This window comes from Aeromicrobium panaciterrae, from assembly GCF_031457275.1.
Taxonomy (GTDB): Bacteria; Actinomycetota; Actinomycetes; order Propionibacteriales; family Nocardioidaceae; genus Aeromicrobium; species Aeromicrobium panaciterrae_A.
Genome location: NZ_JAVDWH010000001.1, coordinates 1,917,682 through 2,032,275, shown reverse-complemented (window position 1 = coordinate 2,032,275; position 114,594 = coordinate 1,917,682). Strand labels below are relative to the sequence as shown.

108 protein-coding genes, 1 tRNA gene, 1 pseudogene and 1 riboswitch (2 of these 111 cut by a window edge) are annotated in these 114,594 nt (G+C 64.3%); of the genes and pseudogenes, 75 read left to right on the top strand and 35 right to left on the bottom strand.

Annotated features, from left to right (window positions below; genetic code table 11):
- Positions 1-211: the final stretch of an anthranilate phosphoribosyltransferase gene (gene trpD, locus J2X11_RS10355; RefSeq protein WP_309970381.1), read on the top strand. Its footprint begins 842 nt before the window's first position; only the last 211 of its 1,053 coding nucleotides appear in the window; the start codon falls outside the window, past its left edge; its stop codon occupies positions 209-211.
- Between the two features lie 13 nt (positions 212-224).
- On the top strand, positions 225-500 hold the full coding sequence (locus tag J2X11_RS10350) for an Lrp/AsnC family transcriptional regulator (protein WP_309970379.1): 276 nt from the start codon (positions 225-227) through the stop codon (positions 498-500).
- On the opposite strand, the gene J2X11_RS10345 is transcribed toward J2X11_RS10350, so the two are convergent.
- Positions 497-2,200 carry a DEDD exonuclease domain-containing protein gene (locus J2X11_RS10345; RefSeq protein ID WP_309970375.1) on the bottom strand — a complete coding sequence of 568 codons (1,704 nt, stop codon included), beginning with the start codon at positions 2,198-2,200 and terminating at the stop codon, positions 497-499. The genes J2X11_RS10350 and J2X11_RS10345 overlap by 4 nt on opposite strands.
- Before the next feature lie 136 nt (positions 2,201-2,336).
- Here J2X11_RS10345 and J2X11_RS10340 point away from each other — a divergent pair, with 136 nt between their 5' ends.
- The 3 genes from J2X11_RS10340 to J2X11_RS10330 all read left to right on the top strand — a co-directional run bounded on the left by J2X11_RS10340 (position 2,337) and on the right by J2X11_RS10330 (position 5,057).
- Positions 2,337-2,570: a hypothetical protein gene (locus J2X11_RS10340; RefSeq protein ID WP_309970373.1), complete on the top strand. Its 234-nt coding sequence runs from the start codon at positions 2,337-2,339 to the stop codon at positions 2,568-2,570.
- A gap of 108 nt (positions 2,571-2,678) precedes the next feature.
- Positions 2,679-2,843, top strand: a riboswitch (cyclic di-AMP (ydaO/yuaA leader).
- 5 nt (positions 2,844-2,848) lie between these two features.
- Positions 2,849-3,820 carry a C40 family peptidase gene (locus J2X11_RS10335; protein WP_309970370.1) on the top strand — a complete coding sequence of 324 codons (972 nt, stop codon included), beginning with the start codon at positions 2,849-2,851 and terminating at the stop codon, positions 3,818-3,820.
- Positions 3,813-5,057 carry a hypothetical protein gene (locus tag J2X11_RS10330; RefSeq protein ID WP_309970367.1) on the top strand — a complete coding sequence of 415 codons (1,245 nt, stop codon included), beginning with the start codon at positions 3,813-3,815 and terminating at the stop codon, positions 5,055-5,057. Before J2X11_RS10335 ends, J2X11_RS10330 begins: the two co-directional genes overlap by 8 nt.
- On the opposite strand, the gene J2X11_RS10325 is transcribed toward J2X11_RS10330, so the two are convergent.
- A complete protein-coding gene (locus J2X11_RS10325; RefSeq protein WP_309970365.1) occupies positions 5,024-6,745 on the bottom strand; it encodes an AMP-dependent synthetase/ligase in 1,722 nt (573 codons plus the stop codon). The two genes, J2X11_RS10330 and J2X11_RS10325, sit on opposite strands and share 34 nt — an antisense overlap.
- An 80-nt stretch (positions 6,746-6,825) precedes the next feature.
- Between J2X11_RS10325 and J2X11_RS10320 the strand changes: the two genes are divergently transcribed.
- From J2X11_RS10320 to J2X11_RS10305, 4 genes are read left to right on the top strand one after another with little or no spacing between them, the layout of a single operon-like run.
- On the top strand, positions 6,826-7,263 hold the full coding sequence (locus tag J2X11_RS10320) for an SRPBCC family protein (protein WP_309970362.1): 438 nt from the start codon (positions 6,826-6,828) through the stop codon (positions 7,261-7,263).
- Positions 7,260-7,541: a hypothetical protein gene (locus tag J2X11_RS10315; RefSeq protein WP_309970359.1), complete on the top strand. Its 282-nt coding sequence runs from the start codon at positions 7,260-7,262 to the stop codon at positions 7,539-7,541. Before J2X11_RS10320 ends, J2X11_RS10315 begins: the two co-directional genes overlap by 4 nt.
- The gene (locus tag J2X11_RS10310) at positions 7,538-8,485 is read left to right on the top strand and encodes an ROK family glucokinase (RefSeq protein ID WP_309970356.1); all 948 of its coding nucleotides are present in this window, start codon (positions 7,538-7,540) and stop codon (positions 8,483-8,485) included. The genes J2X11_RS10315 and J2X11_RS10310 overlap by 4 nt, the downstream gene beginning before the upstream one ends.
- Positions 8,485-9,522 carry an ROK family glucokinase gene (locus J2X11_RS10305; protein ID WP_396127858.1) on the top strand — a complete coding sequence of 346 codons (1,038 nt, stop codon included), beginning with the start codon at positions 8,485-8,487 and terminating at the stop codon, positions 9,520-9,522. The genes J2X11_RS10310 and J2X11_RS10305 overlap by 1 nt, the downstream gene beginning before the upstream one ends.
- Here the strand turns inward: J2X11_RS10305 and J2X11_RS14465 are convergent.
- On the bottom strand, positions 9,428-9,820 hold the full coding sequence (locus J2X11_RS14465) for a hypothetical protein (protein WP_396127857.1): 393 nt from the start codon (positions 9,818-9,820) through the stop codon (positions 9,428-9,430). The two genes, J2X11_RS10305 and J2X11_RS14465, sit on opposite strands and share 95 nt — an antisense overlap.
- Entirely contained in the window at positions 9,813-10,589 is a 777-nt protein-coding gene (locus tag J2X11_RS10300) for an alpha/beta hydrolase (protein ID WP_309970353.1), read from the bottom strand. The genes J2X11_RS14465 and J2X11_RS10300 overlap by 8 nt, the downstream gene beginning before the upstream one ends.
- An 80-nt stretch (positions 10,590-10,669) precedes the next feature.
- Here J2X11_RS10300 and J2X11_RS10295 point away from each other — a divergent pair, with 80 nt between their 5' ends.
- From J2X11_RS10295 to J2X11_RS10280, 4 genes are all read left to right on the top strand, one after another.
- Positions 10,670-11,425, top strand: coding sequence for a lysophospholipid acyltransferase family protein (locus J2X11_RS10295; protein ID WP_309970350.1), 756 nt, complete (start codon positions 10,670-10,672; stop codon positions 11,423-11,425).
- Between the two features lie 31 nt (positions 11,426-11,456).
- Positions 11,457-12,485 carry a 6-phosphofructokinase gene (locus J2X11_RS10290; protein ID WP_309970347.1) on the top strand — a complete coding sequence of 343 codons (1,029 nt, stop codon included), beginning with the start codon at positions 11,457-11,459 and terminating at the stop codon, positions 12,483-12,485.
- 33 nt (positions 12,486-12,518) lie between these two features.
- A complete protein-coding gene (locus tag J2X11_RS10285) occupies positions 12,519-12,998 on the top strand; it encodes a DUF427 domain-containing protein (RefSeq protein ID WP_309970344.1) in 480 nt (159 codons plus the stop codon).
- Between the two features lie 66 nt (positions 12,999-13,064).
- Positions 13,065-14,399 (top strand): class II 3-deoxy-7-phosphoheptulonate synthase, encoded by a 1,335-nt coding sequence (locus J2X11_RS10280; protein WP_309970339.1) that lies wholly within the window; start codon positions 13,065-13,067, stop codon positions 14,397-14,399.
- A 146-nt stretch (positions 14,400-14,545) separates the two neighbouring features.
- Here J2X11_RS10280 and J2X11_RS10275 read toward each other — a convergent pair whose 3' ends face one another.
- Positions 14,546-15,412, bottom strand: coding sequence for a DMT family transporter (locus J2X11_RS10275; protein WP_309970336.1), 867 nt, complete (start codon positions 15,410-15,412; stop codon positions 14,546-14,548).
- 2 nt (positions 15,413-15,414) lie between these two features.
- The gene (gene pknB / locus J2X11_RS10270; protein ID WP_309972338.1) at positions 15,415-17,403 is read right to left on the bottom strand and encodes a Stk1 family PASTA domain-containing Ser/Thr kinase; all 1,989 of its coding nucleotides are present in this window, start codon (positions 17,401-17,403) and stop codon (positions 15,415-15,417) included.
- A gap of 147 nt (positions 17,404-17,550) precedes the next feature.
- On the opposite strand from pknB, the gene J2X11_RS10265 reads away from it, so the two are divergent.
- Together J2X11_RS10265 and J2X11_RS10260 are read left to right on the top strand one after the other, a co-directional pair.
- The gene (locus tag J2X11_RS10265; RefSeq protein ID WP_309970333.1) at positions 17,551-17,952 is read left to right on the top strand and encodes a guanyl-specific ribonuclease; all 402 of its coding nucleotides are present in this window, start codon (positions 17,551-17,553) and stop codon (positions 17,950-17,952) included.
- Positions 17,952-18,368 carry a barstar family protein gene (locus J2X11_RS10260; RefSeq protein ID WP_309970329.1) on the top strand — a complete coding sequence of 139 codons (417 nt, stop codon included), beginning with the start codon at positions 17,952-17,954 and terminating at the stop codon, positions 18,366-18,368. The genes J2X11_RS10265 and J2X11_RS10260 overlap by 1 nt, the downstream gene beginning before the upstream one ends.
- Here J2X11_RS10260 and J2X11_RS10255 read toward each other — a convergent pair.
- On the bottom strand, positions 18,343-19,404 hold the full coding sequence (locus J2X11_RS10255; protein WP_309970325.1) for a polyprenyl synthetase family protein: 1,062 nt from the start codon (positions 19,402-19,404) through the stop codon (positions 18,343-18,345). The genes J2X11_RS10260 and J2X11_RS10255 overlap by 26 nt on opposite strands.
- Before the next feature lie 23 nt (positions 19,405-19,427).
- Between J2X11_RS10255 and metF the strand changes: the two genes are divergently transcribed.
- Entirely contained in the window at positions 19,428-20,321 is an 894-nt protein-coding gene (metF, locus tag J2X11_RS10250; protein ID WP_309970323.1) for a methylenetetrahydrofolate reductase [NAD(P)H], read from the top strand.
- On the opposite strand, the gene J2X11_RS10245 is transcribed toward metF, so the two are convergent.
- A complete protein-coding gene (locus J2X11_RS10245; protein ID WP_309970320.1) occupies positions 20,318-21,574 on the bottom strand; it encodes a phytoene desaturase family protein in 1,257 nt (418 codons plus the stop codon). The genes metF and J2X11_RS10245 overlap by 4 nt on opposite strands.
- A gap of 9 nt (positions 21,575-21,583) precedes the next feature.
- A complete protein-coding gene (locus tag J2X11_RS10240; protein WP_309970318.1) occupies positions 21,584-22,159 on the bottom strand; it encodes a DUF4126 domain-containing protein in 576 nt (191 codons plus the stop codon).
- Positions 22,160-22,247: 88 nt separating this feature from the next.
- On the opposite strand from J2X11_RS10240, the gene J2X11_RS10235 reads away from it, so the two are divergent.
- From J2X11_RS10235 to J2X11_RS10135, 21 genes are all read left to right on the top strand, one after another.
- Positions 22,248-23,021, top strand: coding sequence for a methyltransferase domain-containing protein (locus J2X11_RS10235; protein ID WP_309970316.1), 774 nt, complete (start codon positions 22,248-22,250; stop codon positions 23,019-23,021).
- Complete coding sequence (locus J2X11_RS10230) at positions 23,008-23,391, top strand: DUF3040 domain-containing protein (RefSeq protein WP_309970313.1); 384 nt, start codon at positions 23,008-23,010, stop codon at positions 23,389-23,391. Before J2X11_RS10235 ends, J2X11_RS10230 begins: the two co-directional genes overlap by 14 nt.
- A 226-nt stretch (positions 23,392-23,617) precedes the next feature.
- Positions 23,618-24,067, top strand: a complete 450-nt coding sequence (mraZ, locus tag J2X11_RS10225) for a division/cell wall cluster transcriptional repressor MraZ (protein ID WP_309970310.1) — start codon at positions 23,618-23,620, stop codon at positions 24,065-24,067.
- 125 nt (positions 24,068-24,192) lie between these two features.
- Positions 24,193-24,327, top strand: coding sequence for a hypothetical protein (locus tag J2X11_RS10220; protein ID WP_309970308.1), 135 nt, complete (start codon positions 24,193-24,195; stop codon positions 24,325-24,327).
- A 79-nt stretch (positions 24,328-24,406) separates the two neighbouring features.
- A complete protein-coding gene (rsmH, locus tag J2X11_RS10215) occupies positions 24,407-25,354 on the top strand; it encodes a 16S rRNA (cytosine(1402)-N(4))-methyltransferase RsmH (RefSeq protein ID WP_309970306.1) in 948 nt (315 codons plus the stop codon).
- 82 nt (positions 25,355-25,436) lie between these two features.
- On the top strand, positions 25,437-25,871 hold the full coding sequence (ftsL, locus tag J2X11_RS10210; RefSeq protein ID WP_309970303.1) for a cell division protein FtsL: 435 nt from the start codon (positions 25,437-25,439) through the stop codon (positions 25,869-25,871).
- On the top strand, positions 25,868-27,616 hold the full coding sequence (locus tag J2X11_RS10205) for a peptidoglycan D,D-transpeptidase FtsI family protein (protein ID WP_309970300.1): 1,749 nt from the start codon (positions 25,868-25,870) through the stop codon (positions 27,614-27,616). Before ftsL ends, J2X11_RS10205 begins: the two co-directional genes overlap by 4 nt.
- 142 nt (positions 27,617-27,758) lie before the next feature.
- The gene (locus J2X11_RS10200; RefSeq protein ID WP_309970297.1) at positions 27,759-29,249 is read left to right on the top strand and encodes a UDP-N-acetylmuramoyl-L-alanyl-D-glutamate--2,6-diaminopimelate ligase; all 1,491 of its coding nucleotides are present in this window, start codon (positions 27,759-27,761) and stop codon (positions 29,247-29,249) included.
- Positions 29,246-30,586: a UDP-N-acetylmuramoyl-tripeptide--D-alanyl-D-alanine ligase gene (locus J2X11_RS10195; protein WP_309970294.1), complete on the top strand. Its 1,341-nt coding sequence runs from the start codon at positions 29,246-29,248 to the stop codon at positions 30,584-30,586. The genes J2X11_RS10200 and J2X11_RS10195 overlap by 4 nt, the downstream gene beginning before the upstream one ends.
- Positions 30,587-30,625: 39 nt before the next feature.
- Positions 30,626-31,714: a phospho-N-acetylmuramoyl-pentapeptide-transferase gene (gene mraY / locus J2X11_RS10190; RefSeq protein WP_309970290.1), complete on the top strand. Its 1,089-nt coding sequence runs from the start codon at positions 30,626-30,628 to the stop codon at positions 31,712-31,714.
- Complete coding sequence (gene murD / locus J2X11_RS10185) at positions 31,696-33,171, top strand: UDP-N-acetylmuramoyl-L-alanine--D-glutamate ligase (RefSeq protein ID WP_396127856.1); 1,476 nt, start codon at positions 31,696-31,698, stop codon at positions 33,169-33,171. Before mraY ends, murD begins: the two co-directional genes overlap by 19 nt.
- A 33-nt stretch (positions 33,172-33,204) precedes the next feature.
- A complete protein-coding gene (gene ftsW, locus J2X11_RS10180) occupies positions 33,205-34,404 on the top strand; it encodes a putative lipid II flippase FtsW (protein ID WP_309970284.1) in 1,200 nt (399 codons plus the stop codon).
- 4 nt (positions 34,405-34,408) lie between these two features.
- Positions 34,409-35,479 carry an undecaprenyldiphospho-muramoylpentapeptide beta-N-acetylglucosaminyltransferase gene (murG, locus tag J2X11_RS10175; RefSeq protein WP_309970281.1) on the top strand — a complete coding sequence of 357 codons (1,071 nt, stop codon included), beginning with the start codon at positions 34,409-34,411 and terminating at the stop codon, positions 35,477-35,479.
- On the top strand, positions 35,476-36,879 hold the full coding sequence (murC, locus tag J2X11_RS10170) for a UDP-N-acetylmuramate--L-alanine ligase (RefSeq protein ID WP_309970278.1): 1,404 nt from the start codon (positions 35,476-35,478) through the stop codon (positions 36,877-36,879). The genes murG and murC overlap by 4 nt, the downstream gene beginning before the upstream one ends.
- Positions 36,880-36,965: 86 nt before the next feature.
- Positions 36,966-37,601 carry a cell division protein FtsQ/DivIB gene (locus tag J2X11_RS10165; RefSeq protein ID WP_309970275.1) on the top strand — a complete coding sequence of 212 codons (636 nt, stop codon included), beginning with the start codon at positions 36,966-36,968 and terminating at the stop codon, positions 37,599-37,601.
- 138 nt (positions 37,602-37,739) lie between these two features.
- Positions 37,740-38,903, top strand: coding sequence for a cell division protein FtsZ (ftsZ, locus tag J2X11_RS10160; protein ID WP_309970273.1), 1,164 nt, complete (start codon positions 37,740-37,742; stop codon positions 38,901-38,903).
- 9 nt (positions 38,904-38,912) lie between these two features.
- Complete coding sequence (locus tag J2X11_RS10155; RefSeq protein ID WP_309970270.1) at positions 38,913-39,632, top strand: purine nucleoside phosphorylase YfiH/LACC1 family protein; 720 nt, start codon at positions 38,913-38,915, stop codon at positions 39,630-39,632.
- Positions 39,629-40,318, top strand: coding sequence for a YggS family pyridoxal phosphate-dependent enzyme (locus J2X11_RS10150; protein ID WP_309970267.1), 690 nt, complete (start codon positions 39,629-39,631; stop codon positions 40,316-40,318). Before J2X11_RS10155 ends, J2X11_RS10150 begins: the two co-directional genes overlap by 4 nt.
- A 40-nt stretch (positions 40,319-40,358) precedes the next feature.
- Positions 40,359-40,835, top strand: a complete 477-nt coding sequence (locus J2X11_RS10145) for a cell division protein SepF (protein ID WP_309970264.1) — start codon at positions 40,359-40,361, stop codon at positions 40,833-40,835.
- A 5-nt stretch (positions 40,836-40,840) separates the two neighbouring features.
- Positions 40,841-41,131 (top strand): YggT family protein, encoded by a 291-nt coding sequence (locus J2X11_RS10140; protein WP_309970261.1) that lies wholly within the window; start codon positions 40,841-40,843, stop codon positions 41,129-41,131.
- A gap of 138 nt (positions 41,132-41,269) precedes the next feature.
- Positions 41,270-42,064 (top strand): DivIVA domain-containing protein, encoded by a 795-nt coding sequence (locus J2X11_RS10135; RefSeq protein WP_309970258.1) that lies wholly within the window; start codon positions 41,270-41,272, stop codon positions 42,062-42,064.
- 61 nt (positions 42,065-42,125) lie between these two features.
- Here J2X11_RS10135 and ileS read toward each other — a convergent pair whose 3' ends face one another.
- Positions 42,126-45,266, bottom strand: a complete 3,141-nt coding sequence (ileS, locus tag J2X11_RS10130) for an isoleucine--tRNA ligase (RefSeq protein ID WP_309970255.1) — start codon at positions 45,264-45,266, stop codon at positions 42,126-42,128.
- A gap of 82 nt (positions 45,267-45,348) precedes the next feature.
- Between ileS and J2X11_RS10125 the strand changes: the two genes are divergently transcribed.
- Genes J2X11_RS10125 through J2X11_RS10115 form a run of 3 tightly spaced genes read left to right on the top strand, consistent with a single transcriptional unit; the run spans position 45,349 to position 47,194 of the window.
- Positions 45,349-45,750, top strand: coding sequence for a TraR/DksA family transcriptional regulator (locus tag J2X11_RS10125; protein ID WP_309970253.1), 402 nt, complete (start codon positions 45,349-45,351; stop codon positions 45,748-45,750).
- Positions 45,723-46,256 carry a signal peptidase II gene (gene lspA / locus J2X11_RS10120; RefSeq protein WP_309970250.1) on the top strand — a complete coding sequence of 178 codons (534 nt, stop codon included), beginning with the start codon at positions 45,723-45,725 and terminating at the stop codon, positions 46,254-46,256. The genes J2X11_RS10125 and lspA overlap by 28 nt, the downstream gene beginning before the upstream one ends.
- A complete protein-coding gene (locus J2X11_RS10115) occupies positions 46,253-47,194 on the top strand; it encodes an RluA family pseudouridine synthase (protein WP_309970247.1) in 942 nt (313 codons plus the stop codon). Before lspA ends, J2X11_RS10115 begins: the two co-directional genes overlap by 4 nt.
- Here J2X11_RS10115 and J2X11_RS10110 read toward each other — a convergent pair.
- Positions 47,191-47,853, bottom strand: coding sequence for an EthD domain-containing protein (locus J2X11_RS10110; RefSeq protein WP_309970244.1), 663 nt, complete (start codon positions 47,851-47,853; stop codon positions 47,191-47,193). The two genes, J2X11_RS10115 and J2X11_RS10110, sit on opposite strands and share 4 nt — an antisense overlap.
- A 41-nt stretch (positions 47,854-47,894) precedes the next feature.
- Here J2X11_RS10110 and J2X11_RS10105 point away from each other — a divergent pair, with 41 nt between their 5' ends.
- Positions 47,895-49,118 (top strand): pyridoxal phosphate-dependent aminotransferase, encoded by a 1,224-nt coding sequence (locus J2X11_RS10105; protein WP_309970240.1) that lies wholly within the window; start codon positions 47,895-47,897, stop codon positions 49,116-49,118.
- On the opposite strand, the gene J2X11_RS10100 is transcribed toward J2X11_RS10105, so the two are convergent.
- The gene (locus J2X11_RS10100) at positions 49,119-49,520 is read right to left on the bottom strand and encodes an iron chaperone (protein ID WP_309970237.1); all 402 of its coding nucleotides are present in this window, start codon (positions 49,518-49,520) and stop codon (positions 49,119-49,121) included.
- Positions 49,521-49,645: 125 nt separating this feature from the next.
- Between J2X11_RS10100 and dnaE the strand changes: the two genes are divergently transcribed.
- Both dnaE and J2X11_RS10090 read left to right on the top strand, forming a co-directional pair.
- The gene (gene dnaE, locus J2X11_RS10095; protein ID WP_309970231.1) at positions 49,646-53,176 is read left to right on the top strand and encodes a DNA polymerase III subunit alpha; all 3,531 of its coding nucleotides are present in this window, start codon (positions 49,646-49,648) and stop codon (positions 53,174-53,176) included.
- Positions 53,173-53,682, top strand: a complete 510-nt coding sequence (locus J2X11_RS10090) for a hypothetical protein (RefSeq protein ID WP_309970229.1) — start codon at positions 53,173-53,175, stop codon at positions 53,680-53,682. The genes dnaE and J2X11_RS10090 overlap by 4 nt, the downstream gene beginning before the upstream one ends.
- On the opposite strand, the gene ybaK is transcribed toward J2X11_RS10090, so the two are convergent.
- Positions 53,679-54,170, bottom strand: coding sequence for a Cys-tRNA(Pro) deacylase (ybaK, locus tag J2X11_RS10085; protein ID WP_396127855.1), 492 nt, complete (start codon positions 54,168-54,170; stop codon positions 53,679-53,681). The two genes, J2X11_RS10090 and ybaK, sit on opposite strands and share 4 nt — an antisense overlap.
- Before the next feature lie 26 nt (positions 54,171-54,196).
- On the opposite strand from ybaK, the gene hisD reads away from it, so the two are divergent.
- The 6 genes from hisD to J2X11_RS10055 are packed head-to-tail and all read left to right on the top strand — an operon-like array spanning position 54,197 to position 59,100.
- The gene (gene hisD, locus J2X11_RS10080; protein ID WP_309972333.1) at positions 54,197-55,513 is read left to right on the top strand and encodes a histidinol dehydrogenase; all 1,317 of its coding nucleotides are present in this window, start codon (positions 54,197-54,199) and stop codon (positions 55,511-55,513) included.
- 2 nt (positions 55,514-55,515) lie between these two features.
- The gene (locus J2X11_RS10075) at positions 55,516-56,592 is read left to right on the top strand and encodes a histidinol-phosphate transaminase (RefSeq protein WP_309970226.1); all 1,077 of its coding nucleotides are present in this window, start codon (positions 55,516-55,518) and stop codon (positions 56,590-56,592) included.
- Positions 56,589-57,188: an imidazoleglycerol-phosphate dehydratase HisB gene (hisB, locus tag J2X11_RS10070; RefSeq protein WP_309970224.1), complete on the top strand. Its 600-nt coding sequence runs from the start codon at positions 56,589-56,591 to the stop codon at positions 57,186-57,188. The genes J2X11_RS10075 and hisB overlap by 4 nt, the downstream gene beginning before the upstream one ends.
- Positions 57,185-57,826 (top strand): imidazole glycerol phosphate synthase subunit HisH, encoded by a 642-nt coding sequence (hisH, locus tag J2X11_RS10065; RefSeq protein ID WP_309970222.1) that lies wholly within the window; start codon positions 57,185-57,187, stop codon positions 57,824-57,826. The genes hisB and hisH overlap by 4 nt, the downstream gene beginning before the upstream one ends.
- Positions 57,827-57,849: 23 nt before the next feature.
- The gene (gene priA / locus J2X11_RS10060; RefSeq protein WP_309970220.1) at positions 57,850-58,575 is read left to right on the top strand and encodes a bifunctional 1-(5-phosphoribosyl)-5-((5-phosphoribosylamino)methylideneamino)imidazole-4-carboxamide isomerase/phosphoribosylanthranilate isomerase PriA; all 726 of its coding nucleotides are present in this window, start codon (positions 57,850-57,852) and stop codon (positions 58,573-58,575) included.
- A gap of 3 nt (positions 58,576-58,578) precedes the next feature.
- Positions 58,579-59,100, top strand: coding sequence for a DUF1707 SHOCT-like domain-containing protein (locus J2X11_RS10055; RefSeq protein WP_309970217.1), 522 nt, complete (start codon positions 58,579-58,581; stop codon positions 59,098-59,100).
- Here J2X11_RS10055 and J2X11_RS10050 read toward each other — a convergent pair.
- Genes J2X11_RS10050 through J2X11_RS10040 form a run of 3 tightly spaced genes read right to left on the bottom strand, consistent with a single transcriptional unit; the run spans position 59,097 to position 60,692 of the window.
- Positions 59,097-59,444, bottom strand: a complete 348-nt coding sequence (locus tag J2X11_RS10050) for a hypothetical protein (RefSeq protein WP_309970215.1) — start codon at positions 59,442-59,444, stop codon at positions 59,097-59,099. The two genes, J2X11_RS10055 and J2X11_RS10050, sit on opposite strands and share 4 nt — an antisense overlap.
- A 4-nt stretch (positions 59,445-59,448) precedes the next feature.
- Complete coding sequence (locus J2X11_RS10045; RefSeq protein ID WP_309970214.1) at positions 59,449-60,042, bottom strand: hypothetical protein; 594 nt, start codon at positions 60,040-60,042, stop codon at positions 59,449-59,451.
- Positions 60,042-60,692 carry a hypothetical protein gene (locus J2X11_RS10040; RefSeq protein ID WP_309970213.1) on the bottom strand — a complete coding sequence of 217 codons (651 nt, stop codon included), beginning with the start codon at positions 60,690-60,692 and terminating at the stop codon, positions 60,042-60,044. The genes J2X11_RS10045 and J2X11_RS10040 overlap by 1 nt, the downstream gene beginning before the upstream one ends.
- Before the next feature lie 50 nt (positions 60,693-60,742).
- Between J2X11_RS10040 and hisF the strand changes: the two genes are divergently transcribed.
- The 9 genes and pseudogenes from hisF (at position 60,743) to J2X11_RS10000 (ending at position 67,385) form a co-directional block, all read left to right on the top strand.
- Positions 60,743-61,504, top strand: a complete 762-nt coding sequence (gene hisF, locus J2X11_RS10035; RefSeq protein WP_309970212.1) for an imidazole glycerol phosphate synthase subunit HisF — start codon at positions 60,743-60,745, stop codon at positions 61,502-61,504.
- A gap of 145 nt (positions 61,505-61,649) precedes the next feature.
- Positions 61,650-62,378, top strand: a pseudogene (locus tag J2X11_RS14460) (ABC transporter transmembrane domain-containing protein); the annotation flags it as partial.
- A gap of 150 nt (positions 62,379-62,528) precedes the next feature.
- Entirely contained in the window at positions 62,529-63,317 is a 789-nt protein-coding gene (locus J2X11_RS14455) for an ABC transporter ATP-binding protein (RefSeq protein WP_396127876.1), read from the top strand.
- Positions 63,314-65,137 carry an ABC transporter ATP-binding protein gene (locus J2X11_RS10025; RefSeq protein WP_309970210.1) on the top strand — a complete coding sequence of 608 codons (1,824 nt, stop codon included), beginning with the start codon at positions 63,314-63,316 and terminating at the stop codon, positions 65,135-65,137. The genes J2X11_RS14455 and J2X11_RS10025 overlap by 4 nt, the downstream gene beginning before the upstream one ends.
- Positions 65,138-65,150: 13 nt before the next feature.
- Positions 65,151-65,489, top strand: a complete 339-nt coding sequence (hisI, locus tag J2X11_RS10020; protein ID WP_309970209.1) for a phosphoribosyl-AMP cyclohydrolase — start codon at positions 65,151-65,153, stop codon at positions 65,487-65,489.
- Positions 65,486-66,064, top strand: coding sequence for a Trp biosynthesis-associated membrane protein (locus J2X11_RS10015; RefSeq protein WP_309970208.1), 579 nt, complete (start codon positions 65,486-65,488; stop codon positions 66,062-66,064). Before hisI ends, J2X11_RS10015 begins: the two co-directional genes overlap by 4 nt.
- 33 nt (positions 66,065-66,097) lie before the next feature.
- Complete coding sequence (locus J2X11_RS10010; RefSeq protein WP_309970207.1) at positions 66,098-66,298, top strand: HGxxPAAW family protein; 201 nt, start codon at positions 66,098-66,100, stop codon at positions 66,296-66,298.
- A 41-nt stretch (positions 66,299-66,339) separates the two neighbouring features.
- Positions 66,340-66,966 (top strand): RDD family protein, encoded by a 627-nt coding sequence (locus J2X11_RS10005; RefSeq protein WP_309970206.1) that lies wholly within the window; start codon positions 66,340-66,342, stop codon positions 66,964-66,966.
- An 8-nt stretch (positions 66,967-66,974) separates the two neighbouring features.
- The gene (locus J2X11_RS10000; RefSeq protein ID WP_309970205.1) at positions 66,975-67,385 is read left to right on the top strand and encodes a DUF2752 domain-containing protein; all 411 of its coding nucleotides are present in this window, start codon (positions 66,975-66,977) and stop codon (positions 67,383-67,385) included.
- On the opposite strand, the gene J2X11_RS09995 is transcribed toward J2X11_RS10000, so the two are convergent.
- From J2X11_RS09995 to J2X11_RS09985, 3 genes are all read right to left on the bottom strand, one after another.
- On the bottom strand, positions 67,382-67,675 hold the full coding sequence (locus tag J2X11_RS09995; RefSeq protein ID WP_309970204.1) for a DUF4190 domain-containing protein: 294 nt from the start codon (positions 67,673-67,675) through the stop codon (positions 67,382-67,384). The genes J2X11_RS10000 and J2X11_RS09995 overlap by 4 nt on opposite strands.
- A 97-nt stretch (positions 67,676-67,772) precedes the next feature.
- Complete coding sequence (locus J2X11_RS09990; RefSeq protein ID WP_309970203.1) at positions 67,773-68,159, bottom strand: DUF4190 domain-containing protein; 387 nt, start codon at positions 68,157-68,159, stop codon at positions 67,773-67,775.
- 48 nt (positions 68,160-68,207) lie between these two features.
- Positions 68,208-68,582 carry a DUF4190 domain-containing protein gene (locus J2X11_RS09985; protein WP_309970202.1) on the bottom strand — a complete coding sequence of 125 codons (375 nt, stop codon included), beginning with the start codon at positions 68,580-68,582 and terminating at the stop codon, positions 68,208-68,210.
- Positions 68,583-68,687: 105 nt separating this feature from the next.
- On the opposite strand from J2X11_RS09985, the gene trpC reads away from it, so the two are divergent.
- From trpC to pyk, 8 genes are all read left to right on the top strand, one after another.
- The gene (gene trpC, locus J2X11_RS09980) at positions 68,688-69,494 is read left to right on the top strand and encodes an indole-3-glycerol phosphate synthase TrpC (RefSeq protein ID WP_309970201.1); all 807 of its coding nucleotides are present in this window, start codon (positions 68,688-68,690) and stop codon (positions 69,492-69,494) included.
- Positions 69,495-69,546: 52 nt separating this feature from the next.
- On the top strand, positions 69,547-70,740 hold the full coding sequence (gene trpB, locus J2X11_RS09975; RefSeq protein ID WP_309970200.1) for a tryptophan synthase subunit beta: 1,194 nt from the start codon (positions 69,547-69,549) through the stop codon (positions 70,738-70,740).
- Positions 70,737-71,534 (top strand): tryptophan synthase subunit alpha, encoded by a 798-nt coding sequence (gene trpA, locus J2X11_RS09970; protein ID WP_309970199.1) that lies wholly within the window; start codon positions 70,737-70,739, stop codon positions 71,532-71,534. The genes trpB and trpA overlap by 4 nt, the downstream gene beginning before the upstream one ends.
- 2 nt (positions 71,535-71,536) lie before the next feature.
- Positions 71,537-72,379 carry a prolipoprotein diacylglyceryl transferase gene (gene lgt / locus J2X11_RS09965; RefSeq protein WP_309970198.1) on the top strand — a complete coding sequence of 281 codons (843 nt, stop codon included), beginning with the start codon at positions 71,537-71,539 and terminating at the stop codon, positions 72,377-72,379.
- 52 nt (positions 72,380-72,431) lie between these two features.
- Positions 72,432-73,157 carry a VIT1/CCC1 transporter family protein gene (locus J2X11_RS09960; protein ID WP_309970197.1) on the top strand — a complete coding sequence of 242 codons (726 nt, stop codon included), beginning with the start codon at positions 72,432-72,434 and terminating at the stop codon, positions 73,155-73,157.
- Positions 73,158-73,247: 90 nt separating this feature from the next.
- On the top strand, positions 73,248-77,786 hold the full coding sequence (gltB, locus tag J2X11_RS09955) for a glutamate synthase large subunit (RefSeq protein ID WP_309970196.1): 4,539 nt from the start codon (positions 73,248-73,250) through the stop codon (positions 77,784-77,786).
- Positions 77,779-79,242: a glutamate synthase subunit beta gene (locus J2X11_RS09950; RefSeq protein WP_309970195.1), complete on the top strand. Its 1,464-nt coding sequence runs from the start codon at positions 77,779-77,781 to the stop codon at positions 79,240-79,242. The genes gltB and J2X11_RS09950 overlap by 8 nt, the downstream gene beginning before the upstream one ends.
- 65 nt (positions 79,243-79,307) lie before the next feature.
- A complete protein-coding gene (pyk, locus tag J2X11_RS09945) occupies positions 79,308-80,759 on the top strand; it encodes a pyruvate kinase (RefSeq protein WP_309970194.1) in 1,452 nt (483 codons plus the stop codon).
- Positions 80,760-80,784: 25 nt separating this feature from the next.
- Here the strand turns inward: pyk and J2X11_RS09940 are convergent, their stop codons facing one another.
- Positions 80,785-82,656 (bottom strand): putative bifunctional diguanylate cyclase/phosphodiesterase, encoded by a 1,872-nt coding sequence (locus tag J2X11_RS09940; protein WP_309970193.1) that lies wholly within the window; start codon positions 82,654-82,656, stop codon positions 80,785-80,787.
- Between the two features lie 463 nt (positions 82,657-83,119).
- On the opposite strand from J2X11_RS09940, the gene J2X11_RS09935 reads away from it, so the two are divergent.
- Positions 83,120-85,102, top strand: coding sequence for a fibronectin type III domain-containing protein (locus J2X11_RS09935; RefSeq protein ID WP_309970192.1), 1,983 nt, complete (start codon positions 83,120-83,122; stop codon positions 85,100-85,102).
- A 91-nt stretch (positions 85,103-85,193) separates the two neighbouring features.
- Here the strand turns inward: J2X11_RS09935 and J2X11_RS09930 are convergent.
- Positions 85,194-85,276: transfer RNA gene (locus J2X11_RS09930), tRNA-Leu, on the bottom strand.
- 34 nt (positions 85,277-85,310) lie between these two features.
- Between J2X11_RS09930 and J2X11_RS09925 the strand changes: the two genes are divergently transcribed.
- Positions 85,311-85,931: an ANTAR domain-containing response regulator gene (locus tag J2X11_RS09925; RefSeq protein ID WP_309970187.1), complete on the top strand. Its 621-nt coding sequence runs from the start codon at positions 85,311-85,313 to the stop codon at positions 85,929-85,931.
- A gap of 154 nt (positions 85,932-86,085) precedes the next feature.
- Positions 86,086-87,360 (top strand): ABC transporter substrate-binding protein, encoded by a 1,275-nt coding sequence (locus J2X11_RS09920; protein WP_309970184.1) that lies wholly within the window; start codon positions 86,086-86,088, stop codon positions 87,358-87,360.
- Positions 87,361-87,515: 155 nt separating this feature from the next.
- On the opposite strand, the gene J2X11_RS09915 is transcribed toward J2X11_RS09920, so the two are convergent.
- From J2X11_RS09915 to J2X11_RS09895, 5 genes are all read right to left on the bottom strand, one after another.
- Positions 87,516-88,295, bottom strand: a complete 780-nt coding sequence (locus J2X11_RS09915; RefSeq protein WP_309970181.1) for an ABC transporter ATP-binding protein — start codon at positions 88,293-88,295, stop codon at positions 87,516-87,518.
- On the bottom strand, positions 88,292-89,200 hold the full coding sequence (locus J2X11_RS09910; protein ID WP_309970177.1) for an ABC transporter ATP-binding protein: 909 nt from the start codon (positions 89,198-89,200) through the stop codon (positions 88,292-88,294). The genes J2X11_RS09915 and J2X11_RS09910 overlap by 4 nt, the downstream gene beginning before the upstream one ends.
- Positions 89,190-90,185 (bottom strand): branched-chain amino acid ABC transporter permease, encoded by a 996-nt coding sequence (locus J2X11_RS09905; protein ID WP_309970173.1) that lies wholly within the window; start codon positions 90,183-90,185, stop codon positions 89,190-89,192. The genes J2X11_RS09910 and J2X11_RS09905 overlap by 11 nt, the downstream gene beginning before the upstream one ends.
- Positions 90,186-90,194: 9 nt before the next feature.
- Entirely contained in the window at positions 90,195-91,556 is a 1,362-nt protein-coding gene (locus J2X11_RS09900; RefSeq protein WP_309972331.1) for a branched-chain amino acid ABC transporter permease, read from the bottom strand.
- 131 nt (positions 91,557-91,687) lie between these two features.
- A complete protein-coding gene (locus tag J2X11_RS09895; protein ID WP_309970170.1) occupies positions 91,688-92,434 on the bottom strand; it encodes a DUF554 domain-containing protein in 747 nt (248 codons plus the stop codon).
- 114 nt (positions 92,435-92,548) lie between these two features.
- Between J2X11_RS09895 and J2X11_RS09890 the strand changes: the two genes are divergently transcribed.
- Positions 92,549-93,166 (top strand): GNAT family N-acetyltransferase, encoded by a 618-nt coding sequence (locus tag J2X11_RS09890; protein WP_309970168.1) that lies wholly within the window; start codon positions 92,549-92,551, stop codon positions 93,164-93,166.
- 30 nt (positions 93,167-93,196) lie between these two features.
- A complete protein-coding gene (gene polA, locus J2X11_RS09885) occupies positions 93,197-95,860 on the top strand; it encodes a DNA polymerase I (RefSeq protein ID WP_309970165.1) in 2,664 nt (887 codons plus the stop codon).
- Here the strand turns inward: polA and J2X11_RS09880 are convergent, their stop codons facing one another.
- Positions 95,861-97,042, bottom strand: coding sequence for an MATE family efflux transporter (locus J2X11_RS09880; protein ID WP_309970162.1), 1,182 nt, complete (start codon positions 97,040-97,042; stop codon positions 95,861-95,863).
- A gap of 36 nt (positions 97,043-97,078) precedes the next feature.
- Between J2X11_RS09880 and J2X11_RS09875 the strand changes: the two genes are divergently transcribed.
- On the top strand, positions 97,079-98,806 hold the full coding sequence (locus J2X11_RS09875; RefSeq protein WP_309970159.1) for an MmpA family trehalose lipid delivery protein: 1,728 nt from the start codon (positions 97,079-97,081) through the stop codon (positions 98,804-98,806).
- On the opposite strand, the gene J2X11_RS09870 is transcribed toward J2X11_RS09875, so the two are convergent.
- From J2X11_RS09870 to J2X11_RS09860, 3 genes are read right to left on the bottom strand one after another with little or no spacing between them, the layout of a single operon-like run.
- Positions 98,756-99,508 (bottom strand): decaprenylphospho-beta-D-erythro-pentofuranosid-2-ulose 2-reductase, encoded by a 753-nt coding sequence (locus J2X11_RS09870; protein WP_309970156.1) that lies wholly within the window; start codon positions 99,506-99,508, stop codon positions 98,756-98,758. The two genes, J2X11_RS09875 and J2X11_RS09870, sit on opposite strands and share 51 nt — an antisense overlap.
- 7 nt (positions 99,509-99,515) lie before the next feature.
- Positions 99,516-100,811: an FAD-binding oxidoreductase gene (locus J2X11_RS09865; RefSeq protein WP_309970153.1), complete on the bottom strand. Its 1,296-nt coding sequence runs from the start codon at positions 100,809-100,811 to the stop codon at positions 99,516-99,518.
- A gap of 47 nt (positions 100,812-100,858) precedes the next feature.
- Positions 100,859-101,737, bottom strand: a complete 879-nt coding sequence (locus J2X11_RS09860; protein WP_309970150.1) for a decaprenyl-phosphate phosphoribosyltransferase — start codon at positions 101,735-101,737, stop codon at positions 100,859-100,861.
- Between the two features lie 118 nt (positions 101,738-101,855).
- On the opposite strand from J2X11_RS09860, the gene J2X11_RS09855 reads away from it, so the two are divergent.
- Complete coding sequence (locus J2X11_RS09855) at positions 101,856-102,002, top strand: hypothetical protein (protein WP_309970145.1); 147 nt, start codon at positions 101,856-101,858, stop codon at positions 102,000-102,002.
- 109 nt (positions 102,003-102,111) lie between these two features.
- Here J2X11_RS09855 and J2X11_RS09850 read toward each other — a convergent pair whose 3' ends face one another.
- On the bottom strand, positions 102,112-103,200 hold the full coding sequence (locus J2X11_RS09850; RefSeq protein ID WP_309970142.1) for a glycosyltransferase family 4 protein: 1,089 nt from the start codon (positions 103,198-103,200) through the stop codon (positions 102,112-102,114).
- A gap of 156 nt (positions 103,201-103,356) precedes the next feature.
- On the opposite strand from J2X11_RS09850, the gene J2X11_RS09845 reads away from it, so the two are divergent.
- Both J2X11_RS09845 and J2X11_RS09840 read left to right on the top strand, forming a co-directional pair.
- A complete protein-coding gene (locus tag J2X11_RS09845) occupies positions 103,357-104,091 on the top strand; it encodes a class I SAM-dependent methyltransferase (RefSeq protein WP_309970140.1) in 735 nt (244 codons plus the stop codon).
- 29 nt (positions 104,092-104,120) lie between these two features.
- Positions 104,121-108,137: an alpha-(1->3)-arabinofuranosyltransferase domain-containing protein gene (locus J2X11_RS09840; RefSeq protein WP_309970136.1), complete on the top strand. Its 4,017-nt coding sequence runs from the start codon at positions 104,121-104,123 to the stop codon at positions 108,135-108,137.
- Here J2X11_RS09840 and J2X11_RS09835 read toward each other — a convergent pair.
- The 4 genes in view from J2X11_RS09835 to J2X11_RS09820 are tightly spaced (each overlapping or abutting the next) and all read right to left on the bottom strand, a layout consistent with a single transcriptional unit that may run on beyond the window.
- Positions 108,032-109,246 carry an acyltransferase family protein gene (locus J2X11_RS09835; protein WP_309970133.1) on the bottom strand — a complete coding sequence of 405 codons (1,215 nt, stop codon included), beginning with the start codon at positions 109,244-109,246 and terminating at the stop codon, positions 108,032-108,034. The two genes, J2X11_RS09840 and J2X11_RS09835, sit on opposite strands and share 106 nt — an antisense overlap.
- Positions 109,243-111,060, bottom strand: a complete 1,818-nt coding sequence (locus J2X11_RS09830; protein WP_309970131.1) for a hypothetical protein — start codon at positions 111,058-111,060, stop codon at positions 109,243-109,245. The genes J2X11_RS09835 and J2X11_RS09830 overlap by 4 nt, the downstream gene beginning before the upstream one ends.
- Entirely contained in the window at positions 111,057-113,024 is a 1,968-nt protein-coding gene (locus J2X11_RS09825) for a hypothetical protein (RefSeq protein ID WP_309970127.1), read from the bottom strand. Before J2X11_RS09825 ends, J2X11_RS09830 begins: the two co-directional genes overlap by 4 nt.
- A protein-coding gene (locus J2X11_RS09820) for a hypothetical protein (protein ID WP_309970123.1) crosses the window boundary here: on the bottom strand, positions 113,021-114,594 show its 3' portion. Its footprint extends 271 nt past the window's final position; 1,574 of the gene's 1,845 nt are visible here — the last part of the coding sequence; its start codon lies beyond the right edge, outside the window — the gene reads right to left on this strand; its stop codon occupies positions 113,021-113,023. Before J2X11_RS09820 ends, J2X11_RS09825 begins: the two co-directional genes overlap by 4 nt.

Here is a 114,594-nt window from a genome sequence, read left to right as displayed (position 1 = left end):
GTTCGAGCGCGTGCTCGCGGGCGAGAAGTCGTCCGTACGTACCGCCGTGCTGCTCAACGCTGGTGCGGGCATCGCGGCTCATGAGGCTGCTTCGGGTGATCTCAGGTCTCGGCTGCAGGCCGGCATCGATCGGGCGACGGAGTCAATCGACTCGGGATCGGCGGCCAAGGTCCTCGACAACTGGGCCAAGACAACTCAGACCCTGGTCTAGATAGGCTGACGAAATGATCACCGCCATCGTCTTCATCCAGGCCGACGTCTCGCGCATCACCGAGACGGCCAAGCAGATCGCTGACATTGACGGCGTCAGCGAGGTCTATTCGGTGACGGGCGAGATCGACCTCGTCGCCATGGTTCGCGTCCGCGAGGTTGACGATGTCGCCAAGGTCGTCGCCGATCAGCTCAACAAGGTCGAGGGCGTGCTGTCGACGCAGACCCAGATCGCGTTCCAGACGTTCAGCCAGCACGACCTCGAATCGACGTTCTCGATCGGCCTTTAGCCCGGCCTTTGCAGGTCTTGCCAGCGGGAATCGGCGAGCTCGAACGGTACGAGGTGTCGCGCTCCGCTTTGTAGCGACGTATGCCAGGTGCCGCGAACCATGCGGATGCCGGGGGAGTCGAGCCACCGCAGCAGGCACTCGGTCTCCTCGACCGTTGCCGCCGGGATCGGTCCGAAGCCGGGTGGGACGGTCTCGGCCGTGGCGAGGAGTGCATCGACCCACCCTGCTGAATGCGTACCTCTCGGCAGGATGCCGGCAGCAACCAGCCGGCCGTAGCGGATGACGTGAACTTCCCACCCCTCCTCGTGAGGAGCAGCCGCAACGAGCTCGGGTTGTCCCGTCAGCTCGCGCAGGCGCTGGGTGCGTACGGAGGCGCGCAGGAACGAGGTGAGGCGATCGCGCCACACAGCTGCGTCTTCGAATCGTTCGTTGCGAGCGAGATAGAGCATGTGCGCGTGTACGGCTGCGACGAGCTCTTCGGGATCACCGATCATGGCGCGTCGTACGCGTACGACCTCAGCGTCATAGACCTCGATATCGGCCGAGCCGTCGCACGGTGACAGGCAATGACCCATCTCGGCGAGAGCACATGGCGAGCTCTTGGACTTCAGTGCCAGGCGAGGAGTGCACTGCCGGATCTGGAACGAGTCGTGCAGTGCAGCGAGCGCGCCCTCGGCTGATTGACGGCCACGGAACGGCCCGATGTAGTCGGCCTCGTCGTCGAGCACAGTTCGTACGATCGACAGCCGCGGCCACGGCTCGCGTGTGAGCTTGAGCCAAGTGACCTTGTCGGGGAACTTGGAGCGCCGGTTGAACGGTGGACGGTGTTTGCCGATCAGACGGAGCTCGCGTACCTGGGCCTCGAGCGGTGTCGCGCACACGATGCCTTCGATGCGGTTGGCGAGCATCACCATCTGACCCATGCGGGTGCGTGTCTCGGCCTTGGTGAAGTAGGAGCGGGTGCGAGCTCGGAGGTTGCGCGAGGTGCCGATGTAGAGCGGCTGGTCCTTGTCGTCGCGGAAGACGTAGACGCCCGGTGCGACTGGAAGGTGGTCGGCGAGGTGACGCTTCTTGCGCTGTTCGGGGGTGACCTTCGACGTGTAAGTCGACACCTCTTCGAGGGTCGTCACTCCGAGGTTGCCCAGCCGCTCGAACAGTCCGTGCAGCACGTCGACCGTCGCGCGCGCATCGGAAAGGGCGCGGTGGTTGGGCGTCGTCGTGGCACCGAACTTGGCCGCCAGCGTCGACAGCTTGCAGTTGCGCACCTCGTCACGATTGAGGGCGCGACGGGCGAGGACTGCCGTATCGAGCACTTCGAAGCCGGGCCACGGAATGCCGAGCTCGCGACTGTTGTGCTTGAGGAATCCGACATCGAATGGTGCATTGTGCGCGACGAGGACACTGCCCTTGGCGAACTCGAGGAAGCTGGGGAGCACCTCGGCGATGCGAGGTGCGGAGATCACCATCTGGTTGGTGATGCCGGTCAGGACCGTGATGAACGCGGGGATGAGCTCATCGGGATTGACCAGCGTCTGGAACTCGCCGAGCACCTCGCCGCCGCACACCTTGACCGCGCCGAACTCGGTGATCTTGGACCCGCCGGCGGCCGAACCTCCCGTCGTCTCGAGGTCGACGACACAGAAGGTCGTGGAGGACAGGGGGCGGCCCAGCTCGTCGAAGGTTCCCTGGACTTCCTGCACGCGGCAAACGCTAAGCGTCCCCACCGACAGAGCTCCGCATCCTTGCTATGTCGGCGTTTTTGTCCGAGGTCGTCCCTAGCGTCATTCATGTACTCGCCAACTGGGCGGGTCGCACAGCGCATCAGGAGGTGCCGACATGCATGATCACCCAACTACCGACTCGGTCGTCGTCGACTGCGATCGGTGCCTCGTACGCAGCCCCGGTGCGTGCGGCGACTGCATCGTCACAGTTCTGCTTGGCGCACCACCTGTCGGCATCGAGATCGATGCCCAGGAGATGGCAGCGCTTGAGGTACTGGCCGATGCAGGCTGCGTTCCACCTCTGCGCCTCGTGACACCCATCACAGGCCCAGAGACGCAGGCCGTCTGAACCTGCTGATCAGGTTGATCTGACCCCACACGCGGCCTAGAGTGGGCCACTGTGCGTCCGGTGAACGGCGGCCCTCCAGGTCGGCGTCGGGCGCACCGCCTAATCGTCACAGTTGTGGTCCTGAATCATTTGAGGGCAAAACTGAGACGAACCGGGGACCCATGTTTGTGGGGTGAATCGGTTCACGCGTCTAGGTAACTAGTCGTGCGGACCGTAGGGCATACCTTGGCCCGAACCCGTCAGCTCACCTGGTAGGCGTCGAAGGTAGGAGTTCCTGCGTGCGACTGTCACGTGATCGAGCACGAAGCCGCGCTCTTGTAGCGGTTTCATCTCTTGCAATTGTCGGTGCGCTGTTCGCGTTCCCGTCGGCCCAGGCTGATCCTGCGCCCACGGTCGAGAGCATTGAGGCAGCGCTGCACAAGATCGAGGCGATGAACGAGCAGGTCAACCAGATTGGCGTGCGCACCAAGCAGACCCGCAACGAGATTGCTGACCTCAGCGACGACATCTCCGAAGCTCTGGTTGGTTACAACCAGCAGAAGGAGCAACTGAGCACTGCGATCGTCCAGCAGCAGATGGACGCCCCGCTCGGCCCGACCGTCAACCTCTTCGGTAGCGGCGACCCGGAGCAGTTCCTCGCAGGACTCGGAGCCGTACAGGCCCTCAACAGCACTCGCGCCGATGCTCTCGAGCAGTTCGGTGAGACGAGCAAGGCGCTGAAGAACCGTCGCTCCCAGCTCGAGGACCGCCAGGACGAGCTCGCCGACGCCAAGAAGCAGTCCGCCAAGACTCGCAAGGAGATCCGCAAGCAGTACGAAGCCATCAAGGCGCAGATCGAACAGCTCAGCCCGGCTGACCAGGCCAAGCTCGATTCAGGCTCGACCGAACTCGACTTCGAGCCGGTCGCATCGGGCCGTGCTCAGACCGCCATCAACTTCGCACTCGCCCAGCTCGGCGAACCCTACGCGTGGGGTGGTACTGGCCCCAACCGCTGGGATTGCTCCGGCCTCGTCATGAAGGCTTGGGCAGCCGCCGGGATCTCGCTGCCTCGCGTTGTGGGCCCGCAGTACGCCGCAACTCGCCACATCTCGGCCAGTCAGCTTCAGCCGGGCGACCTCGTGTTCTACGGCGGCATGTCGCACGTTGGCATGTACATCGGCAAGGGTCGCGTCGTTCACGCTCCTCGCCCGGGCCGCAGCGTCGAAATCACGGGCCTCGGGGGCTACAGCAAGTTTGGCCGGGTTGGCTGACCAGCGACGCCTGTCGCCGAATGTCACCGCTGCGTTAGTTCTCGTATTGCTCGGTGCTGCCCTCTTGCTCTGGCAGCGGCCGTGGGAGGGCTCGTCCGAGCCTGACGCGGTTGTCGAGGTTCCGGCCAACGCCAGCGCGCTGCTGACGCAGCAGTTCCGCGAACTGTCCGACGCAACCTCTGAATCAGAGTTCATCGCGGCAGCTGGCGCAAGCAGCGCGGCTCGTACGTTTGCCCGCGACGCCTGGTCCGCTCGGGACGCCCTAGGAGCTCGCGATGTCGACCTGCGGTACATCACGGGTGGCGAGGTTGCCGATCGTGCGGACGGATCGACCCAGGCCGAGGTCGAGGTCAGCTGGATGGCTGGAGGCGACTCAGGTCTCGCTGAGGAACGGCGTACGGCAACTGTGAAGTTCCGATTGGACCCACAGGCCGACGAAACGTTTGCCGTACGTAGCGTCACGGCGAGTGCTGGTTCGCTGCCGATCTGGCTGGCGGGCAAAGTCGACGTCCACAAGCAGGCCGAAACCACGGTCATCGCGGTGGACGGGGGAGTTGCCGGGCAGATCGACGCGATGACTGCGCGCGCTCGTGCCGCCGTTGTCGACGTCATCCCAGACGTCACTCGCAAAGTCGTTGTGGTTTCTCCGCACACCCAGGATCAAATGGCACAGCTTGTCGGCCGCAAGGTCGACGACATCAAGCAGATCGCGGCCGTGACGACGAACCTCGACGGCAGCAATGGCTCGGCTTGTGGCATCGTGATCGTGCTCAACCCGGCGGTGTTCGCAACCATGGACGATCGCGCAGCCCAGGTCGTCGTCACGCATGAGGCGACCCACCTCCTGACTTCTGCTGTCGGCACCTCGGCAGAAACCTGGGTGGTCGAAGGCTTCGCCGACTTCGTCGCCTTGCATGACGACGATGCCTCGTTGTCGCTGAGCGCCGGTCAGGTGCTTGCCGAGGTCAAGGCGGGCAAGACGCCGAGGCGACTGCCGAGTTCCGCCGACTTCGCGTCGTCGGGTCATGGGCTCGGCGCGTCGTACGAGGCGGCATGGATGATCTTCCGGATGCTGGGCGAGACGCACAGCGACGCAGACATCGTGGCGTTCTACGAGGACGTACTCGGCGGCACGAAGCTCAGTCGGGCGCTCGAGAAGTCATTCGGGCTGACCGTCGACCAGCTCACGACCGACTGGCGGCGCTACCTGGTGAAAAGCGCTTCGACCGTGTCGTGAAAGTCGCGCAGGACGGCATTGCGCTTGACCTTGTATGACGGCGTCAGATAGCCGTTCGCCTCGGTCCAGTCCGCCGGCATGATTTTGAACTTGCGGATCGCCTCGGCCTGGGACACCTGTGAGTTGGCGTCGTCGATCGCCTTCTGGATCTCGGCCTTGAGGTCAGGATCCTTCAAGCTGCCGGTCCACGACTCGGTGTCGATCGTGACGAGAGCAGCGACGAAGGGTTTGCCGTCGCCGACGACCAAGCACTGACTGACGTACGGGTGCGTGCGAACGCGTTCCTCGAGCACGGCCGGTGCGACATTCTTGCCACCCGCCGTCACGATGATCTCCTTGCGACGTCCGGTGATTCGTACATATCCGTCCGCATCGACCTCGCCGAGGTCGCCCGTGGCAAACCAGCCGTCTGGATCGAGGGCCTCGGCCGTCGCTTCGTCGTTGTTCCAGTAGCCCGTGAAGATCTGCGGGCCGCGAAAGCTGAGCTCGCCATCGCTGCTCACCCGCACCTCGGTGCCAGGCATGGGGCGGCCAACGGTGCCGATCCGTTGATCGCTGGGCGTGTTGACGCACAGGGCGGCGGTCGTCTCGGTGAGTCCGTAGCCCTCAAGGATCGTCAAGCCAATTCCGCGGTAGAAGTGAGCGAGTCGTTCGCCGAGTGGCGCGCCGCCCGAGATCGCCCACTGGGCTTTGCCGCCGAGCGCCTCGCGGATCTTGCCGTAGACCAAGCCATCGAACACTTTGTGCTGACCGCGGAGTACGAGTCCGGGTCCGCCATTGTCGAGGGCCTTGCTGTACGCGATCGCAGTCTGGGCGGCGCGATCGAACACCTTGCCGCGGCCGTTGGCATACGCCTTGGTGCTGGCTGAGTTGAAGACCTTTTCGAACACGCGGGGGACAGCGAGCACGAAGGTGGGCTGGAAGTCGCCGAGGTGGCGCGGGAGGTCCTTGATGTCCGCGGTGTGGCCAACCTTGACGCCAGCACGGATCGAGCCGACCGGAATGATGCGCGCAAACACGTGAGCGAGCGGGAGGAACAGCAGCGTTGAGGCATCCTTGGCGCCGAACAGTTCGGGCAGCTGTTGAGTTGCTGCCTCCAACTCGGAGCGGAAGTTGCCGTGCGTCAGCTTGCAGCCCTTGGGCTTGCCGGTGGTGCCAGAGGTGTAGATCAGCGTTGCCAACGTCGTGCTGGTCAGGGCCGAACGTCGAGCTTCGACGTCAGAGTCGCTGACCTTCGTACCGCCTGCGGTGATCTCGTCGAAGGCACCCGAGTCGATGCACCAGACGTTCTTGAGGTGCTTGGATTTCGCTTCCTTAACGCTGGCTTCGTGAGTGGCTGACTCGACGATCGCTGCGACAGCTCCTGAGTCCTTGAGGATCCATTCGATCTGGGCGACGGACGACGTCTCGTACACCGGGACGGTCGTCGCGCCAATCCACCAGATGGCGTAGTCGGCGACGGTCCACTCGTAGCGGGTCTTGGACAGGATCACGACACGGTCGCCGGCCTTGACGCCAGCGGCGATGAGGCCCTTGGCGAAGTCGAGGATCTGACCGTGGAATGCGCCCAGAGTCACGTCCTGCCAGTAGCCATCGATCTGGCGCGCAAGTGCTACGTCATCGATGTGCTCAGGGAGGCGGTCGAGGATGTCCAGGGAGAGGTTGCCCGGATCGCTGCGCTCGGTCACGTACGCAGGCTACCCGCAGCGTTGGCCTCGGCCTCAACCACTAGCATGGGAAAACACAAACGGACCGGCGAGGAGGGGTGATGGCGCGGACTACGAGCGACATCATCATCGATGCTCCCGCCGAGCAGATTATGGACGTCATTGCCGATTTCGGCGCCTATCCCGATTGGGCGACAGGCGTGAAGACGGCCGACATCGTGGCTGGTGTTGATGGAGGTCGCGCCGAGCGCGTCCACTTCATCCTCGACGCAGCTCCGATCCGTGACGAATACGAGCTCGGTTACGTCTGGGATGGCGTCAACGCCGTTTCGTGGAGCCTGTCCAAGCCGGGATCAATGCTGACCTCGATGGATGGCACCTACGTTCTCGAACCACTTGAGCAGACGCAGACCAAGGTGACATATCAGCTGGCCGTGGACGTTTCCGTGCCGTTGCTCGGCATGTTGAAGCGCAAGGCCGAGAAGGTCATCATCGACACCGCGCTCAAGGGGTTGAAGAAACAGGTTGAGGCGCTGTGAGTGAGAGCGCGAGCGAGCCGGTCGGTTCGGTGTCTGAAGAGGCGTTCAAGCTCTTCCGCGCCCTAGCGGCCTCCAGCACCGAACCAAAGACCGACGAACCTCACGTCTGCACCGCGACGTGGTGCCCCGTATGCCAGGTGGTCGGGCTTGTCCGCGACAACCCTGACGCGGTGGCTCAGGTCTCGGCTTCGGCGGCGGCTTTCGCGAAGTCGCTTCGCGATCTGGTCGACTCAGCAATTCCCGCGAAGCCCGCTCCTGAAGAGGAGGGGACGGCATGACTTTTGCAATCGGTGTGGACATCGGCGGCACCAAGATCGCTGCAGGCCTCGTCTCAGAGGCTGGTGAGCTGCTCAAGCGCGAGAGTGAGCCGACGCCCGACGATTCATCCACGATCCCCAAGATCGTGGCCGCCCTTGCCGAGCGCCTGGCAGGTGACGAAAAGATCGTCGGCGTGGGCATTGGCGCTGCCGGCTTCACCAGCACCGATCGCACCACGGTGCGATTCGCACCCAACATCAACTGGGTTGACGAGCCTCTAGCCGAGCAAGTCTCCGCGCTGCTCGACCTGCCGGTCGTCGTTGAGAACGATGCCAATGCCGCGGCCTGGGGCGAGTTCGCCTTCGGCGCAGGCGAGGACACCGACGACCTGCTCCTCGTTACTGTCGGCACCGGCGTGGGTGGCGGCATCGTCCACCACGGCCAGCTCTACCGCGGCGGATTCGGCGTTGCCGCAGAGATCGGCCACATGAGGATCGTGCCTGACGGCATTGCCTGCGGCTGCGGTCAGCACGGTTGCTTCGAGCAGTACGCGAGTGGCAGCGCCCTCGTACGCAACGCTCGCGAACGCGTGGCCAACGGCGACCCGGGCACCGACGCACTTCGCGCGCTGGCCGACGGAAATCTCAGCAAGATCACCGGACCGGCACTCACAGACCTTGCGCACGACGGCGACGAGTTGTCGATCGAACTCCTGGCCGACCTCGGTCAGTGGATCGGTGAGGGGCTAGCAATCCTCGCCTCGATCCTCGATCCCCGCGTAATCGCGATCGGTGGCGGCGTCGCCGGTGCCGGAGACCTGTTGCTCGGTCCCGTCGTCGAAGCGTTCGAGACCCACCTGCCGGCCCTTTCCCATCGCCCGCAGGCCGAGGTTCGACTTGCCGCTCTCGGGAACGCCGCCGGCATCATCGGCGCCGCAGACCTCGCGAGGACTGAACCCGTCTAATGGCCGACAAGCTGGCGATCGGCATCGACATCGGCGGCACCAAGATCGCCGCCGGAGTCGTGGACGAGGACGGGCGCATTGTTGCCCGACTCAAGCGTGAGACCCCGACGACTGAGGCGCCGGCCGTGATCGACGCGATTGCCGAGATCACCGAGGAGTTCCGTCGTGAGCACCACATCACCGCGCTCGGCATCGGCGCTGCGGGATTTGTTGACTCAACCCAGTCGACAGTGCTGTTCGCGCCGCACCTTTCCTGGCGCAACGAACCTCTCCGTGACTCGGTGGCTCGACGTACGGGACTCCCGGTGATGGTCGACAACGATGCCAATGCCAGCGGCTGGGCCGAGTGGCGCTTCGGTGCTGCTCAAGGCGAAGCCGATCTGGTGCTGATCACCCTTGGCACCGGAATCGGCGGCGCACTCGTCATCGACGGACAGCCCTATCGCGGCAAATTCGGCATCGCGGGGGAGTTTGGACACATGCAGGTCGTTCCCGACGGTCGCCCCTGCGAATGCGGCAACCACGGCTGCTGGGAGCAGTACGCCAGCGGTCGCGTGCTCACCCGCCGCGCGAAGGCCGCTGCAGCTGACGGCACAGATTTCGGCAAATTGATGCTGGCTGACGCCGGCGGCGACATCGAGCGCGTCGAAGGGTCGCTCGTGACTCGGTACGCCGACGAGGGCAACGCCGAGGCGGTGGAGTGGATTGCCGAGGTCGGTGACTGGCTCGGTGTCGGTATCGCCAATCTCGCAGCCGCTCTCGATCCCGGCATGTTCGTCATTGGTGGGGGAGTCAGCGATGCCGGAGCACTGCTGATCGAGCCAGCCAAGGCTGCCTTCAGTCGTACGTTGACCGGTCGCGGCTATCGCGCCGAAGCGCGCATCGTACGAGCACACCTCGGGCCCGAAGCCGGATTGATTGGTGCGGCGGACATGGCGCGAATTACAGCACGGCGCCGTCGTCCGGCCAATCCGAGCGCCCGGGTCCGTGCTCGGGCAACTGCGAGACCAGGTAGATCGCCGCTGCGACGAAAGTAAGAACCGCCGCGCCCAAGATCGGGCGGGGCAGGATCTCGCCGAACATCGTTGCAACAACCAGCGCCAACGGAGCGCCGGCCAGCCCGATCCAGGCCAGCGTCATGGCGCGAGTGCGCGGACGCAGGGGAGTCGGCTCGACTTTGCGGTAGAACGGCTCCTCGGCCTCGACGGGTTCGGTGTCATCGGACCAGACCAGCGGCGGAGGCTCGACCGGAGCAGGCTCGGGCACCTCGTCCGGGAACTCCAGATCGAGGTCTAGCCCTTCGACGATCTTGTCGAAGTCGTCGGGCTCAGGCACTGGCCGCCCCGACGTGCTCAGAGATGAATGCAGAGGCGTGATCGAAGATCAACGGTGCGTCGTTGTCGATCGTGGCGACGTGGAAGCTGTCCTTGAGCTCGACGAACTCCTTCACGGAGGAGGACACGTTGGCGAGGATGAGTTCCTTCGACGAGATGTCGACGACGTGGTCGTCGTTGGACCGGAGGAGGAGCAGGGGCTGCGTGACCTTCCCGAGGTTGGCGCGGATGTCCTTCCACATTTTCAGCTGCGATGCCAAGGCCTTGAGTGGAGTCTTGTCGTAGCCGACCTCGTCTGCACCGGCCTTCTTGACGTCGTTGCCGATGCCGGGCAGGCCCGGGATGAACCACTGCATCGCAGGTACGAGCTTGACGTCGAATCGCTTCAAGTTGATGGCGGGATTGACCAGCACCAGCGCGTCCACGTCGGCGGGCCGCTGCTGGGCCAGTCGAAGCCCCAGACCGCCGCCCATCGAGAGTCCCGCGACGACGACCTTGTCGCATTTCGTACGCAATTCGGTGAGCGTCTTGTCGAGCTCGGCGTACCAGTCTTCCCAGCGCGTGCGGTTCATGTCCTTCCACGTCGTGCCGTGGCCCGGCAGGCGTGGGACTCGAACGGTGTAGCCCTGATCAGCGAGGTGTTTGCCCCACGGAGTCATCGAAGCCGGCGAGCCGGTGAATCCGTGACTCAGCAGAACGCCGATGCGTCCACCGTCAGCAGAAAAGGGTTCGGCTCCGGGCACGACGGCAACTGGAGAAGGTGAGCTCATACGCCCCATCTTCCATCATCTGAAAGGTCGTCGGCCAGTGACCTGCGAGCACGGCGGCGTACGGAGTAGTGTCTCGTCTCGTGTTCTATTGGTTCTTGAAGTTCCTTGCGCTGGGTCCAGTGCTCAAGTTGATCTTCCGGCCATGGGCCGAGGGCACGGAGAACGTTCCGAAGGAAGGCCCCGCCATTCTGGCGAGCAACCACCTGTCCTACAGCGACTGGCTGTTCATGCCGCTCGTCATTCCTCGCCGGGTGACGTTCGTCGCCAAGGCTGAGTACTTCGAGGGCTCAGGCATCAAGGGCTGGCTGCAGAAGACGTTCTTCTCCGGCGCCGGCCAGGTGCCGATCGACCGTACGAGCGGTTCCGCAGCTGCTGGCGCGATCAAGACACAGCTGCGACTGCTGGCTGATGGCCAGGTGTGCGGCATCTACCCCGAGGGCACCCGCTCGCACGACGGCAAGCTCTACCGCGGTCGTACGGGCGTTGCGCGTCTCGCGCTCGAAGCGGGCGTGCCAGTCATCCCGCTCGCTGTGATCGGCACCGATGTCGTCGCGCCTCCCGGCAAGATCTTCGGCAAGTTCGCGCGACCCGGCGTACGTTTTGGCAAGCCGCTCGACTTCAGCCGCTACGAAGGCATGCAGGACGATCGCTACATCTTGCGAGCCATCACCGACGAGATCATGTACGAGATCATGCGCCTGTCGGATCAGGAGTACGTCGACCTCTACGCGCAGGACTCCAAGAAGCGCGACCGCGACGTCGAGCGCGCCGCAGCCAAGGTTGTCGACCGTGCTGCCGCCGACGAAGTCTGGGACGACATCAAGCCCATCGAATGACCACCTCGCCACTCACGACCTAGGAGCTTCAATGCGCATCGGCATGCTGACCGGCGGAGGCGACTGCCCCGGACTCAACGCAGTCATCCGAGGAGCCGTGCGCAAGGGAGTGTCGACGTACGGGCATGAGTTCGTCGGATTCCGTGACGGCTGGCGCGGGCCTCTCGAGAACGACACGATGACGCTCGGCATCCCGGAAGTGCGCGGCATCCTTCCGCGCGGTGGCACGATCCTCGGCTCGTCGCGTACCAACCCGTTTGGCATCGAAGGTGGCGTCGAGCGCATCAAGGACAACCTCGCGGTCAACGGCTGCGATGCCCTGATCGCGATTGGTGGCGAGGACACCCTCGGCGTTGCGACCAAGCTCGCCGACCTCGGCGTTAACGTCGTGGGCGTCCCCAAGACGATCGACAACGACCTCTCAGGCACCGACTTCACGTTCGGCTTCGACACCGCCGTCAACATCGCGATGGAAGCCATCGACCGCCTGCACACGACCGCGGAGTCCCACCACCGCGTCCTCGTGGTGGAAGTCATGGGCCGTCACGCTGGCTGGATTGCTCTGCACGCCGGACTCGCTGGCGGCGCCAACATCATCCTGATCCCAGAGCGCCCCTTCGACATCGAAGCGGTGTGCGCTCAGGTCGAAAGCCGGTTTGCGACGCACTACTCGCCGATCATCGTGGTCTCCGAGGGTGCCGTGCCTGCTGAAGGTGGCGCGATGTCACTCGTCAGTGGCGAGAAGGACGCATTCGGTCACGTTCGGCTCGGCGGCATCGGCGACCGGCTGGCCTCAGAGATCGAGCAGCGTACGGGCAAGGAAGCTCGTGCCGTCGTGCTCGGCCACATCCAACGCGGCGGTACGCCGACGGCTTTCGACCGCTGGCTCGCTACTCGATTTGGCCTGCACGCGATCCAGGCGGTGCACGAGGGCGACTTCGGCAAGATGATGGCGCTGCGAGGCACCGAGATCGAGCGCGTGCCGCTCGCCGAGGGCACCAGGGTGCTCAAGACCGTTCGGCCCGAGCTCTACGAAGAGGCCGAAGTTCTGTTTGGTTGAGCCGACCGTGCGTACCCCTCGTACGCTCGAAACGTGCAAGCAGACCACCCTGTCGAAAATGTCTGGGATTACCCGCGTCCGCCGTCGATCGAGTTGAGCAACGAGCACATCGTCGTTGCTCTCGAGGGTCGAGTCATCGCCGAGACCTCACGGTCATATCGGGTATGCGAGACGAGCCACCCGCCGACGTACTACCTCCCGATCCGGGCTTTCGCCGACGACGTCCTGTGGGCTATTGCTGGGACCACGATCTGCGAGTGGAAGGGTGTCGCGTCGTATTACGACCTCGTCACCGAGTCTCGGACGATCGCGGCCGGAGCTTGGACCTACCCGTCACCGAACCCACGCTTCGCCGCACTCACTGACCACGTCGCGATCTATCCGGGCAAGGTCGACCGGTGCACGATCGACGGTGAGGTTGTCCAGGCACAGGAGGGCGACTTTTACGGCGGCTGGATTACGTCCCGGGTCATCGGGCCGTTCAAAGGCGCCCCCGACACGCTCGCTTGGTAAGCAGGCTCACGTCCACGTTCTCGCCGTCCGTGCGGGACGAACGGGCAACCCGCGTATTCTTGTTGCGTGAGCATTCCCACCCTTGATGAGCTTCGTACGCTCGGAGCCGCCCAGCAGCCGACATATGTCGACCCGGCTGCGCGCGATGCTGCCGTTCAGAAGCTCCGCACGATGCCTCCGCTGGTGTTCGCCGGCGAGTGTGACGCGCTGCGTGACAAGCTCGCCGAGGTAGCCCGCGGCGAGGCATTCCTGCTCCAAGGTGGCGACTGCGCCGAGACGTTTGAAGGTGTCACAGCCGAGAACGTCCGCAACAAGCTCCGAGTGCTGCTGTCGATGGCAGTCGTGCTCACCTACGCCGCGAGCGTTCCCGTCGTCAAGGTTGGCCGTCTGGCCGGTCAGTACGCCAAGCCGAGGTCGAGCGACATGGAGACCCGCGAAGGCGTCACGCTGCCGGCTTACCGCGGCGATGCGGTCAACGGCTTCGACTTCAACGCCGAGTCCCGCGCGCACGACCCGCAGCGGCTTGTTGAGGTCTACCACGCGTCTGCGTCGACGCTGAACCTCGCCCGAGCGTTCACCACCGGTGGTTACGCCGATCTGCGTCAGATGCACGCGTGGAACACCGACTTCGTCAAGAACAGCCCCGTAGGGGAGCGCTACGAGCGCATCGGCGCCGAGATCGATCGCGCGCTGGCGTTCATGGACGCCATTGGCGTCGACCCGGACGAGTTCCACACGGTCGACTTCTTCTCGTCGCACGAGGCTCTGATCCTCGAGTACGAACACTCGCTCACTCGCATCGACTCGCGTACCGAGCAGCCGTACGACGTGTCGAGCCACTTCGTGTGGATCGGCGAGCGCACCCGTCAGCTCGATGGCGCGCATGTCGAGCTCCTCAGCAAGATCGCCAACCCGATTGGCGTGAAGCTCGGCCCGACGTCGACGGCCGATGACGCGATCGCGCTGTACGAGAAGCTCAACCCCGAGCGCGTACCCGGCAAGATCACGTTCATCACCCGCTTTGGCGCTGACAAGATCCGCGACGGACTGCCCAACCTTGTTGAGAAGGTGACTGCAGCCGGTCTTGAAGTCGCCTGGGTGTGCGATCCGATGCACGGCAACACGTTCGAGACCACCAACGGCTACAAGACGCGCGAGTTCGACGATGTCATCGACGAGGTCCGCGGCTTCTTCGAGGTGCACCGCAGCCTCGGTACGTGGCCCGGAGGCGTCCATGTCGAGCTCACCGGCGACGACGTCACCGAGTGCGTCGGCGGCGGCGCCAAGCTGTCGGCTGAAGGTCTCGCGCACCGCTACGAGACGCTGTGCGATCCGCGCCTCAACCGCGCCCAGAGCCTCGAGCTGGCCTTCCTGGTCGCCGAAATGCTGTCGGGAGCCTAAGCCGCACCGCTCGCGTTGCGACATGGTCGGCCGCGAGGTCTGCTTCATACCTTCAGCTGTGTGATTGCGCTGGTGCGAATGCAGTGCGCCAGTCGTTTCGAGGTGCTTCACGCGGTACCTGCGCGACTATGTGTGAGTCTCTGAGTTCAGAGCACTTGGTGCACGGGTTTCGTACGCCCTGAAGACTCGGCGAGGATCATCGCGACGAGCACGATCGTGCCGCCGATCGCGACGCGCCACCCCAGCGTCTCGCTGCCGAACAACACCGCGAATCCAGCCGCGAACACTGGCTCCATCGTCATGAGCAGCGCTGCACGCGCGGCGTCGAGCTGACTCTGGGCCCAGGTCTGCGCGAGCATCGCGAGTGCCCCAGCGGCCAGGGCCATGTAGACGACGGCGATCCAGTCGCCCGACGTGTGGGGGAGCGTGATCCCTCCGGGAGCTGCCACGACGAAGCAGATCGCGGAGATGACGCCCATCTGGACGGTCGCCATCGCGAACGCATCTTTCGACGTCGACCACCTCGACAGCACGACGATGTGCACGGCGTACAGGATTGCGCTGACCAAGGTGATGGCCTCGCCGAAGCCGACCGCGAACCCTCGCAGGGACAAGATCGCCAGACCCGCGGTCGCCATCGCGACGGCAATCCACACCGTGCGACTGATGCGTATGCCGAACGCCAAGGAGGCGAGCACCGGTGTGGCCACGACGTACAAGCCGGTGATGAACCCCGAGATGCTGGCGTCTGTATGACCGAGCCCGGTGGTCTGCATGATCTGAGCGACGCCGTAGATGCCGCCGGCGTAGATGCTCTTGCGCAGAATGTCGGGCGTTAGGCGACCAATGGCCTTGGGTGCGATGAGCACCAGAGCGAAGAATGCGATCGCGAACCGGATGGCGAGGAAGTCAGCGGCTGGTACGCGATCCAGCAGGTCCTTGATCAGGAAGAACGTCGATCCCCACATGGCAGTGACCGACAGCAAAGCTGCCGCGGCAAGACGAGGTCGCATCGTCAGAACGAGGAGATCAAGATGGTGCTTCCCCGACGGGCCTTCTTGCCTTCGCTGGGGCTTTGCGATTGAACGGTGTAGTTGGTTCCCGGGAACGCCTGGACCTTGAAGCCAGCCGCCTTGAGAATCGCTGTGGCCTTGTCCTTCTTCATGCCAATGACCTTGGGTACGACGACGAGGTCCGGTCCCTTGGACACGACCAGTTTGATGGTGTCGCCCTTGAACTGGGTGCCATCCTTCGGCGACTGGGAGATGACAATGTCCTTGTCGACGTCATCGCTGAACTCGAACGTGATCTCAGGCTTGAAGCCGTCTTCCTTGAGCGCCTTCTCGGCCTCATCGACCGGCTTGCCGGTGTAGTCGACAACCTTGATCGGCTTCTTGCCCTTGCTGATGTAGAGGTCGACAGTCGTGTTGCGCTTGAGGTCGTCGGTCGCAGCGATGCCGATGGCGCCAATGACCCGGTTTTTGGCGACAGTCTGGGCGTACTTCTTCTCGATCTTGCCGACTGTCAGGTCGATGGCACCCAGAGCCGTCGTGGCCTCCGCAAGCGTCATACCCCTCAGGTCCTTGGGCAGACTGACGCGGTCAGGTCCCTTGGAGATGATCGCGTTGATCGTGCCGCCCGGGAGGATCTTCTTGCCGGGGCCGGGATCGGTCGACATCACCACGCCGCTGGCGTACTTCTCGGAAAACTTCACGCCAGCAACCTCGAACTTGTAGCCGAGTCGCTCGGCGTTCTCCTTGGCTGCTGCTTCGGCTGTGCCAACCAGCTGAGGAGTCGTGTCATAGCGACCGACGCCGATGTACCAGCCGAGAAGGCTGGCGAGCAGTGTCAGTAGGACGGCCAGGGCGAGCAGGTTGCGACCGCGCTTCGATCGCGGTTCGCCAGCGCGCATCTGTCGGTAGTCGTCTGACGAGACCGGCGGAAGTAGGCCGGACTTGAGCGGCTGCACGGGCGCATTGGCGGCGCGGTCCCACTGCACGGTCGGCTCGGAGGGAGGACGTACTGCCTGCGTTGCCTCGGAGTCGCCCGCGTTGAGGGTGATGGCACCGCGCTTGACGAACTCAGTGGGTTCGCCGTCTGCATCGGTGATCCGCGCGCCGGGGAGCAGGTCCGCGACGAGTTCAGGATCGTCGTCCATACCTGCAGCAAGCGAGCGCTGCACCGACCGAAGCTGCTGAAGCAGGACTCGTGCATCAGTCGAGCGCTGGTCGCGATCGCGGACCGTCGCTCGCCTCACGAGCGCGTCAACGTACGGCGGTATGCCGCGCTGCAGCTCAGACGGATTGCCGATGTCTTCGTGAACGTGCTTGTAGGCGACCTGAATGGGGGACTCGCCCGAATGCGGCTTGACCCCGGTCAGCATCTCGTAGAGCATCGCGCCGCATGCGTAGACGTCCGAACGGGCGTCTGCGCCCTCATTCACGACGATCTCGGGTGCGAGATAGGAAACCGTGCCGATGAGGGTGCCACCGGTAGCGGTGGTGGCAGCGCTCACGGCGCGGGCCAGACCGAAGTCGGCGACCTTGACCTCACCACTTGGCGTGATGAGTACGTTTTCGGGCTTCACGTCGCGGTGGATGATGTGCGCGGCATGGGCAGCGGAGAGCGCGATCAGGATTTGCTCGAGCAGCTCAAGCGCGCGGTAAGGCGGCATGGGCGACTCTTCGCGCATGATGTCGCGCAGCGTGCGGCCAGGCACGTATTCCATGACGAGGTAGGTGACTTCGCCATCCATGCCCTGGTCGAACACCGACACGACATTGGGGTGGTTGAGCTTGGCGGCGGACTTTGCCTCGCGGTGGAAGCGCTCCGTGAACTGGCGGTCGTCGCCAAGTCCGTGGTGCATGACCTTGATCGCGACGGGTCGGTCAAGCCGCTGGTCCGTCGCCCAGAACACGCTTGCCATTCCGCCGCGCGCAATGCGCTTGCCGATCAGGTAGCGGTCATTGAGGACGCGACCGATCAGGGCTTCGTCGCCCGTCATCACCACGCCAGCCCTCCTCGACCCCGGACCATGCGGTTCCGTAGGGGTTGATTCTAGATGCTTGTCCGCAAAGTTCGGGCCATGGCATCCGTGTCTGCGCGGTGGCGTCCTGCCCCGTGGTCAGCGGGAATGAGCAACGATGGACTCATGAGCCGTCGAATGTTGGTCGCCATCTTGATCGGCATCGTGGCTATCGCGCTCCTCAAGCAGTACGCCGGTACGGAGAACTCACCAGCTCCGCAGCCGACCGCAACGGCCTCGGCGCCGAGCTCGATTGGATCGCTCCCGCAGGAGGCGGTCGACACGATTGCGCTGATTCAGAGTGACGGGCCCTTCCCATATCGGCAGGATGGAGCCGTGTTCATGAACCGCGAACGGCGACTGCCGGCGCACGGGCGCGGCTACTGGCGTGAGTACACCGTGACGACACCGGGCGAGTCTGACCGCGGAGCCCGGCGGATCGTTCACGGCGAGGGCGACGAGTACTACTACACCGACGACCACTACGGCTCGTTCGAGCGCATCCACCCGCCGAAGCTGGTGAAGTGATGACCGCTTCGTACACGTCACTGCTCGAAGGGTCGACCTCGCCAGGGCTGTTCAGCTGGCGCGGCGACCCGGAGCGGGACCTGGTGGGCGAGGCCGAGACGGCTGGCTGGCGCGCACTACATCTCGACACGACCGACGTGCACTCAGTCGAAGCGTTCTATGACGAGGTCACGACCGCATGGGGACTGCCGTCGTGGTTCGGTCGCAATCTCGATGCTCTGTTCGACGTGCTGGGAGATCTCACCGTCACTCCACTGGTGCTCGTATGGGACGGGTTGCGCGAGCTTTCCGCGATCGACCCGATGCAGGCTGCCGCGGTTCTTGACGTGTTGCGCGACGCCGCCGGACAGGCGACGTCTTTTGCGGTGATCGTGCGCGACGACCTGGGAGTCAGCGAGTTCGACGGGTTGCTGTGAGCGCGAGAGGTCCGAGGATGTCGCGCGCTTCAGGTCCCAGAGCGCTGAGAGCCGACTCAGCCTGATCCTCGAGCCGGGCGATGTCAGCCTCGACTGCGGCGAGAGCGCCCGAGGACTCGATCAGCTCGCGTACGGCGTCGATGCCTTCAGCGGTGCCGAGGTGTTCCTGGAGCAACGCGCGACCTGCGTCGTCAGTCAGCTCGGACGTACGCGCGACGAGCACAGTTCGTTTGCCCTCACGGAGATCGTCTCCTGCGGGCTTGCCGGTCACTGAGGGGTCGCCGAATACACCGAGCACGTCATCACGCAGTTGGAATGCCTCGCCGAGCGGCAACGCCACGTCGGTCAGGCCTGCGATCAGGTCGGGCTCCGCGCCGGCCAGAGCGGCTCCGATATGGAGCGGACGTTCGACGGTGTACTTCGCTGACTTGTAGCGAACGACCTTCATGGCTTCGTCGACCGTGAGGGATGGTCGCGTCTGCCCGACGACATCGAGGAACTGGCCCGCGACGACCTCCGACTTGCAGAGGTCGAGGAAGCGTCGAGCGTTGCCGAGGTTGGCCGCCATCGAGGGTGAGTCCAGAACCGCTCGAGTCAGCATTTCATCGCACCAGGACAGCATGAGGTCGCCGAGCAGTACTGCCGTCGAGAGTCCGAAGCCAGCGGCGTCTCCGGATCGCGCTTCGGTACGGTGCCGCGCTTCGTACTCGCGATGGATGCTGGGTCGCCCGCGCCGGGTGTCGGAGCCGTCCATCAGGTCGTCGTGCACCAGTGCGCTCGCCTGTAGCCATTCCAACGACGCGGCCGCAGTCACGAATCCCGTGTCAGTGGGGGAGCCGCCCGCGATGAGCCAGCCGGCGAAGCAGAACTGTGGTCGCAAGCGTTTGCCGCCCACGACGAAGCCGAGCGCTGAATCGGCGAACTCACCAAGATCGGGCCCGAGCTCGGCGAGGATGGGTCGCTGACGATCGACGAACGAGACAAGTGCCACATCGACTTGAGTCCGGAATTCGGGATCGTCTGCGCGTGCGGTCACATGTCGGACGATACCGTTGGGTCATGCCCGCCGATGATCGCTCCTTCCTCGAAGTCCTGCGCGGACCCAACCCGACGACCTCGTTTGAGTTCTTCCCGCCGAAGGACGACGAGGGCGAAGACGTGCTCTGGAAGACCATCGCCGACCTCGAGGCGCTGGATCCGACGTTCGTCTCGGTCACGTATGGAGCGGGCGGCACCAGCCAGGAGCGCACCGTACGCATTACGGCTCGCATTGCCGAGCAGACGTCGATGCGTCCCGTCGGCCACCTGACGCTCGTGGCGCAGACCAAGGGTGAGATCGAGTCAGTCCTCAAGCAGTACGCCGCTGCGGGAGTCGACGACGTGCTCGTGCTTCGCGGTGACCCCAAGGGTGGACCGCGTGCTCCTTGGGAGCCGCACCCCGATGGCATGAACCACGCGATCGACCTCGTCGAACTGGCTTCTGAGCTTGGCGGGTTCTGTATTGGTGTCGCGGCATTCCCCGAAGGACACCCCGACGCCGAGAGTCTTGAGCATGACGCGGAGGTGCTGGTGGCCAAGGCCAACGCTGGCGCCGACTACGCGATCACGCAGCTGTTCTTTCGAGCATCCGACTATTTCTCGCTGGTCGAGCGCGTACGAGAGCTCGGCAGCGACATCCCGATCGTTCCGGGCATCATGCCGATCCTCAACTTCTCGCAGGTTGCCCGCATGGCTGAGCTGTCCGGTGCTGCACTCCCGCCAGAGGTGCTGGAGCAGATCGAGCCGATTCAGGACGACAAGGACGCTGTGCGCGCCAAGGGCATCGAGCTCGCAACGCAGCTGTGCCGCGACCTGCTTGCCGGTGGAGCGCCAGGCCTGCACTTCATCACCCTCAACCGCTCCAAGGCGACACGAGAGATCTTCGAGGCGCTGCGCGCCGACAACCTCGTCTAGCGGCTGGCCGGACCGATGTCCTCGGCGATGGCGGCAGTCGCCATGCCGATCGCTTCGAGCGATCCGCCTGGATGCGCATGTGCGCCGGCGAAATAAAGACCACCGCTGGGCGCGACTCCGGGTAGTTCCCAAGCCGTACTCAAGCCTTGCCAGGCCCAACCCCAATGGCCGAGGCGTACGAGGTCGCTCGGAGTGAGATCCGTTCGCGACGTCACGTGATCTCGCAGGTCGATGCCAAAACGTACGAGTGCGTCGAGGACGTCCTCGCCGCTGCGATGTTCGATCGTCCATACGCCCTTGCCGCCGGAGAACAGCCGGATGGGCGGGTTGGCGTGAACGAGGATCTCCTCGGGAAGTTCGGGTGCGTCGTCAGTGAGGGTGATCAACGTACGACTCGCGGGGATGACCTGCATGGTGCGAGGCGCAGGCAGGGGAGCGGGCCAGTTCGGAGCGCACCACACCACAACTTCGGCGGGGATCGTCCGCTTGTCCGTGACGACGCCGGTCACCTGGTCGCCGTCGCGTACGAGTTCGTGGGCGGACTCACCGAGGGCGATCGTGACCTTGCGTTCGGCGAGCCGTGCCTCCAGTGCTTCAGCGAGAGCGGGGAGCCCGCCGGTGAAGCGCCACCGCCCGAAGTTGCGCTCGATGTAGTGACTCACCGCCGCGAATCCTGGGATCACGACGCGATCCTGGCCGGCGAGGCGGAGCGGGTTGAGGACCATCTTCGCGAGGCGCTCGTCGGGCAGCCGGTCGGCGACATACGAGATGCTTCGACGTGCTCGAAGAGCCTTGCGGACCGTGCGATCGACGGCCGGTTTGCCGATGAACACCTGATCCAGCGCAGTACGTCGTATGACATCCCAAGCGTCGGCGAGCCCGTCGACCCAGGGAGACCACTCGTCCTCACCGAAGGCCTTGGTCACCGCGGCGTGCTGATCACCGCGGTTACCGAGCGGGAGGTCGAGGATCGACTTGTCCTTGAACACGTGACGGCGGCCAGTGGTCAACTCAAGCTCGAGGACGCTTTCGAGCGGTTGACCCGACTTGCGAAAAAGATCGCGGAACACTGCCGGCAAGGTCACCGTGTCGAGCTCGATCTGACGCGCTGTCCCGTCGATCGTGACACCACGCAGCCGACCGCCGAGCTGTTCCGACGCCTCTACCAGCGTGACGTCGTGGCGCACCTTCGCAAGGCGCGCTGCGACCGACATACCGGCGAAGCCGCCTCCGACCACTACGACCTGCGCCATGCGCGCAGACTACGCGTTCGCTTCGCGCCGTCGACGCCGTGCTCTGCTGATGGTCTTCCACAGCAGGAAGACGGTGACCGCTCCAGCGATGAGGAGCGATGCGGTGATGCCGAGTGCCCACCACGGATGGGCCACGGCGAGCGAGACGACGGTGATCACGCCGATGTCTTCGGTGGTGCTGACGATCCCGTTGCTGAACGGCTCGGGCGACGTGTTGACCGCGAGTCGTACGCCGGACTTCACACCGTGGGACGCCAAAGCGGTACTGCCGCCGAGGGTGGTGAGCAACGCCTGGTCGACACCGGACGAATCGCCGGCGAGTTGGTACGCAACCCACGCTCCGACCGTCGGTCGTACGACGGTGGAGATGCCATCCCAGACCGAGTCGAGCCACGGGATCTTGTCGACGACGAACTCAACCAGGAACATGACACCAGCCACGACGAGCACGTCGGTGCGAGCGAATGCGTCGGGCACGATCGACGTCTCAGTGAAGCGAGCGAGCAGGCCGAGCACGCCGACAGTCGCGTACGCGTTGACACCGCTGGCCCAGCCGCTGGAGAAGACCAGCGCCGCGAGGTCCATCAGGAGACCCAGTCAGGTCGATCGGACTGATCGTGCATGGCAGGACGCTATCGGAAACCGGCCTGACTCCTGTGGCACAGTGTCCGTCATGGGTCCGGTCCGCGCCGAGTTGATGTGGCAGTCCGTGGTCGATGCGACCGACATCGCGGGCACGGGCACTGACGGGCTGGATGTCCTTGATCTCGGCGGCGGCACAGGGGGAGATGCCGTACGTCTGGCGCTTCTCGGGCATCACGTCACCGTCGTTGACCCGAGTCCAGACGCACTCGCGTCACTGCACCGGCGAGCCGCCGATGCCGATCTCGGCGATGCTGTGCGTGGCATACAGGGCGACACCGCCGATCTGCTCGACCATGTGGATCCGCAGTCATTCGATCTCGTCATCTGCCACGGCGTGCTCGAGCACGTCGATGATCCTGCCGAAGCCTTGGCCGCCGTCGCGACGGTCCTGCGACCCGGTGGACACGTGAGCGTTGTCGTTGCTGGCCGACTCGCTGCGATCACCGCACGGGCGCTCGCGGGCGACTTCGCCACAGCGCAGGCGCTGCTGACTACGACGGCCGACGCTTGGGACGTACGCGCTCTCGGCCCACGGAGGTTCGGCCTCGACGAGCTACAGGACCTCCTGGCTGCTCGCGGATTCGTGTCAGTCGCTACGAATGGGCTCCGCGTATTCGCTGATTTGGTCCCATCGGCGATCGTTGACGGGGAGCCGGGAGCGCGCGACGCATTGTTCGCTCTGGAGCGCCTGGCGCGTACTTCACATGACTTCACTTCCGTTTCCGCTGGCTTGCAGTCAATCGCACGCCTAGACTTGGAGTCAGCATCATCCGATCCAGGAGGCAAAAGTGCCGCTCTCTGACGAAGAGGCCCGGCTGCTCCATCAGCTCGAGCAATCGCTGGCCGCTGAAGACCCCGACTTTGCGTCGACCCTTCGGGGCTCGAAGTTCATGGCGCACAACCGTCGTGTGGCGGTCGGTGCTGTCCTCGGGTTCATCGCTGGCCTCGTGCTGCTCTTCGCCGGTGCCGTCACGGCACAGACCTGGCTTGGTGTCGCTGGATTCGTTGCGATGCTTTCGACGTCCTACCTGTTCCTGACAGCGTGGAAGCGCGGCATTGGCGGACAGGTCGAGGATCGTCCGACCAGCAAGGCTGGCGGCAAGTCATCCGGCAAGTTCGTCGACCGTATGGAAGAGCGCTGGCAGCGCCGGCGCGACGGAGACGACATCTAGTCCCTTCGAGTTTGGGCCCAAAAGCCCCCACTTCGCTCCACCAGCTCTGAACCGTCCCTGAGGGGGCGGTTTTTTGTTTGCCCTGACAGTGAATACCGCCGATTCCAGGCGGTAGAGCGCGCTGCCCAAAAACTCGCAAAATGGGCGCAAATTGGCCACTAAGTGGTGGATTGTGGAGTATGGTGGGGCGAAATGGAGGACAAGCTCGAGGCGGAGGAGGTGCCAGATGAACCCGGACGTGTCCAACTTCTTTGGCACCTACACACCCCGTCTCGACGAGAAGGGGCGCTTGTTCCTTCCGGCCAAGTTCCGTCCACGCCTGGAGCACGGCATCGTCCTCACCCGCGGTCAGGAGAACTGCATCTACGGGTGGACGGTCGAGAGCTTCAACGCGTTCACGGATCGCGTACGGGACACCCCGTTCACCAATCAGGCGGCACGCAACTTCACCCGCATGTTCTTCTCCGGCGCCTCCTCGGAAGTGCCGGACAAGCAGGGGCGCATCTCGGTGCCTCAGGTACTCCGCACCTGGGCGAGCCTCGATCGCGAATGCACCGTCGTGGGGGCGATGGACCGCATCGAGATCTGGGACTCCGGACGCTGGACCGAATTCTCCAACTCACAGGAAGGGCCGTTCGCGGACATGTCCGAAGAGGTCATGCCCGGAATCTTCTAGCGAACACCGCGAGGCGAGATCTTCGCCCGAGCGGATCTGACTCCACTTCCCCGGTGTCAGAACTGCCCGGTCGGGGATCTGGCCCCACGGCGACAGGCAGCACAGCACGAACGAAAGGCACAACGATGGACACGAGCACACGACGCGTACGGCACGAGGTTGCCGACGGCGTTGCGCTCATGGGTTTCTCCATCGTCATGTCGGTCGGGATCGCTGGACTCCTGGCTTTGCTCCTCGGGCTGGCAGGGGCCACCGCATGAGCGAGCGCAGCGAGCGAACAAAAAGGGCCCTCATGTCACTGGCTCCGTACCGTTTCTGCTCTGCCACGGAGGCGGTGGCATGAGCGAGGCGAAGCACGTACCCGTCCTGCTGGACCGGGTGATGGATCTTCTTGCGCCGACCGTGGTGGGGGACCGGCCGGTCGTCGTCGACGCGACGCTTGGGCTCGGCGGTCACACCGAAGCCATGCTCAACCGTTTTGCAGACCTCCACGTCATCGGCATTGATCGTGATCCCGAGGCTCTGGCACGCGCCAAGGCTCGCCTTGCCGGATTCGGCGATCGGGTGACGTTCGCTCACGCCGTGTACGACGAGATCGCTGACGTCGTACGAGACGCGGGCTTCAGCTCCGTCAGCGGCGTCCTGTTCGACCTGGGTGTCTCCTCAATGCAACTCGACCTCGCCGAACGTGGTTTCGCGTACGCGCAGGACGCTCCACTCGACATGCGCATGAACCCCGAGGACGAGCTCAGCGCAGCTGACGTCCTCAACACGTACGAGGCGACTGAGCTCGCCAAGGTGCTGCGCTACTACGGCGAAGAGAAGTTCGCCAAGCGCATCGCTGAAGCTGTCGTCGCCGCGCGCGATGTCGAACCGTTCACCAACAGTGCACGACTCGTCGACCTCATTCGGGACTCCATCCCGCAGGCGGCGCGTCGAACGGGCGGCAATCCCGCCAAGCGGACCTTCCAGGCCCTCCGCATCGAGGTCAACGACGAGCTCGGTGTCTACCGGCGAGCCCTGCCTGCTGCGCTCGAGCTGCTCGCGCCTGGTGGCCGCGTCGTCGTACTGGCCTATCACTCGCTCGAGGACCGAATCACCAAGCACGAGTTTGCCCGTGCCACCACGACTGACATTCCGCGTGATCTGCCGTTCGTTCCTGAGGGTCACGAGGCGAAGTTCAAGTTGGTGACCCGCGGAGCCGAAGTCGCCACTGAAGCCGAGATCGAAGACAACTCCCGCGCACGTTCAGTACGTCTGCGCGTCGCCGAGAGGGTCGCCGCATGAACGAGCGCCAGCGAGCTCATCATCAACTGGCAGTCATGCCACGGCCTCCGTACCGTTTCTGCTCTGCCACGGAGGTTGTGGCATGAGTGCGCAGCCAGCGTTCGCGCCATCACGTCGAGAAGTCACCTCGACGCCTCGCAGCGACGCTGTCGAGCGTGGTCTCCGTCTGGTTCGCCCCGTACGCAGCCGTGCTCGTAGGGCGCCGTTCGTGGTCGTCGTCATGACGATGCTGTCGATCGGACTCGTCGGCCTGATCATCATGAGTACTGTCCTGCAGGCGCAGTCATTCGAGGCAGCCAAGCTCAACCGCGAGGCAGCTGCGCTTGAGATTCAGCAGCAGTCGCTGACCCGCGAGGTTGAGACGCTCCTCAGCCCGGCAAGCGTCGCGCAGCGCGCACTCGTGTTCGGCATGGTGCCCAACACCAACCCGGCATTCCTCCGCTTGTCCGACGGCAAGGTGCTCGGCAAGCCCGAGCCAGCCACTAGCGGCTCCAACATCCGGTCGGTGGCCCGATGACCGCACGCGAACGGGCATCCCGGCGGAGGTTGCGCTTCTGTCTGGCAATTGTGGTCGGCATCTTCGGGGTCTTCGCGATTCGCCTGTTCCAGATCCAAGGCCTCGACGCGAGCGCGTACGCCGCGCAGGCCGTCGACGCCGGCACAGCCAAGAGCACTGTTCCTGCTCCGCGTGGCCAGATCCTCGACCGCAACGGCGTGGCGCTTGCCGCGAGTGTCGACGGACTCACGCTCACGGCAGATCCGACGATGACCGCGGCAAATGCACCCCAGATCGCCCGGCTGCTCGTTGAGGAGCTCGGCGACAAGATCGACTACTTCGAGACAATCGACAAGCTTCGTACCGCCAACTCGCACTTCGTCTATCTCAAGCGCGATGTGCCGGCTTGGACGGCCGCCAAGACCCTCAAGGCCATCAGTGATGCCGGCTTCACTGGAGTGTTCAGCGAGAAGGAATCGCTGCGTACGTACCCGGGAGGCAAGCTCGCCGCAAACCTCCTCGGCTACACGAACGCGACCGGCAAGGGTGTCTCGGGAATTGAGCAGCAGTACAACGACGTACTCACCGGAACTGACGGTTCGAGCACGTTCGAAGTCTCGCCCACAGGTCAGCGCATCCCGATGGCTGACAGCGCTGTCACCGAGATGGTGCCCGGCCGGGACGTGACGACCACGATCGATCGCGACCTCCAGTGGTACGCGGATCAGCGCCTGGCGGATGCCGTACGCGAGTCCAGCTCCGACTGGGGTCTCGCGATCACGATGGATGTGAAGACCTGCCAGATCGTCCAGATGTCACAGGCTCCGACGTTCAACGCTGACAGCGGCACGGGCATGAACGACTTCAACACCGTCTCGCGTGCCGTCTCCAACGTGTACGAGCCCGGCTCGGTGCTCAAGACGATCACGATGGCGGCACTGGCTGACCAGGGCAAGATCGCTGCGGATTCTCCGATCGTCGTGCCGTCGGGCGTCACGATCGACAAGTTCAAGATCGGTGACTACTGGGACCACGGCGTGCTCCACCTGACGGCCGCTGGAGTCATCGCCAAGTCGTCCAACCTCGGAACGCTCGTTGCCGCGCAGAAGATGAGCGACGAGACGATGCATCACTATTTCCGTAAGTTCGGATTCGGTGAGACCTCGGGCGTCGGCCTGCCCGGCGAATCTCGCGGCATCCTTGCCGAGCCGAAGAACTGGACCAAGGCCAGTCACGCGACGATCTCGTTCGGCCAGGGCATCGCCGTGACCGCGACGCAGATGATGCGTGCTGTCGGTGCGATCGCCAATGACGGCAAGATCTGCAACCCGTCGGTTGTCAGCGGAATCGAGGACAAGGACGGCAAGAACAAGAGCGTCGAGACACCCGCCGCTCACCGCGTCGTCTCTAAGAAGGCTGCCGCCTCCGTCACTCGCATGATGGAAGCTGTCACAGCTCCGGACGGTACGGCTCCTGCCGCCGCGATCAAGGGATACCGAGTCGCAGGCAAGACCGGTACGGCGTGGCGCGTCGACCCTGTGACGGGCCGCTACATCCGCGGCCAGAACGTCGTCTCGTTCATGGGCTTCGCACCGGCTGACAACCCGCGATTCCTGACCTACATCGTGCTCGATCGCCCCTACAGCAGCGCGGGCGGTGGCTCCACGGCCGCGCCGGTGTTCCACGACGTCATGTCGATGGCGCTGGAGCGCTTCGGAGTTGCTCCTACGGGGTCCAAGAGCCCCAAGGTCCCGCAGACTTGGTAAAGGTGGCGTGCGCTCGTCCCTCGCGTGTATGAGGGCTCCTTCGTCGCCCTCATACACGGCTTCGCCGCGGCCACGTGTCGGGCTTCGCCCTCCTCACAGCCAGACTCGAGTGCTTCCAGGGTTGCACCGATAGGCTCACGGTGTGACCGAGGAGATGCGGGTGCGCCCGGATGAGGTGCCGCAGTGGACGCTGACTGAGCTTGCGAATGAGCTCGACTCAACGACCAATGCCGAAGGAACTGTCACCGGCATATCGCTTCACTCCAAGCATGTCGTTCCCGGCGACCTGTACGCCGCACTGCCGGGCGCCTCGTCACACGGTGCGGCGTTCGCCGGCGTTGCCAAGGCTCGCGGAGCTGTCGGCGTACTCACCGATCCCGAAGGTGCCGCGCTGGTGACAGAACTGCCCGAGATCATCGTCGACGATGCTCGCGGCGCAATCGCCAAACTCAGTAGCTTCATCTACGGCGATCCGTCCTCGTCCTTTACGACCATTGGCGTCACGGGCACCCAGGGCAAGACCACGACGACGTACCTGGCCGAGGCCGCCTTGGGCGAGCACAAGTCGGCCGTCGTAGGGACGATCGGCACGCGCATCGGCAAGATGCCGGCACCGTCGTCGCTGACCACGCCAGAAGCACCCCAGCTGCAGGCACTCTTTGCCGTCATGCGCGAAGAAGCCATCGAGGTATGCGCGATGGAGGTCTCGAGCCATGCGTTGGTGCAAGGCCGCGTGGACGGGTTCGTCTTCGACGTCGCGGTGTTCCTCAACCTCGGCCGCGACCATCTCGACTTCCACAAGGATCTCGAGGACTACTTCCTCGCCAAGGCGGCACTCTTCACGCCGCAGCACTCGAAGCACGCCGTCATCAACATCGACGACGCTCACGGCAAACGACTTGCCGAGCTCACGCCTCTGCCGGTGACGACGTTCTCGACCGATGGCAATCAGGCCGACTGGCGAGCGGTGAACATCCGACCGCACCGTCTCGGCACGGATCTCGAGGTCCTGGGTCCCAACGGCGTCGAGGTGCCGCTCTCCGTGCCGCTCCCCGGTGTCTTCAACGTCTCCAACGCGCTCGCTGTCATCGCTTCGCTCGCACAGGCGGGATTTGATCCTGCCGAGCTCGCGGCCGGGATTGCCACCAGCACCGGAGTTCCTGGTCGTATGGAGCGCATCGATGCAGGTCAGCCGTTCACGGCGATCGTCGACTACGCGCACAAACCAGACGCCGTGACGGCCGTTCTTGATGCTCTTCGCCCGGTGACAGCTGGTCGTCTGATCATCGTGATTGGCGCCGGGGGAGACCGTGACCACGGCAAGCGCCCGCTGATGGGCGAGGCTGCCGCCAAGCACGCTGACGTCGTGATCGTCACGGATGACAACCCGCGCAAGGAGAATGCCGCGGCAATTCGCGCCGATGTCATGTCTGGTGCCGGCAATGGCCCCGGCCTGGCGATCGAAGTCGCGGGTCGTCGCGAGGCAATCGCCCAGGCCGTCGCGATGGCTCACCTTGGCGACACCGTCGTGATCGCGGGCAAGGGCCACGAGCGTGGGCAGGAGATCCGCGGCAAGATCCACCCGTTCGATGACCGCGAAGTGCTGATCGAACTGATCGAGAGCGCCGAGTGATCCCGATCGACCTCGACCGCGTTGCTGAAGTGACCGGAGGTTCGGTTCACGGCGACGGAACTCTGGTCGTCACGTCGGTTGTGATCGATTCGCGCGCGGTCGAGGCTGGAACGTTGTTCGCAGCCTTGGCTGGGGAACACGTCGACGGTCACGAGTTCGCGCCTGCGGCGATCGAATCCGGCGCGACCGCCGTACTTGCGTCTCGAGTGCTCGATGTCCCGTGTGTTGTCGTACCCGACGTCACGACGGCGCTGGCTGCGCTGGCCCGCGACAACCGATCCCGTACGAGCGCTTCGGTCATCGGGCTCACTGGGTCTCAGGGCAAGACCAGCGTCAAAGACCTACTCGCACACATTGTCGAGGCGTCCGGCCCGACGATTGCTCCGCCGGGCTCCCTGAACAATGAGCTCGGCGTTCCGCTCACCGTGCTCCGAGCTGATGCCGACACAAGATTCCTGATCGTCGAGATGGGCGCCAGGGGAGTGGGGCACATTGCTGAGCTGTGCGAGATCGCCACACCTGACATCGGAATGGTGCTCAACGTCGGCAGCGCGCATGTCGGAGAGTTCGGCTCAGCGGAGGTCATCGCGCAGGCGAAGGGCGAACTTGTCGAGGCGCTGCAGGCGGCCGGTGTCGCCGTGCTCAACGCCGACGATCCGCTGGTGAGCGCGATGGCGTCGCGTACGTCGGCTCGGGTTCTCACGTTCGGCGCCGAAGGGGATGTGGCGCTCGGTCCGGTGAGCCTTGATGAACTGGGCCAGCCGCACTTCACCCTCACGTATGACGGGGCGACTGTGGATGGGCACGTTCCGCAGATCGGCGAGCACCACGCGATCAACGCGGCGGCGGCTGCTGCGGCAGCAATCGCGGCCGGCGTCGACCTCGCCTCGATTGCAGAGCGCCTTTCGACCGCGACAGCCGCGTCGCCGATGCGCATGGAGCATCACGTACGAGGTGACGGCCTGGTCGTCATCAACGACGCGTACAACGCCAATCCCGAATCGATGGCCGCAGCCCTTCGCGCGGTTGCCAACCTGGGCAAGGGCAAGCCGATTGCAGTGCTCGGAGAAATGCTCGAGCTCGGCGACGCCAGTCACGACGCACACCTCGCGATGGGTCGTCTTGCGGCCGATCTCGGGTTCGTACGCGTCATCGCTGTGGGAGCTGGTGCGGCCGCTATAGCCGAGGGCGCAGGCGAAATTGGCGAAACCGTCGAGGACGTCGACACAGCGGTTGAGGTGCTCTCCGCGAGCCTGCGCGCCGACGACGTCGTCCTTGTGAAAGCATCGAGGGGCGGCCGTCTCGAGCGTGTCGCACTTGCTCTGCTGGCCCACTGACGGTCCCTCGGCACCAAGCCGCGGAAAGGATCACGACGGATGAAAGCAATCCTGATCGCGGGGGCGGTCTCCCTGCTGCTGACACTGCTCGGCACGCGGGTCGCGATCAGAGTTCTCGTTCGCAAGGGCTACGGCCAGCTGATTCGTGATGACGGCCCGACGTCACACCACACCAAGCGCGGCACCCCGACCATGGGCGGTCTGGTCATCATCATCGCGTCGGTGACGGGCTACCTCATCGCGAAGCTCGTCACAGGCATCTCGACCGATTTCGAGCCCGGCTGGGCTCCAAGTGCGTCTGCGCTTCTGCTGCTCTTCCTGTTCTGTGGACTTGGCCTGATCGGCTTCATCGACGACTTCATCAAGGTGTTCAAGCAACGAAATCTTGGTCTACGAAGCAAGGCGAAGTTCATCGGCCAGATCGTGGTCGGTCTGATCTTCGCGATTCTTGCGATCGGATGGGAGGACGACAGCGGCCGAACTCCGATTACGCACGCCATCTCGTTCACCCGTGACCTCAAAGGATGGGAACTACCGACCGCGTTGCTGGTCATCTGGGTGCTGCTGATGATCGCTGGCGCCAGCAATGGCGTGAACCTCACTGACGGTCTGGATGGCCTCGCAACAGGTGCTGCCGTGATGATTTTCGGCGCTTTCGTCGTGATCAACATCTGGCAGAGCAACCAGAACTGCTCGAAGGTTGAGAGCTTCAAGTGCTACGAGGTGCGAGATCCGCTTGATCTCGCGGTCGTCGCCGCCGCACTCACCGGCGCGTGTTTCGGCTTCCTGTGGTGGAATGCCTCTCCAGCCAAGATCTTCATGGGTGACACCGGTTCTCTGTCGCTCGGTGGCGCGATGGCCGGTTTCGCGCTGATGACTCGCACCGAGCTCCTGCTCGTCGTCATCGGCGGCCTCTTCGTCGCCATCACTGCGTCGGTGATCCTGCAGGTCGGGTACTTCAAGCTCTCCGGCGGCAAACGGATCTTCCGAATGGCGCCACTGCAACACCACTTTGAGCTGCTCGGCTGGGACGAGATCACCATCGTCGTGCGTTTCTGGATCATCAGCGGTCTGTGCGTCGCGACCGGTCTCGGCATCTTCTACGGCGAGTGGGTCAGCGGAGTATGACTGTGGACCTCGACTCCTTGGGTCGGGATTCGTCGTGGGAGGGCGTACGCGCTCTGGTCACCGGATTCGGCGTGAGCGGTTTCGCCGCCGCCGACACACTCACTCATCTCGGCGCGACCGTGATCGCCGTCGACGAGGCGGACGACGAATCGCTGCAGGAGAAGGCCAAGCTGCTCGGGATCCTCGGCGCCGACGTACGTCTTGGCAGTGGCTCGACTGATCTGACCGCCGAAGGATTCGACCTTGTGGTGACGTCGCCAGGATGGCCGCCGTCCAACCCGGTTCTCGTGGGTGCGGCCGCTCGTTCGATCCCGGTCTGGGGTGAGGTCGAGCTGGCCTGGCGTCTGCGTGGCGAGAACCCGGTGCCATGGCTCGCCGTGACCGGCACGAACGGCAAGACGACGACCGTTCAGATGCTGGTCGCGATCCTGCGTGCCGACGGTCGCAACGCGATTGCCGTGGGCAATGTCGGTACGCCCGTCCTTGAGGCTGTGATGAACCCCGAGCCGTTCGACGTGCTCGCGGTCGAGCTCTCCAGCTACCAGCTGCACTGGAGCTCGTCGATCTCCGCGGAAGCAAGTGTCGTGCTCAACGTCGCCCCGGATCATCTGGACTGGCACGGCGACCTCGAGTCGTACACCGCTGACAAGGCGCGGATCTATCACAACGCCCAGCTCGCCTGCGTCTACAACGTCGAGGACCCCACGACGGAGCGTCTCGTGGAGGAAGCCGAAGTCGTCGAAGGCTGCCGGGCAATCGGGTTCACCCTCGGGCTACCCGCGCCAGGCATGGTCGGTCTCGTCGACGACGTCCTCGCTGACCGTGCGTTCGTGATCGGTCGCATTTCCAGTGCAGTCGAACTCGGTACGCTCGCCGACCTCGCGTCTCCGTCAGGAGTACCCGCAGCGCCTCATACCGTCGCCAACGCACTTGCCGCGGCAGCGTTGGCTCGCGCCCACGGAGTTGCTCCCAAGGCCGTACGTGACGGGCTGCGAACGTTCGTCCCCGACGCGCACCGGGTCGCTGATCTGGGCGAGGTCGAGGGCGTCAGGTATGTCGACGATTCCAAGGCAACCAACCCGCATGCCGCGTCGGCGTCTCTCCGCAGTTTCGACCACAACGTATGGATCGCCGGGGGACTGGCCAAGGGTGCTGGCTTCGACGAGCTCGTCGAAGCGGCCAAAGATCAGCTCCGCGCAGTCGTTTTGATCGGTACTGACCGCGAAATCATCGCTGAGGCGCTCCGGCGACACGCGCCAGATGTCCCCGTGGTCGAGGTCGAAACCGGTGACACTGATCTCATGGATCGCGTCGTCGAGGTCGCCGCATCGCTCGCCCATGAGGGTGACACGGTGTTGTTGGCTCCCGGTTGCGCCTCCTGGGACCAGTTCCGCAACTACTCGGCTCGTGGCGATGCTTTCGCTTCTGCTGTCGAGAGGCTGCGCAACAAGTCCTGACGCGTCTTCCCCCGCGACAGATTTGGATCCAGCATGAGCACGACAACACCCCGGCGCACATCGCCTTGGGAACGCCCATTGGGGTCCTACCAATTGGTGCTGGGTGCTTCGGCACTCCTGTTGGGGCTCGGCCTGATCATGGTGCTCAGCGCCAGCTCGATCTATTCGCGCTTCAACTACGACGGCAACTCGTTCGCAATCATCGAGCGCCAGTTGATCTTCGCCGTAGCTGGTCTCGTCGGCGCATACGTCGCAGCTCACGTGCCGCTGAGCACGCTGCGTAAACTGATCCTGCCGTTTCTAGTCGTCTCCGTGCTGATGATCATGGCGACGTTCGTCCCGGGCGTCGGCATTGAGGTCAACGGCAACCGCAACTGGCTCCCGCTCGCCGGTGGCTTCCGGCTCCAGCCGTCTGAATTCGCCAAGCTCGCGCTGATCTTGTGGATCGCTGACCTGTACGCCCGCCGCCGCACCAAGCTCAGCAACCCGCGGTTGGTCCTCACTCCGATGGTCCCGGTCGCCGGTGCAGTTGCGCTGCTCGTCGTCGGCCAACACGACCTCGGTACGGCTCTCGTGCTGTTTGCGTTGATCATCGGCATGCTCTGGGTCGCCGGCTTGCCGGGGCGCCAGATGGGCCTCATGCTTGCCGCGCTTTTCGTCGGACTTGTCGTTGCGGTGGCCACCTCGCCCGAACGCGTCAGCCGTTTGCTCAACTTCACCAACCCCGAGGCGGATCCAGACTTCAAGGGATTCCAGGCAATCCATGGAATGATGGCGCTCGCTCGTGGTGGCTTCTGGGGAGTGGGCCTTGGTGGTAGCCGCCAGAAGTGGGGCTCGCTGCCCGAGGCGCATACCGACTTCATCCTCGCCGTGATCGGCGAGGAACTGGGCCTCCTGGGCACTCTCGTCGTACTCGCCCTGTTCGTCTTCCTGGCGATCGCCGGCATCCGCATCGCCACCCGTACGCGTGATCCGTTCGTGCACTACACGGCTGCTGGCATCACGATTTGGATCTCGGTCCAGGCCGTCATCAACATCGGCATGGTGCTCGGTCTGTTGCCGGTCATCGGCATCCCATTGCCTCTCATCTCTTATGGCGGGTCGAGCCTGCTCGTGACACTGCTCGCCATGGGCATTCTGATTAACTGTGCAAAGACCGAACCGGGGGCCAAACGAGCCCTCGCGGCTGGCCGCGCCAACCGCGGACGGTCCCGAGTTCTGCAGAGGAGTTAGTCGAGTGCGCGTGCTGCTAGCTGGCGGAGGCACAGCCGGCCACACGTCGCCCCTCCTGGCCACGGCCGCTGTGTTGAGCGAGGGCGGTGACGAGATCGTGTGCCTCGGTACGCCTCGCGGCCTGGAAGTCACCTTGATCCCGCAAGCGGGCTATCAACTCGAACTGGTGCCGCCCGTGCCGCTGCCTCGCAAGCCCGGCAAAGATCTCGTGCTGGTGCCGGCCAAGCTACGCAAGGCGGTCAAGGCGACTGGCGAAGTGGTCGACCGCGTACGACCGGATGTCATCGTCGGCTTCGGTGGCTACGTGTCCGTGCCGGCGTACCTGATTGCCCGACGTCGCGGCATCCCGCTCGTCGTTCATGAGGGCAACGCAGTTCCCGGTGTAGCCAACAAGCTCGGTGCTCGGTTTACCGACCATGTCGCAACGAGCTTTCCAGACACAGACTTGCCGCACGCCACCTACATCGGCCTGCCGATCCGTCGGGAGATCTCCGGTCTTGACCGCGCCGCACTGCGGGACGAGGCACGCAAGCACTTCGGCCTGGACGCCGATCGGCCGACCTTGCTCGTGACCGGCGGCTCCCAAGGCGCACGCCGCATCAATCAGGCGGTTTCAGCTGCCTCTCGCGATCTTGCCGACTCCGGGGTTCAGGTGCTGCACGCTGCCGGTCGCCCCGAGGAGGTCACTCTCAACCTGCGCGACGGTGATCCGCCGTACGTCGTCACAACCTTCATCGATCGCATGGATCTGGCCTACGCCGCTGCAGATCTGATCGTGTGCCGAGCGGGTGCCAACACCGTGACCGAGGTTGCGGCAGTGGGCCTCCCAGCGGCTTTCGTCCCGTTGCCGCACGGCAATGGCGAGCAAGCCCACAACGCGCACCCCGTCGTTCAAGCCGGCGGCGCGCTGATGATCGATGATGCAGCGCTGACACCGGCGTGGATCGACAACGTCGTCATACCTCTCGTGTCGCACACCGGCCGTCTCGCAGCGATGTCGGAAGCCGCGTCGGGGATCGTTCCACGCGACGCCGATGAGCGTCTCGCCGCCATGATCCGACAGGCCGCCAGGTGAAGATCGACATTCCTGCGAACATCCCCGCGGCCGACCAGCTGGGCAACGTTCACTTCATCGGTATTGGCGGAGCTGGACTTTCGGCGATCGCTCGGTTGATGGCGCAGCAGGGCATCACCGTGAGTGGCAGCGATGCAGCCGAGTCCGACGTGGTCAAAGCCCTGAGGTCCGAAGGCATCACCTGCCATGTGGGACATGACGCGTCACAGCTTGCGGGCGTCGACACGGTCATCGCCTCCACTGCAGTTCGCGAAGACAACCCCGAGATCGTGGAGGCGCAGCGCCTCGGGCTGCGGCTCTGGCCAAGATCTGCCGGACTGCGATCGGTCATGGAGGGTCGGCGTACGGTCGCTGTCGCCGGCACCCACGGCAAGACCACCACGACTGCGATGCTGACCTGCGCGCTGCTCGAAGCAGGCGCCGATCCTTCCTTTGCCATCGGCGCTGAGGTCGCGAGCCTCGGAGCCAACGCCCGTCTCGGCTCGAGCGATCTGTTGATCGCCGAGGCGGACGAAAGCGATGGCGCCTTCCTCGTCTACGCCCCTGACGGCGCGATCGTCACCAATGTCGACGCCGACCACCTCGACAACTACGGCACGGTCGAGGCCTACGCGGAAGCATTCGACGAATTCGTGACAACAGTCGACTCGTTCCTGGTGCTCAACGCGGACGACGCTGGGGCTCGCGCTCTCACCGCGGCCGCGACCGATCGTGGGCTCACAGTCCTGACAACCGGTTTCGCAGGCGACGCGGATCTTCACGCCACGGACCTCGCGGTCGAGGGCTCGACATCAACATTCACCGTCTCGCGTTCGGGTGCCGAACTGGGCGTCGTGACCTTGGCTGTGCCCGGAGCGCACTACGCGCAGGATGCTCTGCTCGCGCTCGGTGCCGGACTGCTGCTCGGACACGACTTCGCGCCACTCGCCAAGGGGTTGGCCAACTACACCGGCGCGGCTCGTCGTATGCAATTGCTCGGCACAGCAGGGGGAGTGCGGGTCTACGACTCGTACGCGCATCATCCGACCGAGATTGCCGCTGACCTTGCCGCCGCTCGAGCCATTGCCGCTGGCGATCGCCTTGTCGTTGCCTACCAACCGCACCTGGTGAGCCGTACGCGCCTGTATGGAGTCGAGATGGGCGAGGCTCTCTCGGCTGCCGACCGTGTCGTCGTCGCCGACATCTACCTCGCTCGCGAGGATCCCGATCCTGCTGTCACGTCTGCTCTCATCGTCGACGCCATCGAGGGGCCCGTCGCGTCGGCCGGTGGGCCGGTCTCCGGGTTGGCAGAGCTCCTGATCCCTGAACTCCTTCCTGGCGACATGCTGTTGACGCTGGGTGCTGGAGACATCACGACGGTTGGCCCGGCCGTGATTGAGGCGCTGGAAGCACAAGCGTGAGCGACCCTCGGTTCGACGCCAGAAGACGTGACGGTTTGCTCCAACGTTGGCGTCGACCGCTGATACTGATCGGCAGCGTCGTGCTGGTGAGCACCTTGGTCTGGGCCATCTGGTTCTCGAGCCTGCTCGCGGCCACGAAGGTCGTCGTCGACGGCGAGACGACACTCAGCGAAGCGCAGATCCGCAAGGTTGCGGAGGTTCCGATCGGGGAGCCGTTGGCTCGGATCGACACAGTCGGGATCGAAGCTCGCGTTGCCTCGATGGAGCGCATCCAGGGAGTGACCGTGAGTCGATCTCTTCCGCACACGATCCGCATCGAAGTCGCCGAGCGCATCCCGATCGCGTACGCGCGCCTGGGCGGACAACTACGCGCGATCGATCGCTACGGGATTGCGTACCGAACCTTGAGCAAGCCACCAAAGCGGTTGCTTGAGATCAGCGTGAATGTCGTCGACCCGCGCAAGCGCCAGCAGACGCTCAGCGCGGTTGCTTCGGTCGTTGAGTCGCTCAACGAGAAGGATCCTCAGCTGCGCCGGCAGGTGCAGTCGATCAGTGCGTCGACGAAGGACTCGATCATCCTCGATCTGAGCAAGGGGCGGACCGTCACGTGGGGGAGCGCGGGCAATGCTGCTCGCAAGCTGACGGTGCTGAACTCGCTGCTGAGGATCTCCGCCAAGCAGTACGACATCAGCGCGCCAGATCAGCCGACGACCCGCAACTAGTTCTGCGCCGACTATTAGCGGCGTGTCGCGACGTTAGGTCGCGACTATGGACGTACCGTTCTGGAAGAGACAGGTTGACATAACTATAAACCTCCACCTCAGGGTTAAAGTTTCGAAACTCCCCGGAAGGGACACACGATGGCGGTCCAGAACTATCTCGCCGTGATCAAGGTCGTAGGCATCGGCGGAGGCGGCGTAAACGCCGTCAATCGCATGATCGAGATCGGCCTCAAGGGCGTCGAGTTCATCGCGATCAACACTGATGCCCAGGCCTTGTTGATGAGTGACGCCGACGTCAAGCTCGACGTCGGACGCGACTCGACCCGCGGACTCGGCGCAGGCGCCAACCCGGAGATCGGCAAGCGCGCAGCAGAGGACCACGCCGAAGAGATCGAGGCTGCCATCAAGGGCGCCGACATGGTCTTCGTGACCGCAGGCGAAGGCGGTGGAACAGGTACGGGTGGTGCGCCAGTCGTGGCCCGAATCGCCCGCTCGCTCGGCGCTCTCACCATCGGTGTCGTCACCCGTCCGTTCAAGTTCGAGGGCCGCAGCCGCTCCAACCAGGCAGACGTCGGTATCCAGGCTCTCCGCGACGAGGTCGACACGCTCATCGTGATCCCCAATGACCGACTGCTGTCGATCAGTGATCCCAACGTCAGCCTGCTCGACTCGTTCCGTCAGGCCGATCAGGTGCTCCACCAGGGCGTCTCCGGCATCACGGACCTCATCACAACTCCCGGCTTGATCAACCTCGACTTCGCCGACGTCAAGTCGGTCATGTCTGACGCTGGCTCCGCTCTCATGGGCATCGGTTCGGCTCGCGGTGAGCACCGTGCCGCAATCGCGGCCGAGAGTGCCGTGTCGAGTCCGCTCCTCGAGGCCTCGATCGAAGGTGCGCGAGGCGTGCTGCTTTCGATCGCCGGTGGATCCGATCTCGGACTCTTCGAGATCAACGAAGCAGCTGGCCTGGTTGCTGACGCTGTGCACCCAGACGCCAACATCATCTTCGGCGCCGTCATCGACGACGCACTGGGCGATGAGGTCCGGGTGACTGTGATCGCTGCAGGCTTCGACGGTGGCGAGCCCAAGCTTCGCGACGCTTCGCAGCCGGCGCTGCTCAAGGAGGTTGACCGCACACCTGCGGCGACGCTCCCCAAGCCCGCCACGGCTGAGAGCTTCCTGGAGCCTGATCCGTTCCTCGGCGACGATCCACGCGATGGCGCGGGCAATGTGACGGTTCCGGCCGATCCGATGCCGACCGAGTACGGCGACGACCTCGACGTACCCGACTTCCTGCGCTGACGATTACGAGTGTTCTTTCACCGCGAGACGGTTGGTCGGGTCGAATTCGCCTTCAGCGACCGTGACGGGGGACTGAGCGACGGCGCGTGGGCTTCGCTCAACCTCGGTACATCCAACGGTGACGACCCCAATCTCGTACAAGGCAACCTAGAGCTGCTCGGCGAACATCTCGGAGTCGATCGCCTCGTCCGTATGACGCAGGTGCACGGTGCCGACGTTGCTTGGACAGACTCCGTCGCCGTTGGTGAGATCCCGGCGGTCGATGCGCTGCTCACCGACCAGGTCGGGGTGGGAGTCCTCGTACGCGTGGCTGACTGCACCCCAGTAGTGCTCGTCGGTCTCGACGAGCCAGTGGCGGGTGTCATCCACTGTGGTCGCGAAGGGCTGGTGCAAGGCATCGTCCTTGCGGCGATCGGCGCCATCCGTGACCGAGGTGCGGAATCACTCGAAGCGTGGGTCGGACCGCGCGCATGCGGGCGGTGTTACGAAGTGCCCCAGGAAATGGCCGATGCCGTCGCGGCCGCGGTGCCCGAGGCGCGTTCGACAACCTCATGGGGAACTCCCGCGCTCGACGTTGGCGCCGGTGTGATCGCGCAACTGCGCGAGCTCGGCGTACAGGTCAACGACCTCGGCGACCACGTGTGCACGATCGAAGACGAGCGGTTCTACTCCTACCGCCGCCAAGGCCAGGACTCTGGCCGCTTCGGTGCCGTCGCGGTGATCCGATGACACGCAGGGACGAGATTGCAGCGGGCCTCGCCAGCGTTGAGCAGCGGATTGTTGACGCCTGTACGGAGGCTGGGCGCGATCGCTCCGAAATCACTCTCATCGTGGTCACCAAGACCTATCCAGCCAGCGATGTCGAACTCGTGGCGGAGCTCGGCGTACTCGACGTGGGGGAGAACCGGCATCCCGAAGCTGGCGACAAGGCTGAGCAGGTTGCGGCACCGCTGCGCTGGCACTTCTTGGGCGGGTTGCAGACCAACAAGGCCGGCGCGATCGCTCGGTACGCCGACACGGTGCACAGCGTCGACCGGGTCAAGCTTGTCAACGCGCTCTCGCGTGGTGCCGAAGCGGCTGGACGTACGCTCCGCTGCCTCGTTCAGATTGACTTCGGTGAGGCCGATGGTCGGTCGGGAGTCGCACCTGCGGGACTGGCCGAGCTTGCCGCTGCCGTGGCGGACGCCGACCACCTGGAACTGGCCGGAATCATGACAGTTGCACCCCTAGGCGAGGACCCCGTGCCGCACTTCCAGCACCTCGTACGACTGTCGGCTGACCTGCGCAAAGAACATCCTGAAGCGACGATCATCTCCGCGGGGATGAGCGATGACTTCCAACACGCCATCAAGGCCGGCGCGACACACCTGCGACTCGGGCGTTCAGTGCTCGGTGAGCGTGCTTCCACCCGGTAATCTCAGAAATGTCACATCTACTCGGAGCGACGGAGTTCTCATGGCTGGCGCAATGCGGAAGGTCGGCGAATATCTCGGCCTGGTCGAACAGGCTGACTTCGACGACGAGTTTGACGACGACATTGAGCCGTCGGTCCCGATCAGTCGGCAGCCGGCGGTCGTACGTGCCGCTGCCGCACCGGTAGCGAGCATGGAAGAACACCGCCGCCCTGCGCGCCGGCCCTCCAACTCCTCAGACCTGCAGCGCATCGAGACGGTGACACCGCGCACCTACAACGACGCGCGCACGGTCGGCGAGCACTACCGCTCCGGTGTGCCCGTCATCATGAACCTCTCCGAGATCGATGACGAGGACGCCAAGCGCCTCGTCGACTTCTCCGCTGGACTCGTGTTCGCAGCCCACGGCTCGATCAATCGCGTCACCGCCAAGGTCTTCCTGCTGTCACCTGAGAACATCACGGTGACGGACGAGGACAAGCAGCGCATTGCTGCTGGCGGCTTCTACAACCAAGACTGAGTCCCATGGCCGCTGTCGGCAGCATCATCTACTTCGCCCTCTGGGTTTGCGTTCTGCTCCTGATCGCGCGTTTCGTGCTCGACTGGGTGCAGATGTTCGCTCGTCAGTGGCGACCGCGCGGTCTCATTGCCGTGCTCTGTGAGGGCATCTACTCCGTCACGGATCCGCCTCTGCGGGCCGTACGCGGAGTGATCCCGCCGCTCCGGCTCGGATCGGTGATGCTCGATCTCTCGCCGATGATCCTGCTGATCGGAATCTTCATCCTGCAGCGCATCGTCGCCGCCGTCTTCTTTTAGGCGAGAGAGTCTTCTGACACACCCAATTGAGATTGGGATCACGGGGCATCTGAGCAGTCTTGTGGCAGGAGTGAACTGTGACGGAGTACCCTTGAGTTTCCGAGTCCCCAGGACTATCCCGAACCCTTAGGTGAACTCATGCCGTTGACGCCAGAGGACGTGCGTAACAAGCGATTTACGCCTGTCCGTCTTCGCGAAGGCTATGACATGGGCGAAGTTGATCAGTTTCTCGATGAAGTTGAAGCTGAACTCGAACGACTTACCGTCGAGAACGAGGAACTTCGCGCCAAGGTAGCTGCCGCATCGACCGGCGAACCGACCGGTCTCATCCCCTCGATCTCGCAGTCGGCTCCGGCCGTACAGCCTGCTCCGGCCGTTCAGGAGACGTTCTACACGCCTCCTGCCCCGGTGGAGCAAGCACCCGAGCCGACCCCGGAGCCTGTTGCTGTCGCGCCGACTCCGGTCGCAGCTCCGGTGCCTTCCATGGGCGACGCGTCGTCCGCTGCGGCACGTCTCCTCGAGATCGCGTCTTCCAACGCCGATCAGCTCATGGAGGCCGCCAAGGACGAGGCAGACCGCATCGTCGGTGAGGCCCGCACCAAGGCTGAGCGCCTCACCAATGAGGCTCGTGGCAAGGCTGATCGTCTTGAGACCGATGCCCGCATCCGCGCGCAGAAGCTCGATGATGAGACCAACGAGCGTCGTTCGCAGGCTGTCGCCACGATCGAGCGTGAGCGTTACGAGATGCAGCGCGAAGTTGAGCACCTCCGTGCTTACGAGCGCGAGTACCGTGCACGGCTCAAGAACTACTTCCAGAGCCAGCTCGATCAGATCTCGGCCAACGAAGCCGGCACCTCTGCCCCGGTACAGGAGCCTGTCGACGCAGCACCGCGTCGCCTTCGCTCGCTGCTGGGTGATGACGAAGGCTTCTGAGCCCCGTCAGTAGACATGCGAACGGCCCGCCTCCTTCGGGAGGCGGGCCGTTCTCTTTGCTCTAGACGACCGCGAGGTCGAAGCTGAGCCCGAGCTCGCCGTCGGTGAACTTCTTGGCGTCCACTGACTCTGCAATGTTCGTGGCGAGAACCTCATCGGCGATCAACGCCTGATGAGTGGTGATCGCCTCGGCCATCGGGCCCGCGGCAGTCCACGAAAGCGTGATGCGGTCGCTGATGTCGAATCCGGAAGACTTGCGTGCTTCCTGGATGACGCGAATCGCCTCGCGGGCGAGTCCGGCGCTGCGCAGCTCGTCGTCGAGCTCGAGGTCGAGCGCAACCGTCTCGCCCTGGTCGTTGACGACGGACCATCCTTCGCGCGGACGCTCGGAGATGATGACGTCGTCGGGTCCGACCTGTACGTCCTTGCCCGCCACGTTCACCGTGGCGGTTGACGTCGCGGCGAGGTCGGCTGCCAGTGCGGCGGCGTCGGCCTCACCAATTGCGGCCGCGACCTGGGGTGTTTCCTTGCCGAACCGCTTGCCGAGGTTGCGGAAGTTGCCCTTGGCCGAGTGGTCGACGAGATCGCCGGCTGCTTCGGCAAGTGACTCCAGCGAGCCGACGTTGAGCTCTTCGCACACCTGAGCGCGAAGGTCTTCGCCAAGCTGCTCCCACGCCGCCGAGGCGACGAGAGCGCGGCGCAATGGCTGACGCGTACGTACCTTGGCTTCCGCGCGAGCGGCGCGGCCGAGCTCGGTGACCCGTCGGGCCAGGTCGACGCGGGCGTTGAGCCCGTCGACGATCAGGCTCTCGTCGGCAACCGGCCAGGTGGCCAGGTGGACCGAAACCGGAGCGTCGGGTGTCACCGGGACGATGACGTCCTGCCAGACACGCTCGGAGATGAACGGGGTCAGCGGTGCGAGGAGTCGCGTCAGAACGTCGAGCGTTTCGTGCAGAGTCGCAAACGCGGCAGCGTCGCCACGCCAGAAGCGACGACGCGAACGACGGACGTACCAGTTGGACATGTCGTCGATGAACGAAGCCAGACGCGCGCCTGCGGCCTGAGTGTCGAACGTCTCGAGTGCAGCGGTGACGTCCCGAGTGAGGGTGTGCACCTCAGACAGCAGCCACTGGTCGAGCACTTCACGCTCGGCGACCGGAGGCACGTCGCTCGACGGCGTCCAGCCCTCGGAACTGGCGTAGAGGACGTGGAAGGCGACGGTGTTCCAGTAGGTGAGGAGCACCTTGCGTACGACTTCGGTCAGCGCGGTGGGACCGATACGTCGCGGCGCCCACGGCGAGCCGGAGCACGCCATGAACCAACGCAAGGCGTCCGCACCGTGCTCGTCCATGAGTGGCATTGGCAACAGGATGTTGCCCAGATGCTTGCTCATCTTCTTGCCGTCCTCGGCCAGGATGTGGCCGAGACAGACGACGTTCTCGTACGAGCTCTCGTCGAACACCAGAGTGCCGACCGCCATGAGCGAGTAGAACCAACCACGTGTCTGGTCGATGGCTTCGCAGATGTACTGCGCGGGGTAAGCCTGCTCGAACTTTTCCTTCGAGCCCGGCGCGTGCGGGTAGCCCCACTGCGCGAATGGCATCGAGCCCGAGTCGAACCACGCATCGATGACGTCGGGGACGCGTCGGTACGTGCCGGCCTCGCCGTCGACCTCGAACGTGACGTCGTCGATGTAGGGGCGGTGCGGGTCGAGGTCTGCGAGATCGCGGCCGGTCAGCGTGGACAGCTCGGCGAGCGACTCGATGCATACGAGCTTGGACGGATCGACGTCATTGCGCCAGATCGGCAGGGGAGTTCCCCAATAGCGGCTGCGCGAAAGCGACCAGTCGACGTTGTTGGTCAGCCAGTCGCCGTAGCGACCGTTTTTGATGGTCTCGGGGAACCAGTTGGTGTCGGCGTTCTCCTCGATCAGCCGATCCTTGACCTCGGTCGTACGGATGTACCAAGCGGGAAGCGCGTAGTACATCAGCGGCGTGTGGCAGCGCCAGCAGTGCGGGTAGGAGTGCTCGTACGCCAGCTCGTTGAACATCAGGCCGCGAGCCGCGAGGTCGTCGGCGAGCACTCGGTCGGCAGTCTTGAAGAATTGTCCACCGACCAGCGGCACGTCCGCCTCGAAGTGGCCGTCCGGAGTGATCGGGTTGACGACGGGCAGGTCGTACGCCTTGCAAACCGTCATGTCGTCGGCACCGAAGGCGGGGGACTGGTGCACCAGACCGGTGCCGTCCTCGGTCGTGACGTAGTCACCCAGAACAACGAAGTGAGCGGGCGACGGGAACGGGACCAGGTCGAACGGGCGCTCGTACGTCCAGCGCTCCATCTCGGTGCCGGAGAACGATTCGCCAGTGGCTGTCCAGCCTTCACCGAGGGCCTTGGCCAGCAGCGGCTCGGCGACCACGAGCGTCTCGTTGCCATCTGTAGCGGTGACATAGGTGACGCCAGGGTTGACGGCGACCGCGGTGTTGGAGACGAGGGTCCAGGGAGTCGTGGTCCAGACCAGCATCGAGGCCTTGCCGGCCAACGGGCCAGACGTCAGCGGGAAACGTACGTAGACCGACGGATCGGTGATCGTCTCATAGCCCTGAGCGAGCTCATGGTCGGACAGCGTCGTACCGCAGCGTGGGCAGTAGGGCGCGACTCGGTAGTCCTCGGTCAGCAGGCCCTTCTTGAAGATCGTCGACAGCGCCCACCAGACGCTCTCGACGTACGCCGGCTCCATGGTCCGGTAGGGGTTGGCCATGTCGACCCAGTAGCCCATGCGCTCGGTCATCTCTTCGAAGAGATCGACGTGGCGTACGACTGCCTCTCGGCACTTGGCGTTGAACTCGGCGATACCGAAAGCCTCGATATCGGGCTTGCCGTTGAAGCCCAACTCCTTCTCAACCGCGATTTCTACGGGCAGACCGTGGCAGTCCCAGCCAGCCTTGCGGTCGACGTGGAAGCCCTGCATGGTCTTGAAGCGCGGGAAGACATCCTTGAACACTCGCGCCTCGACGTGGTGCGTTCCGGGCGTGCCGTTGGCCGTCGGAGGACCCTCGTAGAACGTCCATCGAGGAGCGTCAGCGGGTGTGTCGAGGGACGCCGCAAACGTGCCCTGCTCGGCCCAGAGATCGAGGATCTCGCGCTCCAACGCCGGGAGATCGACATGGGCGGGAACGGGGCGATAGGACGCGTGCGAGGTCACACCCTCAATTCTACGGGTGACGAGCGCGGACGCTGCGGCGGTGCGAGTTGGAATTGGCCGACGTGGGGTCTAACCTTCCTGCATGCCAAACACCAAGCTGGCCGTACGCGCCGACGAGAAGCCATGGACCGCTGCTGAAGCCAAGGCCGTCCGCGCCGAGCTCGAGAGCGACCTCACCCGTCTGCGGGGCGAGCTCGACCAGTCAGCTCGCGAGCTGCAGGACCTGCTGCGTGACGGCGTTGATGGCGCCGGCAACGACCAGGCTGACGTCGGATCCAAGGGTCTCGAGCGCGACGCCGAGATGTCACTCGCTGCCAACCAGCGTGAGCTGCTCCAGCAGACCGAGAAGGCGCTCGATCGCCTCGACAAGGGCGTCTATGGCCAGTGCGAGGTGTGTGGTGAGGCGATCGGCAAGATGCGGTTGATGGCGTTCCCGCGTGCCACACTGTGCATGACATGCAAGCAGCGCGAGGAACGTCGCTGAGCCCTGAAAGCGGCCCGACAACCCACACTTCGGTACGACTCTTTGCGATCGTCGCTGCCCTGACGCTGGCGGTCGACCAGGTCACCAAGTACCTCGCCGTCGAGAAGCTGCAGGGCCGCGAACCCGTCGAGCTGATCCCCAACGTCCTTTCGCTGACGTTCTTCCGCAACGCGGGAGCGGCGTTCAGCACCGGTACCGGTTTCACCCTGGTCCTGAGCCTCATCGCGGTCGCAGTGTGCGTGGCCGTCGTACGTATGGCCACCCGCCTGCGTGACCGTGGCTGGGCGATCGGGCTCGGGCTCCTGCTTGCCGGCGCCCTCGGCAACCTGGCCGACCGCATCTTCCGCCAGCCTTCTCCGTTCAAGGGTCACGTCGTCGACTTCATCGACTACGGACTCTTCGTCGGCAATGTCGCAGACATCGCCCTGACCTTCGCCGCAATCGTCATCGTCTGGCGCACCTGGCGCGGTATCGCAATCGACGGCACCCGTGAGGCCAAGCAATGACAGAAGAAGTCGAACTCGAGCACAAGGTGTTGTCGGTGCCGGAAGGCCTCGATGGCGAGCGGATCGACAGCGCCCTCGCGCGTTTGCTCGGGCTGTCGCGTACGCGTACGAGCGAGCTCGTCGCTGAAGGCCACGTACTGATCGATGGTCATGCCCCGGCCAAGTCGGACCGCGTGCATCCTGGATCGATCCTCGAAGTCTCGATTCCCGCACCCCGCCGCGCGGTCGTCGTACCGTCCGAGGTCGAGGGCATGCGCATCGTGTTCCAGGATGACGACATCGTCGTGGTCGACAAACCCGTAGGCGTGGCCGCACACCCCAGCGTCGGCTGGGACGGTCCGACCGTTCTCGATCACCTCGCCGGCATCGGCGTGCGCATTTCGACGTCAGGCGCTCCCGAGCGTCGCGGCATCGTGCACCGCCTTGACGTGGGCACGAGCGGACTGATGGCGGTTGCGAAGTCCGAGCACGCCTACACCGTGCTCAAGCAGGCCTTCCGTGACCGTACGGTCGACAAGACCTATCACGCGCTCGTGCAGGGTCACCCCGACCCGCACATGGGAACGATCGATGCTCCGATCGCGCGCCATCCCAAGCACGACTTCAAGTTCACCGTGAAGGACGGCGGACGCGAGAGCGTCACGCACTACGACACGCTTGAGGCGCACCGTTTCGCCAGCCTGCTGACAATCAACCTCGAGACCGGACGTACGCACCAGATCCGCGTCCACATGGCCGCGCTGCACCACCCGTGCGTCGGCGACCTGATGTACGGCGCCGATCCGACGCTGGCCAAGCGCGTCGGTCTCGATCGTCAGTGGCTGCACGCGTACCGGCTTGGCTTCATCCACCCGCGCACCGGTGAGCACGTCGAGTTCGACTCGGTCTACCCGGACGACCTCGTGCGTGCGCTCGAAGTCGTACGGGCCTCGGACTAGACGAGCTCCCAGACGTACCGGCTTGTCGGTACGAGGTCGAGGCCCTGGTCGGCGCCGAATCGCGCGACGCTGGTCATCAGTACGGTCATTCGACGGCTGAGCTCCTCGTCGTCCCCGCCGCTGCCGTAGAACTCGTGGATGTCGGTCAAGGCAGCCATGGGGAACAACTCCTCGACGATCGCTGAGATCTCGGGGGAGTCAGGCGTGAGCGCCTCTTCGACCGCGTTCTGGATGTAGCCGAAGGTGTTCTGGGTCTCGATCGCGATCGGCGTGTGGTCTTCGAACCAGATCTGCTGGTACTCCTCGATGGTCATGCCCTCGGGGCGACGGAGCACGGCAACGTTCGCGAGGGCATCCGTACGCTCGCCGTCGGCGACCGCAGGCGGCTCGATCGGGCGGCGCTCGGTGACCCGCCACGCGTGCACGTCAGCCTCCAGGTCCGACAACACGGCGACGGCTGCCTCGGGATCACCGTCGGTCCACAGCGATACCAGTGCGGTGATCGGGGCGCCCGGGCCGAAGCGCAGAGCGCCGGCAACGGGCTCGTCGTCGACGTTGAGCTGGAACCGGGTCACCCCGAGTTCTGCGAGTCGTGCCCGGAGGGCTGGGTCGTCAAGGGCGAGGTCTGCGCCGTGAAAGGCGAGGATCAGTTTCGTCACGCCTGCAATCTAGTGCGAGGTGGGTCGTGGACAATGGGGATATGACCCAGATCGTGCGCCAGTCCGAGAAGTTGCGTGATGTCTTGTACGACATCCGCGGACCCGTCAACGCACGAGCGGCCGCCATGGAGGCCGCAGGCGAGCGAATTCTCAAGCTCAACATCGGCAATCCGCAGCCTTTCGGCTTCGACGCACCGGCCGAGATCCTGCAGGACGTCATCGCCGGACTGCCCACTGCGCAGGGCTATTCGGACTCGCGCGGCATCCAGTCGGCTCGCCGCGCTGTCGTGCACCACTACCAACTCCAAGAGGGCTTCCCCGTCATCGACATCGACGACGTGTGGCTGGGCAACGGCGTCTCCGAGCTGATCCAGATGGCGCTGCAGGCGCTGCTCGACAACGGCGACGAAGTGCTGATCCCCGTACCCGACTACCCGCTGTGGACTGCGGTCACCAACCTGGCCGGCGGCGTGCCAGTGCACTACCGCTGCGACGAGGCCAATGGCTGGAATCCGGACATCGCCGACCTCGAGTCCAAGATCACCGATCGCACCAAGGTCATCGTCGTCATCAACCCCAACAACCCGACGGGTGCGGTCTACACCCGCGAGACGCTGACGGCGATCGCTGACCTGGCTCGCAAGCACAACCTTGTTCTGATGTCTGACGAGATCTACGACAAGATCCTGTACGACGACGCCGTCCACATCCCGATGGCCAGCATCGCCCCGGACGTTCTCACACTGACGTTCAACGGGCTGTCGAAGGCATACCGGGTCTGCGGCTACCGCGCCGGCTGGCTTGTCGCCACGGGCCCGCTCAAGGAAGCCAACGACTACCTCGAGGGCATCACGCTGCTCGCCTCAATGCGGCTGTGCCCCAACGTGCCGGCGCAGAACGCGATCCAGGTCGCGCTCGGCGGTTACCAGTCGATCAAGGAACTGATCCTGCCTGGCGGTCGGCTGCTTGAGCAGCGCGACACCGCGGTCAATGAGCTGCGCAAGATCCCGGGTGTCAGTGTCGTCAGCCCGCGTGGCGCGTTGTACGTGTTCCCGCGGCTCGACCCCGAGGTCTATCCGATCAAGGACGATCAGCAACTCGTTCTCGACCTGCTGCTGCAGGAAAAGATCCTGCTGACGCAGGGGAGTGGCTTCAACTGGCCCGACCCCGACCACCTGCGCATCGTCACGCTGCCCTGGGCGCGCGACTTGTCGGAGGCCATCCAGCGCATGGGCAACTTCCTGAGCAGCTACCAGCAGGCTTAGTTAGCGCCTTTTGCTCGCTACGTAGTCGGCGGCCTCGTTGACGCGGAATCGTACGATCGCGTCGATCAGGTCGACCGGTAGCGGCTCGTCCAGCGGGAAGCGGATGGCCGACTTGCTGGTCTTGTACGCCGCCAGCTCATCCGAGAACTTCGAGAAGGCTCCAGCGGTGGGGAAGAACGTCAACGACGTGTGCTCAGTGAACCCCGCGAACTGCACAACAACGACACCGTCGGTCTTGTAGGCCGGGATGTTGTAGCTGATCGTCTCCTCGGTCTCGGGTGCTGCGGCGCGGATGATCCGACGCATCTCGACGAGCCGTTCCTCCACGCCGATCAGTGACGCATCGATGTATTCGTCAACGGTCGTGAAGGTCTTCTTCTCGCGGTCCGGGTGCTCGGTCATGTGATCAGTAGAGCGGAGTTGCAGCGGTTCGCCAAACTTCTAGGCGGGTCATCCGAAATGTGTGGGGACTGCCCGACTAGGCTGAAGCTCTTCCCCCCAAAACGCGCCGAGGAGGCAATCTTTCGATGTCGAGCGACTCGCCATTCGTGCACTTGCATGTGCACACGGAGTACTCGATGTTGGACGGTCACGCGTTGCTCGACCCACTGTTCGAGCGCACTGCAGAGCTAGGAATGTCTGCAATTGCAATGACCGATCACGGCAACCTCCACGGTGCGTACGACTTCTGGGCCAAGGGTCGACAGCACGGGGTCAAGCCGATCATCGGCATGGAGGCCTACCTCGCGCCCAACATCTCGCGCCACGAAAAGAAGGCCGTGCAGTGGAACAAGGGCGGCGAGGACGACATCTCGGGTCGCGGTGCCTACACGCACATGACGCTGCTGTCGGAGTCCACTGAGGGCATGCACAACCTGTTCCGCATCGCCTCCTATGCCAGCCTCGAAGGCCAGTACCGCAAGCCTCGCGCTGACCGTGAACTGCTGCAGCAATACGGCAAGGGCATCATCGCCACGACCGGCTGCCCGTCCGGCGAAATCCAGACCTGGTTGCGCATTGGCAACTACGAGAAGGCCCGTGCTTCGGCCGCCGAGTTCCAGGACATCTTCGGCAAGGAGAACTTCTTCCTCGAGCTGATGGAGCACGGTCTCGAGATCGAGGCCCGCGTACGCGACGGCCTACTCAAGCTCAAAGCCGACCTTGGTCTCCCGGTCATCGCCACCAACGACTCGCACTACGTCTCGCCCGAGGATGTCGAGGCTCACGATGCGCTGCTTTGTATCGGCACCGGCACGACTTTGGGCGATCCCAAGCGGTTCAAGCTCGACGGCGGCGGCTACTACATCAAGTCCGCCAAGGAGATGCGTGATCTCTGGGAAGACCGCTTCGACCTCAAAGAAGCCTGCGACAACACCCTGCTGATCGCCGAGCGCTGCAATGTCGAGTTCGCCGAGTCCAACGGTGGCTACATGGCGCGCTTCGAGGTGCCTGCTGGCGAGACCGAGGAGAGCTGGTTCGTCAAGGAAGTCTGGAAGGGCGTCGAGTCGCGCTACCCCGGCGATGCGCTCACTCCCGAGGTGCGGGCACGTACCGAGTACGAGCTCGAGGTCGTCCGCGACAAGGGCTACTGCGGCTACTACCTAGTGGTCGCCGACTTCATCAACTGGGCCAAGGACAACGGCATTCGCGTCGGACCGGGGCGCGGTTCCGGAGCCGGTTCGATCGCCGCGTACGCGCTGCGGATCACCGACCTGTGCCCGCTGACTCACGGCCTGATCTTCGAGCGCTTCCTCAACCCGGAGCGTCCGTCGATGCCTGACTTCGACATCGACTTCGACGAGCGTCGCCGCGGCGAGGTCATCCGCTACGTCAGCAACAAGTACGGCGAAGAGCGCGTCGCCCAGATCGCGACGTTCGGTCGACTCAAGGCGAAGGCAGCCATCAAGGACGCCAACCGGGTGCTCGACTACCCGTTCGCGATGGGCGACCGGATCACCAGAACGCTGCCGCCCGACATCATGGGCAAAGGTGTCGCGCTCAAGGACATCTTCGACAAGACCAACAAGCGCTACGGCGATGGAGCCGAGTTCCGGGCGCTGCACGAGGCGGACGCCGAGGTCCGCAAGATCTACGAGACCGCACTCGGTCTTGAAGGGCAGATCCGCCAGTGGGGCGTGCACGCCGCTGGCGTCATCATGTCGAGCGATCCACTGATCGACATCATCCCGATCATGAAGCGCGACCAGGATGGCGCGGTCATCACGCAGTTCGACTACCCCATGTGCGAGGCGCTCGGGCTGGTCAAGATGGACTTCCTCGGCCTTCGCAACCTCACGGTGCTCGACGATGCACTCGTCAACATCAAGCGCAATCGCGACATCGACCTGGTGCTCGAGGACCTCACATTCGATGACCCGGCGACCTACGAGCTGCTGTCGCGTGGCGACACGCTCGGCGTTTTCCAGCTCGACGGTGGTCCGATGCGCGCGCTGCTACGCAGTATGAAGCCCGACAAGTTCGAGGACATCTCGGCTGTCGGCGCGCTCTACCGACCCGGCCCGATGGGCGCCGATTCGCACAACAAGTACGCGCACCGCAAGAACGGTCGGGAGCCGATCGACCCGATCCACCCGGAGCTCGAGAAGCCACTCGAGAAGGTGCTTGGCGAGACGTACGGCCTGATTGTCTATCAGGAGCAGGTGATGGAGATCGCCCAGGTGCTGGCCGGTTTCAGCCTCGGTCAAGCCGACAACCTGCGGCGCGCGATGGGCAAGAAGAAGAAGTCCGAGCTCGACAAGCTCTATGCAGGCTTCGAAGCAGGCATGTTCGAGCGCGGCTACTCCGCCAAGGCGGTCAAGACGCTGTGGGAGATCCTGGTCCCATTCTCGGACTACGCGTTCAACAAGGCGCACTCGGCTGCCTATGGCGTCATCTCCTACTGGACCGCCTACCTCAAGGCCAACTTCCCAGCCGAATACATGGCAGCGCTGCTGACCAGCACCCGGGTCGACAAGGACAAGTCGGCGATCTACCTCAACGAGTGCCGCCGTATGGGCATCAAGGTGCTCCCGCCTGATGTCAACGAGTCCGTGTCCAACTTCGCCTCGGTCGGCCAAGACATCCGCTTCGGTCTCGGAGCCATCCGCAACATCGGCGAGCATGTGGTCGCTGGCATCGTCGAGGCCCGCACGGAGGGCGGTCTCTACGCAGACTTCGCCGACTTCCTCGACAAGGTTCCAACGCATGTCTGCAACAAGCGCGTTCTCGACTCGTTGATCAGAGCCGGTGCCTTCGACTCGCTGGGTCACCGCCGCCGAGCACTCGTGTCGATCGCCGAAGAGGCCGTCGACCAACACATCGACCTCAAGCGCAACGCCGCTATCGGTCAGGACTCGCTCTTCGGTGGCCTGGATGACGAGTTCACCGGCGTCACCGTGACCGTGCCGATGATGCCCGAATGGGACAAGACTCAGCTGCTGGCGTACGAGCGCGACATGTTGGGCCTCTACGTCTCCGACCACCCGCTGCAAGGACTCGAGCATGTGCTCAAGGCGAGCAGTGATTGCACGGTCGGTGAGCTGCTCACAGACACCGAGCGGGACGACGGCAGCACCGTACGCATCTGCGGTCTGATCACGGGAGTTCAGCGCCGCATGAGCAAGAAGGGTGACAGCTGGGCGTCGATCACCCTCGAGGATCTCGAGGGCGGCATTGAGGTCATGGTCTTCCCAGGCGCCTATCAGCTGGCCGTTCCGGTGTTGGTTCCCGACACGATCGTGGTCGTCAGGGGACGCATACGGCGCAAGGATGACGGCATCGAAGTCAACGCCCTCGAAGTCACCTTGCCGGCGCTGGGTGATGGTCGTCCTGACACGCCGCTGCAGGTCAGCCTCCCCGTTGCTCGTTGCACCGCCGACACGATCGCCTCGTTCAAGCAGGTTCTGGCGGCGCATCCCGGTACGTCCGAGGTTCACCTACGACTGCTCGGCAACGGTTCGACCAAGGTCATGCGACTCGACGACTCCCTGCGGGTTGCGCACTCGTCGTCACTGATCGCCGATCTCAAAGAGCTGTTGGGTCCCCATTGCCTGTCGTGAAGCCAATCTCCTTGAAGAAGTTGTGGATCTCCGTTCTCGCAATGCTCCTGCTGGGTGTTGCGACGGGTGCCGTCTGGCAGTGGCAGGCCAAGCCGGCCGAATGGGAAGTGCGTTCCGACGGCAGCATCGTGCTGACTGAGATCGCTGCCCGCGATCAGTTCGGGGTCATCGTGGTGTTCGTCATCGCCGGAGCGATTGTGTCGCTGATCTGGGGCTTTGCGGCCACTTTTGCGCTGCGCGACCTCGGTTGGCGCCTCACACCGTTCGTGATCCTCACGACTCTGGTCGCCGCCGTGATCGCCTGGCAGGTGGGAGTGGCACTGGGTCCGGAAGGACCGCGGGCCGCCGTCGATCCGAGCGTCGGCGACCTCTTGCCATCCAAGCTCGAGATCGACAGCATTCCGCCATTTGTGGCGTGGCCGCTCTTCGGCATGCTCGGCGTCGTGTTGTCGACCTGGATGAGCAAAGAAGAGGCTCCCGAACACGTCGGAGCCTACGAGCTCTAACGCGCGAGTCGAGCCACCACGGCCGATGTCACGCGTACGAGATCGGCGGGGTCGAGTTCGGCCTCAAGCCCACGGCGCCCACCTGAGACGAACACGGTCGGCCACTTGGCGGACGAGCGGTCGATGACCGTCGGGTGCTGACGCTTCTGGCCGAACGGCGAGATGCCTCCGATGACGTAACCCGTGGCCCGTTGGGCTTGCGCTGCATCGGCCATCTGCGCCTTCTTGCCACCTAGTGCCTCGGCCAAAGCCTTCAGATCAAGCGAGCCCATGACAGGCACGATGCCGACGCACAGCTTGCCGTCGACGAGCGCCATCAGAGTCTTGAAGACGCGCCCCGGGTCGACGCCCAAGGCCTCCGCAGCCTCCATGCCGAACGAGTCAGCGCGCGGGTCGTGGGTGTACGAGTGCGTCGTGAACGCGACATCGGCTCGGTGGAGCGCGACAAAGGCCGGCGTCGCATCATTGGGCTTCACGTTGGCTCCCACACCTTCACCATAGACTTGCCGACGTGATGCGCCGCCTCGATGCGAGGAAACTCAGTCCAACCCCCGACGAAAGTCAGGGGGTCTATCGCGCTGCCGTCCCGCGCGCGGCGCTCGACGTTGAGCAGGCGCTCGCGACGATCCGTCCGATCTGCGATGACGTTCGCGATCGAGGGGTCGAAGCCGTGCTCGATGCCGGTGAGAAATTCGACGGCGTTCGGCCCGTTGACCTCAGGGTGTCGGCCGCAGCATTGACCGATGCGCTCGCCGGTCTCGACCCCGACGTGCGGGTCGCGCTCGAAGAATCCGTACGCCGCCTCCGCCAGACCTGTGAGGCCGAGCTCGAGCAGACCATCGTGAGCGATGTCGCACCAGGAGCTGCGGTCGAGCGCCGCATCGTGCCCATGCAGCGAGTCGGGCTCTACGTTCCGGGCGGTCTCGCCCCACTCGTGAGCACCGTTGTCATGAATGCCGTGCCGGCGCAGGTTGCAGGCGTACCGGGAATCGCATTGGCGAGCCCTCCGCAGAAGGAGTTCGGCGGACTGCCGCACCCCACGATCCTTGCTGCGTGCGCACTGCTTGGCATCGACGAGGTCTACGCGGCCGGCGGAGCCCAGGCGCTCGCCATGTTCGCGTACGGCGCAGGGGAGTGCCGGGCGGTCAACCTGATCACCGGCCCCGGCAACATCTACGTCGCAGCCGCCAAACGTCACCTGCAGAGCATCGTGAGCATCGATGCGGAAGCCGGTCCCACCGAGATCGCAATCATCGCCGATGACACGGCCGACGCTGCGTTTGTCGCAGCTGACCTGATCAGCCAGGCAGAGCACGACCCGATGGCGGCCAGTGTCCTGATCACGGACAGCGAGGCCCTCGCCGGTCAGGTCGAGCTCGAGCTGGAGTCGCAGGTTGCTGTCGCCAAGCACGCCGAGCGCATTCGTACATCGCTCACGGGCCAGCAGTCGGCGACTGTCCTCGTACGCGATATCGACCAAGCTGTCGATGTCGCCAACGCGTACGCCGCCGAGCACCTCGAGATCCAGACGGCTGACGCCGACGCGGTGGCTGAACGCATCGTCAACGCAGGTGCCATCTTCGTCGGCTCCCACACTCCGGTGTCGCTCGGCGACTATGCGGCTGGCTCCAATCACGTTCTGCCGACCGCTGGCTGCGCCTGCCACTCGTCGGGCTTGTCGGTCCGCGCGTTCTGCCGCAACATGCACGTCGTCACCTACTCGGCCGATGCCCTGCGCGAGGTCGGCGATCACGTCGTTGCGCTCGCGGAGGCGGAGAATCTTCCGTCGCACGGCACTGCCGTGTCGATCCGCACCTCTCGGGACTCGTAGTCATGCCCGTTCCCGAGTGGGTGCCGATTCGTGACGACCTACGCGGCTACGAGCCGTACGGCGCGCCGCAGATCCCAGATGTCATCAACCTCAACGTCAACGAGAACCCCTACGCTCCCAGCGCTGAGGTTGCTGCTGACATTGCGGAAGCCGTTCGCATCGCTGCGGGCGGGCTCAATCGCTATCCCGACCGCGAGGCGACTGCATTGCGCACGGCCCTGGCGGGCTACCTCGGCCACGGCCTGACCGCTGATCGCGTGTGGGCGGCCAATGGCTCCAATGAGGTCATGTTGCAGGTCCTGCAGGCGTTTGGCGGCCCGGGACGCACGGCGCTGTCGTTTGCGCCGACGTACTCGATGTATCCCGAATACGCCCGCGACACCCACACGCGCTGGGTCACCGGGACACGCGAAGAAGATTTCACGATCGACCTCGACCGTGCACTCAAACTGATCGAGGCCGAGCAGCCCGATGTCGTCCTGTTGACGTCACCCAACAACCCGACAGGCACAGCGCTGCCGCTCGATGCTGTGCGAGCCGTCATGGAGGTTGCGCCGGGAGTTGTCGTGGTCGACGAGGCGTACGCGGAGTTCCGTCGCGCCGGCACGCCGACAGCGCTTGAAGTACTCGATGAATTCCCGCGCCTGTTGGTCTCACGCACGATGAGCAAGGCGTTCGCGCTCGCTGGAGGACGCCTCGGCTACGTCGCAGCAGATGCGGCCATCATCGATGCTCTTCGCATCGTCCGACTGCCGTATCACCTGTCCGCGGTCACACAGGCCGTCGCGATCACAGCGCTCGCCCACAGCGACGAATTGCTCGCACGAGTGGACGAAATCCGTACGTCCAGAGACGAGCTCGCAGCGTGGTTGAAGGACGAGGGTCACGAGGTGGCCGAGTCCGACGCGAACTTCATTCTGTTCGGCACTTTCGCCGATCGACACGCCATTTGGCAGGGCTTGGTCGACCGCGGCGTCCTGATACGGGAGACTGGACCTGAAGGATGGTTGCGCGTGTCAGTCGGCACGCCAGCCGAAAACGCCGTTTTCCGACAATCACTACAGGAGGTGACCCGATGACGCGCACTGCTCGAATCGAACGGAAGACCTCTGAGTCGCATGTCGTCGTCGAGGTTGATCTCGACGGAACTGGCGTCAGTGACATCTCGACAGGTGTGGGTTTTTACGACCACATGCTGACGGCTTTTTCGCGTCACTCGCTGATCGACCTGACCGTACGGTCTGAAGGCGACATCCACATCGACGCGCACCACACGGTCGAAGACACCGCGATCTGCTTGGGTCAGGCACTCCGCGAGGCACTCGGCGACAAGATCGGCATTCGCCGCTACGGCGACGCGCTCGTGCCGCTCGACGAGTCCATCGCGCAGGCGGTCGTCGACGTCTCAGGACGCCCTTACTTCGTGCACAGCGGTGAGCCTGATCGTCAGATCACGGCGATCATCGGTGGCCAGTACACCGGTGCGCTCACCGGACACGTCTTTGAGTCGATCGCGCACCACGCTGCGATCACGCTGCACGTACGCCTGCTGGACGGGCGCGATCCGCACCACATCGCGGAAGCGCAGTTCAAGGCCGTCGCACGTGCCCTGCGTGACGCTGTCGCGATCGATCCTCGCGAGTCAGGCATTCCGAGCACCAAGGGTGCGCTTTGACTGGTCGGCGCCCTCGCGTCGCTGTCCTTGACTACGGTTCCGGCAATCTTCGATCCGCCATGCGCGCGGTCGAACGTGCTGGAGCCGATGCCGAGCTGACAAGCGACGCGAAGGTGGCCGCTGAAGCGGACGGTTTGCTGGTGCCGGGCGTCGGCGCGTACGCGGCGTGCATGGCCGGTCTGGTCGGCGTCGACGGCGTTCGCATCATCGAGCGGCGCCTCATCGCGTCGCGTCCGGTCCTGGGCATCTGCGTCGGTATGCAGGTGCTGTTTGGCGAGGGCATCGAGCACGGCGTACGAACTGAGGGTTGCGGTGAGTGGCCCGGAGTCGTGGAGCGCCTGCAGGCACCGATCGTGCCGCACATGGGATGGAACACGGTTGAGCCGGGTGAGGGCACACAGATGTTCTCGGGCATCGAGGACGAGCGGTTCTACTTCGTGCATTCCTACGGGGTGCGGGACTGGGTTCTGTCGCAGCCGCCTGCCCTCAAGCCACCGGCAGTCACCTGGACCGACTACGGCAACGACCGCTTCGTTTCGGCGGTCGAGCACGGTCCGTTGTGGGCAACGCAGTTCCACCCGGAGAAGTCCGGCGACGCCGGTGCACAGCTGCTACGCAACTGGCTCGCAACTCTCTGAGCCCCCACCGATACGCTGCTCCGGTGACTCTCGAACTTCTTCCCGCCGTTGACGTTGCCGATGGCCAGGCCGTGCGCCTGGTTCAGGGTGAGCTCGGCAGCGAGACCTCCTACGGATCCCCGCTCGACGCTGCCCTTCAGTGGCAGACCGATGGCGCAGAGTGGATCCACCTCGTCGACCTCGACGCGGCCTTCGGCACCGGCTCCAACCGTGAACTGCTCGCCGACGTCGTCGGACGTCTCGACGTCAAAGTCGAGCTCTCGGGCGGTATCCGTGACGATGCGTCGCTCAAGGCGGCGCTTGCGACCGGTTGCACCCGCGTCAACCTCGGCACCGCTGCCCTCGAGGACCCGGAGTGGTGCGCCCAGGCGATCGCCACGTACGGCGACCAGATCGCCGTGGGACTCGACGTACGCGGTCACACACTTGCAGCCCGTGGTTGGACGCAGGAGGGTGGCAACCTGTTCGAGGTACTCGAGCGTCTGGAGCGTGACGGATGCGAGCGGTACGTCGTCACGGACGTGACCAAGGACGGCACCCTGACCGGCCCCAACCTCGAGCTACTCCGCCAGGTGTGTGCGGCGACCGACAAGCCTGTGGTGGCGTCCGGCGGTGTCTCCAGCCTTGATGACCTGCGAGCGATCGCCGGATTGACCGGAATCGGCGTCGAGGGCAGCATCGTCGGCAAAGCGCTGTATGCCGGTGCGTTCACGTTGCCGGAGGCGCTCACCGCTGTGAAAGAGGTCTAAACCGTGACGGCATCGGACGACATCTGGTCGACGTTCTCGGCTGATCCGCGGGTGTCGACAACGCTCAAGGCGACCGATGCTGACCGTGATGCCCTTGGTGCCGTCCTGCGGGAGGCCTTCGCTGACGGTCGCCTGACCTTGACTGAGTACGACAAGCGAGTCGATGTGGCGCTTGCAGTGGGCACGCTCGGCGAAGTGCACGAGCTCATTGCTGATCTGGTCGCTGCCGCTGACGACTTCACACCCAACCCCGTCGCGCTGGACGTACAGCCCAAAGCCGTCGTGAAGTACGGTCGCGAGCTCCGGAACGCGCGCAACCGCTTCCTGTTCCTGTCGATCGCCTCGACCACGGTCTGGCTGGCGACCAGCCTCGCCGGTGCTCCGTGGTGGGCGATCTGGCCAGTCATCCCAATCGCCGGCTCATGGCTGAGCTACAAGTCGACGCGCGACAACTCAGCGACTCGGATCAAGGACATCGCGGACAACATCGCCGAGACTCGCCGTACGACGCGCGACCTGGACTAGAACCAGCCCTGCGCAACTTCTTTCCAGAACTGAAAACCGCCGTAGACGGTGAGACCAAGCAACGCCGCGGCAAACACGAAGCCGGCAAACACGCCGATCACGACGCCGCCACTGGGCATGCTGTCGTCACGCATGACTGGCGGCAGAGGGATCCGTTGCATGTGCAGCGCGAGGTGCTGTTGATCGCAGTAGCGAAAAGCGAGCTCTTCGCCGCTCACAAGTTCGCTCGGCCGGTCGTCCCACTCGTCTGTATCGACTCGTCGATGGACGCCCACGATGAGCGGCGTATCCGTGCGGGTATCGATGGCAGCGCGACAGTAGTCGCACAGGTATGCGCTCGTCACTCGGTCAGCAGCCGCTGCGCATGAGCTCAGGCGCGTTGCCCGAGGTGACCTCCATGAACGTCACCTTGGAGACCGGCCTGACCGAGTCGACCGTGGTGTCGCCGAACAGGAACCCGATGTGATCGTCGCCGAGGGTGTGGATCACGCCAGCCTGACCAAAGCCGAGTTCGGCAGGTTCTGACACCTCGGGGTAGGCGGCCTGGATTTCAGCGAGCGTGCTGCCGACACCGACACCGGCCGAGGTCTTGGGGCCGCCCTCGCGCACACCGAGCGACGTGATGGTGCCGTCCTCGTCGGTGAGTACGTCGACACCGTCGTACTGCTTCTTCCATTGCAGCTCGAAGGTGCATCCCGCGACGCCCTTGACGTCGGCATCGAACATCCCTGTCGCGACGGCTTGTTCCTTGGTGATGCCGACGCTGACTCCGCCAATGCTGCCTGGACGTACTACGAACTCTGCCGCTTCGGGCGGAGCTGTCGTGGTCGCAGCCGTAGCGCTCGGTGTGGACGTTGTTTCTGAAGCGGTCGGCTCGTCAGAACCGCCGCAGCCAGCCAAAACCAGGATCAGTGCAGCGGCCCCCGCCAATGAGCTCCGCATCAGCAACCGTCCCGGATCAGCTCTGGCTTGTCACCCTTGGTGACCTCCATGAAAATCACCTTCGATGAGTTTGTCGCATCGAAAGCGTTCTCGTTGTACAGGAATCCGAGATAGCGGTCGCCAACGACGACGTAGTTCCCGGACTGGTCGAACCCTGCCTCTTCGACCAGAGTGAGGTCTTCGTACGCAGCCTTGACCTGGCTGAGAGTGCTGCCGACGCCGATGCCTTCCGCCGTCTTGGGGCTGGATTCGCTGATGCCCATCGACGCGATCTTGTCGGAGTCGTCCACGAATACATCGAGACCGGTGCCGAAGGACGGTTTCCATTCCAGCGGGGAGACCCCGCGACAGTCGTCGGGTCCGTGATCCACGTCAACGTTGAACTGTCCGGTGGCGGCGGCCTGAGCCTTCGACATACCGACCTTGGCCGCGCCAACACGACCGGGCGCCACAACGAACGGATCCTCGGCCGGCTCAGATTCGGTCGGTGTTGTGGCGGTGACCGTCGTCGCGCTTGGGGTGGGTGTCGCCGTCGCCTCGGGGGTGTCGTCGTCGCCACCGCGGTTGAGGGCGAACACCAGGACTAGTCCGAAGACCAGAAGCATCGCAATCGCGGCCAGAGTGTGTTTAGCGTTCCATCCAGTCAACATGCGTCGATGCTAGTGAAAATACGGTCCGAGCGGGCAGATACGCTCGTCGGGTGAGTCTTGCCGTTCGTGTGATCCCGTGCCTGGACGTCGACAACGGCCGAGTCGTCAAGGGCGTCAACTTCGTCGATCTGCGCGATGCGGGTGATCCCGTCGAGATGGCCAAGGTCTACGACAGCGAGGGCGCCGACGAGCTGACGTTCCTCGACATCACGGCATCCTCCGACAGCCGCTCGACCACGTACGACGTGGTGGGCCGCACGGCAGACGAGGTTTTCATCCCGCTGACAGTAGGCGGTGGCGTACGCACGCCTGACGACGTCGACCGACTCCTGCGCGCCGGAGCCGACAAGGTCGCGATCAACACGGCCGCTATCGCCCGGCCTGAGGTGGTCGCCGAGATCGCTCAGCGGTTTGGCAACCAGGTGCTGGTGTTGAGTGTCGACGCGCGACGCAGTCCTGATCAGCCAAGCGGCTATGAGGTCACGACTCACGGCGGTCGTACGTCCGCTGGGCTCGATGCTGTGGAGTGGGCTCGTACTGCCTCCGAGATGGGGGCTGGCGAGATCCTGCTCAACTCGATGGACGCCGACGGAACAAAGAATGGCTTCGACCTGGAAATGATTCGGGCGGTCCGCAGCGTTACACAGGTGCCACTGATTGCGAGTGGCGGCGCCGGCCGGCTCGAGCACTTCCCGCAGGCCATTGATGCCGGTGCTGACGCCGTGCTCGCCGCGAGTGTTTTCCACTTCGGCGAGCTGACCATCAGACAGGTGAAAGAGACGTTGCAAGCAGCCGGTCATAGTGTCCGATAGCACGACCGAGACGCCCGACGGCGATCTTGGGTCTGACGACCACAGCCGCATCACGAGGCGGGGCGTGAGCCTGCTCGGACGCGGCATCCGTGACGAGAAGTTCCTGTTCTCGATCTCGGTGATCGGATCGTTGGTCTTCGGCGCTATGACCGTGGCCGACGCCTGGGTGCTCGGATGGGCGACGGACCACGTCATTCGCCCATCGTTTGCGCGTGGAGACGTTGCCGAGGGCGCGCTCTTCGCGGCGATCGCACTGTTCATGGCGGTAGCCATCCTGCGTGCGCTCGGCGTGATCGGTCGACGCTTGATCGGCGGCATCGTCTACTACCGACTCGTTGCCACCTACCGCCGCAAGGTCACCCGCAAATACCTCGCGCTGCCCATGTCGTGGCACCACCGCCATCCCACGGGGCAGCTGCTCTCCAACGCCAACGCCGACGTCGAAGCAGCCTGGGCGGTGTTCATGCCATTGCCGATGGCGATCGGCGTCATCGCGATGCTGGTTGCCGCGATTGTCGCGATGCTCGCTGCCGATGTCGTTCTGACGCTCGTCGGTCTGGTCGTGTTCCCGGCGTTGTTCTTGATCAACGTCTACTACCAACGCTGGCTGTCGCCCAAGGTCGCGCACGCGCAGTCGCTGCGCGGAGCCGTCAGCGCTGTGGCGCATGAGTCTTTTGACGGCGCGATGGTCGTGAAGTCGCTGGGCCGTGAGTCCGATGAGACTGAGCGATTCAAGCGCGTCACCGAAGAACTGCGCGACGCCAACATCGAGGCTGGCCGCATTCGCAGCATGTTCGATCCATTGCTTGAGGCGCTGCCTAGTTTCGGGATTCTGCTGGTCATCGTTCTCGGTGTTGGGCGCGTCGCCAGCGGCGCTGCCGATCCGGGTGACGTTGTCTCGGTGGCCTACCTGTTCACGGTCGTGGCGTTCCCCGTACGTGCCATCGGCTGGGTACTGGGTGAGCTTCCGCGCAGTGTGGTCGGCTGGAATCGCGTCGAGTCAGTACTCGACGAGCGCGGCTCAATGTCGTACGGCGACGACTCGCTTCCTGGCTCAGGTCCGGTTGCACTCGACGTACAGAGCGTGTCCTTCCAGTTCGCGGATACCGATCGTGACGTGCTCAAGGGGATCGATCTCGAAGTCGAACCCGGCAAGGTTGTCGCTGTGGTTGGCGCCACCGGCAGCGGCAAGAGCACGCTGACCTCACTTCTGACGCGGCTCGTCGATCCCAACGCCGGCACGATCTCGGTCGACGGTGTCGACATCCGTGAGCTCACGCACGACGAGCTGGCCCGCGCGATCGCAGTCGTCCCGCAGGGCACCTTCCTGTTCGACGACAGCGTTCGAGCCAACGTCACGCTGGGCGGTGACTACACCGACGAGGACGTATGGGCCGCACTGCGGACCGTGCAGGCCGATCGATTCGTCTCGGCGCTACCGCGGGGCCTGGACAGCGAGCTGGGGGAGCGCGGCACGACCTTGTCGGGCGGCCAACGCCAGCGCCTGTCGCTGGCCCGCGCGCTCGTCCGCAATCCGCGACTTCTGGTGATGGACGATGCGACCAGCGCAGTTGACCCCGAGGTCGAGCAGCGCATCCTCAAGGCACTCGCGGTGCACACGTCAGATGCCGACGGTCCCACCGTGCTCGTGGTGGCCTACCGCAAGGCGACTATCGCATTGGCCGATGAGGTCGTGTTCCTCGACGACGGTGTCATCGCGGAGCGAGGCAGTCACGACGAGCTGATCGCGCGTTCGGCCGACTACCGCAACCTCGTCAACGCCTACGACCAGGCGAGGGAGGCACTGTCATGAGCGAAATCACCGCTGAGGCAGATCGCCTGACCGGTATGGCGATTGTCCGTCGCGGGCTCTCCCTGTCACCGGCGATCAAGGACGGACTTGGCCTGACGTTGGTGCTCGCGATGCTGAGTACGATCGGCGGCTCGGTCGTCCCGATCCTGATCCAGGTCACTGTCGACTCTGGCTTAGGTGATGGTGGCGAGACACGGTTGAGCGACGTCGCCTGGTACCTCGCTGGTGCCGCGCTTTTGATCGTCGTGACGGGTCTGATCGCCTACTGGATGCGCGTACGCCTGTTCGTCGCGAGCGAAACTGGACTGGCACAGATGCGCGTCGACGCGTTCCGCCACGTTCACGACCTGTCGATGCTGACGCAGAATGCTGAACGTCGCGGAGTCCTCGTATCGCGGGTGACCTCCGACATCGACCAGATCTCACAGTTCTTGCAGTTCACCGGAATCATGCTGGTCGTCAGCGTCGGTCAGATCATCGTCGCGACCGCGATCATGGCCTATTACTCGTGGCAGCTCACCGTCGTGGTGCTCGTGACGTTCCTGCCGCTGTTCATCAGTCTCAAGTGGTTCGCCGATCGGTTGAGCCGTGCATACGACATCGTTCGCCGGACGGTCGGCGAGATGCTGGCCGTCATCGCCGAGCCCGTCGTTGGTGCATCAGTGGTTCGTGCCTACGCGATCGAACGCCGTACGCAGGAGCGCGTTGATGCCGGCATCAAAGGCAACCTCGACGCCAACGTCAAAGCTCAGCGCCTCGTTGCCGTCACCTTCGCCTCCGCAGGTCTTGCTGGCGGACTCGCCAACGCTGGAGTCATCGCCTTCGGCGTGATCCTCGGCGTACGCGGCGACCTGTCAATCGGCACCGTGATCGCGTTCGCATTCCTCGTGGGTTTGCTCGTCGGACCGGTGCAGATGGCAACACAGGTGTTGACCGACGCGCAGAACGCCATCGCGTCCTGGCGTCGTGTCATCGAGCTGCTCGACACGCCCGCAGACGTCGTCGATCCGGGCAACACCGGCGTCTCGCTTCCCGGCGGCACGCTGGGAGCTCACTTCGACACGGTGACGTTTGCCTACCCGGATGGTCCCGACGTACTCAAGGGCATCGAAGTCACCATCGAGCCCGAGCAGCGCGTGGCCATTGTCGGTGAGACCGGATCGGGCAAGACGACGTTTGCCAAGTTGCTCACGAGGCTGATGGATCCGACGACAGGTTCCGTCAGACTCGGCACTCCGTCAGGGGAGTGGCAGGACATCAGCACGGTCTCTTTTGAGGAACTGCGCAAACACATCCTGATGGTGCCGCAGGAAGGGTTCCTGTTCGACGCCACGCTTCGCGCCAATCTCCTCTACGGCAAGCAGGACGCCACGGACGCCGAGCTCAGTGACGTCATCAATGACCTGGGTCTCGCCGATTGGTACGCGACCCTGCCGCGCGGGCTCGACAGCGAGGTCGGTCAGCGAGGCGAGTCGTTGTCCGCTGGCGAACGCCAGCTCGTCGCGCTCGTACGTTCGGCCTTGGCCAATCCCGATTTCATCGTGCTCGACGAAGCGACGAGCGCGGTCGATCCGCAGACCGAGCTCCGCGCGACCCGCGCCCTCGACCGACTGCTCGAAGGTCGTACCAGCGTGACCATCGCCCACCGACTCTCGACGGCAGAGAACGCCGATCGGGTCCTGGTGTTCGACGCCGGCCAGCTGGTCGAGGACGGTACCCATGCTCAGCTCGTCACGGCGGGCGGCGTCTACGAACGCCTTCACGCGAGCTGGATCGCGCAGGCATCACTTGCCTCGCACACCGCTGTCGAGCCCGCCTGACAGACTGGACACCGTGAGCTCCCTTGATCCAGCCATCGCTTCGCGCCTCAAGCGCGATGCAGATGGCCTTGTGCCCGCAGTCGTCCAGGATGCCGAGAGCCATGACGTGCTCATGGTCGGCTGGATGGATGATGAGGCACTGCATCGCACCCTGACAACGGGGCGCGGCACCTTCTGGAGCCGCAGCCGACAGGACTACTGGGTCAAGGGCGAGACGTCAGGCAATACCCAGGCAGTTCGCGAGGTGCGCCTCGACTGTGACGGCGACACGCTTCTCGTGATCGTCGATCAGACCGGCCCTGCCTGTCACACGGGAGACCGCACCTGTTTCGACGCGGACCAGTTGTTGTGACTCCGCGACGCCTCTACGCACCGGTCGTGCTCGGCACGCTGGCTGCCGGGGGACTGGCGTTCTGGGCGCTCGGCCGCACCTGGGCCGACTCAAAGGTTGTGGCCGAAGGACTGACGACCGACAAAGTCTCGGCGACTGGCTCGGACGCGCACCCTCTCGCCTCAGCATTGGCCTTGGTCATCATCGCTTCAGCGCTGGCGATCTTGGCGGCGTCGAAGCGCATACGCCGCGTGGTCGGCATCTTCACCGTGCTCGTGGCCCTCGTGGGGATCGCGATCATTGTCATGGGCGGTGATGCGTTGGACGACACGCTGACTGCTGCGGTCGAGAAGTCGCCGGCCTTCACGGGTGACAACCACCCCGACACGGTCCGTGAGGCGGCGTGGTCGCTCCTTGCCATAGCGGCATTCGTTCTGGCCGCGATTCTCGGTGCCATCACGGCACGCTTGGCCCCGCTCTGGCCGACGATGAGTAGCCGCTACGACGCGCCTCCCGTACGCCCGAGCGCCCAGCAAACTCAGGATGACCACGACATGTGGAAGGCATTGGATGAGGGTCGGGATCCGACCCAGTAGTCTGAGCCAAGTTCACGACTCACGAGGAGAATCATGCACGGATCATCGCCCGCCGCCTGGACCGCAGTTCTGTTGTGTCTTGTCGGCATCACCATCGGCGGAGTCGCGTTGGTCCCCGATCCCAACTGGGTCCTGTTCACGATCGGTTGCGCCATTACATTGCTGTCCGGCCTCGTGGGCAAGGCAATGGCAGCTGCTGGCTACGGAGTAGACCGCGCGGCCGAACACCACTGACTCCTGCACGATTCGTCATCCGAAGCGAGAAGGGCGAGATCATGACCCAGCCACCGGAGTACCCCGCTTACCCAGGTCCTGAGCAGCCGACGGTTCCTCCTCCGGCTGGAGGTCAAGTTCCTCCGCCCCCTGGCTATCAGCCCCCTCCGCCTCCGGGCTATCAGCCGCCCCCGCAGCAGACGTACGGTGTCACGCCGCAGGCTTCCCCGTGGGGTGAGTACGCCGGCTGGTGGTCACGCGTGGGTGCGAGCATCCTGGACGGGCTCATCGGCATGGTCATCGGCATCGTGCCGATCGCCATCGGAACCATCTTGGCGTTCAAGGACGTTGAGACCGATCCATTGACTGACGAGATCACCGGAGGCGTGGACCCACTGGGCATCGTGATCCTGGGTCTCGGCATCCTGGCCGTACTCGCGTTCGGCCTCTGGAACACCGTGTTCCGACAGGGCCGCAAGGGCCAGACCGTCGGCAAGTCGATGCTCGGAATCCAGGTCGTGAAGGCCGACACCGGGCAGTTCCTCGGTGCTGGCATGGCATTCCTGCGCTGGATCCTCAGCTCGATTCTTGGCCAGGCCTGCTTCCTCAACTACCTGTGGCCGCTCTGGGACAAGAAGCACCAGACGTGGCACGACATGATCGTCAGCTCGGTCGTCGTCAAGAAGTGAGTTCCTCGATGGCCTCGGTCACGCGGCGCGCGTCGCTGCGTGATCCGGCCATCGCTGGCGCTGTCGGGCTTGGCGCGTTCACGCTGCTGCATTTCCACGACCCGCACGGCTCAGGTTCGTACGGCTTCTGCCCGTTCCTCGAGCTGACCGGTCGCCCCTGCCCGGGCTGTGGTGGCTTGCGTGCCATCAACAACCTCACCCGCGGGGATTTCGTCGGTGCTGTCAGCAGCAACGTAATGGCCGTAGCGCTCGTTGGAGTGCTGGCTGTGGCTTGGGTGCTCTGGGTCGTTAGACGACTGCGCGGCCGCGACGGTCCGATGATCGTCCTGTCGACGCGGATCGGGATCGTCGTGCTCGCTGCGTTCGTGGTGTTCGGAGTCGTGCGCAATTTGCCGTTCGGCTCCTGGCTCATGCCTTAGGGCAGAACCAGCGTCAGCACCAGGAGGAAGAGCGTGGTGGCTCCAGCAGTGAGCCCCGCGATCGCAACAGTGTCGCCTCGTTCGGAACCACGGGACAGTTTGATCTCGCGACGACCGTGCACGCCGGTCGTGACGGCGGGGACACCCAGGGCAAATGCACCAAACGGGAACACCCACAGCACTAGAAACGCTCCGAAGCCGCAGATCACGCTGTAGATCGCCTTGCGGTTGACCGGACGGCGATCACCGCCAGCTGGTGGATCCGACGACGGCACAGGTTCAGACGTCACGGAACTACCGACTGCCCACGCAACACCTCGTACGCGTTGTGACCCGAGGACGTCATGCCGCGAGCATAGTGATCGGTTTGAAACCCGGAGATTCGCGTCAGCTGTACGAGAAGTTTCCCGTAGCGAACAAGATGACGCTGATGACACCGAAGACAATCGCAATGATGCCGAGGATGACGCCGGCCTTGGCCATGCCCTCGCCAGTCTGCGTGCCGCCGGACGCCGCGATCTCCTGCTTCGCCTGGTTGCCCAGGATCAATGCGGGGATACCGGCGAGGAAGCCGCAGCAGACGATGCCGACGATTCCGAGGATCATCGACCAGAGTGCCTTCTTGTTCTGCTGGGGAATTCCTCCGTACCCACCGGGAGCCGGTGCGCCAGGCGGCGGAGGCGGCGGGGTGTATGAGCCTTCGGGCGGCGGTGGGACCGATCCGTAGCTGGGCAGGCCGCTCGTGGTCTGGTTCTGGTCATCGTTGGTCGTCATGACGCGAGCATAGTGATTCGTGGCCGATCCGAAACCCTGCTGTGATGGTCAGCCGACGGTGATGTTCCCGGTGATCGAGCCGTCGATGGCGAAGACGATGATCATGGCGATCGCGGCCAGGGCGGCGATCGCGCCGGTCACGATGCCGGCTGTTGCCATGCCGGAGCCGGTCTGGATTCCGTTCGATGCCTGGATCTCGCTGCGCCCGATGATGCCCAGAACGATTGCAGGAATGCCGAGGAAGCCTCCGATGGTGCAGCACAGGCCGAGGAGGCCGACGATACCCAGAACTAGCGACCACGACGCCTTCTTGTTCTGCATGAACACGGCGTCGGACGCGGAGGGCGTACCGGGAGTCCGCGGCGGAACCGATCCGTAGTCGGGAAGCTCGCCAGGAGTCGGCTGGTCGTCGCTTGTGGTCATGCGCAAAGAGTAGTGATCATGTGTGTGTGGGAACCCCGAACTGGCATGCCGATCCAGCGGGTCTACTCTTGAAATGCGAACGCCAACGGTCGAAGGGGAGGTTCCATGTCGGTGCTCGATGACATCCTCGCCGGCGCGGCTGAGGACCTCCAGCAACGCATGGAGCAGACGTCGCTCGACGATCTCAAGCAGCAAGCCTCGCGCCAGCACCCTGCACTCGACCCCATGCCGGCTTTCCGTGCCGATGGCGTGTCAGTCATCGCCGAGGTCAAACGGTCGAGCCCGAGCAAGGGGCCACTCGCCACGATCAAGGATCCAGCAGCACTCGCGGCCGACTATGCCGCCGGTGGAGCAGCCGCAATCAGCGTGCTCACGGAGCAGCGCCGATTTGGTGGGACGCTCGACGATCTGCGTGCCGTACGCGGGACTGTTGACATCCCAGTGCTCCGCAAAGACTTCATCACGACCTCCTACCAGCTCTGGGAAGCCCGGGCAGCGGGTGCAGACATGGCTCTGCTCATCGTCGCCGCGCTGGAGCAGACGGTTCTGGAAAGCTTGATCGAACGCGCCACCTCGATTGGACTGACGCCGCTCGTGGAGGTCCACGACGAAGAAGAGGTCGATCGCGCAGTCGATGCCGGAGCCACACTGATCGGCGTCAACGCTCGCAACCTCAAGACTCTCGAGATCGACATGCGTACGTTCGAGCGCCTCTCGCCCCGACTTCCCGACACTGTGGTCAAGGTTGCCGAGTCCGGCGTACGCGGTCCGCATGACGTCATCGAGTACGCCAAATGGGGTGCTCATGTCGTGCTGGTCGGCGAAACGCTCGTCCGTGATGACGACCCGCGTGCCAGCGTTGCCGACCTCGTGGCCGCAGGTGCGCACCCCGCCTTGCAGCACCGTTGGTAAGGGTCAGACGCCTTACCCGACCCCACGGCCCCTGCTCCCTGAAAGCACACCCATGACCTACAACCAGCCTGACGCAACGGGACACTTCGGTACATTCGGCGGCCGCTTCATGCCTGAAGCGCTGATCGCACCGCTCGACGAGCTGTCCGAAGCCTGGATCGATGCCAAGGCCGATCCGGTGTTCATGACCGAGCTCAATCGCATGATGCGCGAATACGCCAATGTGCCGAGCCCGCTCTATGAAGCACACCGGTTCTCCGAGGCAGCCGGCGCACGCATCCTGCTCAAGCGCGAGGACCTCAACCACACCGGCGCCCACAAGATCCGAAACGTTCTCGGCCAAGCTCTGCTCGCCAAGCGCATCGGCAAGCCGCGTGCCATCGCCGAGACCGGGGCCGGCCAGCACGGCGTCGCCTCTGCGACCGCGTGTGCGTACCTCGACCTCGAATGCACCGTCTACATGGGCGAGGTTGACACCGAGCGTCAGGCGCTCAATGTTGCGCGTATGCAGATGCTGGGCGCCGAAGTCGTATCTGTGACGAGCGGCAGCCGTACGTTGAAGGACGCCATCAACGAGGCGCTGCGCGATTGGGTTGCCAGCGTCGACACGACGTCCTACCTGTTCGGCACCGCAGCCGGGCCTCACCCATTCCCGAGCATGGTTCGCGATCTAACCCGAGGAATCGGCGACGAGGCGCGAGCCCAGGTGCTGGCGCTGACCGGCAAGCTCCCAGACGCTGCCGTCGCCTGTGTGGGTGGCGGGTCCAACGCGATCGGCCTGTTCACTGCGTTCGTCGACGACGAGGATGTCAGGCTTGTCGGTGTCGAAGCCGGCGGAGACGGAGTTGAGACCGGTAGGCACGCAGCGACCATCACCGGAGGCGATGTCGGTGTGCTGCACGGAGCCCGCTCATACCTCCTTCAGGACGAGGACGGCCAGACCATCGAGTCGCACTCGATCTCGGCAGGACTCGACTATCCAGGCGTCGGTCCCGAGCACTCCTACCTCGCCTCGATCGGTAGGGCCTCGTACCGGCCGGCCACTGACGCGGAGGCGATGTCGGCCTTCGACCTGCTCTGCAAGACCGAGGGCATCATCCCGGCGATCGAGTCGGCACACGCACTCGCTGGAGCGCTCGAGCTGGCCAAAGAGCTCGGGTCGGACTCGACGATTCTGGTCAACCTGTCCGGCCGCGGCGACAAGGACGCACACACCGCCGCCCAGTACTTCGGACTCCTCAAATGAGCGCGATCGCTGAGCTCTTCGAGCGCACACGTGCCGAGAACCGTGCTGCTCTCGTCGGCTATCTGCCTGCGGGATTCCCGAACAAGTCAGCGTCGATCGCGGCCATCGAGGCCATGGTCGAAGGTGGCGTCGACCTCGTTGAGGTCGGGCTGCCGTACAGCGACCCCGTCATGGACGGTCCAGTCATTCAGGCCGCCGCCGATCAGGCACTGACCGCCGGTACGCGACCCGCGGACGTGCTCGACGTGGTCCGCGCGAGCGCCGCCACCGGCGCACCAACCGTGATCATGACCTACTGGAACCCGGTCGAGCGCTATGGCGTGGACCGGTTTGCGGCTGATCTGGCCGCTGCTGGAGGGTCAGGCCTCATCACGCCTGACCTGACGCCCGACGAAGCTGGCGAGTGGATCGACGCCTCGACCAAGCACGGGCTCGACCGCATCTTCCTTGTCGCACCATCGTCGACTGACGCGCGGCTTGCCATGACGGCGGATGCGGCGAGCGGTTTCATCTATGCCGCAGCTGTCATGGGCGTCACCGGCGCACGCGAGCAGACCAGCACTCTGGGACCCGAACTCGTCGCGCGTACCCGCAAGGTGACCGACAAGCCGATCGGTGTCGGCATCGGTGTTAGCAACGGAGCGCAGGCGCACGATGTCGCCGAGTTCGCTGACGCCGTGATAGTTGGGTCCGCCCTCGTACGCTGCCTGTTGGATGCGCCAGACGAGGCCGCCGGACTCGACGCGATCCGCACACTTGCTCGCGACCTTCGCGCAGGTGTCGAGAGGAACTGAACGTGCACAGCATCGCGACCTTCATCCCGAGCCCGTCCAATGGCGTCTGGCACCTCGGCCCGCTTCCGCTGCGGGCGTACGCGCTCGGGATCATCATCGGCGCGATGATGGCGATCTGGATTGGTGAGCGACGGTTCACAGCCCGTGGTGGCCGAGAAGGTCTGATCAGCGATGTCGCGATCTGGGCGATTCCGTTCGGCATCGTCGGCGCCCGGATCTATCACGTCATCACCGACCCGGAGCTGTACTTCGGCGACGGTCGCAACGTCATCGACGCGGTCAAGATCTGGCAGGGCGGACTCGGCATCTGGGGTGCAATCGCCGGTGGCGCCGTGGGCGCCCTCATCGCCTGCCGTCGCTACGGAGTCTCATTCTCGTCCGTGGCAGGCGCCCTTGCTCCCGGGCTGCTCGTGGCGCAGGCAATTGGCCGCATTGGCAACTACTTCAACCAAGAGCTCTTCGGGAAGCCGACCACCAAGCCGTGGGGACTCGAAATCGATGCGATCAACCGTCCCGATGGCTACGCACAGTTCGCGACTTTCCACCCGACGTTCCTGTACGAACTGCTCTGGAACCTTGCCGCTGCTGCACTTCTCATTGCGATCGATCGCAAGTTCAAGCTGACCGGTGATCGGGCATTCGCGCTCTACGTGATGCTCTACACCGCTGGACGATTCTGGATCGAGCAGCTGCGCATCGATCCGGTGAACGACCTCGGTCCGTTCCGCCTCAACGTGTGGACGTCGATCGTCTTGTTCGTGCTCGCGACCGCGTACTTTGTGGCCACTCGCAACCGAACGCGCGTTGACGAACCAGCGACGCCGGAGCCCGCTGAATCGGAGTAGGCCAGCCTGACCTTCGGTGACGGGGGAGGCCCGCGCGTCGTACGGTCGCTCCATGTCTGAGACTGCACTGCCCGACCCGGATGAAATCGACCACGAGCACCCTGACGTCACGGGTGGCTGGCTTCGGCCAGCCGTTTTTGGGGCAATGGATGGATTGGTCTCGAACTTCGCGTTGATCATGGGCGTTGTCGGCGGGTCGAACGCCGATGACACCAAGCCGATCGTGCTGGCGGGCCTGGCTGGTCTTGCGGCTGGCTCGTTCTCCATGGCAGCGGGGGAGTACACCTCGGTGGCCAGCCAGTCGGAGTTCGCATTGGCCCAGGTCGAGATCGAGCGCGACGAGATCCTGGCAAACAAGCGAGGCGAGACGGCCGAGCTGGCTGCCATGTTCGTGGAGAAGGGTGTCGACGAAGAGACCGCACGCGACATGGCTGCCCAGATCCACGAAGATCCCGAGAAAGCTGTACGCGTCCATGCCCGCGAAGAGTTCGGCGTCGACGTCGACGATCTGGCCTCCCCGATGCTCGCGGCCGTGTCCTCCTTCCTCGCGTTCGCTTTCGGCGCGATGATCCCGTTGCTGCCGTACCTGCTCGGCGTCGAGTCGCCGTGGCTGGCGATCGCCCTGTCATTGGTGGGTCTTTTTGCCTGCGGTGCCGTGGTGACACGACTGACCGCTCGCTCATGGATGTTCGGCGGCGTACGACAACTTCTGCTGGGTGGTACCGCGGCGGGACTCACGTACCTCGTCGGCGAGGCGGTCGGTCGCAGTCTCGCGTAGCCGAGATGTGTAAACTGATGATGCTGTCCGAGGCCAACGTCGTCCCCGGTGTGTTAGTTCCATCTGTGATGACGTGAGAAGGGCCCAAGCATGAGCTTCAAGAGTTTTTCTGTCACGCCCCCCGCGCAAGGTCTGTACGACCCGAGCAATGAGCACGACGCCTGTGGCGTTGCCTTCGTCGCGACGCTGACCGGTGTCGCGAGCAACGACATCGTCGTCAAGGGTCTGACGGCGCTGCGCAACCTTGATCACCGCGGAGCAGTAGGCGGCGAGCCCGACTCGGGCGACGGCGCCGGCATTCTGATCCAGGTCCCCGACAAGTTCTTGCGCGCCGTCGGTGGAGTCGAGCTGCCCGAGCTGGGCTCGTACGCAGCCGGTATGGCGTTCCTGCCGCTTGACGAGAAGGCTGCCGCTGCGGCGAAGCTCCGTATCGAGGCAATCGCTGTCGAAGAGGGCCTGACAGTCCTGGGCTGGCGCGAAGTGCCGGTCAACCCCGACATCCTGGGCAACATGGCGCGCGGTGCGATGCCGTCGTTCCAGCTGATGTTTGTGGAGGGCAAGAAGCTCTCGGGCCTTGAGCTCGACCGTGTCGCGTTCTGCCTGCGCAAGCGTGCCGAGCATGAGCTCGACGTCTACTTCCCGTCGCTGTCGAGCCGCACGCTGATCTACAAGGGCATGCTCACGACCGAGCAGCTGGAGAACTTCTTCCCCGACCTCAGCGACGAACGTATGGAGTCGGCACTGGCGATCGTCCACAGCCGCTTCTCGACCAACACGTTCCCGAGCTGGCCGCTGGCGCACCCGTTCCGATTCATCGCGCACAACGGTGAGATCAACACGGCGCGCGGCAACCGCAACTGGATGCGTGCACGTGAGGCGCTGCTCGAAAGTGACCTGATCCCGGGTGACTTGAGCCGTCTGTACCCCATCTGCGACCCCGATGGCAGCGACACGGCCTCGTTCGACGAGGTCCTTGAGCTGCTGCACCTTGGCGGCCGTTCGCTCCCGCACGCCGTGATGATGATGATCCCGGAGGCCTGGGAGAACAACACCGACATGGAAGAGGCGCGTCGCGCGTTCTACGAGTTCCACTCCTCAGTGATGGAGCCGTGGGACGGACCTGCCTGCGTGACCTTCAGCGACGGCAACCAGATCGGCGCCGTGCTCGACCGCAACGGCCTGCGTCCCGGTCGCTACTGGGTGACCGAGGACGGCCTCGTCGTGCTCGCTTCCGAAGCTGGCGTCCTCGACATCGACCAGAGCACGATCACCCGCAAGGGTCGTCTCGAGCCGGGCAAGATGTTCCTCCTCGACCTCAATGAGCACCGCATCATCGAGGACCACGAGATCAAGAACACCCTCGCCAGTGAGCACCCATATGACGAGTGGCTCTACAGCGGACTGGTCCGCTTCGAGGACCTGCCTGACCTCGAGCACATCGTTCACACTCACTCCTCGGTCACCCGACGCCAGCAGGTGTTCGGCTACACCGAAGAAGAACTCCGCCTCCTGATCGCGCCCATCGCGCGCTCCGGCGGCGAGGCGATCGGCTCCATGGGCACTGACACGCCCATTGCAGCAATTTCCGACCGACCGCGCCTGCTCTTCGACTACTTCTCGCAGCTGTTTGCGCAGGTCACCAACCCGCCGCTTGACGCAATCCGTGAAGAGGTCGTCACCTCTTTGGCCGGCACGATCGGTCCCGAGAGGAACCTCCTCGCGCCCGGTGCGGCGTCCTGTCGCATGCTTCAGCTGCCGTTCCCGGTGGTCGACAACGACGAGCTCGCCAAGATCCGGCACATGAACAAGGACGGCGACATGCCGGGCTTCTCCGTGCACGTCGTTCGCGGCCTGTACGACGTCCACGGCGGCGGAGCTGCGCTCAAGGCGCGTCTTGAGGAGATCTGTGCCGACGTGTCGGCCGCGATCGCCGAAGGTGCGCGCATCATCGTCCTCTCGGACCGTCACTCCAACTCGGACCTCGCTCCGATCCCGTCCCTGCTGCTCACGGGCGCGGTGCACCACCACATGGTGCGCGAGCGTTTGCGTACGCAGGCCGGTCTCATCGTTGAGTCCGGTGACGTACGCGAGGTGCACCACGTCGCTCTGCTCATCGGCTACGGCGCGACTGCGGTCAACCCTTACCTCGCGCTCGAGTCGGCAGAGGACCTCGCTCGCGAGCGGATCTTCGTCGAGGGCGTTGCACCTGCTCAGGCCGTACGCAACCTCGCGTACGGGCTCGGCAAGGGCGTGCTCAAGGTCATGAGCAAGATGGGCGTCTCGACCGTTGCGTCCTACACCGGCGCCCAGATCTTCGAGGCCGTCGGCCTGTCGCACGAGATCATCGGCGACTACTTCACCGGTACGTCGTCCAAGCTCGGCGGTGCCGGCCTCGACGTGATCGCCGACGAGGTGCGTTCGCGTCACATCAAGGCCTACCCGACCAGCGGCATCGCCGGTCCGCGTCGTCAGCTCGAGATCGGCGGCGAGTACCAGTGGCGCCGCGAAGGCCCCGAGCACCTGTTCGACCCCGAGACCGTGTTCCGTCTGCAGCACTCCACACGTACGGGCTCGTACGAGATCTTCAAGCAGTACACGTCTCGTGTCGACGACCAGTCCGAGCGACTGATGACACTGCGTGGACTGTTCGAGTTCAAGGCAGGGGAGCGTGCTCCGATCTCGATCGACGAGGTCGAGCCGGTTTCCGAGATCGTCAAGCGTTTCTCGACTGGTGCGATGTCGTACGGCTCCATCAGCCAGGAGGCTCACGAGACGCTCGCCGTTGCGATGAACCAGCTCGGTGGCAAGTCCAACACCGGTGAAGGTGGCGAAGACCCCGACCGTCTGTACGACCCGGCGCGTCGTTCGTCGATCAAGCAGGTCGCCTCGGGACGCTTCGGCGTGACGTCGGAGTACCTCACCAACTCCGACGACATCCAGATCAAGATGGCGCAGGGTGCCAAGCCCGGCGAGGGCGGCCAGCTGCCCGGACCCAAGGTCTACCCCTGGGTGGCCAAGACGCGTCACTCGACGCCTGGCGTGGGGCTGATCTCGCCGCCGCCGCACCACGACATCTACTCGATCGAGGACCTCAAGCAGCTCATCCACGACCTCAAGAACGCCAACCCTTCGGCACGCGTGCATGTGAAGCTCGTGTCCGAGGTCGGCGTCGGCACGGTCGCGGCAGGTGTGTCGAAGGCCCACGCCGACGTAGTGCTGATCTCCGGCCACGACGGCGGAACGGGCGCTTCGCCTCTGACGTCGCTCAAGCACGCCGGTGGACCCTGGGAGCTCGGCCTTGCTGAGACCCAGCAGACGCTGCTGCTCAACGGCCTGCGCGACCGGATCGTCGTTCAGTGCGACGGACAGCTCAAGACCGGTCGTGACGTCATGATCGCTGCGCTGCTCGGTGCCGAAGAGTTCGGCTTCGCCACGGCGCCGCTCGTGGTCAGCGGCTGCATCATGATGCGCGTCTGCCACCTCGACACGTGCCCGGTCGGCGTCGCCACCCAGAACAAGGCACTCCGCGAGAAGTACAGCGGCAAGGCCGAGTACATCGTCAACTTCTTCACGTACATCGCCGAAGAAGTACGCGAGCTGCTCGCGTCGCTGGGCTTCCGCTCGGTCGAAGAGGCGGTTGGCCACGCCGAGATGCTCGACATCCGCAAGGCAGTGGAGCACTGGAAGGCCGACGGTCTCGACCTGACTCCGATCCTGCACGTGCCCGAGCTGCCGGAAGGTGCGTCGCTGCACCGCACGACAGTTCAGGACCACGGTCTGGACCGCGCGCTCGACAACGAGCTGATCGCGCTGAGCGCTGACGCACTTGAGCGTGGCGAGCCCGTACGCGCACAGCTCGAGATCCGCAACGTCAACCGCACCGTCGGAACGATGCTCGGTCACGAGGTCACCAAGCGCTACAGGGGTGCAGGCCTGCCCGAGAACACGATCGACCTGACCTTCACCGGATCGGCCGGACAGTCGTTCGGCGCCTTCCTCCCGGCGGGCATCACGCTGCGCCTCGAAGGCGATGGCAACGACTACGTCGCCAAGGGTCTGTCCGGTGGCCGCATCATCGTGCGTCCGCCGCGCGACGTGCAGTTCACCGCTGAGGCTCAGATCGTGGCCGGCAATGTGATCGGCTTCGGCGCGACCAGCGGCGAGATATTCCTCCGCGGCAAGGTCGGCGAGCGCTTCTGCGTACGCAACTCCGGTGCCAGTGCCGTCGTTGAAGGCGTGGGTGACCACGCGTGCGAGTACATGACGGGTGGAACCGTCGTGATCCTCGGCCCGACCGGTCGCAACGTCGCTGCCGGTATGAGTGGAGGCGGCGCGTACGTGCTCGACCTCGACGAAACCGTGGTCAACACCGAAATGGTCGAGCTGCGCCCCGTCGAAGGTGACGCGGCTGCTGCGCTCAAGTCTCTCGTCGAGAAGCACTTTGAGGAGACCGGATCGGTTGTCGCTGAACAGCTGCTCAAGAAGTGGGAGCAGTCGCTCGAGCGATTCACAGAGATCATGCCGGTCAACTACCGACTCGTCCTTGAGGCACGCGCCGAGGCAGAGTCTGAGGGACTGTCCGACGAAGACACGACGACACGAATGATGGAGGTGGCTGCACGTGGCTGACCCACGCGGGTTCATCAAGACCCCCCGACAGCTGGCACCGCGGCGACCCGTTGAGGAGCGCATCAAAGACTGGAACGAGGTCTACCCGGGAGGTCCGGGCAAGGCGCTGCTTCCGATCATCAGCGAGCAGGCCGGTCGCTGTATGGACTGCGGCATCCCGTTCTGCCACAACGGCTGCCCGCTCGGCAACCTGATTCCCGAGTGGAACGACCTGGTGTGGCGCGAGGATTGGGACGAGGCTCTCGACCGGTTGCACGCGACCAACAACTTCCCGGAGTTCACCGGTCGACTGTGCCCCGCGCCGTGCGAGACCGCCTGTGTTGTGGCGATCAACCGCGACGCAGTCACGATCAAGAACGTCGAAGTCTCGATCATCGACAAGGCATGGGATGACCGCCAGGTCCGCCCTGAGCCGCCCGAGTGGCTGACTGGCAAAACGATCGCCGTCGTTGGTTCAGGTCCGGCGGGACTGGCTGCTGCGCAGCAGCTCACCCGCGCCGGCCACACTGTCGCGGTCTACGAGCGCGACGACAAGCCCGGCGGACTGCTGCGCTACGGCATCCCCGAGTTCAAGATGGAGAAGATCCAGGTCGATCGACGCATCGATCAGATGGAGCGCGAGGGGACGGTGTTCCGTACCGGCGTTCAGGTCGGCGACACGCTGACCGGCTCGCAGCTGCGTGACCGCTATGACGCCGTCGTGTTGGCGATCGGCGCGACCATTCGCCGCGATCTGCCCGTACCGGGTCGTGAATTCAATGGCATCCACCAGGCCATGGAGTTCCTGCCGCAGGCCAACCGGGTCGCACTCGGCGAAGCGGTCGAAGGACAGATCCTGGCCACTGGCAAGGACGTTGTGATCATCGGCGGTGGCGACACCGGAGCCGACTGCCTCGGTACATCCGTACGCCAGGGCGCCAAGTCGATCACTCAGCTCGAGATCCTGCCGAACCCGGGGGAGGAGCGGCCCGGCAATCAGCCCTGGCCCACGTACCCGATGATCTATCGCGTCTCGTCCGCACACGAGGAGGCTGGCGATCGCGTCTACTCGGTCTCGACCAAGGAATTCCTGGGCGAAGACGGCAACGTCAGCGGCCTGCGCCTGGCTGAGGTCGAGTTCATCGATGGCAAGCTCACCGAGGTCGAAGGCACCGAGAAGATCATCCCGGCACAGCTCGTGCTGTTCGCGATGGGATTCACCGGACCGGAGACCGAGGGACTCGTTGACCAGCTCGGCGTCAACATCGACGAGCGCGGCAACATCGTGCGCGACAACAACTACATGTCGAGCGTTGACGGTGTGTTCGTCGCGGGAGATGCGGGTCGCGGTCAGTCGCTGATCGTGTGGGCCATCGCGGAGGGCCGTTCGGCCGCTGCGGGAGTCGACGCGTACCTCTCAGGCTCCACCAGCCTGCCGTCACCGATACCTCCGACGGCGCGTCCGCTCACCGTCTGAGAATTTGTTGTTCCAAACCACTAAGTAACTCGCGGGTAGCCACACCAACTCGATAGGTTGAATCTGTGCGTAGAGCAAAGATCGTCTGCACCCTCGGTCCAGCGGTCGCGGGCGCAGAGAAGATCCTCCAGTTGGCCAATGCCGGCATGGACGTCGCCCGGCTCAACATGAGCCACGGTGTCCAGGCCGACCACGAGCAGAACTATCAGTGGGTACGTGAGGCTGCTGACAAGGTCGGCAAGGCGATTGCGATCCTCGCTGACCTCCAAGGTCCCAAGATTCGTCTCGGGCTCTTCGCGGCTGGGCCAGTGATGCTCAACGCCGGCTCGACGTTCACGATCACGACGGACGACATCCTCGGCGATGAGACGCGCTGCTCGACCACGTACAAAGGTCTGCCTGGCGACGTCAACGTGGGCGACGAGATCCTGATCGATGACGGTCGTATGCGTCTTCGCGCGACCAAAGTGACCAAAACGGATGTCACCTGCGCAGTCGAGACCACTGGGCCCGTCAGCAACAACAAGGGGATCAACCTGCCCGGCGTGATGGTCAGCGTTCCGGCGATGAGCGAGAAGGACAACGAGGACCTGCGTTTCGCGCTGCGCCTCGGTGTCGACTTCATCGCCCTGTCGTTCGTGCGCTCAGCCAGCGACTACGACGACGTACGCAAGATCATGGACGAGGAAGGCATCGTCGTCCCGGTCATCGCCAAGATCGAGAAGCCTCAGGCCGTGCAGAACCTCGACGGCATCATGGACGCCTTCGACGGCGTGATGGTGGCGCGCGGCGACCTCGGTGTCGAGCTGCCGCTGGAAGATGTCCCGATCGTGCAGAAGCTGATCGTTGAGAAGGCTCGCCGCAACGCCAAGCCCGTCATCGTGGCAACGCAGATGCTGGAGTCGATGATCTCGGCCCCGCGTCCGACCCGCGCCGAGGCATCAGACGTCGCCAACGCGGTCCTCGATGGTGCTGACGCCGTGATGCTTTCCGGTGAGACCAGCGTGGGGGAGTACCCCATCCACACCGTCAACACGATGGCTCGCATCGTCGAGTCCACCGAGGACCACGGCCTGCCGCGCATGGCCGCCTTTGTCTGGAAGCCACGCACCAAGAGCGGAGTCATCTGTCGCGCGGCATCTGAGGTCGCCGAGGCGGTCGATGCTCGCTTCCTGGTGGCGTTCACGACGACTGGCGACTCGGCTCGCCGTATGACTCGCTACCGCTCACGGGTGCCCGTCATCGCGTTCACCCCTGATCCCAAGGTCCGGTCGCAGCTCGCCCTGAGCTGGGGCATCGAAACCTTCCTCGTTCCCGAGGTCAAGCACACCGATGACATGGTGCTGCAGGTCGACAAGGCTCTGCTCGAGATCGGTCGCTGCGGCGAAGGTCAGCAAGTCGTCATCGTCGCTGGTAGCCCTCCCGGCATCCCCGGTTCGACGAACGCCCTGCGCATCCACAACATGGGCGATGCGATCAACCGTGTTGCTCCTGCGTACGGCGACCCGCAGGGTTGATTTGCCGGAGCTGAAGGTAGGCGTCCTACGGTAACGGCGCCACTACTCCCGCAATACCGACGAGTTGGGTTAGTTCCTGCGGTGGGAGCGGTCGGCTGAAAAGGAAACCCTGAGCGCTCTTGCAGCCGAGATCCCGCAGCACCTGGAGCTGCTTCGTGGTCTCGACTCCCTCGGCGATGGTGGTGATTCCCAGTGACTGAGCCAGTGCGACGACCGACTGCACTATCGCCCGGTCCTCTGCATTGCCGCCAAGTCCGGAGACGAACGAGCTGTCCACCTTCAGTGTGTCGACGGGGAAGCGTCTGAGGTAGCTCAGGGAACTGTAGCCAGTTCCGAAGTCGTCGATATCCAGCCTGACACCTAACCGCCTGAGGTCGCGCAGCACGGTCACGGCGTCCTCTGCGTCGCGCATCAGCACGCCCTCGGTCATCTCGAGTGCCACCCTCTCCGGGTTAGCGCCAGTGCTCTCCAACACCCCTGCAACCAGGCTGACGAGGTCGGGACGGGCGAACTGCAGCCCGGACAAGTTGATCGACATGGTCAACTCAGGGTTGGTCGCTTGCCAGGCAGTGAGCTGCTGGCAGGCATGCTCTAGTACCCAGTCGTCGATTTGTACGATCAGGCCAATCTCTTCCGCGATCGGTATGAACTCGCCAGGTGGCACCAGACCACGGGTCGGATGCTGCCAGCGGACGAGCGCTTCGACTCCCGTCACCCGCCCGGTGGCCAGCTCGACGATGGGCTGGTAGTGCAGGACAAGTTGGTCGTCGCTCACTGCCCGGCGCAGTTGCTGCTCGGTGTCGTGTCGGTCAATCGCCTCATCACGCATCTCGTCCGCGAACACCACTGAGCGATCCCGCCCGCCTCTCTTGGCGCGGTACATCGCGGCATCGGCGTCCCGAAGCAGGGCGCTGGGATGGTTGGTGAAGCTACGGGACACGGCGATGCCAACACTGACTGTGACCATTACCTCGCTGTCCTGCACTGAGATCGGGCGATTGGTCTCGTTCTGTAGCCGCTCGGCGATGGTCAGCGCCTCTCCGTCGTCAGCGAGCTCCTCGCTGAGGACGACGAACTCGTCCCCGCCGAACCTGGCAACTGTGTCGCCGGGACGCAGCACCGAGCTGAACCGCTTGGCCAGCTCGACGAGAACTTCATCGCCGGCCTCGTGCCCAAGGCTGTCGTTGATGACCTTGAAACGATCGACGTCGACGAAGATCACGCAGAGTGGTCCGCCCCGCCTGGGTAGTCCCGCGATGGCCTGGGTCAACCGGTCGACGAGCAGAGCTCGGTTAGGTAGACCGGTGAGGCTGTCATGGAGTGCCTCGCGAACGAGTTGTTCCTCCATCTGCTTGCGCTCGGTGATGTCCCAGCAGATTCCCATCATCCGGGTGGGGTTACCGTCGGCGTCGGAGACGATCTCACCCCAGCTCGCCAAGGTGCGCACCTGACCGTCTGGCCAACGGATGCGTTCTTCCATCTCGAAGGGCTCAAGGGTCTGCAGCGATCGCTGGTGAACCGCAATAACGTGCTCGCGGTCTTCCGGAACGATCATCTCGAGGAATTGCTCATAACTGGCGTTGAACGATTGCGGCTCACGCCCGTAGATGCGATAAAGCTGGTCGCTCCAAAGGTTCGTGTTGGTGGCGATCTCGAAGTCGTAGCTCCCGACAAGAGAGATTCGCTGCGCCTCGATCAGTCGCTGCTCGCGCTTCAAGAGCTCCATTTCACGCCGGTCGCGGGTCAGACCAACGGTGAGCAACTCTCCGACCTGATGTACGAAGGTGGCTTCCGCCGGGCCGAGCTGCCCGCGCGCATGGAGTGAGCCGATCGTCTCGCCGTCGTCGCCAAGAAGGAGGGCGACGACACAGTCCGACGGTGAGGTGCCGTCAGGCATCTCAATGGTCTCGGGTAGCTCCTGTCCGCACCCTGCACTGAGTGTGAATTGGGTGGCCCCCGAGGTGGCGAGGTACACGCCGACACTGGTGGTCTTCAGAAATTCCCCGAGCAGCTGAACCCCGCGGGTCAGCACATCCTGCACCGGTAAGTCGGCCACAGCCAACTTGCGTAGCGCTTCCATACGCTCCAGACCTGCCTGCAGCCGAAGCGCCTCGCCCCTCAAGCCAATCATCTTCGTCCCTCGTTCTCCCGCCTCCATTATCGGTGGTCATCTCGGTCGCGATATGGCTATTCCGGGCTAGATGCCATTTCAGAGTCCTTGCGGCAGCGGCTCGACCGGCGACCCGCAGGGCTGATTTCGTCCGAATGGCCCGGCAGTTCGGTAATCTTGGCTGCTGCGGGCACGCCTCCGAGGCGTGCGGTCCCAGGGGAGTGGGCGCCGCGAAGAGGGAGCCGTATCGATGAACCGCGTAACGACCATGAAGGTTCGCGCCATGTCAGTGGCCGCGATCTTCCTTCTGACCACCTTGACGACCGGTCACGCCGCCGCAGCAACCAACGACGACCCAACGCCGGGTCAAGCGAAATGGTCGGGCCTGAAGAAGGGCAAGGCGGCGCTCGAAGCGCTCGGTGCAACCACGGACGACGTTGCCAAGCTCAACAGCATGTCTGAGAAGGCCCTCAAGAAGTTGCTCTCCAGCGACCCGACGGTCCGCGTCAACGGTCGCGGTCACATCACCTTCATCGATCCGGTCAAGGCAGGAGCGAGCGCGCAGGCTGCAAGCGCAGCCGCGGCGGCGCCGTTCCCGCTGAGCCAGACCTTCACGTTGCACAGCAAGCCGGGTTCAACCAAGACGATCTACCTTGACCTGAATGGCTATGACCTTAGTGATACCCAGTGGGATGACGACTCGAACGGGCAGGTCAGCGGGACGTACAAGGGGTACTCCACAGACTTGGACTTCACGTCGTTCAGCGACACGGAACGCACGGCGATCCAGTCAATCTGGCAGCGAGTCGCCGAGGACTATTCATCCCTCGATGTCGACGTCACGACCCAACTTCCCGCTTCGTCCGCCCTCGACCGATCCAGTTCGGGTGACTCCGCGTACGGCACCGTGGCGTTCATTTCGAGCGACAACTCTCTCGTCAACGACTTGGACTGCAGTTGCGGTGGGATGGCCTGGCTCGACTCGTTCGACGAAATCGGGTGGTGGCAGCGCCATCTGCGTCCAGCGCTAGTCCTCGCAAAGGAAGTCGGCCCAATTAAGGGTGTCGCCGAAGCCACCTCCCATGAGGTCGGCCACACCTTGGGGCTCAGCCACGACGGAACGGCGACCGAGAGCTACTACGAGGGAGCCAGCGAGGGCCTGTGGGCGCCGATCATGGGCGTGGGTTACTACAACCCTGTGACGTCCTGGAGCAGTGGCGAGTACCCGTTGGCAAACAACTCAGAGGATGACTTCGCAGAGATGGCCACGCACGGGGTGGTGGCTCGGGCGGACGAAGCCGGAGGCACCACGGCGTCCGCCTTGGTGAGCAACGGCAACGCATCCGGCTTCATCAGCACCGGCGCCGACAAGGACTTGTACGCCGTTGACTGGGCCTGCACCTCAGCCATGCAGGCTTCGGCATCGCCGGCGCCCGTAAGCCCCAACTTGGACATTCAACTACGCCTCCTTGACTCAGAGGGTGCAGAGATCGACGCGGACAACCCAGACGCAGCCCGTGTCACGAGCGACAATGCGTCAGGGCTGGGAGCGACGGTCGGACAGTCGCTGACTCCAGGTCGTTACTACCTCGAAGTTGATGGAGTCGCCGGCGGCTCACTGCTGGACGGCTACACCAACTATTCGTCAGTCGGGTCGTATTCCCTCACGACAACCGGGTGCTCGGCGCCGAGCGCACCGCAGGCGTTGACGGCGACCGTCGATCAGATCGGTGCCACAGCGCAACTGGTCTGGCAGCCGCCAGCTCAGAACGGCGGCACGGAACTGACTGGCTATGTGGTCAAGATCGGAACCCAGACTGAGACGCTGTCCGCGTCAGCGACGTCATTCACGACCGGCCCGCTGTCGCGAGCGAGTGCAACGACGATCTCGGTGCAGGGAGTCAACGCAGTGGGCACCGGAGCATCAGCCTCGGTCTCCGCGCGAGCGCTGCCTGTCGCCAGCATGCGCGGGCTCAAGGTCGCCCGACGCGACAACGCCTTGAAGGCCACCTGGCTCACCCCGACAATGACGGGCAAGGCGCCCGTGACGGGGTTCCGCATCCTGGTTAAGCGCGGCAGCGTGAAGGTCAAGACATATGACGTGTCGAGCACGACGCGGGCGAAGCTGATCACCGGCCTCAGCTCGCGGTACCGCTACACGACCTACGTACGCGTCCTCACCGGAACGTCAACGGGACCGTGGTCCAAGGTTTCCCTGGTCCGTCCCTACTGACACTGTGCCGACAAGTCGTCACCGGCTCACCTCACGAGGGCTCCGTGAGCCCTGCCGTTGTCGCGCTGTTCATGACCAGCGCGACTCACGGTGCCGAGTGCGGGACTCGAACCCGCACGCCCTTTCGGACAATGGTTTTTGAGACCATCGCGTCTACCATTCCGCCAACTCGGCGCACACCTGAAATTGTGCCGGTTAACCTTCTCACGTGACTGACTCAGCCCCCGCCTCGGCTCCTCGTGTTGTGATTGCCGAGGACGAGGCACTGATCCGACTCGACCTGGCAGAAATGCTCGCCGAGGAGGGGTACGTGGTGGTCGGCCAGGCCGGAGACGGCGAAGCTGCGATAGCCCTCGCCCTGGAGCATCGCCCCGACTTGGTCGTGATGGACGTCAAGATGCCCAAGCTGGACGGCATCGCAGCCGCCTCACAGATCGCCGCAGCCCGCATCGCGCCCGTCGTGATGCTCACCGCGTTCAGCCAGCGCGAACTCGTCGAGCGCGCCCGCGATGCCGGCGCGATGGCGTATCTGGTGAAGCCGTTCTCAAAATCTGACCTTGTGCCTGCGATCGAGATGGCCATGAGCCGCTTCGCGGAGATCACAGCACTCGAGAAGGAAGTTGGCGACCTCTCAGGGCAGCTGGCGACCCGCAAGGCAGTCGAGCGAGCCAAGTCGTTGCTGCAGGAGGCCCTGGGCCTCACTGAGCCCGAAGCATTCAGCTGGATTCAGCGCACCGCAATGGATTTGAGGCTGCCGATGCAGCAGGTCGCGCAGGGCATCATCGATCACGGACCAGGCATCAAGGATGAGACCCAAGCCGAGAGCTGAGCGCGCTTTTCAGGCCTTGGTTACAACTCGACTACGTTGGCTTTGAACCTGAGAACTCCGGTGCAATTGGCCCCGCCTGCGACTACGTTCGGACATACATTGACGCTCCCTGGCACGTGCGTGCCTTGGGACTCTCTATTTATCCGGAGGATTGATGAAGCGCAGTAACAGGACATATCGTCTTGCTGCCATCGCTGCAGCGGGAGCACTCGTGCTCGCTGCCTGTGGTGGAAGCGACGACAAGAGTGAAGGTGACGCGCCCGCCGCCAAGGGAGACGGCGTACTGACCGTTGGTCAGCTCCTCCCGCAGACCGGCAGCCTCGCGTTCCTCGGCCCGCCCGAGTTCGCTGGTGTTGACCTCGCAATCAAGGACATCAACGACGCTGGTGGCGTACTCGGCAAGGACGTCGTGGGCGTCAAGGCTGACTCCGGCGACACCGACTCCGGTATCGCACCGGCTGAAGCTGACAAGCTGCTCAAGGCCAAGTCCGATGTCATCATCGGTGCCGCATCCTCGGGTGTGTCGCTGACGGTCATCGACAAGATCATGTCGGCCGGCACGGTTCAGATCTCGCCCGCCAACACGTCGACCGCGTTCGACGAGGGTGACTACTCCAAGCCCGACCTGTACTTCCGTACGGCGCCGTCCGACATCCTCCAGGGTGCCGTTCTCGCCAACCTCCTCATCGAGGACGGACGTCAGAACGTCGCCATCCTGGCTCGCCAGGACGCATACGGCGAGACGCTGGCCAAGGAAGTTGCCAAGAACCTCGAAGATGCAGGTTCGACGGTTGCTGCCTCGGTGCTCTACGACGAGAAGAACGGTCCCGGTGACACTCAGATCACCGAAATCGCCGACGCCAAGGCCGACGCTGTCGTCCTGATCGCGTTCGACGAGACCACGACGATCGTTCCGAAGCTGATCCAGGCTGGCGCTGGCCCGAAGGACGTTCCGACGTACTTCGTTGACGGCAACACCTCGGACTACAGCACGACCGGTACCAAGCAGCTTCCCCCGGGAACGCTTGAGGGCACCAAGGGCACGATTCCTGGAGCCGAGAACACCTCGGACTTCAAGAAGCGTCTCCTGACGGTTGATCCGGACCTGAAGGACTACTCCTACGCGGGCGAGTCCTACGACGCCACGGTTGTTGCAGCACTTGCTGCGATCGCCGCCGGTGACGACGCAGGTGAGTCGATTGCCAAGCAGATGATCGACGTGACGAAGGGTGGCGAGAAGTGCACGACGTTCGAAGCGTGCGCCGCGCTGCTGAAGGACGACAAGGGTGCTGACATCGATTACGACGGAGTCTCCGGCGAAATCGAGCTCGGCGCGACCGGTAGCCCGACGTCCGCATCGATTGGTATCTACGAGTACGACGCCGAGAACAAGATCTCGCCCGTCAAGTACATCAAGGGCAACATCTGATCCGAAGGATCAGAACAGCCTGAACAGGTTGAGCCCCCGGTGCTTCGGCACCGGGGGCTCTTCTGTGTCCTCAGGGCGCGACAAGGTACGCGGGGGAGTCGATACAGCAGAACGCCCGGCACCTTTGCGGCGCCGGGCGTTCTGGATGCTGTGTGTCAGTCGGCCTTCTGGCCCAGCGTGCCCAAGTAGAGCTCGATGACCTTGGGATCGTTGACGAGGTTCTTGCCGGTGCCGGAGTAGGCGTTGCGGCCCTGGTCCAGCACGTAGCCGCGATCGCAGATCTGAAGGCAACGTCGGGCGTTCTGCTCGACCATGATGACCGAGACGCCTGCCTTGTTGATGTTGCGCGTCTGGACGAAGACCTCATCCTGCAGAACAGGGGAGAGGCCGGCCGAGGGCTCGTCGAGCAGGAGCACCGCGGGGTCCATCATCAGCGCACGCCCCATGGCGACCATCTGACGTTCACCGCCTGACAGCTGCCCAGCACGCTGCTTGCGACGCTCGCCGAGGCGAGGGAACAAGTCGGTGACGAAGCCGAAGCGCTCGTTGAACTTCTTGGGCTGCTGGTAGCAACCCATTTCGAGGTTCTCCTCAATCGTGAGGCTCGGGAAGACGTTGTTGTTCTGCGGAACGAAGCCAATGCCCTTGGACACGAGCTGGTCGGCGCGCTGGTTGGTGATGTCCTCGCCATTCAGCAGAACAGTGCCGCTGTGCACCTTCACGAGACCGAACAGCGCCTTGAGGAGCGTCGACTTGCCGGCGCCGTTGGGGCCGATGATGCCGACGAGCTCTCCTGGCTGGCAGTAGAGGTCTGCGCCGTTGAGGATGTTGACGCCGGGCAGGTAGCCAGCAATCAGGTCGTCGGCCCGGAGGACAGCGCCTTCGGCGTTTGCGAGGTGTGCGTCGCGCTCGGTCGACTGTGCGGCTTCGGTCATGACGTTGCCTCCTCGTCGAGTGCGGCCTCGGCGAGCTCTTCGAGCTCCTCGACGTCGATCTCGGTGATGTCGGTGTCGTGGTGTGCGCCGAGATAGGCGTCGATAACTGATTGATTGGCCATGACGGACTGTGGGGTGCCTTCGGCGACGATCTGGCCCTGGGCCATCACGATGACCCAGTCTGAGATGTCGCGGACCATGTCCATGTCGTGCTCGACGAAGAGCACCGTACGACCTTCGTCGCGCAGCGACTTCACGTGACCGAGCAGCGACTGCTTGAGGGCCGGGTTGACGCCTGCCATCGGCTCGTCGAGCATGATCAGCTCGGGATCGACCATCAGTGCACGCGCCATCTCAAGAAGCTTGCGCTGACCGCCCGAAAGAGAACCAGCGAAGTCCTCACGCTTGGCATCGAGCTTGAATCGCTCGAGCAGCGCATCAGCACGCTTGGTGATCTCGTCCTCCTGTGCGCTCCACAGGCTCTTGAACGGGGCTGACCAGAACTTCTCACCGCGCTGTCCGGTTGCACCGAGCAGCATGTTGTCGATGACTCGCAGCTTGGCGAGCACCTTGGTGAGCTGGAACGTACGGACCATGCCGAGGCGAGCGACCTTGAAAGCCGGGACTCGACCGAGGGCTTTGCCGTTGAACGACCAGTCGCCTTCGTCGGGCTCGTCAAAGCCAGTCAACAGGTTGAACAGCGTGGTCTTGCCGGCGCCGTTCGGGCCGATCAGTGCGGTGATGACACCACGCTGGATCTCGATGTGATCGACGTCGACGGCCTTGAGGCCACCGAACGTACGGACGATGTTGCTGCCCTTGACGATCGGGTCCGGCTTGGGTGCGCCGGGTTCGTTGGGTACGCCTTCGAGTGCGGCGCGTGCAGCGCTGAGTTCAACGGGCATCGATTGCGATCTCCCTTCGATCTCCAAAGATCCCCTGTGGTCGGAAGATCATGAGGAGCATGAGGCCCAGTCCGAGCATGATGAATCGGATGAGGCTGGACTGGGTGTTGGTCATGATGAATTCGGGGATCAGCGGATCTGCTCCCGATGTCGCCTGGCCGAAGAACGAACCGAGGCCGGCGATCAGGAACCAGAACACGACCGATCCGACGACCGGGCCGAGCACCCGCGCTGCGCCACCAACGAGCAGAGCTGCGTAGGCGTAGAACGTGAACGTGGTGTTGAAGTCCGTCGGCACGGCTGAACCCTGCTTGAGGATGTGGTAGATGCCGGCGAGGCCACCGAAGAGGCCACCGAGCACCAGAGCCTGCATCTTGTAGGCAAAAACGTTCTTGCCGAGTGAACGTACGGCGTCCTCGTCCTCGCGGATCGAGCGGAGAACGCGACCCCACGGGCTGCGCATCAGCGACCAGACCAGGATGCAGCTCAGGATCACCAGCGACCAGCCGACCGTGATGTTCCACATGTCGCCCTTGCTGAACGAGACGAATCCAAAGTCGTAGCCCTTGCTGAAGGGGTTGAGGTCTTTGTACGTGCTGGCGAAGCCGGTGAGGCCGTTGGAGCCGCCGAACGTGTCCTTGAACTCCACGGCACCGAAGATCAAGCGCAGGATCTCCGACGTCGCGATCGTGACGATGGCGAGGTAGTCGGCCCGGAGGCGCAGCGTGGGTACGCCGAGCACCAGCGCGAGAACGACCGAGCCCACGAGGCCGATGGCCACGGCGAGCCAGAAGTTGAGGTCCCACGTGACGACGCTGACGGCGAGGCCGAACGCGGCGATCGACATGAAGCCGGCCTGACCGAAGTTGAGCAGGCCCGTGTAACCGAAGTGCACGTTGAGGCCGATGGCTGCAAGTGCGAAGACGATGGCCTGGGGGCCGAGGGCCGCCGAGAAGGCGGCGTCGATGACTGTTCCGAAGTCCATGATTCCCCCTTATCCGATCCGCTGAGCTTTGCCGAGGATGCCCTGTGGTCTGACGAGCAGAATCAGGATCATCACGAGGAGGGCACCGACATCCTTGATGGAGGCCGGCACCGGGTGCCAACCGCCGATCGTCAGCACCGGAGCAACCTCGACCATGAGGCCGATGACCAGTGAGCCGAGCAGGGCGCCCCAGATGGTTCCGAGGCCACCGAGGGTGACCGCGGCAAAGACGAGCAGCAGGATCTTGAAGCCCATCTGGAAGTTGACCTGCTGGTTGACGGCCAACAGGACGCCCGACAGGCCGGTGAGGGCGGTGCCGAGGATCCATACGGCCGAGATGACGCCGTCGACGCGCATACCGGACGAGGCAGAGAGTGCCGGGTTGTCAGACACGGCCCGCATCGCCTTGCCGAGTCGCGTACGCATCAGGGCGATACAGGTGACGACCAGCGTGACGATCGAGATGCCGAAGATCGCGACTTCCTTGTCAGACAGCGCGATGGGGCCGTAATCGGTGCGTCCCTGTGCGACGTATTGGCTCAGCGTCTCGGTGCTGCTGCCGACTGTGTACTGGTAGATGCTGCGGAGGAGGAGGGCGAAGCCGATCGAGACGATCATCATGGCGATGAGGCCCGTACCGCGGTTGCGGAGAGGTCGCCACAGCCCTCGGTCCTGCAGGAATCCGAACAGGGCCGACGCGATCACTGCGAGAATGCCGGCGACGATCACCGGGAACCCGAGCCCGCGGTTGAACGCGAGCGTCATGATGCCGCCGAACGTGATCAGCTCGCCGTGGGCGAAGTTGGTGAGGCCCGTGGTGCCGAAGATCAAGGACAGTCCCAACGCCGCGAGGGCGATGATCAGGCCGTACTTGAGACCAGAGGTCGTCGCGTCAGTCATCTTGCTGCTGAACGACGCTGCCTTGGTGACAACGGCACCGATCTGGAACTGCACGAAGTTGCTGCCACCCAGTCGTGCCGTGATGGTCTTGGCGGTCTCGCCCTTGCCGCTGAGCTTGACGCCATCGGGGAGGGAATCGGGATCGAGGACCACGACGTAGGTGCCGTTGCTCGGGATCGCGATGCTGACGCGTCCGAGCTTGTCGGTCACTTGGGTGCCTAGCTCCTCGCCGTCCTTGCTGTCGGCAAAGACGGTCAGAGTGACGCCGGGAACCGCTGTGGGTTCACCCTTGCCGCCATTCAGATCCCTCAGGGAGACCGTGATGTTCTGGCCTTCCACGATGGGGTTCTGGTCTGGAATTGCAGCGTCCGCCGAGGGGGTCGGAGTGGGTGTCGCCTCGGCCATGGCCGGAGCTGGACCGAGGAATATGGACACTCCCACTACTGCTGCAAGTAGGGCCGCGAGTCGCATTCGCACGCAAGTACTCCTGTCGGCATTGCCTGATTGTTCTGAGTGATCCTCGGACTATAGCCAACCGATGGAGCATCGCAGCCCGAGTGAGCCTCATCCGAGGTAACAGTTAGGTTGCGATCGCTCAAGGGTCAGTGAACGGCGATCGCGATCTGGCACAGCAAGGGTGCGATGACCAGCGCGGGGAGCAGATCTGCCACCGGAATCGCCTTGAGGTTGAGCAGCCTGAAGGCGACTCCGATGAGGATCAGACCGCCGGTCGCAGTGAGCGCGAGCAGGTGCGCTTCGGGCAGGAATGACCCAAGGAGTGCCCCTAGCGCAGTCAGCGTTCCCTGGATGACGGCGATCGACAGAGCTGATGCCATGACACCGATTCCGAATGACGCTGCAAAGGCGAGGGAGGCGAACCCGTCGAGGACAGCCTTGAGCAGTAGCTGGTCGGCCCCATTGCCGAGTCCTTCGTTGATCGAGCCAAGAATCGTCAACGGACCAACGCAGAACACGAGGGAGCTGATGACAAAGCCCTCGACGAAGCGCTCACGCCCTTCGCCGCCGCCCTCCTTGGTGAGGCGCCGCTGCAGCCACGCTCCGACATCCTCGAGGCGATCCTCCAGACGGAACCACGATCCGATGATGCCGCCGATGACCAGGGCCCCGAGGACGATCAGGATGGGCGCGCTCGTACCGACCTCATCGATGAGTTCCGGATCCGAGACCGCAAACGCAGACTGAGCGGCGATCAGAAGAGTGACCAGACCGAGCGCTGACGTGACGGTAGAACGGACCCGTTCGCTCAGTCGGTGGCCGATCAGCAGGCCGAGCCCCGAGCCCACGACAACGGTCGCGACGTTCGTCAACGTACCGATCCCGGTGAACATGTAGGGTCTCCCTCGAAACTCGATTGACAGCTTTCAACTAAGGCAGCAGGCGCCCAGCGGTAGTGTGTCATTCACGCTGGCTTCGCCCGGTGTCACGGACAGAATCAGGATCCTATGTCTGCCAGAACCCCCATCGTCCTGCGGGACGCTGATCGAGATGACGCGGCAGCGCTGATTGCGTTGTGGTCGGAGTGCGCCGCCGCCAGTCTGGATGAGGGTTCTGAAGCGTTCACGCAGCAGGCACTGTGGCGCGAGCCCGGCGTAGCCGAGGCCTCTGCTGCTCTCGACATCAACCTCGGGCAGCCCAACAAGCGCATGGTCGTGGCGGTCGCAGATGACGAGATCGTCGGAGCGACTGTTTTCTCTCTCAACACGTTGACACCCATCAGTCTTACCCGCGTCCTGATCGTCACCGAGATCCAGGTATCGCCGCGCTTCCGTCGCCGTTCAGTTGCCTCGATGCTTCTGTCGGCTGCTGCTCACCACGGTGAGGACAACAACTGCGAGATCGTGGTCGCCTCGATTCCGGCGCACTCGCGCGAACCGCATCGCTATCTCGCCAAGATCGGGTTCAACCAGATCGCGATCGTTCGAGCGATCCAGGCAAGCAAGCTGACCTCGCGCCTGACGGGCAAAGCGACCAACTCGCGCGACACCGGCAAGCTCATTGCCGTACGCCGTACGCTGCGCCGCCGCCAGGCCGATGCGCTCGGTGCTGGCACCCGTCGCTGAGTGTCGGGCTCGTGATCTAGAGTCGCCGGTGTGGACCGCCTACTGCTGATCGACGGTCATTCCGTCGCCTACCGCGCCTTTTTCGCCCTCCCGGTTGAGAACTTCTCAACCACCACGGGACAGAGCACCAATGCAGTGTTCGGGTTCACCTCGATGCTGATCAACGTCCTCCGCGATGAGAAGCCCACGCACGTCGCCGTGGCGTTCGATGTCTCGCGTCAGACCTTCCGACTGGAGCAGTACCCCGAATACAAGGGCAACCGTTCCAAGTCGCCGCCAGAGTTCAACGGTCAGATCCCGTTGATCAAGGAAATCCTCGACGCTCTGCACATCCAGACGTTCGAGAAGGTCGGCTTCGAGGCTGACGACATCATCGGCACCTTGGCGACGCGGGCCGAGTCGGCCGGCATGGAAGTACTGATCTGCACGGGCGACCGCGATGCGTTGCAGCTCGTCACCGAGCAGACGACAGTCCTCTATCCCCGCAAGGGCGTCTCGGACTTGGCGCGTATGACGCCGACCGCGGTCGAGGAGAAGTACGCCGTCACCCCCGAGCACTATCCCGACATTGCAGCGCTCGTAGGCGAGACGAGCGACAACCTCCCCGGCGTGCCGGGTGTCGGGCCCAAGACGGCTGCGAAATGGATCAATCAGTACGGAACGCTCGATGCACTCGTCGCCGACGTCGACAACATCCCCGGCAAGGCAGGGGAGTCGCTGAGGGAGCACCTTGATGATGTGCTGCGCAACCGTCGCATCAATGCGCTGATACGTGACCTGGATCTGCCAGCCGGTCCAGCCGATCTGGGCTTCGACACCGTCTGGGATCGCGAGGCGATTCATACGGTCTTCGACGCACTTGAGTTCAATGCGCTCCGCGTCCGACTGTTCGAGGCTTTCGGTGAAGTCGAACCGCAGACCGAGGAGGGCTTCGACCTCGATGGGGTCAACGTCCAACCAGGTGCTGTGGCTGCATGGCTCGACGAGCACGCGACGCCGGGCGTTCGCCTTGGAATCCACGTGCAGGGTTCCTGGGGCCGCGGCACAGGCGATGTCGTCGGTATGGCCATCGCCTCCGATGCGGCCGCCGCCTGGATCAACGTGGACGAGATCACCGCTGAAGACGACGCCTCGATCGCAGCCTGGCTTGCAGATCCGCAACGACCCAAGGTGCTGCACGACGTCAAGGGTCCGGCTCTCGCACTCGCCGCACGCGGCTGGTCGCTCGAGGGCGTTGCCGCTGACACCGCGTTGTCGGCCTACGTCGTACGGCCCGACCAGCGTTCGTACGACCTCGCCGATCTTTCGGTGCGCTATCTCAAGCGCGAGCTGCGCGATGACTCGGAGCCGTCCGGTCAGCTCACCTTCGATACCGACAACGCTGGAGCAGAGTCCGGGATGCTGCGTGCGCGCGCGACCCTCGACCTCGCAGTGGTGCTGGACGAAGAGGTGGAGTCGATCGGTGGCACACCGCTGGTCCACGATGTCGAGCTGCCGTTGGTCGCAACTCTCGCTCGTATGGAGCGCGCAGGCATTGCGATCGATGACGCGCATCTGATCTCCCTGGAGTCGGAGTTCGCTGCGCGAGCACATGACGCCGCGTCAGAGGCCTACGCCGCGATCGGCGGCAAGGAAATCAACCTCGGGTCGCCCAAGCAGCTCCAGGTCGTGCTGTTCGACGAGCTCGGCATGCCCAAGACCAAGCGCACCAAGACTGGCTACACAACGGATGCCGAGGCGCTCCAGTCGCTGTATGACAAGACTGAACATCCGTTCCTGCAGCACCTGCTCGAGCACCGTGATGTCACCCGGCTGCGTCAGACCGTGGATGGGCTGCGCAAGTCGATCTCCGAGGACGGCCGCATCCACACGACGTACGCGCAGACCATCGCGGCGACCGGACGACTGAGCTCCAACGACCCCAACCTGCAGAACATCCCGATCCGTACGGCATCTGGCCGCCGCATTCGCGAGGCGTTTTGTGTCGGCGAGGGCTACGAGACGCTGCTGACCGCTGACTACAGCCAGATCGAGATGCGCATCATGGCTCATCTGTCGGAGGACGCCGATCTGATTGAGGCGTTCAAGTCAGGTGAGGACTTCCATACGGTCACGGCATCCAAGGTGTTCTCGGTTCCGGCCGAAGAGGTCGACACCGAGCTGCGGGCTCGCATCAAGGCCATGAACTACGGACTTGCTTACGGACTGTCTTCCTACGGACTCAGCGCTCAGCTCAACATCTCCACGGGCGAGGCGCAGGGGCTCATGGATGACTACTTCTCGCGTTTCGGTGGCGTACGCGACTACCTCCGTGGTCTCGTCGACGAGGCGAGACAGACCGGCTTCACCGAGACGATTCTCGGCCGACGCCGCTATCTCCCCGACTTGGTGAGCGACAACCGCCAGCGCCGCGAAATGGCGGAACGGATGGCCCTCAACGCGCCGATCCAGGGATCAGCCGCCGACATCATCAAGGTGGCCATGCTCAACGTCGAGCGTGCGATCGATGCGGCCGGCCTCAGTTCACGGATGCTCCTGCAGGTTCATGACGAGCTCGTCTTCGAAGTCGCGCCAGGTGAGCTCGAGCAGCTGGAGAAGCTCGTACGCGAGCAGATGGCGTCAGCGGCCGACATGTCCGTGGCACTCGACGTCTCCGTCGGCATCGGCAAGACATGGCACGAAGCCGGCCACTAGCTAGTGCGGAGCGTCGGTGCGCTCACCTGGCGTGAGCCAGACGATCGCGGCCAGTGCGGCGGCGACAAGAGTCACGGTGACCACCAGCCCCGTGAACCCGACGCCAAGTCCGTACGCCGCAGCGACAACGGCGACAACGGCGCCCCACAGCATCACGACCACTCCATGCGCATGGCGTGCCAGCGCGTCAAACACCAGCAGGTGCACGATCGCGAGCAGGGAACCCGCGAGCGCGAACAGCCACAGTCGATCAGTGACCTCTTTGTACTGATCGCCACCCACCAGGATGAGCGCCACACGCGGCAACAGGGCAGTCGCTGCGACCGCGAGCGCTCCGAATCCGGCGACCAGCGTCACGGCTCGAAGTCGAGCGTGGTGAGTGGTTGCGCGCGCGAGGTCCGGGAACAGGACCACGCTGACGAACTGGGGGAAAAACAACGCGGCCTTGGCCAGGATCAAGCCGGATGCGTACAGGCCGCTTTCGTGACCGTCGAATCGGTTGCGGGCGATCAGTGAATCCAGATTGCTGAGTACGAAGTAGGCGAGCAAAGCGTGAGTCGACAGCACGGCCTCACGAATGAGCGGGCGACGACTGATCGGGTGTCCGCCGTCGGAATGTCCCATGAGCAGCCTCGCGCCGGCGAGCACGGGGACCCATGATCCGGCTGCGACGCCCACCATGGCGGAGGTCGTGGTGGGGGACACGATCAGCGCGATTGAGCCACCGACGATCCGGCCGATGCCGTTGCCGAGGAAGATTGCAGTGAGTGCACCCCAGCGTGAGGTGCCCTGTGCAACACCAGCCTCGGCACCCATGATCGTCAGCGGTACGAGCGCGGCGCCGCACAGGATGACGGGCCAGTAGCTGTCGAGCTTGAGTACTGGGGTCAGGACGACAGTTGACGCGGCGACGATGGCGCCCACGCCGATCGCGACCATGATCGTCACACCGGCGGTTGCGCTGATGATCTGCTCGCGTTGGTCGGGGTCGACCGCCAGTCGACGCGCGGTCACCGCCTGGAGGCCGAGTGATGCGACGTTTCCGACCAAGATGATGCCGAGCAGTGCCGTGAGGGCACCGAATTCGTGCGGGACGAGCATGCGCGCTGAGACGATGTTGAAGCCGTAGACGGCGAGGTTCATGCCCATCATTCCGGCGGCGACGAGAGTTCCCCCGGTCATTGCCTGCCGCTTGGACCTCACCACGGCACAATAGCCGTGGCTGGCCGACGCCACGACGAAAGGGCCAATGTGTCGCATCGCGATCATCTGAGGCGCTCGATCGTGCCGCTGTGGGCCGCCGTTCTGGCTCTCGCCGTGTGCGCGCCGCTGTTCGCGCGAGGCTACGTTCTGTCGTACGACATGGTCTGGGTCCCGCATCTCGACCTCGATCGGGCCGAGCTCTGGGGCCTGGGTTCGGCGCTGCCGCGAGCGGTCCCATCTGACGCCGTGGTCGCGCTGCTGGGCAGTGTCATTCCGGCGGCCGTCGTTCAACGGATCGTCCTGTTTGCGGCGCTGTTCCTGATCGCGACCGGAGTCGGGCGTTTGCTGCGCGATCGCCCGCTGGCGGCTCAGCTGGCCGGAGCGACGTTCGCGGTGTGGAATCCGTTCGTGGCTGAGCGTCTGGTGCTCGGCCAGTGGCCCTTGCTCCTCGCTGCGGCAGCGATCCCGTGGCTGATCGCTGCACTGCTCGACGAGGAAGGGCCTCGCTGGCCGATCGTCGTTGTCGCCCTCGCGGGTACGGCGCTGACTCCTGCAACAGGACTCATGGGCTTGGTGATCGTGCTCGTCGCTGGGCGCAAGCGCGTTCTTCCCGTGCTCGGGCTCGCTGGACTTCTCAACCTTCCGTGGGTCGTCGCCGGAGTGGTGCATTCGGGCGGGCAGTCGGATCCTGCTGCCGTCGGGCTGTTCGAGGTCCAGGGTGAGGGACATTTTGGGCGACTTGGCTCAGTCCTGACTCTCGGTGGGATCTGGAACAGCGAAGTCGTGCCCACATCGCGCACGCTTGGCCTCACGGTTGCCATAGCCGCGGCGATCGGCGTCGTGATCATCGTCGGTCTAGTAACGGTGTGGCGTGGTGATAGGCAACTACTCGGCGTACTCGCTGCGGCCGGGGCGGTCGGGCTCGTCTTAGCTCTTGCGGGCTGGCTGGTTCCCGATCTGATCGAGCGAATCGTGAGCGACGTACCGGGCGGAGGTCTCGTACGTGATGGGACGCGATGGCTCGCACTGCTGGTTCCTCTCGAAGCAGTCGCCTTCGGTGCCGGCGTATGCGCCCTCCTCCACAACGCCCGGGCGTGGGTGACCCCGATCGCTGTCCTTGGCCTCGTGCTCCCGGTGGCGGCGCTCCCTGATCTCGCGTGGGGAGTCGGCGGCAGGCTTGAGCCCGCCACCTATCCGGCGGCCTGGACGAATACCCGTACGGCGATCGCCGAAAGTGATGTCAGCGGCGACATCCTCGTGCTGCCTTTCTCGGCCTACCGCCGGCCAAGCTGGAATCACGACACTCCGGTATTCGATCCGGCTGGCCGCTTCTTCGGCCGTACGACCGTCACGAATGACGAGCTGGATGTCTCTGGCGAGACGATTAGAGGCGAGGGTCCCCGTGCTGCGGCGATCGGGAAGGTGCTGAACGGTACGAAGGTCCTGGCTGAGCTGCCCGAGCAAGGCATCGGCATCATCGTGGTCGATACCAAGGCTCCGAGGGCCGACGAAGCGCTCGCGCTGATCGCTGGTGCTGAAGAGCTGCCGATTGCCGGAGACGAATTGCGACTCTTCGCGTTGCCGGGGGCTACGCCGTCAGAAACTGCGCCGGGTGACCGGTGGGCCATGACAGTCGCATGGCTTCTGGCCGGGCTGACGCTGCTGGGTGGTGTGGGTGCCGCCCTACGAAGGTCAGACCGGGAGACGCCGGAAGATAACCCGCGGGACGTGACGCAGGCCTGACATCACGACGCGCATCGTGCCAGGAACCCAGATCTGCTCCTTGCCGTCGCGTACGGCAGCAACCACAGCCTCGGCCACCGCTTCCGGAGTCGTCGCGAGGGGAGCGGGATCGAGGCCATCGGTCATCTTGGACTTCACGAAACCGGGACGGACCACCAGTACGCGACCACCCAGCTCACGCAATGCCTCGCCCAGTCCTGTGTAGAACGCGTCGAAGCCGGCCTTCGTTGAGCCGTAGACAAAGTTGGAACGACGCGGCCGCTCTCCGGCCACACTCGACAGCGCGACGATCACGCCATGGCCCTGCGTGCGAATACGCGCAGCAAGAGCAACACCGGTCGTGACGGCGCCGACGTAGTTGACCTCGGCAAGCTCACGAGCGACCTCGACATCGGTCCACGCTTCCTCGGGATCGCCGAGCAGGCCGAATGCCACGATGGCGAGGTCGATGTCTCCGTCGATTCCGGCAATCAGCGCGCCATGGCTGGCAGTGTCGAGAGCCTCGAAGTCGACCGCGCTGACTGTGCACCCCTTGGCAGAGAGCTGCTGTACGGCGGCGTCACGACGATCGCCAGAGCGGGCCGCCAGCGTCACCGTCAGATTGGGGGCCTGCGCGGCGTATGTCTCGGCGATCGCGAGGGCAATGTCGGACGTACCTCCGAGCAACAGGATGTGCTGGGGGATGCCGAGCGCGTTGATCATGGGTGCCTCACAGGTCGAGTCGTCGTGACAGGTCGGATCGGAACGTATGGGTGGGGTCGAAACGCGCGCGCGAAGCGCGGAACTCATCGAGCCGGGGATACATCTGGGCGAAGGTCGCAGCCGAGATGCGCGAATCCTTGGCGAGATAGATGCGACCGCCAGCGGCCAGTACGAGCTGGTCGAGGTGGTTGAGCAGCGCGTCGAGCCCTGCTCGTACGGGCAGATCGACGGCCAGGGTCCAGCCGGAGATCGGGAATGACAGGGGAGCGCGATTGCCTGGACCGAACCGCTTCAGCACGTTGAGCGACGACACGTGGTCTGACTGGGCAATCGTCTCGACGATCGTCGTGAACGCGGCTTCTTCGCCGAAGGGGACGACGAACTGGTACTGGCAGAAACCCTTGGGGCCGTAGACCCGATTCCAGTCGCCGACAATGTCGAGCGGATGGAAGAACTGGGTGATGTCCTGGATCTCGTCAGTGCGGTGGCGCGGCGACTTGGCATACCAAAGCGCGTTGAAGGCCTTGGCGGAGAATCGATTGACGAGTCCGACGGGCAGCTCGAACGGGACGCGTCCCCGCTGCGGAGCGGCAAACTCGAGCGCTGCTCGGCGTTGGTCGGGGTCGAGCGCCTCTCGCGATGCGGTGTTGCCCCGCATGATGACTCCGCGACCCAGCGAGTCGCCGGTCGTCGCGGTGTCGAACCACGCGACGGAATAGGTGTAGTCGTCATCGCCTGTCTCCAGTGCGGTGAGCATCTGCGACAAGTTGGCCGTGCGATCGGTGTCGACGACGAAGTAGGACGTCTCGACTTCCTTGAGCTGGATTGTGGCCTCGAGGACGACGCCGGTTAGTCCCATTCCGCCGACAGTCGCCCAGAACAGCTCTGCGTTGTCCCCATCCGGTGCCGCCGTGACGATGTCGCCCGACGCCAGCAGGATGTCGAACTCGGACACGTGATTGCCGAAGCTGCCATCGACGTGATGGTTCTTGCCGTGCACGTCTGCGGCGATCGCCCCGCCGACGGTCACTTGCCGGGTGCCTGGGACGACAGGCAGCCAGAGACCGAGGGGGAGTAGGGCTCGAAGGAGGCGATCGAGACTTATGCCGGCTTGTACGCGGACGTTGGGCGCCGCGGTGTCGACGTCCAGGATTGTGTCCCAGTCCGTCAGGTCCAGAACGGTGCCGCCGGCGTTCTGCGCGGGGTCGCCGTAGCTGCGTCCCAGCCCGCGGGTGATCAGCCCGCGCTCTCCGACGGTCTTGAGCTCATCGCGAAGTGCTTCGACGTCGGTCGGGCGTGCCACACGAGCGCTGCTCGCACTCGTTCCACCCCAACCCGCGAGTGACTCGATCATTTGGCGTACACGCCGATCGCGAAGATCGCGAGCCAACAGACAGCGATCAGCTGCAGCACGCGGTCACGCAGGACTGCCTCTTCGGGTTCTCCGGCAAGGCCGCGGTCAATGTCGACGGAATAGCGCAGAAGGCCCATGACGAACGGAGCGATCGAGATCGCCTGCCAGTCGACTCCGGTCTGATTCTTGATCTCGAAAGCCCAGAGGCTGTACGCAGTGATCGTGACGGTCGCTGCGAGCGTCCACACAAACCGTAGGTAGGAGACCGAGTACTCCTCAAGGGTGCGTCGGGTGCCGGCCTCGTTGCCCAGACTGCGAAGTTCGGAGTAGCGCTTGCCGGCAACCATGAACAGCGATCCGAACGAGGCGACGAGCAAGAACCACTGAGACAGGGGTACGTCGATCGCGACGCCGCCGGCGATCGCACGCAACAGAAATCCTGCCGACACGATCGCAAGGTCGATGACGGGCTGCTCCTTGAGCCACAGCGCGTAGGCCACCTGGATCACGATGTAGACGCTGAGCGTGATGCCGAGGTCGCGATCGATCGCGAAACCCAGCCCCAAACCAGCGGCGGCGACCACGATGGACGCCAGGACTGCGGCGCCGACCGAAACCTCGCCGGCGGCGACTGGGCGAAGCTTCTTGCGGGGATGCCTGCGATCGTCCTCGACATCGCGGGCATCGTTGAAGAGATAGACGGCCGACGCGGCGAGGGTGAACGCGACGAACGTGCCCGTGATGATGGCGATGTTGTTGCCGTCGCCCAGAACGCCGGCCGAAAGGGCTGCAGCAACCACCAAGACGTTCTTGGTCCACTGCCGTGGCCGCATGGTCCTCACGAGGGCGGAAGCAGTGCGCAGGGGAGTCGGCATGGTGCCCCCAGCCTAGTGCCGAACGGGACCTCGATTTCGGTCGAATCCTGCGTGCGCGCTTTTGATGGTGACCCCCTCTCGCTGGTAGACTTGGTCTGATTGAGGGAGGGACTCAACTGTGGGAACTATTACTGGCGGCATCGTCGCTTTTATCGCAGGACTTGGTCTGGCCGGAGCAACGGTCGTGGGAGTCGTCAATTCGCAGCAGAGTGCTGGCGAGAAGCCGATCGACACAACAAGCAACGTGAGCTACGGATCCAACTGATCTTCTGAACAAGAAGCGGGCGTCTCCTTCGGGAGGCGCCCGCTTCGTCGTGTGCGGGACAGTGTGAAGGGCGGACCTCCGAGGAGACCCGCCCTTCGTTCGCCTGCATTCAGACGCTGTGGATGACTTCTGCGAATTCGCTCTGCGAGGAGGCCCAGGTGAACGTACGAGACTTCACGAGCGCTCCCTGCCCAAGGAATTCGCGCCATTCGTCGTCTTCGACGAGCTGGCGGATTGCGTCGGTGAACTCGCTCGGGCTGTCGACGAGGACACCCGAGTCCTTGTGGTCAATCGACTCAGTCGTGCCGCCGGCGGTGCTGTAGGCAACGGTCGGAGTTGCATGTGTGCCGGCCTCGCCGATCACGATGCCCCAGCCTTCTTTGAGTGACGGCAACGCCATCACCCAAGACTGTGCGAGCAGCTCGTGCTTGGTCTGGTCATCGACGAAGCCGTGGAACGCGATGTGCTTGGTGACACCGCGCTTCTCGGCGTACTCGACGAGCTCTGCGTCCCACCAGCCGGCGCCAATGACATCGAGCTTGATGTCGGGATGCGTGGCGCTCAGCTCCGCGACGGCGTCGATCGCGTGCTCAACCTGCTTGTGCGGTACGAGGCGACCGACCACGCTGATGCGCGGGGTCTCTGAGCGGACGGCGTTGACCATTGGTGCAGGGTCGTTGCCGTTGTGGACGATCGCGATGCGGTCGCGGTCGACACCGAGCTCGATCAGTTCGAGGCGAGTTGCGGCGGACACGGCGACGTACTGGCTCTTGCGGTAGAGACGGGGCGACAGCACGCTCTCGATCCACCAGCCAACCTTGCCGACCAGGCCGGGGTAGACGACGGGCCACTGCTCACGGTGCACGTGGTGGACCAGGACAACGACCGGCTTGCGCGTTGCGAGGCGGGTGAAGAACGGCAGACCGTTTTGGACGTCGACGACGACGTCGACCTTGCCGTAGCGGCCGAAGAGAAGCGCGAAGAAGGTGCGGACGTAGATGTCCAGCTTGCTGCCTCGGCGCACGAAACGTACGCCGTCGACGGTCTCCTCGCGAGGCGCGTTGTCATGTGTGGCACAGGCGATGGTGACCGTGTGTCCGCGCTCAGCCAGTCCGTGCGCCATGTTCTCGACATAGCGCTCGGAACCCCCGCCTTCGGGGTTCTTGGTGTCGCGCCAGTTGCAGAAAAGTACGTGCATAGCGTTGCCGACCGAGGTCGGCGCCTCCCTCAAATGCCGGCATACTGCCCGGCACTACTCCCTCCGTGAAGTCTCCCAACTTCACGCGTCGCGTCCCTCAACGCAACGGTCCAATTCTAGCAGAGAAGTGGGCTCACCCTCGGGTATCGTGCACGCGTGCCCGACCTGCCGTTTCGTCCCACCTTTCGGCGGTCGTGGCGCCTGTTCCAGGCGTTTCGGGTCGAGCAGACCGACCCCGACCACTTCTACGGAACTCTCGCTCGCGACTCGGTCGACCAGATCGGCACGTACGCGGATCTCGCGGGTGCGTGGGTGCTCGACGTGGGCGGGGGACCGGGCTACTTTGCCGACGCATTTCGCGCTGACGGCGCTACGTACAACTCGCTGGATGCAGATCTGGGCGAGCTCTCAGGACTTGGTGACCCCGAGCCAGGCACGGTGTTGGGCAGCGGAATGCAGCTGCCGTTCGCGGACGGCAGCTTCGACGTCACCTATTCCTCCAACGTGCTCGAGCACGTCAACAAGCCATGGACGATGGCCGAGGAGATGGTGCGAGTCACCAAGCCTGGTGGTCTGGTGTTCCTCTCGTACACGCTGTGGTTTGGGCCCTGGGGTGGCCACGAGACCGCGCCTTGGCATTTCCTCGGCGGACAACGCGCCGCTCGCCGTTACGAGCGCAAGCACGGGCACCCTCCGAAGAATGTGTTCGGCGAGTCATTGTTCGCGGTGACGGCGGCAAGTGGGCTCAGCTGGGCGCACCGTCAGACCGGGTCAGACGTAGTGGCACTCATCCCGAGGTATCTGCCTCGCTGGGCGTGGTGGGTGCTGCGGGTACCTGGACTGCGCGAGGTTGTGACGTGGAACCTCGCGATCGTCCTGAGGAAGCGATGACCCGCGAGCAGCCCCGTGTGGTTTGGAGGATGCGACTCGTCGCCACCAGCATGCTCTTGACGGCGCTGGCGTTCGTCTCGCAGCCAGGTCGCATCGTCGGCGACACCAAAGCCGACCTCGCACTCAACCCGGGCGGCTTCCTGGAGCGGGCGCTCAGCCTGTGGGATCCCGCCGGATCGTTTGGACAGGTCCAGAACCAGGCGTACGGCTACCTGTTCCCGATGGGTCCATTCTTCTGGCTTGGCCATCTGACCGAGATCGACCCGTGGATCGTCCAGCGCCTGTGGTGGTCTTTGCTCTTCGTGACCGCGTTCCTCGGCATGGTCAAGCTGGCAGGAGTACTCGGACTGGGTACTCCCACGGCCCGGCTGCTCGGCGGCCTTGCGTTCGCCTTGTCGCCGCGCATGTTGTCGCTCGTCGGCTCGAGCTCGATCGAGGTGTGGCCTTCAGCGCTGGCGCCGTGGGTCTTGGTACCCCTCGTGATTGGGCTCCGTCGCGGCAACCCTCGACTCATGGCCGCTCTGAGCGCTCTTGCGGTCGCCTGCATCGGCGGCGTCAACGCAGCTGCCACGTTCGCGGTTCTCCCACTCGGCATGATCTGGCTGCTCATGGCACAGCCCAGTCGGCGTCGTCGATCGCTGATCGTGTGGTGGCCGGCATTCGTGGCGCTGGGCACGCTGTGGTGGCTAGGGCCGCTGCTTCTGCTCGGCTCTTACAGCCCGCCGTTCCTCGACTTTATCGAGAGCGCGTCCACGACGACCTTCGCGGCAACGGCCTTCGATGCGTTGCGTGGCACGTCCAACTGGATCCCCTACCTCGACAGCACGGCGGTCGCAGGCAGCGTGCTGCTGACGAGTCCGGCGGTCATCATCAACAGCGTCGTCGTGCTCGTCCTCGGCATCTGGGGAATCGGCCGCAAGGACAATCCGATCGGTCGCTTCCTCCTGGTGTCGCTGGCTGTCGGCCTCACGTTGGTCACTTTTGGTCACGCCGGGACGAATCTCGGCACGACGGGACTGCAAGGCCTTCTCGATGGGGTGCTCGCACCGCTGCGCAACACCCACAAGTTCGACCCGGTGATCCGCGTGCCGCTGGTGCTCGGCCTCGTCCATGTCGTCGGGGTGTATGCACGCCGCTCGTCGGATACGTCGCGGCGGCGGTTGCCACTGGCCGGTGTCGCACTCCTCGCAGGCGCGGCACTTTTCGGTTCGACGGTGCCCGCCTGGACAGCCGATCTGGCCAATCGCGGCACCTACACCGATGTACCGGGCTACTGGACCGACGCAACTGATTGGCTCAACAAAAACGCCGTTGGCCAGAACACATTGCTGCTCCCGGGCTCGCCGTTCGGGACCTACCTGTGGGGGAGTCCTCGCGATGAAGTCGCTCAGGCGTTCCTCTCGAGCCCATGGTCCGTACGAAATGCCGTGCCACTGACACCGCCGGGAACGATACGCACGCTCGACACCTTCGAGCGAGCCTTTGCATCGGGCGTGGGTTCTCGAGCGCTGCACGATGCGCTGTTCCGCTCGGGGATCCGATATCTGCTCGTCCGTCAGGACCTTGCCGACTCAGCTACGACAGACACCGAGCTCGTCGAGTCGACCCTGCGGAGCACCCCTGGCGTCGTGGCTGTGAAGTCGTTCGGGCCGATGGTCGGCAACCCGGCGAGCCAGGAGACTGACGACGGCGAGGTTGTGTTCGTCAACGCGGGACGCCAGTCCCGTCACCGGGCGATTCAGGTGTTCGAAGTGGAGGGTGTCGACTCCACGGTGGCGCGAGTTCAGCCCGTCAAGGGCACGCCCGTCGTCATCGGGTCGCCAGACGCGCTCCTCGTCCAGGACGGGCTGTTCGACCAGAGCACGGACGTGTTGCTCGCCGCTGACACAGACATCAGCAAGCCGCAAGGCCCCGTGATCATGACCGACACCGATCGGCGTCAAGAGGTGGCATTCGGCAGGGTCATCCGCAACAGGTCCGCGTCGCTCGGCCACACCGACCGCTACCGCATCGATCGCCCGGTGCACGACTACGTCGTCCCAGGTCAGGCCCGGTGGCAGACGGTGCCGGAGCTGATCGGAGCCGCGTCGATTTCGGCATCGTCGTCGCAGTCCGACGTCACACAGTTCTCGATTGACCAGACACGGCAGCCGTGGTCGGCGTTCGACGGCGACTCCCGTACCAAGTGGGTCGCTGGTGACTCGGGGTCGAGAGCTTGGGTCGAGGTCCGGTTCGCTGAGCCGACATCGGTGACGGGGCTCTCAGTGACGCTCACGCGCGGTCAGCCCGCGCGAGAACTGTCTGTCACGACCGACGTAGGCACCGAAACGACCAAGGTGCAGGCGGGGGAGAGTGAAGCCCCGCTCGACACTCCTGTCGGCTTGACTCGCAGCCTGCGGATCTCGGGGCCGTCTTTCGGCTTGGAGCCGCTGTCGATCGATGACGTGTCGATTCCTGAGGCGCCGCTGGCCCGCCCACTCAGGCTCCCGGCACTGCCGGAGAGCTGGGGCATACCGGACGACATCTTGTTCACTGCGCCAGCAGGTCAAGCCGCGTGTCGAACCGTGCAGGGTGTCGTGCGGTGCACGCCCGGCCGTGACGGGCTGGGCGAGGACGGACGCACGATCGACCGCATCGTCGAGCTCGCTGGCAGCGCGTCGTACGCCTCGGGGCTCAGCGCAGCGCCGCAGGAGTCAGCCGCGCTGACCAACGCGCTGAGTGGTGACGTACGCCTGCGGGTCAGCTCGACCGGCAGTGGTGACGCTGCAGCGGGCATACTCGCGGCGATCGACGGTGACCCCCAGACAGGATGGATCGCGGCACTGCGCGATGTGACGCCTGAGATCACGCTGACGTTCCCCACCGCACGGACGATGGACAGGCTGGTTCTTCGGGCCGATCCGACGCTCGCTGCGTCGGCACCGCAGCGGGCGCGACTGGTGTTCGACGACGGCACGAGCAGGCGGGTCCGGTTCGACACTGACGGCGTTGCCGAATTCCCGGCGAAGACGTCGAAATCCGTGACGATCGAGGTGACAGACGCCTACGTGCGATCGAGTCTGGCATTCGACGGCACAGGCAGTGGACTTCCTCTAGGCATCAGCGAGATCTCGGTACCCGGCTCCGGCCGAGCGCTTTCTGCCGGCACCGACAAGCAGATAGAGCTGCCATGCGGTTCAGGACCGACGGTGGCCGTCGACTCGCGCACGTTCGAGACGAGCGTGACGACGTCGCGGCGAGCCGTGCTATCGCACCGGCCACTGACTACGTCCCTGTGCGGGCTGCCAGATCTCGTGCTGGCCAAGGGATCTCACCGGGTGACGGTGTCGCCGAGCGTCGCATTCCGCCCACTCACGGTCCGATTCTCACGGACGGCCCAGGCTCACTCGGCAGGCGTCGAGGTCGACACCGAGAGGACAGGGAGTCATATCGAGGTGGCTGCTGTCGCCGGCTCGGGTGAGCAGATCCTCACGCTCAACCAGAACGTCAACCGAGGCTGGCGCGCGGGCGATAGTCCGGCAGTCACGGTCAACGGGTGGCAGCAGGGATTCGAGGTCGAGGGCGGGAAGCCGATCGACGTGTCGTTCGGTCCGAGCCTGCTCTACCGGGGGCTGCTTGCGCTCGGTGCGCTCGCAATGGCCGGGCTGCTGATCAGCGTCTGGAGGTTGCGCCGCTCACCGGACGTCGTGGACGAGCCGCGCACTTTGCGAACTAGGCTGAGGGGCTTCGTCGGTGCAGTGACGGCCATCGTCCCGATCGTCCTCGTCGGTGGAATTGGTGGAACCCTCGCGGCCGTTCTCGCGTTGGCAGCCGTGCTGCTTGTGGGCCGGCGATGGGACGCATCCTGGGTGGCGCCGGCGGCCGTTCTCGTCGCGGGGCTGGCATACGTCGTACGGCCGTGGGCCAGCTCTGATGCCTGGGCGGGAAGCCTTGACTGGCCTCAGTGGTGCGTCGTCGCGGCGCTGGCCGCGGCCGGAGGAGTGCTCTTCGACCGAGAGATCTGGGCGTTCTTGAGGCGCATGGCTGGACGCTCGACAACACGGTAGGCGATCTCGGCCAGCACGAGCGTAATGACGACCGTGAGGGCGAACAGCTCCCAGCCGTTGCCTTGGAACACGGGGATGTCCCGCCACGAGGCGACTGCATGGATCACCAACAGGTGGATGCAGAAGATCCCGTACGAGATGTGGCCGAGGTGTCGCAGGATTCGCTGGCCCAGAAAGTTGGAGTACGGGGTCCCGGACGCGGGTCCGAGGACTGACGGAAGCACGATGAGCCCGGCGATGACGGCATACAGCAGGTTCTTGCTGACCGCCTCGGTATGGGTCGGTGCGATGAGGAGGCTCGGACCCCCGACCGGTGTTGCCGCGACCGCGAAGAGCGCGAGTGCCATCACCCAGCAGATCCCAGGCTGTCCGGCGAGGGTGGACCAAAAGGACCACGTATTGTCGCGGCCGGGGCGGCGACGGTCGATCGCGATGACCGCGAGAGCGATGCCGACGGAGAACCAGCTCAGGTAAGCAGGCAGCCACTGGCCAGCTCCGACTCGCTGCGGTGCGATCGCGACGAGCCACACGACGTTGAGGACGACCAACACGCCGAGGGAGGTCAGGATGCCGCGCGGGTTCCAGCCTCGTCTGCAGACCAGGCGGGCGATCAGGGCCATCAGTCCGGGCAGCACCACATAGAACGCGACCTCGGTGGCCAGACTCCACATGTGCGTCAGTCCGGCGGGCAAGGCGCCGGTGACGTAGAGCTCGGTGAGGGTCAGGTTGCCCACCCAGGTGCCCAGGTCTGCCTGCTTGTTCTGATCCAGCAGCGCCAGTGCCGCGATCGTGACGATCAGGGCCAGCGGGACGATGCGAAGCGCGCGCTTCCAGAAGTAGCGACCGGTCGAGGGCCGCCGACGCCCACCGGCCATGGCGAGAAGGAACGGGTGGCCGAGGAGGAACCCGGATAGGACAAAGAAGAACGCGACGCCGATGTCGAGGCGCGACGACATTGCTCCCAACAGTCCGTCGGGATAGATGCCCGCCCAGAAGGCGACGTGTGTCCCCACGACCGCCAGCGATGCGAGGGCGCGAAGGCTGTCGAGGCCAGGGAAGACCTCGTGGTCCGTGGTGAACGGCGCTCCGTCGGACGCCGGTGAGCTCATTCCGCACCGACCGCCGTGAGCGGACCGACGTTCATCTTGTCGACGCACAGGCTGACGCCTGAGGCCGGAGTGATGGTGACACTGTCGTAGGCGCCAGATGTCTGTAGCAGGAGCGTGTGCGGCCCGCGCTCGATCGGCGCCTCGACAGTCGTCTTTCCTGCGCGGATCGTGGCAGTCCCGTCAGCCCCTGCGAGGTAGTTGATGCTGAGCCAGAACGAGAAGTCAATGACTGGGACGATCGAGATCGTGCGCGGATCCTCTGTCACGGCGAAACCGCAGCCCTTGTCCGGGCCCGGTTCGGTACGAGCCTCGCCCAGGACAGCGGCGGCGCTGAGTGCTCCGTCCGGACCGATCAGCTTGAGGTCGTTGCCTGCCTTGACCACGGTGAACCGCTCATCGAGTGGCGCGAGAATCCGCGACGTCAGGTTGGCGGGGAACGCCGCGGCCCACAGCACGGAGTCGGGAACTGTTGTATCGGCAATCTCGGTATTGCCGGCCTTGTCGAGCGCGGCGCGCGCCGTGTCGACGTAGGCCTGTTGAGGCATCTTTTCGCTGTCGTGCCAAGGCAGTGCATATGCGACGGAGGAGAAGAGTGACCCGACCACAATCGCGGCAGCGCCGACTTTGAGCGCGCGAGTTGGGAGGGAGACGGTCAACAGTTGGGGGTCCCGAGGCTCAGGCCGGACTGCGGCCCCGACGATCGGCATCGTCGCGAGGGCGATGCACAGAGCGACGACGCCAGCGAGGTCGGCGAGATAGCGGAGCTCGAGTGCTGCCGGGCCAACACCGAAGGCTTCTGAGCGGCCTGCGGACACGAGGTATGCGTTGAGCAGGAGGTAGGGCACGAGGACGAGCAGCGGAAGCCACGCCCGCCTGACCTTGAGGAATTGGTAGGCGCACAGCAGTGCAATCGCGACCCACGAGAACGCGATCAGCATCAGCGGTGTCCCCACGAACAGGCGCGGCCCGACGCCACCAGGCTGGCCAAGGCTGACCCAGTCCCACGGACCGCCGAGCACTCCCGGGGCGAACGACTTCACGATCGAGAGATCGAAGGTGTCGCGGATGCTGCGCCAGCCGGGGAACTCCGAGCGCGGCACGGTGGTGAGATAGATGACGAGATAGCCAATCGTCAGGACGCCATAGACGACCCACGCGTGCCAGAAGCGAACCAGCGCTGTCCTGAGTCGAGGAAGGAGGCGGCCCGTTGCGAAGTAGACGACGGTGAGGCTGACGAGCAACACCGGCAGGAGCAGCGTCTTGGTGTAGCTCGCGTAGCCGAGAAGCATGAACAGGCCTGCGAGGACCGCACTGCTGGGATGGCGCGTTCGCAGGTACATGACGTGCGCGGCAACTGCACCGAACAGGGCGATCTGGTGCGGCAGCTGGTTGAGCGATGCCGACCACCACATGATCGACGGGAACGACAGTGGAGAGACGAGGTAGAACGCCAGCGCGACGAGCACGCCTTTGCGATCGCCGAACAGGGTGCGCAGCATCCACCAGCACGCCAGACTCGCCAGCGCCTGCAGCAGGAGGATCTCGACCGTCGCGAGCAGCCAGCTGAAGGTGCCCACATTGCCGACAAGGGTCGACAGCCAGAGTCCGAACGGCATGAGGTGGATGTTGTGTGGTTCGAACATCCAGTCCAGGTCAGCGGCGCCGCGTGCCGCGGTCCCGATGAAGATGAAGTCGTCGGAATAGAACCAGCTGCCGGCCGTGGCCCACCCGCGGAAGATCAGTTGAGCAGCGATCATGCCGAAGGCAATGAGGGCGAGGCGCTCCGGGCTGCTGAGCTGGCGTCGATCGCTCACGAGGTCGCTCCGCCGTTCGTTGATTGGATGTTGCCCACGTGGACATTGTCCACGCACACGCTGAGGCTGCCCACGGTCGTGACGTTGACGTGATCGTAGGCGCCCTCAGTCTGGACCAGCATGGAGTGCAGACCCTTCTTTACGGCGACGGTCCGAATCGAGTTGCCTGCACTCACCGTGACGTGCCCGTCGGCGCTGGCGAGATAGTCCATCCTCGCCCAGAACGGGAGGTTGACGACCGGGACAATCGGGATACGGACACCGTTCTGCTGCGCGAAGTAGCCGCAGTTCTCTACCGGTCCGGGTTCTGCACGCGGTCCGTCCGGGACGGTCGCCGTCTGAATGCCGCCTTGGGCATCGATCATGTGCAGGTCGGTGCCAGCCAGCACCGCCACCAGGTCCGGCTCGAGGGGTGCAAGCTTTCGGGAAGGCAGGTTGTAGGGGTAAATCACCGGGTTGGCGACGACGACCGGCAACGGCAGGTCCGCTATGAGGACTGGCTTCTCGGACGTCCTCTCCTCCAGGTCGTCGCGTACGTTCTGCACGAAGGCCCGCTCGGGGAACGAACGTGCCGATGCGTCGTGCCACGGCGCGACGTACGTGACCGTCGAGACGATGGACCCGGCGAGACAGATGACGCCCAGCACCACAAACGCTTTGCGGGGGATATTCGCCCTGAAGTAAGGATCCTCTCGGGGCTCAAGCCTTTGCTTTGCCCCGATGATTGGCATGATCGCAGCGCCGATCGCCAGCGCGACGATGGCCACGACGTCGGAGAAGTAGCGGACCTCGCGGGCACTGACCTGACTGCCCCACGTCCCGGCCCTTCCGGCATAGACCAGAGCGGCAGACAACAGGACGTACGGGACGACGACCCACAGCGACAGGATTGCATTGCGATGGCGCGACCACACGTAGAACGTCAGGGCGATGATGGTGAGCCAAGCCGCGACGAGCCCGAACAGGGGCGGCGACAGCAGTGACTGTGGTGCACCGCCGACCAGCAGGCCGGGATCGCCCTTGTAGGCCTGCGGGACGCACTTCGAGGCCGCGATGAACGGGTCGATCCCGCCTGTCCACAGCTTCCATCGCCATGGTCCGCCGACGAGACCGGTGCCGACCGCGTCGACGATCGATGTCGACACGACACCCGGCAGCTCGCAGGACTGACGGGGTGCTGCCGGGCCCTGCTGGTGTTGCCAGACGACGGCATAGGTCACAGTCGCGGCGGTATACATCAGCCACGCAGGCCAGGAGCGGATCAAGGTGCGGAGCCGCGAGCGCAGCCCACCGGACGTGAACCAACACACGGAGATCGTGACCAGGACCAGCACGATGAGCGGGGCCTTGATGTAGCTGCCGAGACCGAGGACCAGCAGGGCGGTTGCGGCGAAGGCGTGACGAACCTTCCCCGTACGGGCGTACTTCGTGTGAAAGCCGATGGCTCCGAAGATCGCCACGTGGTGCGGCAACTGGTTGATCGCCACCGACCACCAGACGCCGGCCGGCGCTGTCATGGGGCTGAACAGGTAGAACGACAACGGGACCAGGATGCGCAAGCGATTGCCGAACACCGTCCGCAGCATCCACCAGCACGTCAGATTGGCGACGAGCTGCATCACGAGGATCTGAGCCGCCACGACGCTCCATGAGAATCCTGCGCCGCCGACGATCTTGACGAGGAAAAGGGAGATCGGCATGAAAAGGCTGAAGTGGCTGTGAAGCAACCAGTCCCAACCGTCCTCGCCGCGAGCTACGTCTGCCAGGAAGATGTAGTCGTCCCACATGAACCAACTGCCCGAGGTCATCCAGGTTCGAAAGATCATCTGCGCGAAGATCAGGGCCAAGGCGAGCAGGCTCACTCGTGCCGCGGGTGTCAGACGCGCGACTGCGCGGCGGGCGAGTGCGGCGACAGGGTCCGGCTCGAGCTCCTCAGTCGGCGTGTCATGCGTTGGAGTGCTCACTGGCTGGCCTCTGGCAGTAGCTGACCGATCCGGATCGACGAGACGCACAGGCGCTGGCCGACGAGCGCCTGAAGGTAGACGCGGTCGTACGCGCCAGTTGTCGCGATGAATAGCGTGTGCTGCCCACGCTCGATCGGCACGATCCGTGGGGACTGAAACCCGATGGTCATCGGGACCTCCCCGGTGGTGCTGGAGCGGTATTTCACGGCCATCCACAGCGGGAAGTCGATGACTCCGGGGAAGCGAATCAGAGTCTCCGTGTCCTGCACCGGGTACGGACAGTCTCCGCTCTCGTCGCGCGACGTCCGCGGGCTTGCGTCGACCACGGCTGGGACGACGTCGCCCTCCACCGTCAGGGTCGAGAGATCAGTGCCCATCAGCGTTGTTCGCAGGTCCCTCCCCAATGGAGCCAGGTGGGTGCTCAACAGATTGCGTGGCGCGGCGAGTGGATCGACGATCCGACCAGGCACCGGCACATCGGCCAGGAGTGGCTTGTCCCGAGCGATCTGGGCGGAGGCGTTCTGAACGAAGCCTCGCTCCGCATAGTCCGAGTTCCAGATCGTGGCCATCCGTGCCGTGGACACGACCGATCCGATGGCGACAGCAGCCGCGACCACGGCCAGCACTGCGCTCGGCGGGCGGCGCTTCAGGAGGGTGTGATGCCGCGGCTCGCTTGGCTCGACGGCGCCCTGCAGGGACATCATCATGAGCGCGAGCGCGAGTACGACGAACGGCATGCTGTCGGCGACGTACTGAATGGACTGCCCGGCACGGACGCCACCGATGAGGCCGAGCACGAAGCTTCGGCCCAGATAGACGAACACGATGGACGCGGCGAGGTAGACGACCGGCATCCACAGGGCGCGCAGCGTACGGGTGCGAGTCGCCCAGAGGACAAAAACTGTCGCGACGATGAGCAACCAGGCCAGCACGACGCCCAGCTCGGGTGGTGTGCCGTACATGATCGGCCCGTCTCCGAACGGGCTCCAGTTCCATGGGCCGCCCACCAGTGCCGAGCCGAATGAGGACAGCACGGTGGTCGACATCAGCTCGGCGAATGAGCCGCTCAGTGCACCCGACGGGGGGCGCTTCGAGAGATAGGTCGTTACGAAACCAAGGCTTATGGCGAGGTAGAGGACCCACGCCCGCCACTGTGTCTGGACAACCGTCACGACGCGATGGCCCACCTTGCCGTTCGCAAAGTACGCAACGCTGAGGATGGCGAGCATGACCGGGAGCAGAGCGGTCTTGGTGTAGGAAGCGAACCCGAGGACCAGAAAAGCCGCAGCCAGAAGCGCATGGGACCAGCGTTGGCTGCGCGCGTGCATGACGTGGGCGGCGATCGCGCAGAACACTGCGATCTGGTTCGGCAGCTGGTTGATGGCGACGGCCCACCAGGTCAGTGCGGGCATCGTGATCGGCGAAACGAGATACAGCGCGAGGGGCACCAAGATCTGCGGCCGGTTGCCGAACAGCGTCCGAAGCATCCACCAGCAGGCGAGGCCCGCAAGCGCCTGCATCGCGCAAATCTCGATCGCGGCCGCGGTCCAAGGGAACGCACCAAACATCG

What these genes read in the sequence shown, in the direction of transcription:
- J2X11_RS10350 (WP_309970379.1), top strand. Translation starts at nt 225, where the DNA reads ATGATCACCGCCATCGTCTTCATCCAGGCCGACGTCTCGCGCATCACC.
- J2X11_RS10340 (WP_309970373.1), top strand. Translation starts at nt 2,337, where the DNA reads ATGCATGATCACCCAACTACCGACTCGGTCGTCGTCGACTGCGATCGG.
- J2X11_RS10320 (WP_309970362.1), top strand. Translation starts at nt 6,826, where the DNA reads ATGGCGCGGACTACGAGCGACATCATCATCGATGCTCCCGCCGAGCAG.
- J2X11_RS10310 (WP_309970356.1), top strand. Translation starts at nt 7,538, where the DNA reads ATGACTTTTGCAATCGGTGTGGACATCGGCGGCACCAAGATCGCTGCA.
- J2X11_RS10305 (WP_396127858.1), top strand. Translation starts at nt 8,485, where the DNA reads ATGGCCGACAAGCTGGCGATCGGCATCGACATCGGCGGCACCAAGATC.
- J2X11_RS10300 (WP_309970353.1), bottom strand. Translation starts at nt 10,589, where the DNA reads ATGAGCTCACCTTCTCCAGTTGCCGTCGTGCCCGGAGCCGAACCCTTT.
- J2X11_RS10290 (WP_309970347.1), top strand. Translation starts at nt 11,457, where the DNA reads ATGCGCATCGGCATGCTGACCGGCGGAGGCGACTGCCCCGGACTCAAC.
- J2X11_RS10275 (WP_309970336.1), bottom strand. Translation starts at nt 15,412, where the DNA reads ATGCGACCTCGTCTTGCCGCGGCAGCTTTGCTGTCGGTCACTGCCATG.
- pknB (WP_309972338.1), bottom strand. Translation starts at nt 17,403, where the DNA reads ATGACGGGCGACGAAGCCCTGATCGGTCGCGTCCTCAATGACCGCTAC.
- J2X11_RS10265 (WP_309970333.1), top strand. Translation starts at nt 17,551, where the DNA reads ATGAGCCGTCGAATGTTGGTCGCCATCTTGATCGGCATCGTGGCTATC.
- J2X11_RS10260 (WP_309970329.1), top strand. Translation starts at nt 17,952, where the DNA reads ATGACCGCTTCGTACACGTCACTGCTCGAAGGGTCGACCTCGCCAGGG.
- metF (WP_309970323.1), top strand. Translation starts at nt 19,428, where the DNA reads ATGCCCGCCGATGATCGCTCCTTCCTCGAAGTCCTGCGCGGACCCAAC.
- J2X11_RS10245 (WP_309970320.1), bottom strand. Translation starts at nt 21,574, where the DNA reads ATGGCGCAGGTCGTAGTGGTCGGAGGCGGCTTCGCCGGTATGTCGGTC.
- J2X11_RS10240 (WP_309970318.1), bottom strand. Translation starts at nt 22,159, where the DNA reads ATGGACCTCGCGGCGCTGGTCTTCTCCAGCGGCTGGGCCAGCGGTGTC.
- J2X11_RS10235 (WP_309970316.1), top strand. Translation starts at nt 22,248, where the DNA reads ATGGGTCCGGTCCGCGCCGAGTTGATGTGGCAGTCCGTGGTCGATGCG.
- mraZ (WP_309970310.1), top strand. Translation starts at nt 23,618, where the DNA reads ATGAACCCGGACGTGTCCAACTTCTTTGGCACCTACACACCCCGTCTC.
- J2X11_RS10220 (WP_309970308.1), top strand. Translation starts at nt 24,193, where the DNA reads ATGGACACGAGCACACGACGCGTACGGCACGAGGTTGCCGACGGCGTT.
- rsmH (WP_309970306.1), top strand. Translation starts at nt 24,407, where the DNA reads ATGAGCGAGGCGAAGCACGTACCCGTCCTGCTGGACCGGGTGATGGAT.
- ftsL (WP_309970303.1), top strand. Translation starts at nt 25,437, where the DNA reads ATGAGTGCGCAGCCAGCGTTCGCGCCATCACGTCGAGAAGTCACCTCG.
- J2X11_RS10205 (WP_309970300.1), top strand. Translation starts at nt 25,868, where the DNA reads ATGACCGCACGCGAACGGGCATCCCGGCGGAGGTTGCGCTTCTGTCTG.
- mraY (WP_309970290.1), top strand. Translation starts at nt 30,626, where the DNA reads ATGAAAGCAATCCTGATCGCGGGGGCGGTCTCCCTGCTGCTGACACTG.
- ftsW (WP_309970284.1), top strand. Translation starts at nt 33,205, where the DNA reads ATGAGCACGACAACACCCCGGCGCACATCGCCTTGGGAACGCCCATTG.
- ftsZ (WP_309970273.1), top strand. Translation starts at nt 37,740, where the DNA reads ATGGCGGTCCAGAACTATCTCGCCGTGATCAAGGTCGTAGGCATCGGC.
- J2X11_RS10150 (WP_309970267.1), top strand. Translation starts at nt 39,629, where the DNA reads ATGACACGCAGGGACGAGATTGCAGCGGGCCTCGCCAGCGTTGAGCAG.
- J2X11_RS10145 (WP_309970264.1), top strand. Translation starts at nt 40,359, where the DNA reads ATGGCTGGCGCAATGCGGAAGGTCGGCGAATATCTCGGCCTGGTCGAA.
- J2X11_RS10140 (WP_309970261.1), top strand. Translation starts at nt 40,841, where the DNA reads ATGGCCGCTGTCGGCAGCATCATCTACTTCGCCCTCTGGGTTTGCGTT.
- J2X11_RS10135 (WP_309970258.1), top strand. Translation starts at nt 41,270, where the DNA reads ATGCCGTTGACGCCAGAGGACGTGCGTAACAAGCGATTTACGCCTGTC.
- J2X11_RS10125 (WP_309970253.1), top strand. Translation starts at nt 45,349, where the DNA reads ATGCCAAACACCAAGCTGGCCGTACGCGCCGACGAGAAGCCATGGACC.
- lspA (WP_309970250.1), top strand. Translation starts at nt 45,723, where the DNA reads ATGCAAGCAGCGCGAGGAACGTCGCTGAGCCCTGAAAGCGGCCCGACA.
- J2X11_RS10115 (WP_309970247.1), top strand. Translation starts at nt 46,253, where the DNA reads ATGACAGAAGAAGTCGAACTCGAGCACAAGGTGTTGTCGGTGCCGGAA.
- J2X11_RS10105 (WP_309970240.1), top strand. Translation starts at nt 47,895, where the DNA reads ATGACCCAGATCGTGCGCCAGTCCGAGAAGTTGCGTGATGTCTTGTAC.
- J2X11_RS10100 (WP_309970237.1), bottom strand. Translation starts at nt 49,520, where the DNA reads ATGACCGAGCACCCGGACCGCGAGAAGAAGACCTTCACGACCGTTGAC.
- dnaE (WP_309970231.1), top strand. Translation starts at nt 49,646, where the DNA reads ATGTCGAGCGACTCGCCATTCGTGCACTTGCATGTGCACACGGAGTAC.
- hisD (WP_309972333.1), top strand. Translation starts at nt 54,197, where the DNA reads ATGCGCCGCCTCGATGCGAGGAAACTCAGTCCAACCCCCGACGAAAGT.
- J2X11_RS10075 (WP_309970226.1), top strand. Translation starts at nt 55,516, where the DNA reads ATGCCCGTTCCCGAGTGGGTGCCGATTCGTGACGACCTACGCGGCTAC.
- hisB (WP_309970224.1), top strand. Translation starts at nt 56,589, where the DNA reads ATGACGCGCACTGCTCGAATCGAACGGAAGACCTCTGAGTCGCATGTC.
- J2X11_RS10045 (WP_309970214.1), bottom strand. Translation starts at nt 60,042, where the DNA reads ATGCGGAGCTCATTGGCGGGGGCCGCTGCACTGATCCTGGTTTTGGCT.
- J2X11_RS10040 (WP_309970213.1), bottom strand. Translation starts at nt 60,692, where the DNA reads ATGTTGACTGGATGGAACGCTAAACACACTCTGGCCGCGATTGCGATG.
- J2X11_RS14455 (WP_396127876.1), top strand. Translation starts at nt 62,529, where the DNA reads ATGTCGTACGGCGACGACTCGCTTCCTGGCTCAGGTCCGGTTGCACTC.
- J2X11_RS10025 (WP_309970210.1), top strand. Translation starts at nt 63,314, where the DNA reads ATGAGCGAAATCACCGCTGAGGCAGATCGCCTGACCGGTATGGCGATT.
- J2X11_RS10010 (WP_309970207.1), top strand. Translation starts at nt 66,098, where the DNA reads ATGCACGGATCATCGCCCGCCGCCTGGACCGCAGTTCTGTTGTGTCTT.
- J2X11_RS10005 (WP_309970206.1), top strand. Translation starts at nt 66,340, where the DNA reads ATGACCCAGCCACCGGAGTACCCCGCTTACCCAGGTCCTGAGCAGCCG.
- J2X11_RS10000 (WP_309970205.1), top strand. Translation starts at nt 66,975, where the DNA reads ATGGCCTCGGTCACGCGGCGCGCGTCGCTGCGTGATCCGGCCATCGCT.
- J2X11_RS09990 (WP_309970203.1), bottom strand. Translation starts at nt 68,159, where the DNA reads ATGACGACCAACGATGACCAGAACCAGACCACGAGCGGCCTGCCCAGC.
- J2X11_RS09985 (WP_309970202.1), bottom strand. Translation starts at nt 68,582, where the DNA reads ATGACCACAAGCGACGACCAGCCGACTCCTGGCGAGCTTCCCGACTAC.
- trpC (WP_309970201.1), top strand. Translation starts at nt 68,688, where the DNA reads ATGTCGGTGCTCGATGACATCCTCGCCGGCGCGGCTGAGGACCTCCAG.
- trpB (WP_309970200.1), top strand. Translation starts at nt 69,547, where the DNA reads ATGACCTACAACCAGCCTGACGCAACGGGACACTTCGGTACATTCGGC.
- trpA (WP_309970199.1), top strand. Translation starts at nt 70,737, where the DNA reads ATGAGCGCGATCGCTGAGCTCTTCGAGCGCACACGTGCCGAGAACCGT.
- J2X11_RS09960 (WP_309970197.1), top strand. Translation starts at nt 72,432, where the DNA reads ATGTCTGAGACTGCACTGCCCGACCCGGATGAAATCGACCACGAGCAC.
- gltB (WP_309970196.1), top strand. Translation starts at nt 73,248, where the DNA reads ATGAGCTTCAAGAGTTTTTCTGTCACGCCCCCCGCGCAAGGTCTGTAC.
- J2X11_RS09940 (WP_309970193.1), bottom strand. Translation starts at nt 82,656, where the DNA reads ATGCCTGACGGCACCTCACCGTCGGACTGTGTCGTCGCCCTCCTTCTT.
- J2X11_RS09935 (WP_309970192.1), top strand. Translation starts at nt 83,120, where the DNA reads ATGAACCGCGTAACGACCATGAAGGTTCGCGCCATGTCAGTGGCCGCG.
- J2X11_RS09920 (WP_309970184.1), top strand. Translation starts at nt 86,086, where the DNA reads ATGAAGCGCAGTAACAGGACATATCGTCTTGCTGCCATCGCTGCAGCG.
- J2X11_RS09915 (WP_309970181.1), bottom strand. Translation starts at nt 88,295, where the DNA reads ATGACCGAAGCCGCACAGTCGACCGAGCGCGACGCACACCTCGCAAAC.
- J2X11_RS09910 (WP_309970177.1), bottom strand. Translation starts at nt 89,200, where the DNA reads ATGCCCGTTGAACTCAGCGCTGCACGCGCCGCACTCGAAGGCGTACCC.
- J2X11_RS09905 (WP_309970173.1), bottom strand. Translation starts at nt 90,185, where the DNA reads ATGGACTTCGGAACAGTCATCGACGCCGCCTTCTCGGCGGCCCTCGGC.
- J2X11_RS09900 (WP_309972331.1), bottom strand. Translation starts at nt 91,556, where the DNA reads ATGCGACTCGCGGCCCTACTTGCAGCAGTAGTGGGAGTGTCCATATTC.
- J2X11_RS09895 (WP_309970170.1), bottom strand. Translation starts at nt 92,434, where the DNA reads ATGTTCACCGGGATCGGTACGTTGACGAACGTCGCGACCGTTGTCGTG.
- J2X11_RS09890 (WP_309970168.1), top strand. Translation starts at nt 92,549, where the DNA reads ATGTCTGCCAGAACCCCCATCGTCCTGCGGGACGCTGATCGAGATGAC.
- J2X11_RS09880 (WP_309970162.1), bottom strand. Translation starts at nt 97,042, where the DNA reads ATGACCGGGGGAACTCTCGTCGCCGCCGGAATGATGGGCATGAACCTC.
- J2X11_RS09870 (WP_309970156.1), bottom strand. Translation starts at nt 99,508, where the DNA reads ATGATCAACGCGCTCGGCATCCCCCAGCACATCCTGTTGCTCGGAGGT.
- J2X11_RS09860 (WP_309970150.1), bottom strand. Translation starts at nt 101,737, where the DNA reads ATGCCGACTCCCCTGCGCACTGCTTCCGCCCTCGTGAGGACCATGCGG.
- J2X11_RS09850 (WP_309970142.1), bottom strand. Translation starts at nt 103,200, where the DNA reads ATGCACGTACTTTTCTGCAACTGGCGCGACACCAAGAACCCCGAAGGC.
- J2X11_RS09840 (WP_309970136.1), top strand. Translation starts at nt 104,121, where the DNA reads ATGCGACTCGTCGCCACCAGCATGCTCTTGACGGCGCTGGCGTTCGTC.
- J2X11_RS09835 (WP_309970133.1), bottom strand. Translation starts at nt 109,246, where the DNA reads ATGAGCTCACCGGCGTCCGACGGAGCGCCGTTCACCACGGACCACGAG.